At 33.0% G+C, this 115,343-nt stretch carries 105 protein-coding genes (2 of these 105 running past the window's edge); 41 read left to right on the forward strand and 64 right to left on the reverse strand.

The genetic code is table 11. The annotated features are described in order from the left end of the window. The 8 genes from ABD940_RS01140 to ABD940_RS01175 form a co-directional block, all read left to right on the forward strand. Window positions 1-850 carry the 3' portion of an NAD(P)H-quinone oxidoreductase gene (locus tag ABD940_RS01140; RefSeq protein WP_345199772.1) on the forward strand. Its footprint begins 119 nt before the window's first position, so 850 of the gene's 969 nt are visible here — the last part of the coding sequence; its start codon lies beyond the left edge, outside the window; the stop codon is at window positions 848-850. Between the two features lie 15 nt (window positions 851-865). Continuing rightward, on the forward strand, window positions 866-1,543 hold the full coding sequence (locus ABD940_RS01145) for a YoaK family protein (RefSeq protein ID WP_345199773.1): 678 nt from the start codon (window positions 866-868) through the stop codon (window positions 1,541-1,543). Window positions 1,544-1,823: 280 nt separating this feature from the next. Beyond that, window positions 1,824-2,870 (forward strand): cupin domain-containing protein, encoded by a 1,047-nt coding sequence (locus ABD940_RS01150; protein ID WP_345199774.1) that lies wholly within the window; start codon window positions 1,824-1,826, stop codon window positions 2,868-2,870. A gap of 25 nt (window positions 2,871-2,895) precedes the next feature. Then, window positions 2,896-3,597 carry a YoaK family protein gene (locus ABD940_RS01155; RefSeq protein ID WP_345199775.1) on the forward strand — a complete coding sequence of 234 codons (702 nt, stop codon included), beginning with the start codon at window positions 2,896-2,898 and terminating at the stop codon, window positions 3,595-3,597. A gap of 5 nt (window positions 3,598-3,602) precedes the next feature. Next, window positions 3,603-4,064: a redoxin domain-containing protein gene (locus ABD940_RS01160; protein WP_345199776.1), complete on the forward strand. Its 462-nt coding sequence runs from the start codon at window positions 3,603-3,605 to the stop codon at window positions 4,062-4,064. Window positions 4,065-4,066: 2 nt separating this feature from the next. Next, entirely contained in the window at window positions 4,067-4,582 is a 516-nt protein-coding gene (locus ABD940_RS01165) for a DsbA family protein (RefSeq protein ID WP_345199777.1), read from the forward strand. A 277-nt stretch (window positions 4,583-4,859) separates the two neighbouring features. Then, complete coding sequence (locus ABD940_RS01170; RefSeq protein ID WP_345199779.1) at window positions 4,860-5,681, forward strand: alpha/beta fold hydrolase; 822 nt, start codon at window positions 4,860-4,862, stop codon at window positions 5,679-5,681. 290 nt (window positions 5,682-5,971) lie between these two features. Then, window positions 5,972-8,374, forward strand: coding sequence for a hypothetical protein (locus tag ABD940_RS01175; protein ID WP_345199780.1), 2,403 nt, complete (start codon window positions 5,972-5,974; stop codon window positions 8,372-8,374). A gap of 210 nt (window positions 8,375-8,584) precedes the next feature. Here the strand turns inward: ABD940_RS01175 and ABD940_RS01180 are convergent, their stop codons facing one another. The 6 genes from ABD940_RS01180 to ABD940_RS01205 all read right to left on the reverse strand — a co-directional run bounded on the left by ABD940_RS01180 (window position 8,585) and on the right by ABD940_RS01205 (window position 11,993). Then, window positions 8,585-9,142, reverse strand: a complete 558-nt coding sequence (locus ABD940_RS01180; RefSeq protein WP_345199781.1) for an alpha-ketoglutarate-dependent dioxygenase AlkB — start codon at window positions 9,140-9,142, stop codon at window positions 8,585-8,587. Then, the gene (locus ABD940_RS01185) at window positions 9,132-9,599 is read right to left on the reverse strand and encodes a hypothetical protein (RefSeq protein ID WP_345199783.1); all 468 of its coding nucleotides are present in this window, start codon (window positions 9,597-9,599) and stop codon (window positions 9,132-9,134) included. Before ABD940_RS01185 ends, ABD940_RS01180 begins: the two co-directional genes overlap by 11 nt. Before the next feature lie 80 nt (window positions 9,600-9,679). Continuing rightward, window positions 9,680-10,375, reverse strand: coding sequence for a hypothetical protein (locus ABD940_RS01190; protein WP_345199784.1), 696 nt, complete (start codon window positions 10,373-10,375; stop codon window positions 9,680-9,682). A 156-nt stretch (window positions 10,376-10,531) separates the two neighbouring features. Next, complete coding sequence (locus tag ABD940_RS01195) at window positions 10,532-10,828, reverse strand: hypothetical protein (protein WP_345199785.1); 297 nt, start codon at window positions 10,826-10,828, stop codon at window positions 10,532-10,534. A gap of 85 nt (window positions 10,829-10,913) precedes the next feature. Beyond that, the gene (locus tag ABD940_RS01200) at window positions 10,914-11,381 is read right to left on the reverse strand and encodes a hypothetical protein (protein WP_345199786.1); all 468 of its coding nucleotides are present in this window, start codon (window positions 11,379-11,381) and stop codon (window positions 10,914-10,916) included. A 33-nt stretch (window positions 11,382-11,414) separates the two neighbouring features. Beyond that, window positions 11,415-11,993: a hypothetical protein gene (locus ABD940_RS01205; RefSeq protein ID WP_345199787.1), complete on the reverse strand. Its 579-nt coding sequence runs from the start codon at window positions 11,991-11,993 to the stop codon at window positions 11,415-11,417. 506 nt (window positions 11,994-12,499) lie between these two features. Between ABD940_RS01205 and ABD940_RS01210 the strand changes: the two genes are divergently transcribed. The 12 genes from ABD940_RS01210 to ABD940_RS01265 all read left to right on the forward strand — a co-directional run bounded on the left by ABD940_RS01210 (window position 12,500) and on the right by ABD940_RS01265 (window position 23,914). Next, entirely contained in the window at window positions 12,500-12,781 is a 282-nt protein-coding gene (locus ABD940_RS01210; RefSeq protein ID WP_345199788.1) for a hypothetical protein, read from the forward strand. A gap of 17 nt (window positions 12,782-12,798) precedes the next feature. Then, window positions 12,799-13,062, forward strand: coding sequence for a hypothetical protein (locus ABD940_RS01215; RefSeq protein WP_345199789.1), 264 nt, complete (start codon window positions 12,799-12,801; stop codon window positions 13,060-13,062). A 39-nt stretch (window positions 13,063-13,101) separates the two neighbouring features. Beyond that, window positions 13,102-13,578 carry a pentapeptide repeat-containing protein gene (locus tag ABD940_RS01220; protein ID WP_345199791.1) on the forward strand — a complete coding sequence of 159 codons (477 nt, stop codon included), beginning with the start codon at window positions 13,102-13,104 and terminating at the stop codon, window positions 13,576-13,578. A gap of 35 nt (window positions 13,579-13,613) precedes the next feature. Further along, the gene (locus ABD940_RS01225; protein WP_345199792.1) at window positions 13,614-13,880 is read left to right on the forward strand and encodes a hypothetical protein; all 267 of its coding nucleotides are present in this window, start codon (window positions 13,614-13,616) and stop codon (window positions 13,878-13,880) included. Between the two features lie 37 nt (window positions 13,881-13,917). Beyond that, window positions 13,918-14,223: a hypothetical protein gene (locus tag ABD940_RS01230; protein WP_345199793.1), complete on the forward strand. Its 306-nt coding sequence runs from the start codon at window positions 13,918-13,920 to the stop codon at window positions 14,221-14,223. Window positions 14,224-14,276: 53 nt separating this feature from the next. Then, complete coding sequence (locus ABD940_RS01235) at window positions 14,277-14,789, forward strand: hypothetical protein (protein WP_345199795.1); 513 nt, start codon at window positions 14,277-14,279, stop codon at window positions 14,787-14,789. 15 nt (window positions 14,790-14,804) lie between these two features. Beyond that, window positions 14,805-15,365: a pentapeptide repeat-containing protein gene (locus ABD940_RS01240; RefSeq protein ID WP_345199796.1), complete on the forward strand. Its 561-nt coding sequence runs from the start codon at window positions 14,805-14,807 to the stop codon at window positions 15,363-15,365. Window positions 15,366-15,421: 56 nt separating this feature from the next. Further along, on the forward strand, window positions 15,422-16,249 hold the full coding sequence (locus ABD940_RS01245; RefSeq protein WP_345199797.1) for a hypothetical protein: 828 nt from the start codon (window positions 15,422-15,424) through the stop codon (window positions 16,247-16,249). A gap of 233 nt (window positions 16,250-16,482) precedes the next feature. Next, window positions 16,483-17,103 carry a hypothetical protein gene (locus ABD940_RS01250; protein WP_345199799.1) on the forward strand — a complete coding sequence of 207 codons (621 nt, stop codon included), beginning with the start codon at window positions 16,483-16,485 and terminating at the stop codon, window positions 17,101-17,103. 5 nt (window positions 17,104-17,108) lie between these two features. Then, on the forward strand, window positions 17,109-17,582 hold the full coding sequence (locus ABD940_RS01255; protein WP_345199800.1) for a hypothetical protein: 474 nt from the start codon (window positions 17,109-17,111) through the stop codon (window positions 17,580-17,582). A gap of 58 nt (window positions 17,583-17,640) precedes the next feature. Beyond that, window positions 17,641-23,304, forward strand: a complete 5,664-nt coding sequence (locus ABD940_RS01260; RefSeq protein WP_345199801.1) for an alpha-2-macroglobulin family protein — start codon at window positions 17,641-17,643, stop codon at window positions 23,302-23,304. Window positions 23,305-23,320: 16 nt separating this feature from the next. Then, entirely contained in the window at window positions 23,321-23,914 is a 594-nt protein-coding gene (locus ABD940_RS01265; RefSeq protein ID WP_345199803.1) for an HD domain-containing protein, read from the forward strand. An 83-nt stretch (window positions 23,915-23,997) separates the two neighbouring features. On the opposite strand, the gene ABD940_RS01270 is transcribed toward ABD940_RS01265, so the two are convergent. Continuing rightward, window positions 23,998-26,994 (reverse strand): LamG-like jellyroll fold domain-containing protein, encoded by a 2,997-nt coding sequence (locus tag ABD940_RS01270; protein WP_345199804.1) that lies wholly within the window; start codon window positions 26,992-26,994, stop codon window positions 23,998-24,000. 759 nt (window positions 26,995-27,753) lie between these two features. Here ABD940_RS01270 and ABD940_RS01275 point away from each other — a divergent pair. Together ABD940_RS01275 and ABD940_RS01280 are read left to right on the forward strand one after the other, a co-directional pair. Continuing rightward, window positions 27,754-28,332: a hypothetical protein gene (locus tag ABD940_RS01275; protein ID WP_345199805.1), complete on the forward strand. Its 579-nt coding sequence runs from the start codon at window positions 27,754-27,756 to the stop codon at window positions 28,330-28,332. 84 nt (window positions 28,333-28,416) lie between these two features. Further along, window positions 28,417-29,112: an ABC transporter ATP-binding protein gene (locus ABD940_RS01280; RefSeq protein WP_345199807.1), complete on the forward strand. Its 696-nt coding sequence runs from the start codon at window positions 28,417-28,419 to the stop codon at window positions 29,110-29,112. 234 nt (window positions 29,113-29,346) lie between these two features. On the opposite strand, the gene ABD940_RS01285 is transcribed toward ABD940_RS01280, so the two are convergent. Next, window positions 29,347-31,275: an SPFH domain-containing protein gene (locus ABD940_RS01285; protein WP_345199808.1), complete on the reverse strand. Its 1,929-nt coding sequence runs from the start codon at window positions 31,273-31,275 to the stop codon at window positions 29,347-29,349. Window positions 31,276-31,732: 457 nt separating this feature from the next. Between ABD940_RS01285 and ABD940_RS01290 the strand changes: the two genes are divergently transcribed. Both ABD940_RS01290 and ade read left to right on the forward strand, forming a co-directional pair. Further along, window positions 31,733-32,164 carry a hypothetical protein gene (locus tag ABD940_RS01290; protein WP_345199809.1) on the forward strand — a complete coding sequence of 144 codons (432 nt, stop codon included), beginning with the start codon at window positions 31,733-31,735 and terminating at the stop codon, window positions 32,162-32,164. A gap of 134 nt (window positions 32,165-32,298) precedes the next feature. Further along, window positions 32,299-33,927, forward strand: a complete 1,629-nt coding sequence (ade, locus tag ABD940_RS01295; RefSeq protein WP_345199810.1) for an adenine deaminase — start codon at window positions 32,299-32,301, stop codon at window positions 33,925-33,927. Between the two features lie 207 nt (window positions 33,928-34,134). Here the strand turns inward: ade and ABD940_RS01300 are convergent, their stop codons facing one another. The 24 genes from ABD940_RS01300 to ABD940_RS01415 all read right to left on the reverse strand — a co-directional run bounded on the left by ABD940_RS01300 (window position 34,135) and on the right by ABD940_RS01415 (window position 62,271). After that, window positions 34,135-34,941 (reverse strand): patatin-like phospholipase family protein, encoded by an 807-nt coding sequence (locus ABD940_RS01300; RefSeq protein ID WP_345199811.1) that lies wholly within the window; start codon window positions 34,939-34,941, stop codon window positions 34,135-34,137. 91 nt (window positions 34,942-35,032) lie between these two features. Then, window positions 35,033-36,583 carry a membrane dipeptidase gene (locus ABD940_RS01305; RefSeq protein WP_345199812.1) on the reverse strand — a complete coding sequence of 517 codons (1,551 nt, stop codon included), beginning with the start codon at window positions 36,581-36,583 and terminating at the stop codon, window positions 35,033-35,035. A 114-nt stretch (window positions 36,584-36,697) separates the two neighbouring features. Next, the gene (locus ABD940_RS01310; RefSeq protein WP_345199813.1) at window positions 36,698-37,297 is read right to left on the reverse strand and encodes a hypothetical protein; all 600 of its coding nucleotides are present in this window, start codon (window positions 37,295-37,297) and stop codon (window positions 36,698-36,700) included. 68 nt (window positions 37,298-37,365) lie between these two features. Beyond that, window positions 37,366-37,980, reverse strand: coding sequence for a PH domain-containing protein (locus ABD940_RS01315; protein ID WP_345199814.1), 615 nt, complete (start codon window positions 37,978-37,980; stop codon window positions 37,366-37,368). Window positions 37,981-38,098: 118 nt separating this feature from the next. After that, window positions 38,099-39,487 (reverse strand): dihydrolipoyl dehydrogenase, encoded by a 1,389-nt coding sequence (gene lpdA, locus ABD940_RS01320; protein WP_312400050.1) that lies wholly within the window; start codon window positions 39,485-39,487, stop codon window positions 38,099-38,101. Between the two features lie 229 nt (window positions 39,488-39,716). Continuing rightward, window positions 39,717-39,977, reverse strand: a complete 261-nt coding sequence (locus ABD940_RS01325) for a hypothetical protein (RefSeq protein ID WP_345199815.1) — start codon at window positions 39,975-39,977, stop codon at window positions 39,717-39,719. Window positions 39,978-40,093: 116 nt separating this feature from the next. Then, the gene (locus ABD940_RS01330) at window positions 40,094-40,513 is read right to left on the reverse strand and encodes a hypothetical protein (protein WP_345199817.1); all 420 of its coding nucleotides are present in this window, start codon (window positions 40,511-40,513) and stop codon (window positions 40,094-40,096) included. Between the two features lie 153 nt (window positions 40,514-40,666). Next, a complete protein-coding gene (locus ABD940_RS01335) occupies window positions 40,667-43,288 on the reverse strand; it encodes a glycoside hydrolase family 3 N-terminal domain-containing protein (protein WP_345199818.1) in 2,622 nt (873 codons plus the stop codon). A gap of 286 nt (window positions 43,289-43,574) precedes the next feature. Further along, on the reverse strand, window positions 43,575-45,017 hold the full coding sequence (locus ABD940_RS01340) for an alpha-L-fucosidase (RefSeq protein WP_345199820.1): 1,443 nt from the start codon (window positions 45,015-45,017) through the stop codon (window positions 43,575-43,577). A gap of 134 nt (window positions 45,018-45,151) precedes the next feature. Then, window positions 45,152-46,045 (reverse strand): TIGR01777 family oxidoreductase, encoded by an 894-nt coding sequence (locus ABD940_RS01345; protein WP_345199822.1) that lies wholly within the window; start codon window positions 46,043-46,045, stop codon window positions 45,152-45,154. 311 nt (window positions 46,046-46,356) lie between these two features. Further along, window positions 46,357-46,533 carry a DUF2071 domain-containing protein gene (locus ABD940_RS01350; protein WP_345199823.1) on the reverse strand — a complete coding sequence of 59 codons (177 nt, stop codon included), beginning with the start codon at window positions 46,531-46,533 and terminating at the stop codon, window positions 46,357-46,359. Between the two features lie 133 nt (window positions 46,534-46,666). After that, window positions 46,667-47,125 carry an SRPBCC family protein gene (locus ABD940_RS01355; RefSeq protein ID WP_345199824.1) on the reverse strand — a complete coding sequence of 153 codons (459 nt, stop codon included), beginning with the start codon at window positions 47,123-47,125 and terminating at the stop codon, window positions 46,667-46,669. A gap of 1 nt (window position 47,126) precedes the next feature. After that, a complete protein-coding gene (locus ABD940_RS01360) occupies window positions 47,127-47,909 on the reverse strand; it encodes a fatty acid desaturase (protein WP_345199825.1) in 783 nt (260 codons plus the stop codon). An 11-nt stretch (window positions 47,910-47,920) separates the two neighbouring features. After that, window positions 47,921-48,733, reverse strand: coding sequence for a DCC1-like thiol-disulfide oxidoreductase family protein (locus ABD940_RS01365; RefSeq protein ID WP_345199827.1), 813 nt, complete (start codon window positions 48,731-48,733; stop codon window positions 47,921-47,923). Next, window positions 48,730-49,110 (reverse strand): hypothetical protein, encoded by a 381-nt coding sequence (locus ABD940_RS01370; RefSeq protein WP_345199828.1) that lies wholly within the window; start codon window positions 49,108-49,110, stop codon window positions 48,730-48,732. Before ABD940_RS01370 ends, ABD940_RS01365 begins: the two co-directional genes overlap by 4 nt. A 4-nt stretch (window positions 49,111-49,114) precedes the next feature. Further along, on the reverse strand, window positions 49,115-49,498 hold the full coding sequence (locus tag ABD940_RS01375; protein ID WP_345199829.1) for a hypothetical protein: 384 nt from the start codon (window positions 49,496-49,498) through the stop codon (window positions 49,115-49,117). 78 nt (window positions 49,499-49,576) lie between these two features. Next, entirely contained in the window at window positions 49,577-49,978 is a 402-nt protein-coding gene (locus ABD940_RS01380; protein WP_345199830.1) for a hypothetical protein, read from the reverse strand. 7 nt (window positions 49,979-49,985) lie between these two features. Continuing rightward, window positions 49,986-50,330: a hypothetical protein gene (locus tag ABD940_RS01385; protein WP_345199831.1), complete on the reverse strand. Its 345-nt coding sequence runs from the start codon at window positions 50,328-50,330 to the stop codon at window positions 49,986-49,988. 70 nt (window positions 50,331-50,400) lie between these two features. Then, a complete protein-coding gene (locus tag ABD940_RS01390; protein WP_345199832.1) occupies window positions 50,401-50,904 on the reverse strand; it encodes a GbsR/MarR family transcriptional regulator in 504 nt (167 codons plus the stop codon). Window positions 50,905-51,020: 116 nt separating this feature from the next. Beyond that, window positions 51,021-53,081 carry a YfbK domain-containing protein gene (locus tag ABD940_RS01395; RefSeq protein ID WP_345199833.1) on the reverse strand — a complete coding sequence of 687 codons (2,061 nt, stop codon included), beginning with the start codon at window positions 53,079-53,081 and terminating at the stop codon, window positions 51,021-51,023. Between the two features lie 87 nt (window positions 53,082-53,168). Beyond that, entirely contained in the window at window positions 53,169-57,743 is a 4,575-nt protein-coding gene (locus tag ABD940_RS01400) for a TonB-dependent receptor plug domain-containing protein (RefSeq protein ID WP_345199834.1), read from the reverse strand. Between the two features lie 3 nt (window positions 57,744-57,746). Further along, window positions 57,747-60,518, reverse strand: coding sequence for a TonB-dependent receptor (locus tag ABD940_RS01405; protein WP_345199835.1), 2,772 nt, complete (start codon window positions 60,516-60,518; stop codon window positions 57,747-57,749). A 100-nt stretch (window positions 60,519-60,618) separates the two neighbouring features. Continuing rightward, a complete protein-coding gene (locus tag ABD940_RS01410; protein ID WP_345199836.1) occupies window positions 60,619-61,740 on the reverse strand; it encodes a TonB-dependent receptor plug domain-containing protein in 1,122 nt (373 codons plus the stop codon). Window positions 61,741-61,752: 12 nt separating this feature from the next. Beyond that, window positions 61,753-62,271 carry an RNA polymerase sigma factor gene (locus ABD940_RS01415; RefSeq protein WP_345199838.1) on the reverse strand — a complete coding sequence of 173 codons (519 nt, stop codon included), beginning with the start codon at window positions 62,269-62,271 and terminating at the stop codon, window positions 61,753-61,755. A gap of 459 nt (window positions 62,272-62,730) precedes the next feature. On the opposite strand from ABD940_RS01415, the gene ABD940_RS01420 reads away from it, so the two are divergent. Further along, complete coding sequence (locus tag ABD940_RS01420) at window positions 62,731-63,933, forward strand: C1 family peptidase (protein WP_345199839.1); 1,203 nt, start codon at window positions 62,731-62,733, stop codon at window positions 63,931-63,933. A 446-nt stretch (window positions 63,934-64,379) separates the two neighbouring features. Here ABD940_RS01420 and ABD940_RS01425 read toward each other — a convergent pair whose 3' ends face one another. Continuing rightward, window positions 64,380-65,441: an NADH:flavin oxidoreductase gene (locus tag ABD940_RS01425; RefSeq protein WP_345199841.1), complete on the reverse strand. Its 1,062-nt coding sequence runs from the start codon at window positions 65,439-65,441 to the stop codon at window positions 64,380-64,382. Window positions 65,442-65,561: 120 nt separating this feature from the next. Here ABD940_RS01425 and ABD940_RS01430 point away from each other — a divergent pair, with 120 nt between their 5' ends. Continuing rightward, on the forward strand, window positions 65,562-65,951 hold the full coding sequence (locus ABD940_RS01430; RefSeq protein WP_345199842.1) for a winged helix-turn-helix transcriptional regulator: 390 nt from the start codon (window positions 65,562-65,564) through the stop codon (window positions 65,949-65,951). A gap of 30 nt (window positions 65,952-65,981) precedes the next feature. On the opposite strand, the gene ABD940_RS01435 is transcribed toward ABD940_RS01430, so the two are convergent. Beyond that, complete coding sequence (locus ABD940_RS01435; protein ID WP_345199844.1) at window positions 65,982-66,716, reverse strand: class I SAM-dependent methyltransferase; 735 nt, start codon at window positions 66,714-66,716, stop codon at window positions 65,982-65,984. Window positions 66,717-66,818: 102 nt separating this feature from the next. Continuing rightward, window positions 66,819-69,251, reverse strand: coding sequence for an alpha-ketoacid dehydrogenase subunit alpha/beta (locus ABD940_RS01440; RefSeq protein WP_345199845.1), 2,433 nt, complete (start codon window positions 69,249-69,251; stop codon window positions 66,819-66,821). Window positions 69,252-69,389: 138 nt separating this feature from the next. Between ABD940_RS01440 and ABD940_RS01445 the strand changes: the two genes are divergently transcribed. After that, window positions 69,390-69,683: a hypothetical protein gene (locus ABD940_RS01445; protein ID WP_345199846.1), complete on the forward strand. Its 294-nt coding sequence runs from the start codon at window positions 69,390-69,392 to the stop codon at window positions 69,681-69,683. A 188-nt stretch (window positions 69,684-69,871) separates the two neighbouring features. Then, on the forward strand, window positions 69,872-70,660 hold the full coding sequence (locus tag ABD940_RS01450; RefSeq protein ID WP_345199847.1) for a hypothetical protein: 789 nt from the start codon (window positions 69,872-69,874) through the stop codon (window positions 70,658-70,660). A gap of 77 nt (window positions 70,661-70,737) precedes the next feature. Here ABD940_RS01450 and ABD940_RS01455 read toward each other — a convergent pair whose 3' ends face one another. The 5 genes from ABD940_RS01455 to queA all read right to left on the reverse strand — a co-directional run bounded on the left by ABD940_RS01455 (window position 70,738) and on the right by queA (window position 76,088). Then, on the reverse strand, window positions 70,738-71,715 hold the full coding sequence (locus tag ABD940_RS01455; RefSeq protein ID WP_345199848.1) for a polyprenyl synthetase family protein: 978 nt from the start codon (window positions 71,713-71,715) through the stop codon (window positions 70,738-70,740). A 69-nt stretch (window positions 71,716-71,784) separates the two neighbouring features. Next, window positions 71,785-72,663 carry a hypothetical protein gene (locus tag ABD940_RS01460; RefSeq protein ID WP_345199849.1) on the reverse strand — a complete coding sequence of 293 codons (879 nt, stop codon included), beginning with the start codon at window positions 72,661-72,663 and terminating at the stop codon, window positions 71,785-71,787. 254 nt (window positions 72,664-72,917) lie between these two features. Beyond that, window positions 72,918-73,856: a sterol desaturase family protein gene (locus ABD940_RS01465; RefSeq protein WP_345199850.1), complete on the reverse strand. Its 939-nt coding sequence runs from the start codon at window positions 73,854-73,856 to the stop codon at window positions 72,918-72,920. 76 nt (window positions 73,857-73,932) lie between these two features. Further along, on the reverse strand, window positions 73,933-74,967 hold the full coding sequence (gene rlmN, locus ABD940_RS01470) for a dual-specificity RNA methyltransferase RlmN (RefSeq protein ID WP_345200706.1): 1,035 nt from the start codon (window positions 74,965-74,967) through the stop codon (window positions 73,933-73,935). Between the two features lie 71 nt (window positions 74,968-75,038). Continuing rightward, entirely contained in the window at window positions 75,039-76,088 is a 1,050-nt protein-coding gene (queA, locus tag ABD940_RS01475) for a tRNA preQ1(34) S-adenosylmethionine ribosyltransferase-isomerase QueA (protein WP_345199851.1), read from the reverse strand. A gap of 201 nt (window positions 76,089-76,289) precedes the next feature. On the opposite strand from queA, the gene ABD940_RS01480 reads away from it, so the two are divergent. Then, window positions 76,290-76,982 carry an AIM24 family protein gene (locus tag ABD940_RS01480; protein ID WP_345199852.1) on the forward strand — a complete coding sequence of 231 codons (693 nt, stop codon included), beginning with the start codon at window positions 76,290-76,292 and terminating at the stop codon, window positions 76,980-76,982. 27 nt (window positions 76,983-77,009) lie between these two features. Here ABD940_RS01480 and ABD940_RS01485 read toward each other — a convergent pair whose 3' ends face one another. The 3 genes from ABD940_RS01485 to ABD940_RS01495 all read right to left on the reverse strand — a co-directional run bounded on the left by ABD940_RS01485 (window position 77,010) and on the right by ABD940_RS01495 (window position 80,300). Continuing rightward, window positions 77,010-77,684, reverse strand: a complete 675-nt coding sequence (locus ABD940_RS01485; protein ID WP_345199854.1) for a hypothetical protein — start codon at window positions 77,682-77,684, stop codon at window positions 77,010-77,012. Beyond that, entirely contained in the window at window positions 77,681-78,169 is a 489-nt protein-coding gene (locus tag ABD940_RS01490) for a DNA-deoxyinosine glycosylase (protein WP_345199855.1), read from the reverse strand. Before ABD940_RS01490 ends, ABD940_RS01485 begins: the two co-directional genes overlap by 4 nt. A 136-nt stretch (window positions 78,170-78,305) precedes the next feature. Next, complete coding sequence (locus ABD940_RS01495; RefSeq protein WP_345199857.1) at window positions 78,306-80,300, reverse strand: S9 family peptidase; 1,995 nt, start codon at window positions 80,298-80,300, stop codon at window positions 78,306-78,308. Between the two features lie 158 nt (window positions 80,301-80,458). Between ABD940_RS01495 and ABD940_RS01500 the strand changes: the two genes are divergently transcribed. Continuing rightward, the gene (locus tag ABD940_RS01500) at window positions 80,459-81,319 is read left to right on the forward strand and encodes a T9SS type A sorting domain-containing protein (protein WP_345199858.1); all 861 of its coding nucleotides are present in this window, start codon (window positions 80,459-80,461) and stop codon (window positions 81,317-81,319) included. A 67-nt stretch (window positions 81,320-81,386) separates the two neighbouring features. On the opposite strand, the gene ABD940_RS01505 is transcribed toward ABD940_RS01500, so the two are convergent. The 4 genes from ABD940_RS01505 to ABD940_RS01520 all read right to left on the reverse strand — a co-directional run bounded on the left by ABD940_RS01505 (window position 81,387) and on the right by ABD940_RS01520 (window position 85,348). Then, window positions 81,387-81,731 (reverse strand): phage holin family protein, encoded by a 345-nt coding sequence (locus tag ABD940_RS01505; protein WP_345199859.1) that lies wholly within the window; start codon window positions 81,729-81,731, stop codon window positions 81,387-81,389. Window positions 81,732-81,819: 88 nt separating this feature from the next. After that, window positions 81,820-82,242 carry a PaaI family thioesterase gene (locus ABD940_RS01510; protein ID WP_345199860.1) on the reverse strand — a complete coding sequence of 141 codons (423 nt, stop codon included), beginning with the start codon at window positions 82,240-82,242 and terminating at the stop codon, window positions 81,820-81,822. A 128-nt stretch (window positions 82,243-82,370) separates the two neighbouring features. Beyond that, entirely contained in the window at window positions 82,371-83,921 is a 1,551-nt protein-coding gene (locus ABD940_RS01515; protein ID WP_345199861.1) for a GMC family oxidoreductase, read from the reverse strand. Between the two features lie 20 nt (window positions 83,922-83,941). Next, the gene (locus ABD940_RS01520) at window positions 83,942-85,348 is read right to left on the reverse strand and encodes an aldehyde dehydrogenase family protein (RefSeq protein WP_345199862.1); all 1,407 of its coding nucleotides are present in this window, start codon (window positions 85,346-85,348) and stop codon (window positions 83,942-83,944) included. A gap of 104 nt (window positions 85,349-85,452) precedes the next feature. Here ABD940_RS01520 and ABD940_RS01525 point away from each other — a divergent pair, with 104 nt between their 5' ends. Then, a complete protein-coding gene (locus tag ABD940_RS01525; protein WP_345199863.1) occupies window positions 85,453-86,319 on the forward strand; it encodes a helix-turn-helix domain-containing protein in 867 nt (288 codons plus the stop codon). Between the two features lie 245 nt (window positions 86,320-86,564). Here ABD940_RS01525 and ABD940_RS01530 read toward each other — a convergent pair whose 3' ends face one another. Then, the gene (locus ABD940_RS01530) at window positions 86,565-88,685 is read right to left on the reverse strand and encodes a type IA DNA topoisomerase (RefSeq protein ID WP_345199865.1); all 2,121 of its coding nucleotides are present in this window, start codon (window positions 88,683-88,685) and stop codon (window positions 86,565-86,567) included. A 1,054-nt stretch (window positions 88,686-89,739) separates the two neighbouring features. Between ABD940_RS01530 and ABD940_RS01535 the strand changes: the two genes are divergently transcribed. Both ABD940_RS01535 and ABD940_RS01540 read left to right on the forward strand, forming a co-directional pair. Then, window positions 89,740-89,919 carry a bacteriocin-like protein gene (locus tag ABD940_RS01535; protein ID WP_345199866.1) on the forward strand — a complete coding sequence of 60 codons (180 nt, stop codon included), beginning with the start codon at window positions 89,740-89,742 and terminating at the stop codon, window positions 89,917-89,919. Between the two features lie 79 nt (window positions 89,920-89,998). Further along, a complete protein-coding gene (locus ABD940_RS01540; RefSeq protein WP_345199867.1) occupies window positions 89,999-90,853 on the forward strand; it encodes a GLPGLI family protein in 855 nt (284 codons plus the stop codon). Window positions 90,854-90,908: 55 nt separating this feature from the next. Here the strand turns inward: ABD940_RS01540 and ABD940_RS01545 are convergent, their stop codons facing one another. The 8 genes from ABD940_RS01545 to ABD940_RS01580 form a co-directional block, all read right to left on the reverse strand. Further along, the gene (locus ABD940_RS01545; protein WP_345199868.1) at window positions 90,909-91,607 is read right to left on the reverse strand and encodes a M17 family peptidase N-terminal domain-containing protein; all 699 of its coding nucleotides are present in this window, start codon (window positions 91,605-91,607) and stop codon (window positions 90,909-90,911) included. 22 nt (window positions 91,608-91,629) lie between these two features. Then, window positions 91,630-92,505 carry a pirin family protein gene (locus ABD940_RS01550; RefSeq protein WP_345199869.1) on the reverse strand — a complete coding sequence of 292 codons (876 nt, stop codon included), beginning with the start codon at window positions 92,503-92,505 and terminating at the stop codon, window positions 91,630-91,632. 285 nt (window positions 92,506-92,790) lie between these two features. Further along, window positions 92,791-93,375: a Crp/Fnr family transcriptional regulator gene (locus ABD940_RS01555; protein ID WP_345199870.1), complete on the reverse strand. Its 585-nt coding sequence runs from the start codon at window positions 93,373-93,375 to the stop codon at window positions 92,791-92,793. Window positions 93,376-93,384: 9 nt separating this feature from the next. Next, complete coding sequence (locus ABD940_RS01560) at window positions 93,385-93,696, reverse strand: hypothetical protein (protein WP_345199872.1); 312 nt, start codon at window positions 93,694-93,696, stop codon at window positions 93,385-93,387. Between the two features lie 235 nt (window positions 93,697-93,931). Continuing rightward, complete coding sequence (locus ABD940_RS01565; protein WP_345199873.1) at window positions 93,932-94,552, reverse strand: alpha/beta hydrolase; 621 nt, start codon at window positions 94,550-94,552, stop codon at window positions 93,932-93,934. 3 nt (window positions 94,553-94,555) lie between these two features. Next, entirely contained in the window at window positions 94,556-95,509 is a 954-nt protein-coding gene (locus tag ABD940_RS01570; RefSeq protein WP_345199874.1) for a VOC family protein, read from the reverse strand. A gap of 199 nt (window positions 95,510-95,708) precedes the next feature. Further along, complete coding sequence (locus ABD940_RS01575; protein ID WP_345199876.1) at window positions 95,709-96,005, reverse strand: GNAT family N-acetyltransferase; 297 nt, start codon at window positions 96,003-96,005, stop codon at window positions 95,709-95,711. A gap of 61 nt (window positions 96,006-96,066) precedes the next feature. Beyond that, the gene (locus ABD940_RS01580) at window positions 96,067-96,999 is read right to left on the reverse strand and encodes a ring-cleaving dioxygenase (protein WP_345199877.1); all 933 of its coding nucleotides are present in this window, start codon (window positions 96,997-96,999) and stop codon (window positions 96,067-96,069) included. Between the two features lie 758 nt (window positions 97,000-97,757). Here ABD940_RS01580 and ABD940_RS01585 point away from each other — a divergent pair. The 5 genes from ABD940_RS01585 (at window position 97,758) to ABD940_RS01605 (ending at window position 104,028) form a co-directional block, all read left to right on the forward strand. Beyond that, window positions 97,758-98,759 (forward strand): EamA family transporter, encoded by a 1,002-nt coding sequence (locus tag ABD940_RS01585; RefSeq protein ID WP_345199878.1) that lies wholly within the window; start codon window positions 97,758-97,760, stop codon window positions 98,757-98,759. A 13-nt stretch (window positions 98,760-98,772) separates the two neighbouring features. Further along, on the forward strand, window positions 98,773-99,801 hold the full coding sequence (locus tag ABD940_RS01590; protein ID WP_345199879.1) for a methionine ABC transporter ATP-binding protein: 1,029 nt from the start codon (window positions 98,773-98,775) through the stop codon (window positions 99,799-99,801). After that, the gene (metI, locus tag ABD940_RS01595) at window positions 99,794-100,450 is read left to right on the forward strand and encodes a methionine ABC transporter permease MetI (protein ID WP_345199881.1); all 657 of its coding nucleotides are present in this window, start codon (window positions 99,794-99,796) and stop codon (window positions 100,448-100,450) included. Before ABD940_RS01590 ends, metI begins: the two co-directional genes overlap by 8 nt. A 210-nt stretch (window positions 100,451-100,660) precedes the next feature. Next, on the forward strand, window positions 100,661-101,473 hold the full coding sequence (gene metQ, locus ABD940_RS01600) for a methionine ABC transporter substrate-binding lipoprotein MetQ (RefSeq protein ID WP_345199882.1): 813 nt from the start codon (window positions 100,661-100,663) through the stop codon (window positions 101,471-101,473). A gap of 290 nt (window positions 101,474-101,763) precedes the next feature. Beyond that, a complete protein-coding gene (locus ABD940_RS01605) occupies window positions 101,764-104,028 on the forward strand; it encodes a glycoside hydrolase family 3 C-terminal domain-containing protein (RefSeq protein WP_345199884.1) in 2,265 nt (754 codons plus the stop codon). A gap of 49 nt (window positions 104,029-104,077) precedes the next feature. Here ABD940_RS01605 and ABD940_RS01610 read toward each other — a convergent pair whose 3' ends face one another. The 4 genes from ABD940_RS01610 to ABD940_RS01625 all read right to left on the reverse strand — a co-directional run bounded on the left by ABD940_RS01610 (window position 104,078) and on the right by ABD940_RS01625 (window position 107,976). Beyond that, window positions 104,078-105,037 (reverse strand): Fic family protein, encoded by a 960-nt coding sequence (locus tag ABD940_RS01610; protein WP_345199885.1) that lies wholly within the window; start codon window positions 105,035-105,037, stop codon window positions 104,078-104,080. Window positions 105,038-105,125: 88 nt separating this feature from the next. Next, window positions 105,126-105,686, reverse strand: coding sequence for a DUF2652 domain-containing protein (locus ABD940_RS01615; protein WP_345199887.1), 561 nt, complete (start codon window positions 105,684-105,686; stop codon window positions 105,126-105,128). 78 nt (window positions 105,687-105,764) lie between these two features. Continuing rightward, on the reverse strand, window positions 105,765-106,511 hold the full coding sequence (locus tag ABD940_RS01620) for a metallophosphoesterase (RefSeq protein WP_345199889.1): 747 nt from the start codon (window positions 106,509-106,511) through the stop codon (window positions 105,765-105,767). Between the two features lie 82 nt (window positions 106,512-106,593). Beyond that, the gene (locus ABD940_RS01625) at window positions 106,594-107,976 is read right to left on the reverse strand and encodes an MFS transporter (protein WP_345199890.1); all 1,383 of its coding nucleotides are present in this window, start codon (window positions 107,974-107,976) and stop codon (window positions 106,594-106,596) included. Between the two features lie 143 nt (window positions 107,977-108,119). Here ABD940_RS01625 and ABD940_RS01630 point away from each other — a divergent pair, with 143 nt between their 5' ends. Together ABD940_RS01630 and ABD940_RS01635 are read left to right on the forward strand one after the other, a co-directional pair. Next, the gene (locus ABD940_RS01630; protein WP_345199891.1) at window positions 108,120-108,590 is read left to right on the forward strand and encodes an Lrp/AsnC family transcriptional regulator; all 471 of its coding nucleotides are present in this window, start codon (window positions 108,120-108,122) and stop codon (window positions 108,588-108,590) included. Between the two features lie 54 nt (window positions 108,591-108,644). After that, window positions 108,645-109,412, forward strand: coding sequence for a methyltransferase domain-containing protein (locus ABD940_RS01635; RefSeq protein ID WP_345199892.1), 768 nt, complete (start codon window positions 108,645-108,647; stop codon window positions 109,410-109,412). 57 nt (window positions 109,413-109,469) lie between these two features. On the opposite strand, the gene ABD940_RS01640 is transcribed toward ABD940_RS01635, so the two are convergent. The 4 genes from ABD940_RS01640 to ABD940_RS01650 all read right to left on the reverse strand — a co-directional run bounded on the left by ABD940_RS01640 (window position 109,470) and on the right by ABD940_RS01650 (window position 113,770). Continuing rightward, window positions 109,470-110,132, reverse strand: coding sequence for a hypothetical protein (locus ABD940_RS01640; protein ID WP_345199894.1), 663 nt, complete (start codon window positions 110,130-110,132; stop codon window positions 109,470-109,472). Window positions 110,133-110,134: 2 nt separating this feature from the next. Beyond that, window positions 110,135-111,652 carry a patatin-like phospholipase family protein gene (locus ABD940_RS01645; protein ID WP_345199895.1) on the reverse strand — a complete coding sequence of 506 codons (1,518 nt, stop codon included), beginning with the start codon at window positions 111,650-111,652 and terminating at the stop codon, window positions 110,135-110,137. A 305-nt stretch (window positions 111,653-111,957) separates the two neighbouring features. Then, window positions 111,958-112,884, reverse strand: coding sequence for a lysylphosphatidylglycerol synthase transmembrane domain-containing protein (locus ABD940_RS22865; RefSeq protein ID WP_425550343.1), 927 nt, complete (start codon window positions 112,882-112,884; stop codon window positions 111,958-111,960). After that, on the reverse strand, window positions 112,802-113,770 hold the full coding sequence (locus ABD940_RS01650; protein ID WP_345199896.1) for a glycosyltransferase family 2 protein: 969 nt from the start codon (window positions 113,768-113,770) through the stop codon (window positions 112,802-112,804). The genes ABD940_RS22865 and ABD940_RS01650 overlap by 83 nt, the downstream gene beginning before the upstream one ends. Window positions 113,771-113,841: 71 nt before the next feature. Here ABD940_RS01650 and ABD940_RS01655 point away from each other — a divergent pair, with 71 nt between their 5' ends. Next, on the forward strand, window positions 113,842-115,343 hold the 5' portion of the coding sequence (locus ABD940_RS01655; protein ID WP_345199897.1) for an ArnT family glycosyltransferase. The gene runs 127 nt beyond the window's last position; only the first 1,502 of its 1,629 coding nucleotides appear in the window; the start codon lies at window positions 113,842-113,844; its stop codon lies beyond the right edge, outside the window.

Consider the following 115,343-nt stretch of genomic DNA (forward strand, 5'->3'; position numbering starts at 1 on the left):
CCGTTCCGATGTTTTTCAGCGAGAAGGCAATTATCCTGTACCGGAAGGAGCTTCTGCCGAGATTCCGGGATTGGAAGTTGCCGGAACCATTGTAAAATGCGGACCTGATGTCGTAGATTTTACCGTTGGCGACAGAGTTTGTGCACTTCTCGCAGGTGGCGGTTACGCAGAATATGTCGCTGTGAGGGAAGGCCAATGTTTGCCAATTCCGGCAGATTTAAGTTTTGCTGAGGCGGCGAGTTTACCGGAAACGGTTTTTACAGTTTGGTCTAATGTTTTTCAGAGAGGAAATCTTCAACCGGGAGAAACCCTTTTACTTCACGGTGGAAATAGCGGAATTGGAATCACAGGAATTCAGATTGCTCACGCTTTGGGTTCAAAAGTCATTGTCACGGTTGGTTCCGATGAAAAAGGACAGAAATGTCTTGAACTCGGCGCAGATTCTTACATTAATTATAAAACCCAGAATTTTGAAACCGAACTTCAAAATGAAGGTGTCGATGTCATTCTCGATATGATTGGCGGTGATTATTTGGCTAAAAACATCAATATTTTAAAGCCTGAAGGCAGATTGGTTCACATCAATGCGATAAGTGGCAGCCGTGTAGATTTAGATATTTGGAAAGTGATGACAAAACGTCTGACCATCACAGGAAGTACTTTGAGAAGCCGAGAGTATGAATTCAAAAAACAATTAGCCAAAGAGATTCAGAAAAATATCTGGCTTTTGATTGAATCAAAGAAGTTCAAACCTGTCATTTTTAAAACATTTTCTTTCTCGGAAGCTGCAGAAGCACACCGATTGCTTGAAGATGGTTCGCATACAGGAAAGATTGTTCTTGTGAGATAGCAAAAATTAAAACCAATGAAAAGAAATGCTATCTTCTACTCGTCCCTGATTCTGGCTTTCAGTGCAGGTTTTGTAGACACAAGCACCTTCACGGTTGCAGATGGATTATTCTCTGCCCATATTACAGGAAATTTTGTGGTTTTTGCTTACAAATTATCGAACCACCCGCAATTTCGTGATTTTATCAATCTTATCAGCTTTCCGGTTTTTATCTTGGCGGTCATCTTGACCAGAAAAATGGACAGCCTTTATAAAAATGAAAAGGGAATATTTACATCAATTAGCATATTTTTGATGGTTGCAGGTTGTGTCGCTTTATTATTAAAACAAAATCATATTGAAACAGGTTTTGTGTATCATTTTATGCTGATGCTGATTGTCTTTTCGATGGGTATCCAAAATACGGTGAACCGTTTGTATGCCAATTCCGCTTTTGGCCCAACGACGGTAATGACGGGCAATGTTACCAAAGCCATCCTTGATTTTTTCTCTTATATCTCAACAGAGCGTACATTTGAAAAGCTAATAGAATTACAGAAATCATTGGTACTTCTGACAGGTTTTTTGATTGGATGCATCTGTGGCGCGTTGATTTCTGCTCGTTTCGGTTTGGTTTCTATGTTGATTCCAGGTATTTTGATTTCCGTCTTCTACACGGTCTCTTCAAGAAAAATATCTTTATCCTTGCCATAAATTCTTCTATAATTTAAATAGTCGTCCTTCTCAAGTCAAATTGGGAAGGATTTGTATTATTAAAATCAACGGAAATCGATTTTAGTAATCAGTAAAATTAAATCGAAAGTCTTTTATCTACCGTCTATTTTCTTTACTCTAAGGAACCAACTACTCCTTTCAAATTCCCACCGACTCATTTTGCCCGTTCACCGAAAACCACTTCAAAATCCTTTGATTTCGAGGTAGCTTTACACTAGAAATAAAGACAAATTATTATTAATCACAAAAACTCATCATTATGAATACTGCATCATTAAGTTTCAAATACGAATTAGAAAAAAAAGAACCAAGAACCAACGACGGCGGAACGACAAGAGGTGCTTCTGTAAAAGATTTCCCAGCTTCTATCGGCATTGCAGGCGTTTCTATGAGACTGCAGCCTGGAAGTATGAGAGAATTGCACTGGCACGCCAACGCTGCGGAATGGGCTTATGTGATTTCGGGAACAGTTCGTACCACGATTATTCATCCCGATGGGCACAGTTACACCGATAATTTCGAACCTGGAGACGTTTGGTATTTTCCAAAAGGTTACGGTCACTCGATTCAGGCGACAGGAACAGAAGAATGTCATTTCATTTTGATTTTTGATAACGGTAATTTTTCTGAAGACCATACGTTCAGTGTTACTGATTTTGTTTCGTCTGTACCACCTGAAATTGTTGCTCAGAATTTAGGTTTAACGTTAGAAGAAGTAGCCGCTTTACCTCAGAAAGAAGCGTATTTCGCAGCAGGAATTGTTCCGGACGAGATGTCTTTCGTCGCTGAAGCTCGTCCAAATGAATCTAATATAGAATTAACGAGTTTTCACCGTTATCCTTTGCATTCTCAACAGCCGAGAATCGTTCCGGGCGGCGGTTTGCAGAGATTGGTTACGAGTAAAGAATTTCCTATCAGCAGTACAATGTCTGGTTCTATTCTAGAATTGCAACCTGGTGCTTTGAGAGAAATGCACTGGCATCCAAATGCGGATGAATGGCAATATTTTATATCTGGACAAGCTGAAATGTCAGTTTTCCTGGCAGAATCTACTTGTGTTACAGAGCAGTTCAATGCAGGAGATGTAGGCTACGTTCCGATGGGAGCCGGACATTATATCAAAAATATAGGCGACACGGTTTGCAGAATTTTGATTGGCTTCAACAGCGGAAAATATGAATCAATTGATTTGAGCGAATGGCTTGCCGGAAATCCTAAAGATGTTGTGGTAACGAACTTTGGTTTGAAAGAAGGTGAAATTGAGAAATTCCCGACTGAGAAAGTTTTCATTCAGCCTAAGAAATAAGATTAGAATTAAATCTCTCTAAATAATGGATAATTCTGTCATCAAAACAAACCCTTCCGTTTCGTCTGATTCGATTAAGATGCAAGAGAGATTGTCCATATTTTTAGCTTTGATTGCAGGATATATCGATGCAACAGGACTGATACAATGGAAAACCTACGTCTCTTTTATGAGTGGAAATACAACTTCACTCGGAGCGGCACTTTCAACAGACAAATCTGAAATCATTATCACATCAGTTACAGTCATAAGTAGTTTTTTGTTAGGGATTTACGCTGGAACCTGCCTTTCCTTATTGAAGAGAATTAAGAACCAAATATTAACATTTTATCTTGTTTCCGGAATTCTTATTTTCTATTCAATTATTTCTTATTTTTATAATATCAATAATTTGTTATCCATTGCAATTATCGGATTTTCAATGGGAATGATGAATACGATTGTGACTTCTGTAGGAAACCAAAAAGTAAATACAGACTTCGTGACGGGAACTTTGAACAGCTTGGCAAAGAACACCGCAATGTTGAGTATGACCAAAGATAAGGTGGAAAAAGAGGAGTATAGATTCAACGCCATTCATCTTTTGTTATTGTGGATTGGTTTTCTGTCAGGTGCTTTTATAGCTCCTTTCCTACTCGATTATTTCGGGAAATGGACTTTGATTTTTCCTGCTTTATTATTAATGACTTGTGAATTATTGATTTCAAAAATTAACACTAAAAACTAATTACTATGTTACAGAAAAATGATGTTGCTCCCGATTTTATATTGTTTGCAACGCCAGACCAGAAAATTACATTATCAGAATTCAAAGGAAAGAATGTCATCCTCGCTTTTTATCCAGCCGACTGGAGTCCGGTTTGCAGTGACCAAATGGCTTTGTACAATGAAACTTTAAAGTTCTTTCATAAATATGATGCCGAAATATTCGGAATCTCGGTGGACAGCAAATGGTGTCACTTGGCTTTTTCGCAATCAAGAAATTTACATTTTCCATTGTTAGCAGACTTTGAAGCTAAAGGAGAAATTGCTAAAAAATATGGTGTTTATGATGATGAAGAAGGTGAATGCAAACGAGCATTATTCGTAATCAACAAAGATGGAATCATTGAATGGAGTTACCTGTCTCCTACCGCCATCAATCCCGGAGCAGACGGAATTTTGGAAGCATTAGAAAACTTAAAAACCCAATAATTATGTCACTAAAACCAACAGTCAACAAAAATGACCACGCACAAGGAAATTTGAATTCCGATTTGGTCATTGTAGAATACGGCGATTATCAATGTCCGTATTGCGGAGCAGCTTATCCTGTTCTGAAAGCATTAATGAAAGAATTCGGAGGTCAGGTAAAATTTGTTTTCAGGAATTTTCCGTTATCGGAAATGCATCAATATGCAAAAGTTGCTGCCATTGCAGCTGAAGCCGCCAATCTTCAGGGGAAATTCTGGGAAATGCACGATGCGATTTATAAAAATCAGCAAAATCTGAATGAATTGTATCTATTTGAGTTGGCAGAAAAAATAGGTTTGGATATTTCTCAATTTAAAGATGATATCCAAAAAGCTGAATTGGAAGAAAAAGTAGATTCGGATTTTGAGAGCGGTGTTATGAGCGGTGTGAATGGAACGCCTTCGTTTTTCATCAATGAAACTAAATTCAATGGTGGAGCGGAAGATTTGCTTGAATTGGTAAGGGAAAACGTGAATTAACACCGAATCTGCAGCCCGACTTGAGCGGAAATCCTTTTTTTGCGTATTCTCAAGTTCTATTTAAACTGGAATCGTCTGCAAAAAAGATTGGGAGCGGAAGGCGGATAAAGCTGCCCAAACCTAACAAAGTGGTTCGACGTAGTCAAATAAAAAATATTCAACAAAATGTACGAAATTAAACTAGATTAATTTCTAAGGAATTTAACCGCCATACATTTGCTAAAGAAATAAGACAACAAAATATTACAACAAATTAATCACATTAAAAAATTAAATTATGAGCACACTAAAATTAAAAGACGGAACAGAGATTTTTTATAAAGACCAAGGAGAAGGACCAGTTTTGATGTTTCACCACGGATGGCCTTTATCTTCTGACGATTGGGATGCACAGGTGATTTTCTTCCTTCAGAGAGGTTTCAGAGTTGTTACTCACGACAGAAGAGGTCACGGTCGTTCCAGCCAGAATATTTATAACCACACCATCGAGCAATATGCTTCTGACGCAGCGGAATTGGTGGATTTCCTTGGATTGATAGATGTTATCCACATCGGTCACTCAACAGGTGGTGGCGAAGTTATCCGTTACGTTAACAAATATTCTAACGGAAGAGCGAAAAAAGCAGTTTTAATCAGTGCAGTTCCGCCTGTAATGGTGAAAAGTGAAAGTAATCCTGATGGTGTTCCAATGGAGGTTTTTGATGGAATCAGAGAGCAGACTTTGAATAATAGAAATCAGTTTTATATTGATTTGACTTTCCCTTTCTACGGTTATAACAGAGAAGGAGCTGTGATTAAAGAAGGAATCCAGAGAAACTGGTGGAGACAGGGAATGATGGGCGGAATTGTAGCGCATTATGACGGAATCAAAGCATTTTCTGAGACTGATTTTACTGAGGATCTGAAAGCTGTGGATATTCCTGTTTTGGTTCTTCATGGTGAAGATGACCAGATTGTTCCTATCGAAAATTCGGGCATCAAATCTGCGAAACTATTGAAAAACGGAAAGCTAATCACGTATCCTGGTTTCCCTCACGGAATGCCGACTACGGAGCATGAGACGATTAATAAGGATTTGTTGGAGTTTATACAATCTTAATTGACAATATATATTATAAGAAAAGGTGAATCGTTTTGGTTTGCCTTTTTTTGTTTTTAAAAACTGTTGATTATTACTTAAGATAATTTTTGTCTCAAACGAACTATATCACATATAAAATAATTGAAGATAATCCGTTTTAGCCATTGAAAACCAGATAGCATTTTTTTCATATAATTCTAAGTATTAGTTAAAATTCCCTTAAATTTTTTAATTATAAGATGAATAAAACTTTTTGCACTCTTTAATTAAGTAATTTAGCATTGGATTTAAAATGCGTTAAGATTTCTATGAAACATATTTTCTTTTTATTGCTTATTTCAGCTGTACAGCCTGTATTATCACAAACAAAACTAGAAAAAGCAATAACCAGTCTTGAGAATAATTACGAACAAGAAAAGGTATACCTTCTTACCGACAAACCACAATATGCAGCCGGTGATCAAATCTGGTTTAAAAGCTTTGTATTTGACGGCTACAATCGTTCTACCTTATCTACTACTCTTTTTGTAGAATTATACAACTCCGATAAAAAATTAATAGACTGGAAAACAATACTTCTTACCAACGGTGAAGGTAGTGGAGATTTTAAACTCAAAGAAGATCTTTCTGAGGATGTTTATTTTGTTAGAGCTTACACTCCCTACATGACTAATTTTAATGAAGATTTCCAAGTTGTAAAAACAATTCCTATCTATAATCCCAATGCAACCGAAACACTGGAAGTTTCTAAAAGTTCTGATTGGTCTGCCAAAACTTTTCCTGAAGGTGGAAATTTTATTGACGGTACGCCAACGAAGTTTGCGATAAGATTATCTAGCAATACTTCTTTCCCGGAAAACTGGAGCGGAAAAGTAATAGACGAACAAAATCCGAATACGCCGATAACTACATTTAAATCTTTTGATAAAAACGTTGCATCTTTTAAAATAACTCCAACTTTAGGAAAGAAATATCAGGTTATTATTCAGGATAATGCAGGTAAAAATCAGACAATAAATCTGCCTATTGTTGCAAGCAGCGGTGCCAATTTAGAGGTTTACAGCTCGAAAGATGGAATTAAATATACTTTAAAAGGAGTGAATTTAAAACAACAGCTCCAAAATTATAAAATCGTCGGAACCATCAATAATCATCTTGCTTATAAAGCCAATATCTCACAATTAACGAATGAAGTTTCAAGCCTTATTCCTACAAAAATAAGCAATGGAAACAACGGTATTCTGCAATTGGCAATTTTTGATGATCAAGACAATCTTGTCGCAAAAAGGCTTTGCTTTATAAAACCTAATAATCTGAAGATTGAGAAAGCGGAAATTATCAGTCAGAGTTTAAAACAAACACCAAGATCTTTCAACAGTATTGACCTTTCTCCTGAGTCTGTTTTTAAAAATTACACTGTTTTGGTAAGTGAGGATAATGGCAGCAGCAATCCGGAGGAAGAGAATATTCTAAGCAGTCTTTGGTTAACAGGAGACTTTACTTCAAAAATAGATGCACCTGCACAATATTTTTCTAAAAATGCCAATAGTGAAGCTTTGGATGCTTTGCTTATTTCTGAAAAATGGGAAAGATTTGACTGGAATACAGTACTTAGCGGTTCAGTTCCAGCCATTAAACCCAATTCTCAAAAGTTTTTGTCTTATAAAATAAAGCCTCTTAAAGACAATGCTTTAATGAAAGATACCAATGTAAATTTGGTCTTGAAATTAGGCGAAAATGAACCTACTTTTAATCCATTTAAAACAGATCAAAACGGATACATTTATTTAGATAATCTTAACTTCAATGAACCTTTGAATGTTTCATTATTTGTAAATTCAGAAAAAAATAAAGAAGCCAGTACTGATAATTTATTCGTCACAGTTGAGCCATTGGTAAATCCCACACAATTTAAAGGTAATTTCCCGACAACAAAATACAAACTGGTGAAATCAGCTGAACGTAAAAACCTTCCTCAAACAATTTCCAGAGCCATCAACACTCAGAAAAACAATAAAAAAACGGAGAATGTTGACGTACAAATCGAAGAAGTAAAATTAACAGGAAAAAAGGCAGATCCAAAAGAAGAGCTTGATAAACAACTCTCTAAAGGAATGTTCAGTTCTATTAATAGCACTATATTTGATTTTGTAAATGAAGATCAACATGCCATAGGATCAAGCAATATATTAGACTGGTTGCAAGGAAGAGCGGCTGGATTAACATTTCAGAGAAACAATTCAGGGATAAATGTTCCTTATATTCGTGGTCAACAGGCAAAGCTATATTTGGATGAAATACCAACTGATCCTACCATGATTGCAAATCTTCCTATAAGCAATATCGCAATGGTGAAAATTATTAAAGAATCCGGATTAGTAGGTAATGCGGTGGCAATCTACACTATGAGAGGCAATATGAAATCTAAAAATAATGAAAAGGAAACACAAAATAAAAATTCATCTGTAATAAAAGGGTATGACAAACCTTCTGAATTTCCGATTGAAATGCTAAATAATGATGATTCTTCAAAGAAAATCGAAAATGACACCCGAGAAACTCTATATTGGAATCCTAATTTATTTGACAGCGATTATGTTCCTCCAAGAATTAAATTTTTCAATAATGACACCGCTAAACAGTATAAAGTACTTATCATAAGTTTTGACGAAGACGATAATCTGCTTTATGATCAGGAAATCTTAAAATAATCAAATAAATTATATTAAAATACGAATAAAAGCCTGCAAAAATATTCTGAAGATAATCTTTGTCAGGTTCATCAAAAAATAAAAAAAGAACCACTTAACTTTAAGTGGTTCTTTTTATATCTATGACAATCAAGTTTATTTAACTTATTTCTGTTGAGCCAATCTTTTATTTTTTCCCAAAAAGAACGATTGTTTTGTGCATTTCTATTTTTACGCTTTTATTTTTCTAAAAGTAATTGATATCCTTCTTTTTCTGGGAATTGCGGTATTCAGCCATTTATCATTTTTCACTGCTTTTATCCCATGTTTCCAATGATATCTTGAATCTCCGCTTAGTAACAAAATACTTCGGGGCTGCAATAATATTTCATGCTTATCTTCATCTTTTGAAAATTGCATAACGCAGGAAGACAACAAGCTGATGGAAATGATAACATCTTCAAAACAAGGAACACAATCTATATGATTTGATATTCCTTGTCCCGGTTCATATTCATTAATAATTACCTGATCGAAAGAGTTTTCAAGATTAAATTTTGTTGTAATTTTTCTTTCCAATATAAGAAGCCAATCGGGTAATTTGGCTATTTTCAAATCCTGATCGATATTTTTTTTCTTATAATCATACATATATCCATAATGCTGAACTCTCCGCTTCAAATTGGTATCCCATACTGCATTGTCAATTTCTGAAATGATTAATTTCTCTTCTTCAACATTCAGGAAATCATCCTGATAAACAAGACCGTTGATCTTATTATTTTTCATTTTCAATCGTTAAAATATATTGTAAAAAATCTATGAAATTTTTGTAAACAGGTTGATATCCGGCTTCCAATTCATGAGAAACCCATATTGAATTTTCATTTTCCTGTGCGGCGTGATACCCATAAAAAATTGTTTTATCTTCACCATAATACATAAGATCTGCCAACAAATAGATATCTGCATCATTAAGTAACGGAGTTGTAAGAAGACTTGGATTAAGCCAGTCATCAAAACTGCAAATACCTATATCAAAACCATTACCATAAATATTGCAACCTCCATATTCGCTTAGAAAGTAAAAATAAGCATCATCTTTTATGAATGTAGCCTCTTTCATAATTCCCAATGTTTCTTCTGCCCAAAGATTTTCTATCTTATTCGTATTTAAAGTTTTAACTCTGTATTCTGCAGCGATATCATCCATTAGCTTATCTACTTCAATAATCTTATTGATCATAAAATATCTTCTTTATTTTATTATTTTTGTAATCTTCTCATCTTCATTTTTCTCCATCTTTTAAAGAACCTTTTTTATTTCTACTCCGGAATAACAAAAGATTTTATCTCATTATTTTTATAAAAATCTTCAATAAATTCAGCATATCCTTCTAGCTCTTTTTCATTCAAAACATTTGTAGTTTCTTTATCTTCTATTATAGACATTGCCCAATAATAAGGCTCTCTATCAACAAATGTACTGATGTCCTTTCGTTTTCCATCGGCAAATAAGGCATTTAGGTTACCGATAAGCGTTGCGTTCATTGCGTTATACTCAAGAGGTTTTTTAAAAAAATCGGTCACAAGAATGCAGACCAACTCATAATACTTCTTTCTTAAAAATATACTTTCACCACCATTATCATTATTAAAAACATAAGTTTCTTCATTAATTCCCTCTATAATAAATCTTACTATATCATTTTCTTTCTTATACTTAATATACCATTCTCTAAAATCGTCATTTGTTTTATTTTTTATTAAATGATGATTTGTTCTTCTATTTTCTATGATGCAGATTGCCCAATAAAAAGGCATTTCGGTTGTTAAATAGTATACATCGTGGTAATCTTCCAGCGTATTTAATACATCTAAAAAATTTCTATAAAATTCATTATCAGGCAACGGTTCTTCAAAAAAATCTGTAATCATTGCACATATATGTTCATAATACTTCTTTCTGAGAAAAGTACATTCATTATCAAATTCGTCTTGATATATGTATAGATTTTCCATTTATTTTGAACTTTTGTTTTTCTAATGATGATAATTTTAGTCCCTTGATTCAATAATTTCTGACAGCCTGCATTGTAAAGACCTTCTCTTAATTGGTATTAAATAAGTCATTTTTTTTCTCTACCCAAACCAATCTTTTAATATTTTTCAGCTTTTCTAAATGATGATATATTTGATAGTTTGCTTTAAAGTAACCGGATCTTTTTCTGTTTCAAAAATCTTTTTCAAAAAACCTTGCTGCTCCAATATCTCCAAATCTTGAATACCATATCCATCCCAACCAATAGGAATGTTATAGCCATCGTGTAAGATTACTTCGCTTATCTTTAAAAACTGTGTCGGTAAATCAAAAATCCATTCTGTGTGGAAAATTAATTCATTTGACTTTAAGTCTTCCGAAGCTTTTTTTATCTCTGTTCTAAATTTTTCTAATTCAGTATTGTTTAATGCCATTCTCTGTTATTTATCTTTCTAAAGTGGGAGTATATTTTTCATTATTTTATTTTTTCACAGAGTTTTTGCCTTTATAATAATTATGTTATTTTAAATCATCATAACTCAAAGAATATAAAAAATAATTATCTCCACATTCATCAACAATAAAAAATGTAACTATGTTATTTTGAAAATAAACCATACATGGCATATTTGAATGTAAATAATTTTTTTCTCCCTCTGGATGCACAAACTCATTATTTTCATATTTAAAATTTACATACATTGCTGAAGAGTAATCTAACTTAGGAGGCAACATTTTATTTTGTTGTAGCCTAATAAAAGTATCCTGAGAAATCACACTATACTTACATCTGGATAATTCTGAATAAGGAAACTCTTCTTCTGCAAAAAACATAAGTTCATCGTCTATAAGCTCTACAATCAATGCATTAATTGTTTCTAAAGAATGATCTCCCGACAAATATTGATCAATCATTTCTTGCGTCTCATTATAATAAAATCCTGACTTAGATTTATGTAAATTTACTTGTACTATGCCTATTGCCATGTTATCATACTGTTTTATTCCGACAATTAAAAATTATTCAAAAAACTCAAGAGGTTTGAGTGTAATTTTTTCAAAATCGATATTATTTGTTTTTTCAAAGTAAAATGTAAATTCTGGGTACCAATAATCTCCATTGTCTTTGGAAAGGTAAACGTTTACGATCCATTTTCCACTTTGCAGTTCTATTTTCGGACAATCTTCGTTTAAAATCGTTTCCTTGTCTTTTGGGTCATTCGGATTAAAAATATTTCTGATGAATAAAGAACTTTCAACCTGAGCATCCAAATCTCCTTGATGATTATGACACATTTGTGTAAACCTCGCATGTGAAACTAATCGTATCTCATCTCCTTCTCCTTCAGCAACATCCAAATAGTTGTACGATTCTTTATACTCCCACTCATCCAAATCGATTTTTGATTTGTCGAACAGCCAATTTATTGTTTCAATTCCTTCATCTGTAGTTATAATGTGAACAATTCCTTTTGTGATTAAATCCGCCAATCCTTCAGGATAAGCATAATCAAACTCTTTATCTTTATAATATTCCTTGCATTTTGAAACATTTACAATCATCAAAACACCTTCCGTATCAAAGCCTTCTACTATCATTTTTGTTTTTTTAGTTTATCTTTTTAAATATGTATATAAATAGTTCAAACCAATAGTCCTCCCTCATTACACAATCATACAATTCCAGAAAATACTAAATAAGCCATGTTGGTTTAATACGACTTGTGTTTCTAAAGAAGTTTTAAGGATTTACTATTGTTCTAAATTATAGAAACAATTAGTTTGATGAATTAATAAATGAAATACAGTGTGGTTTTCTTCATCTTTATAGATTAATTAGTTTTCAATTTGGAGTTTAGTTTTTTAACAAAAACAACATTTTATCAACTGTCATTTTATGTTGCTGATTACAAAAATATATTTTTCTTACGGATTAGCAAATAATTCATCAAAATATATTAGAATATGCAACAACAAACGTTTTTGTGCAAATTAATTGATGAATATAAATCTAGGTAAATGGTTTTTTCAATAAACTTATATTCGTATTTTGTATGGATATTTCATTATATAAATCTTTACTAATGCCATTAAAATGTGATGCAATGAAAACAACCAATGCTTTTTATGCGGATATTGCAGTAATCCAGTTTACTTATTGGTTTAATAATCAAAACAATACAAAAATTTGTGCTCATGCGGAATACAAAGCAGGAGTTCCCTTTGTAGAAATTGATTTTAAGGATACAAGTAAGGAATTGATTTTTAAATACACACTTCGACTTGGAGAAATACAAAATGAGTTATCTCAAAAAGAAAAATATTCATTGGATTATTTACAATATCCATTGCCTCCAAAGGAAGATGAAAAGTATCGATTGGATTAAAATTGGATTAAATAAAAATGAAAGTAAGAAAAATAATGTACGCTCCGACAGCGGTTACTCAGTTTACCTACAGGTTCAATAAAGAAAATAATACAGACATTGAAAGAGAAAGTGTTGAATACTTAGACGGCTCTCCTTTTGTAACTATTGATTTTAAAGATACTGATCAGGATTTAGTATTTGAATATTCTTATGAATTGGGCAGAATTCAAAATTACTTGGCAAGAATAAGGAAGGAATTATTACCATTGGAAGATTATCCTTTTCCTTCTGAAGAGTAAATATAAAAATAAGATTGATGAATATAAAATTTAAATAAAATGAAAAACAGATTTCATTTGTACAGTTTGATACAAGAGAAAACAGATTATACTTCCGATGATTTGCCTAATTTTAATGAAATAGAAATCACAGATTTAACTATTAGTAATCTTAATTTGGATAACTTAATATCTGTAAAGTCCAAATATAGCCGTGTTGAACTCAACAATATATTGCTTTATTCATCATATTTTGTTCAAACGTCATTTGAAGAATGTGTCTTTCAAAATGTTGATTTTACAAAGTCAAACCTAAGCAATACATCATTTGAGTCTTGTTCTTTTATATCATGCTCTTTTGCAAGTGCCGAAATAATGGGAGCAAAAATCACAGGATGTAATTTCAAACAATGTAATTTTAGGGATATTATTTTTAGTGATAACATAATCAATAATACCCGGTTTGAGATCACAGACCGATCTTTTTCTGTGATTGATAATAATATTGAAAAAGAGGTAGTTTGGTTATTTGTCTAAAATCAATCAAATGACAATTTAAAATATCAATAAAAATGAAACTAAGGAAAATAATGTATGCTCCATCAGCGGTTACTCAGTTTACCTATAAATTCAATAAAGAAAACAATACAGATATTGAAAAGGAAAGTGTTGAATTCTTGGATGGTTCTCCTTTTGTAACCATTGATTTTAAAAATACTTCTGTTGAATTAATGCTTGAATATACTTATGAATTGGCAGGAATTCAGGAATATTTAGGGATCAAAAGAGAAAGTCTGTTACCATTGAAAGATTATCCTTTTCCTCCCGAGCAAAAATAATACTTAATCTGAACAAACTATGGAATCTGTCCAAAATATGATTTCAAATGAAATCGAAAGGATAAACGAACTGATAAGAAGAGATGAGAACAAAGATGAAAATATAAAATTCAAAAACGAATTGCTTGAAGTTTTATTTTTAATAAACATTTCTAAAACATATAATATTTCTAAAAATGAAATAGAAAATATTTTTAAAATTCCCAAAGAGAATAAAGGATATTCTGAATATCGAATCATTAATGACTGCGAATCCGACGACCGTATAAATTGGACAGAAGTTGCCATAGAAAATAAAAATATACGGCTGAATGAAAATGATGTTATTATAAAATTTAAGTGATCTCAGTTTTTATAACAATCGCAAAATTAGCTAAAACCAAAACATAAGTTAATATGAAATTTGATTTAACTTACACAGAATTAAACAGATTACAACAATTCGAATATGAAATCTATGAAGGGGATTACGATTACATTCCCAGCTATTTAAGAGTAGTAGAAGACGCTTTCTGTGAAACAGAACAAGTGAAATTTATATTCAGCTCTTTGCAGGAAGATTGGAATGTATTTCTTTTTTATGATTTTTTGGTATTTGTTATGCAGTTGCAGGATGTTTTCGAATTGTGCAAAGGCAATACACAAGAAGAATATTTGCTCGATTTTTACGCTCAGGGAACAGAAAGGAAACTTCTACTTACTAAAACAGACGTAGAAACTTTAAAAGTAGAAAATGCATCCGGCGATAAATGGATATCGCCCGTTTCGTCTGAATATCTTAATATTGCTGCATTACAGAAAGATATTTTACAGTTTGTACACAAAATAAAGATGATGGTAGAAATTGTATATCCGCAACTCAATACATTAGAAATGCTTCAAAAATGGTATCATTCTTTTGAGGAATAAATAACAGTTTATTAAATGGAAAATATAAACACAAAAATACAGCTCCATAAAAAATGGCTGAATAATTCCGGAGGGAAGCAATTGGATATAGAAAATGAAGAATTTAATAATATTACTTTTAAAAATGAAGATTTAAATACCGCTATTTTTTGTAATACAAAATTTATATCGAGCACTTTTAGCAATGTCAATTTAGAAGGGAGTTCATTTTTTAACTGTATTTTCTCCTCAGTAAATTTTGAAAATTCATTTTTACGGAAATGTGAATTTCATCAATGCCAATTCATGAATTGCTCTTTTGTAGAAAATGAAATCACAAAAGCTGAATTTTACGATACTTCCATCGAGCTTTGTACATTCAATACAATAAAATTAGGATGGAGCTATTTTGGAGATTGTTTTATATTAAATACGACTTTTGATTCTATAGAATTGGATAATGTAATTTTTGCTGACAGTAAGTTTAAAGCCGTCAATTTTAATGATGTAAAATTTAATATTGATTATCCTGTGAAAATTAATGATCATGTAAATATTACGAATATTGATCAGTTGAAAATTTTAATTAATGTTTAGATAAATTATTAATTCTGATATTATTACACAATAAAAAACCATGAAAATAAAGAAATATGACTTTAGCTATATTCGATTTTACGCCTTTTAAAGATGAATTGCCTGAATTCAATTTAAAACTCTTATTAAATATAGAAGATTTGAACAATTCTATTTTTGATGAGGTCTTTGGCATCCTGAAACCTCATCAGCAAACACAATATATTGCCTATAAAGATTCTGAAAGAGCTGAAAAATACAGAAAAAAAAGAAACTCCAAACTACCTTATGTAGATTTTAACAATTTGCCTGAAATTCTTGATGATGTGCTATTGCAAAAGATTCTGTTGTATAAAAAATACAAAGATCTGAGAAGAGTAATATATGATCTGCTATCGAAAGATCAAAAGGATCAAATAATACAATATGAAAGTGAAGGTAACGAATTAGTAACGAATGAAGAAATAGAAATAATAAGCAAGGTTTTTGAAAAAAAACGTACCGAAAGAAAATTTATGGGAAATATGGGAGAACCCGGTACTGTAGATGAGTACATTTTAATATACGGAGTAGATCCCAGAACAGGTCAGCCTGAAAGCATTGAGAACTTTTTTAAAAAGTATACTATAGATCCTAAAACAGGAAGGCCGGTTCCGAAAGGAACGAAATTACTGGAAAAAAAAGATTGGTACTATTACGTGTATGAAAAAGGCAGTGGTATTCAATTATCTGTTCCGATTTCCAAGCCAACTTCTGGATTTGATGTCCTTTATACGCTAAACGAATTGGAAAAAGAAAAATATTTACAGATTGGTATTAAAGCTCTTGAAGACAGAATAGAAGACATGAATGTGAACTTCATACACTACGAAATAATTCGTGGAGATGATCGCGTTTTATTTTAATTAAAGAATAAATAAAAAAACAGACTATAAAAGCACAAAATGAAAACCAAGACAAATAACGAAAAAATCATCAGTATCATATTAGATAAAGATATTGAAGCCTTAAAAGAATGGATAAATAATGGAGGGATAATTATTATGTAGATCCAAAGCCAAGTTTTATGAAAAATATACTCTCGATCTCAATTCCAAAAGAAAAAGAATGAATAATTCCCCCTATCAACTCATTAAATATGATTAAAAAAACAGAAATAAGTAAGCGAAAATTATTTGATGGAGATGAAGAAAAATGTCTGAAGAAAATTTTTGAAATTGGAAATCAAAAAATCAGATTAATTGATTTTTACAATAATCCTTTAAGACAATTGAAAGAAACAGATGATGAAAGTTTTAATGTAATAATTAAAGAAAGTAATTTTAATCTCACCAATAGTTTTATTGAAAAGTATATATCTGAAGATGGATTAGAGGTTAATTTTCTAAAAATCGACAACTCTATCTACATATTTTCTTATGGTGAATATCAAGCAGGGAGGTATTTATTATTTTTAGAAAATATTTGGTATTACCCAGGAAAGAAAAAAATGAATAAAGAAAAGTTTATTTCCAAAGTTCAATCTGGTAAATCATGTCATTACATTTATAAAGAAAATGAGCGAAATGAAAATACCGGCTTAATAAAAGTTTGGCTATATAACAGTCAGATTGTTTTAACTTGGGAAGAATGTCCTGAAGGTCAACAATATGATGAATCTTTATATTCAAAAGATGAAGTGCACAATTTTAATAATTTTGAAGAACTTGATACTTTTTTTAATGATAATAATATCCTGTATGCTAATTTCAGTTCCTAATAAATATGAAAACAGAAATAAATCACATGCAAATACATATTAATAATCAAGAAATTCACTCTTCTGATATATTATACGATGAACATTTTTATAAAGAATACATTGAAGGAAAAGAAATCCGGCCATTCGAAATTAATATCGACTTAAATGATTTTAATGAAAAAATAAAACCAAAATATCAGGAATTATTGCGTGAATTGATAGAAGATGATGAAAAAGTGGGTGAAAATTATGCCTTAGAATTATTTGAAACGCTTACAGAATATCCTTCTTATGAAGATATTTTGAATACTACTAAAATCAGCATGAAAGAAAAAATGGATTTTCTTGATACTTTCTTTATATCACAGATTTTTAAAGAATATTTATGGTACGAACATACTGTTAAAGAGATACATTGGACTATAAAAGAGATTATATACTTCAACAGGAATGATGATAAAATTATTATCAAAGGGAATGCTCAGAGAATAAATTAACCGTTATCAATTTAAAAACACTTTTTACAATAAATAAGTTCTCTCTTATTATAAAACTATGGAAAACAAAAACCTGACACAGCTTATTCTTTCGCTTAGAAACGAATTTGCAGCCATGAGATATACATACGACAGCCAAAACGACGCAACTTTCAACTTTATTGAAAAAATACAGGATTCCGAAAAGTCTTTACAAGATGATGAGAAAATTTTGTATAATATTCTTATAGATACTTTTGCTCTTGATTATTATAATGCAAGTTTCACCGGAGAAGAATTGACCAATATGGATTCTCAGGATCTGACTCAGATTGAAACATGGACTACGCTTGATTTTAAAAATTACATATCCGAAACCTTCAGAAAAAATGATCTTAATGAGAAGGTATTAAAAAACATTGTCCTTATAAAATATGAAAAGCTTTTCAGATCCTATGATCAGGATATAACCTATTATGAAACTTTACTGGAGTGGTACTTGATGAGAAAGATCAATTTTCTTTCTGATGGCGGTTTTTTCACTAAAAATGAATTGAAAGAAAATGAAATCGAGATCAATACTCTTTATGATAAATTGATTGATGAAAACAATGGTAACGCAAAGTTGCACTTCATGCATGAAAAGATGCTTTATCAATATTCTTTAGATAACAGCTTAGACAAATTAGAACAATTAAAGGCTCTTTTGGAATCTGATATTCAAGGGGATTATAAAGTTTTGATTCTGCGGGACATTATGAGTATATACAGGAGCGATGAAAAGTCTAAAGAAGCTCTCGAAATTGCAGAACAGGCAAAAAAACAATTTCCGGATTCATTATTTTTAAAAGAAATCCAATACAAAGAAGATCTTATTACGCATCCTGTTTTAAGGTTAAATTTTGAAGAACAGGCACAAAGCAACAAGCCGATTCATATTGTTGCAGAACATCAAAATACTCCTGATTTCGTTCTCAATATTTATGAAGTAAAAGGTGGTTTTAAATCTTTTATTGAACATACAAGAGATTATTATTCTGAAGGAAAATTTTATGATGAAATTGAAAAAACACTTATAAGAAAAGAGTATTATAAGTTTCCGGACTGTGAAATTTATGAAGAAATGAAAACATCGTTGGAGATTAAACCTTTACCTCCCGGACTCTATGTTGCAGAATTTTCCTTAAAGAATCCAACAGATAGTGATTCAAGCAAAAACTACTTTTTCACAGTATCAGATTATAGCGTGATCTATCATCGTATAGATAAAAATGATTTCCCTACAGAATTCAAACTTGTGAGTAGCGAAAGCGGAAGACCAATTCCCAATGAAGAAATTACCTTTTTCGAGTATGCCAGAGATCAGGATTTGGTAAAACTTCAGGCGAAAACAGATGCAAAAGGTATTTTTAAAATTCCGTCGGATTCAAACAATAAATCTTATAGGAAATATCTGATTCAGCAGCGCAGAACCAATGATTTTCAAATGTTAGATATATGGGGAAGAAGATTTTCAGAAGATAATAATAGAGAAGTTATCAATAAAACAATACCCCAGATTTTTACAGACAGAGCGATTTACAGACCGGGACAGACTGTTCATTTTAAAGTAATTAATGCTAAAATAGAAAAAGAAAAGGAATCAGTCGTTGCGGGAATAAAGCAAAAAATAGCCTTAACCGATATCAATGAACAGGAAATTTCTTCACAGGAATTTACAACCAATGAATTTGGGTCTTATCATGGAACTTTTGTTCTGCCAACAGGAAAGTTAAACGGAACTTTTGCTTTAATGATAGAAGATGGAGCAGACTGTTTCTATGCTTTTCGTGTGGAAGAATACAAAAGACCAAAATTTGAGGTTACTTTCGAGCCAATAAAAGGAGAATATCAATATGGGCAAACCATAGAATTAAAAGGAAAAGCGATGGCATTTTCCAGGGTTCCTATCAGAGAAATAACCGTAAATTATGAAATTAAAAAAGATGATATTCGCTGGAAATTTTTCAGTAGCTATTCAAAAAATTACAGCTACGAAAACTCGATATTAGGAAGCATCGAAACTGATGACAAAGGAGAATTCATCATTCCCGTAACTTTTAAAGAGGATATATATTTAGAAGATATTCAGGTTGATCAATTTAAAATAGAAGCTTCAGTCACAGATATTAACGGAGAAACACAGTCTGCTTCTGTTAAAATAAATGTTTCGTCAGTTCCTTATTACATCAAAGCCGAGGAAATTAAAGATGCTTTTACTGATGAAAATGTAAAAGTAAAAGTCGAAACAAAGAATTATAATGATCAGAATATTGAAAAATCGTATCATGTAAAATTGTCTAAATTAAAGTCGGCAGACAGAATTTTTAGAAGCAGTTTTGAAGATAGGGTTCAGAATTTATCACAGTTTTCTAAAGAAGAATTTATCGCAAAATTTCCTTATGATTATTTTGATGAAAATGAATCTGAGGAAGAGATACAAATAGAGAAAGTTGTTCTTGATAAAATTCATGATCCATCAACTGAAAACCAACAACCATCAACCTATCTTGATTTAGGAAAATTGGAAGTCGGAAGATATGAGCTGGAACTTTACGACATTCAGAACAAAGAACTTATTGAAACATCTCAGTATTTCGATGTTTGGGATAAAAATTCGCTGAAAAATGAGAAGGTATTTTTAAATGTAATAGATCCGAAAAAAGAATTCTTCAGAGGTGAAAAAGCTAAGATTTATGCATATTCTGCAATTCCGGATGCTTTGGTAAATATTTTTTTACAGGACTCTCTTGGGAATACAATTTCCGAAGTGAGAGAATTCCAAAACGGAATATTAGAATATATTGTGGAAATTCCGAAGGATAAAAATATTTCAGACATTAATGTTCAATTTTTGATTGTTGCTTATAATGATGTACAGCATCATGAAGTTAAGCTCAAAATAAAAGATGATGAAAACGACTTCACTATTGAAACTACAACTTTTAGAGACAAAATAGAACCTGGCTCCAAAGAAAAATGGTCGGTAAAAGTTTCAGGAAAAGATCACGAAGAAATTATTGCGGAAGTTTTGGCAACGATGTATGATATGTCTTTGGATCATTTCGCTGTTCACACTTTTGAGTGGCAAAGATTATACACTCAGCGTTATGCAGTTATGTCTTATGAGATAAGTCATGGTCTTGATGCAAAACTTGCGGATAAAACCATTCCTTATGTCAGTTCTTTTTCAATAGAGCCACCTTACTTTAATTGGTATGATGGTGATATTCCGGAACATATAAAATTTATGGGTGGAAGCGCTTCTTTAGTTGGTTCTGCAACATTAAATGAAATTGAAGCACCAAGAATGAATTTTAAAATTGCAAGAGGTGATGAAAAAGAAAGAGGAATTTCAGCAAAGAAAGGTAATAATGAATTAGAAAAAGTCCCCGTCCGCCAAAATTTAAATGAAACCGCCTTCTTCTACCCTGATTTAAAAACCGATTCCGATGGCAACGTCAGCTTCGAATTCACATCTCCTGAAGCTTTGACAAAATGGAAACTAATGTTCCTGGCTCACACAAAAGATGCAAGAGCGGCAACGCTGGAAAAAGAAGTTGTTACACAGAAAGAATTCTCAGTGACTCCTAATTATCCAAGATTTTTAAGAGAAGGTGATGAATTAAATCTTCAGTCAAAACTTTCCAATTTAACGAACAAAAAACTAAACGGTTCGGCAAGTTTACAGATTTTGGATGCTTTTACAAACGAAGATATTTCGTCGAAATTTGGTTTAAATTCAAACATTCAGAATTTTGATTTAAATGAAAACGGAAACTCGGCGTTGACATGGAAAATAAAAGTTCCGAATAATGTTTCCTCGATCATTTTAAAAGTTGTTGCAAAAGCCGGTCAATATTCCGATGGTGAACAAAAAGGAGTTGCCGTTTTACCCAACAGAATGCTCGTAACAGATGCAGTTCCGGTTTTCGTGAAAGAAGGTGAAACCAAAACTTTCAAGCTGGAAAATCTTAAAAATGCCAATTCAACAACGATTTCAAATATTTCAAATACATTGGAACTGACGACGAATCCAATCTGGGAAATCATGTTTGCGCTTCCAAGTCTGAAAAATGATCAAAACAATTCTGCTGATGTGATCTTCAATAAATGGTTTGCCGATGTTTTAGCTTCAGAAATTTTCAAAGCGAATCCGAAAATGAAAACTATTTTTGAAGAATATCAGAATAAAGGATTATTAAACTCAAATCTTGAAAAAAATCAGGAACTGAAACAACTTTTACTGGAAGAAACTCCGTGGGTTCTGGAAAGCAAAAATGAAGCAGAGCAAATGGAGAAACTGGCATTGTTGTTTGACGCAAATACAATGAAAAACTCGATAAATCAGGATTGGGATGATTTCAAAAAACTTCAAAATCCTGATGGCGGTTTCTCATGGTATCAAGGTTATCCGAGTTCTTACGGAACTTCTTTGTACATCTTGAAAAATTTAGGGAAAATCAATTCTTGGTTAAAAGATAATGTGAAAGATTACCAAAGTTCAGAACAGAATGAATTGATTGCCAATTTGGTAAAATATGTAGATAATGAGATCAATAAATATTGGGATGTTAAAGAAAAAAATATCTGGACAAATTGGACATTAGATTATCTCAATACCCGAAATTACTGGGAAAAACAATATCCATTAAAAGGAAAAGGCGCAACTTTAAAATCATTAGTAAAGCAAAAGGCAAAAACCGCAAAACTTACAGATTTCACTTTCTTCGGATTGCATCGTGCAGCTTTATTAATGAATGATTATGGATTGAAAGACGTTTCAGATAAATTAATGACTTACTTAAAAGAAACTTCTGTAGATTCAAAAACTCAGGGCGTTTACTGGAAACAAAATCTTGATGATTGGGGTTGGTTCAGTTCAAAAGTAATGAATCACGCAGGAGCTTTGGAAGCATTCAATACATTAAAACCAAATGATCAGAAATTTATCGAGGACATGAAAATCTGGCTGATCACGCAGAAAGAAGTGAATTCTTGGGGAAGCTCGAGAGGAACTTCGGAAGTGATTTTTACTATTCTAAATTCAGGGAAATCATGGACGAGCGCGGAAAGTGACAAAGCAACCATTGTTTGGGGCGGAAAAGAATTAAAACCTGAAACTCAGGCAACGGGCTATGTGAAATCGACTGTGAAAACGGATGTTTTAGATAAAAATTTAGCTACAGTTACCGTAACAAAACCGAGTCCGGGAATCGTTCAGGGAGGATTATTCTGGCAATATTATGAAGATCTGGATAAAATAAAATCTTCTGAGAATTACATATCCATAACGAAAGAATTGTACAAAAAAATCAAAACAGTAAATGGTGAGGAATTGCAGAAAATCTCTTCCGAAACGCCATTGAAAGTTGGTGATAAAGTGACTGTAAGGATGATTCTGAATACAGTCCGTCCGATGGAATTTATTCATATCAAAGATATGAGAGCGGCGGGATTTGAGCCTGTTAATGTGCTTTCGGGGTATCAGTGGAAAAATAATTTAGGATATTATCAATCGACGAAAGATGCTTCTACCAATTTCTACATCGAAAATATGCCTAAAGGAAAATATGTGTTTGAATATGATTATGTGGCGAATGCTTCAGGGAAATTCTCGAATGGAATTACAACGATGCAGAATTATTACGCACCGCAGATGAATGCGCATACGAAGGGAACTGATGTGATGATTGCGGAATAATGAATTTAAAAGTAAAATGAAAACAGAAAATTTATTGAAACAAGTCGCTTTTATTAAAGAAATTGACAAATTAAAATACATTCAGCGAAGAACCAAATTATTTAACAGCGACAGAAACGAAAATGATGTAGAACACAGTTGGCATTTAGCAATGATGACTCTTGTTTTGGCAGAGCATTCGGACAAACCTATTGATGTATTGAAAGTAGTAAAAATGGTACTGATTCACGATTTGGTAGAAATTGATGCGGGTGATACTTTTATTTATGATACCACAAAGAATCATACAAATACAGAGGAAGAACTTTTAGCAGCAAAACGAATTTTCGGCTTGCTTCCTGAACCTCAAGCTCAGGAATTCATAGCAGTCTGGGAAGAATTTGAAGAAGGAATTACTGATGAATCAAAATTTGCCCGAGCAATGGACAGATTCGAACCATTGCTTCAAAATACCAGCAATAATGGAGGAACCTGGGCAGAATTTAATGTAGAATACCAAACAGTTTATAACAAGAAAAAGGCAATTATGGATGGTTCTTCTTCAATCTGGAATTATGCAGAGAACTTACTTAATGAAAGTGTTGAAAAAGGTATCCTCAGAAAAGAGTAATTAAAAAAATCAAAGATGCTGCCTCAAAACTGAGACAGCATCTTTTTTATAAATATGAATTAATTAAACTTGCTTACTGATTTTTATTTAACCATTACTTTAAAATTACTATTAAGATTTTCTCCTGAAACATTCAATATATAATTTCCTGTTGCTTTTACACTTGAAATATTTAAATTGAATACTTTTTTTCCGTCAGAATTCAATTTTTCTTTAGCAACGATCTTTCCTGTCATATCAATTAATGTCGCAGTCAGATTAGATTGTTTGTAATCCGGAAGTTTAATGAAAATCTGGTCTTTTGCAGGATTTGGATAGACAGTTCCTGCATTTTTACTGATACTGAACTCATCATTACTCAACACTGCCTGACTGTACAAAGCATAAATTTCCGTTGGAGCTAATGCATAATTAAACATTTTCAGTTCATCAAATGCACCTTTATAAGGAGCCGGAGCATTGGTCGTTGACAAAAACTCAAGTTCACCAATATTTCCGATGATCAGATCACTTGGTTCACCGATTCCTGTAACAGCCGTTTCGTCTCCTTCAGCACTTAAAACGCCATTGGTATAAATTCTCATCTTGTGTGCAGCAATATCTCTTTGGATCACAACATGAACCCAGTTACCCGTAAAGTAATTGGCAATCGGTGATGTGATTTCTTTTTTTGTAACATCATCATCAATAGCATATCTCAACTGACCTCCTTTGATTTCTACATTAAAACGTTTACCAGTCGCCCCTGTTGTCGTATTTTTAGTAAATGAACCTTTACATAATACATAAAGACTTGTTGCTGAAGATGATGGAATCATACTTACCGGAGCTTTCATCCAGTAAGAAACGGTAAATGAATTATTATTAAATAAAATCTGATCCTGATGTGGAATACTTGCGATATATGTATTCGGTGCCGTTGCAAAATCAAGAGCATAATTTTCCTTTCCTGCAACTCTTACACTCGCATTATCATAGGCAACATCTAAAATTCCGTGATTGGCATAAGATGTTAAATCTGCAATTTGTTCACCCGCCAAAGGTGCTTCTACGAATGGCCAGTTTCCAACAAGGCTTGGTGTTAATGCCCGGAAACTCCATACATCTCCTGTAACCGAACCAAGAGCATTGGAAGCATCAATTCTCCAATAATAATTCGTTGCAGTACTTAAACTATTGAGTTGATAAGATGGTGCAACACTGTAAGGAACAGTCGCAATATTATTTAAATTTGAAGGATTTGTTCCAAAATAAACTGTATAATTTGTTGTATTTGCGCTTCCTGTCCATTTTAACAGTAAACTTCCACTACTTAACTCTATACTATTATTACCGTTTGTAGGTGTCGGATTGGTTGCTTTTGTCGGAGCTGCCGGAACAGGCGGTGTAGTTACTGATGTAATTGTTGTATAAACTGAAGATTCCGTAGCATTGGTTGCTTTAACTCTGTAATAATATTGAGTATTAGGCGTTAAACCCGTTTCATTATAACTTGTTGTATTAGCACCCAATGTTGCAATAACTGTAAAGTTTGTTCCATCGGCAGAACGCTCCAAAACATAATTAGTTTCATTAGTAGCATTATCATTCCAGTTAACCGTTAAAGAGCTTGCAGCCGGAGTTCCCGTTGTGACTGCATTAGTGAAATTCAGATTGGTTGGTGGGATAATAAAATCCGGAGGTACAACATTTGGTAAATTGTTAATATAAACCTCGATATTCAGATACGGAGCATAGGTCGTACTTACTGCCAAAGCATCAAAAACATTTGGATTCAATCCATTGGCAGTTTCCCATGCATCCGGCATTCCGTCATTATCTGTATCTAAAGGAGCCGGCGCACCATAAACGTGTCCTGCCCCACCATTAGTAAAACCAAATTGAGTCGTTAAATCCGTTTGAACATACACATAAGTAGCTGTCGTTCCTTTCGACTGTAAATCAGAAATCATCAATTGATCCACCTGATCACGTCTCGGATAGGATGCTCCTCCATTTGTGATAATTTTATCGAATGCAGTCTGAGCCGTCACTGCAGTGTTTTTCATTGGATAATCGTAAGGAGTTGCCTGTATTGCTGCCAAATCTCCAACCGGATATCCCGTTAAATCCTGAGGAACTAAAGTTCCGTCTAAAGCTCCGTTTTTATTATTATCAAAATAATTTCCTGAACCGTATAAATTGAAATTGGCATTTCCTACGCTAAAAGGAGTTGTAACAGCACTATTTGTATTCGGACCTCCGATAAAATAATTATTAAGAATATTAGCATAAGAAGGTCCCGCAGAATCTCCACCCATAATATAAGCTTCTCCTGATTGAGTGTGACCATAAGTATTTCCGTAATTTCCCCAGTTGTAAACCACATTGTTTACGAATTCATTAATTCCTTTTATTTTATTATTTCGGGTTTTGTTACAGATATATAAATTTCCGATCAAACTTATCTTTCCTCCTGGTGGCGGTTGCATTAATCCTCCTGCAGAGTGATTGTGACGGTGCATTCCCTGTCCTATAATAGAATTCTGAATAGTGATATTATCAGGACTAGTCCCGTTCCCGTCCCAGTTAACGGAAAAAACTTCATCTGTACCCCATGTAAAAGTCATGTGATCCAAAATAATATTAGCTCCATTGGCAATTCCAGATGCATCCTGATTTTGAGATGTTCCGCCATAACGAAGACGAACATATCGGGCAATGGTATTATTAGCTCCTGAAAATGAAACTCTTGGTCCTAAAAATACAATTCCTTCTCCGGGAGCTGTTTGTCCGGCAATTGTCGTATTAGCCGCCACAGCAACTATGGATTGTAAATTAACAATACCTCCAACTTTAAAAATTACAAATCGACCAGGCTGACTCACCGCATCACGGAAAGAACCGGCACCGCTGTCATTTAAATTCGTAACCAAATAAATTTGAGGATTCGCAGCACCTCTTGCTCCTGTTGTAAATCTTCCAAAACCGGTAGCTTCCGGAAATGCTAATGTTTGAGCTTTCAAATCTAAAGTGGAAAATGTTAACCCGCAAAACAGCAAAGCTGTAATAGTTTGCTTAGTTAGTAATGATCTTTTCATAGGATTAATTTTGTGTTAACTAATCTAGCCACAAACCCACACTGAAGCATCCTGCCCCATCCTGCCTACAAACTCTATATCAATTAATTACAAGAAATACAAATAAAAACACCTAAAATTATCTTTTGAAAATGAAGTAAATTTTAAGACAAATTTATATTAAGCCATGCTTAAAAAACCGTTTGAATCTATCTTTAAATCATTCTGATTTGTCTATAATACTGAAATCATTGTTTTTCGGAAATTATAATTTTTTTCAATAAGCCAATTTTTATGTACATTTGCCTACTTAAAAAATACACATAATGAAAAAATTTTTGACCGATAGCCTTTACTGCTTTCAGGAGGGCTTTTCCAAGAAAAATCCTTTAGTTTTCCAACCTTCAATTCAAGTAATTTAAATAATTTTCAAATCAATAATTTGGTAGAAAAGAATTAACATTTATTTCAAATTAGTAATTATTTCCCAAGTCAAAAAGACTCTTTACCGATTGATTTTTAATTGATTATGACAATCTTCATAACAACTTTAAAGATGTTTAATTATAAAGTGAAACTTAATCATATTTAATAATATATATTTGGTTATCAGTAATTTAAATTAAATCACTTAATAAAGAATAAATATTATCAATCAATTTTCATTAATGAATATTAAAAAAAATTGTTACTTTTGCTCAAAGGAATAAAAAATTGCTTTTTTAAGTTTTTATTTGTTAATTTAGTTATACCAAATTACAAAACATTAAAAATCAGCTTATGAGAAAAATAATTCTACTATTTACATGTTTGTTCGGTATTTCGGCTTTCTCACAGATAAAGGTGTTGAAAAACGAAACTTTGGTGGAAGTTGGTAAAGATAATTCCGTAGGTTTATATAAAAAAGACGATAAATTTACCATAAATTATCAGGATTTGAATACCGCAAATCTGAATACATTCAGATCTTTTTCTTTTCAGAATTTGAATAAAGATGTTTCCGGTTTATACGAACTGATTGCGAACGGATTTATTGATGCTCCTGAAAGTAATATCGTTCTGGAACTTCCTAATGATATTATTGAATTGCATTTCGAGAAAAATTATGGAACGCCCACTGTTCAGTTTATTCAGTATATCAATAAGAATAAAAAATATGTTGGTAAATCTCAGCTTCTGAATAAAAAACAGATTGATAAAATCTTCGGAAAATCAAACGGAAAATCTGCGATGTACGAAAAACCGGCTACAATGAATAATGTAAATCCGAATCATCAACAGATGAATACGGCTTCAACAGTTGCTCCGGTTACTCCCACTCCTGTTAACAACAATAAGGATAAGAAACCAAGAAGATAATTAAATTTTTTGAAATATTAAATCAACTCATTCATCCGAATGAGTTTTTTTTATTTTATTTTTGCAAAAAGATCATTACAAATTATGTCTCTTCAAATAAACAATTTAACCAAAAAATTTGGTGAACAAACCGCACTGAACAATATTAATATTTCTATTGACAAAAACGAGATCATCGGACTTCTTGGTCCAAACGGAGCCGGAAAATCTACGTTGATGAAATCCATTGTCGGTGCTTTAAAAATTGATGAAGGCGAAATTATCTTTAATGGTAAAAATATTACGGAACACGAAACTGAAAGTAAGAAGAAAATAGGATTTCTCCCAGAAAACAATCCTTTGTATCTGGAAATGTTTGTAAAAGAATATTTACAATTTGTAGCCAACATTCATAAAATTTCAGAAAAAAGAGTAGATGAAGTTATAGAGTTAGTAGGAATTACTCCTGAAAAGTCAAAGAAAATCGGACAACTTTCCAAAGGTTACAAACAGAGAATTGGTCTTGCACAGGCAATTCTTCATCAGCCGGATTTATTGATTTTAGACGAACCTACGAATGGGCTTGATCCAAATCAAATCATCGAAATCCGAAATGTAGTAAAAGAAATCGGACAGCAAAAAACGGTTTTACTTTCCACACATATTATGCAGGAAGTTGAAGCGCTTTGTTCGCGCGTGATTCTTATACATAAAGGAAATATTCTGCAGGATTGCCCAATTGAAGAATTTAAAGGTAAATTTGAAAGTCTGGAAGAGGCTTTTGCAAGTTATACCACTTAAAATAAAAAATGCTCCAGAATTTTGGAGCATTTTCGTTTTAATTCTAACCACAAAAGTCACAAAAGATATATTTTGAATTTATTTTAAAGTATTTCAAAGTTCACAAAATGAAAATCTTTGATTTTCAAAACTTATGTGTTCTTCTTGTAGTTCTGATTTTTAACTTAAAGAATCTAAGGTGTTAAAATCTTTTGTGGTTAAAATTTTAAAGATTTTAATTTAAATTAAGAATTGTCATTCATTTTTTTCATCAGCAACAGAAACCGTTTCTACACTTTTCTTTTGTATCTGTTCCAAAAGCTGGAGTCCCAACAATCCACTGATTCCACCATTTGCAGAATCTCCGCCTCCACCAATCAATACTTCAGGCATAATTCTCACATTTTGACTTGCGATATTTTCCATAATTTTTAATTGAGTAAAGTTACTTCCTCCCATTGCTTCTACAGATAGTTTATATGACTCGGCATTAGATTTACCGATGGCAAGAATTTTTTCCGCTTCTGCATTACCTGTCAATGAGATTTGTTCAGCATTTGCTTTTGCCAATAATTCAATTTTTTCTGATTCGGCTTTCGCAAGAAGCCTTGTCTTTTCTGCTTCACCGGTTGCCAACAATTTCAATCTGTCACCTTCAGCATTGGCTTGTAACCTTACGGAATTAGCATCACCGGTGGCTTTTTTCACGGAAGCATCGGCAATTCTTTCGGCAATCCAAACTCCCTGATCTGCTTTTACAATTTCCTTTTGCATATCGGCAACTGCTGTTTCTTTTTCCAAAGCCTGGCGTGTTTCCTGAGCTAACATTTCCGTTTCGTAAGTAATTTTTTGCTCTTCAGCTAATTTTCTGTCAGTTAAAGTTTTCATTAAACTTTCCGGAGGAACAATTGCACCAATCAGAGTATCAACTGCATTGACATTATACTGTTCTAAAACGCTGCTGATATGATCTTTTGCCGATTGCTGTCTTTCTTTACGTGTTCCCAAGAACGCAATAACATCACTGTCCTGTGCAGAGTTTCTGAAATAATTTCCAATCGTTGGTTCTAAAACCTGGCTTACAAGATTAATCATATTTCCGAAACGGGCAATCACTTTTGGAGCTTCATAAGTCGGAATATGGATGATTTGAGAAACATCAAGATTGAAAGGGAAACCGTCTTTACTTCGCACCGTAATTGTTGAAAGATTTTTATCAAGTTGGTGAGATTCGCTTCTTTCATAAGCCCAGTTTAACACTAAATTGGTTGTAGGAACAAGCTCCACCTTCATAATATAAGGATTGATCGGATATTTTCCGGGGCCGATCGGTTCTGCCCAAACTCCTTTATGACTTTTTTCAACAATATTTCCGTGTTTAAAGTCAACTCCGCTTAAATCTTTACCATCTTCACCGACATAACTGATAATAACACCGACATGACCAATCGGAATTTCCGTCATTTTCACCATCTCAACTTTCGTAAACCAAGGATTAAGGAAATACGAACCCGCCAAAATCACCTGCTCTTGAAGACCTTTGTAACCTCCACTATTTAAAAAAGTATCAACATCCTGAAATTTATTATGGTTTTGAATAATTTTACCCGCAATCTGCCCTTCTTCCAAAGGACTTCCTTCCATTGTTGTAATAATTCCTACCGCATTATCAGGAATTTGAGTCATGTCCGTTAATTCAATTTCAAATAATAACGTGTTGATTCTGTAAGAACCCGGAGCAATAATCGCAGTTTGACGACCTTTTCTTCCTCCGTTCTTTAAAAATGCTTCTGCATCCTGAAAAGAATCGCAATCTACTTTTCTACCAAGAATTCTTCCGGTTTCGAGTTCCATACCATCTTTAGCCAGTAACAATCCTATTTTCCCTGTAGGAATTACGATGAAAGGTTGAAAATCGATAGAATACTGCCAAATCCATTTTGCAAAATATACTCCCGGAGCCAAAGTCTGAGCCTGAAAACCAGCTTCTCCATTGGTTGCAATAATTCTTCCTTCCGGAAGTTCCTGCTTACCGACGAGAACGAATTTTTTGGTGACCAATCCTATTTTGTCTTGGGGAACAATGATTAATCCAAAGAAAATTCTTAGAATAAATTTGTAAAAAATTACGCACAAAAGTGCAATTACAGCCGGAATCATCCAGCCATGAAAACCTAATTCCATAGTTCGTTTGTTTTTATGTTTTGATTAAATTTGAAAACAGGGATTGTGCTCTATTTTTCAGAATATGAAAAAACAGAGTACGAATTATTTGATAATTCTTTCGAAAAAATTAAGAAATTGTAGGAGGAGAAGTATTAAAAATCGTGAAGGTGATTTCTGATACTTTTAATAGAAAAAACTTAAAGTTAATTAGTTTCATTTCAATGGTAAAGGAAAGAGATCCTTTTGTGGTACAAATGTACGCAAGAAAAATATTCAGTTGTTTCAAAAAATTCAAATATTTTTTAATAAATAATTTAATCAACTGAAAATCAATCCTATTATTTTTCAAAACAGATAGTTTATCGTTCAAAAATATTTCTTTTTGACATTTTTAAGATTGTTTTAATTGATAAAAAACATCATGAGTTGGCTTTAAATTTGATAAGATTAAACATCACCAATACATATTAAAAAAATGATTAAGAAAATTTTATTCGGAGCGATTTGTGTTGCTCAGTTTTCATTAATTTCAGCAAATACTTTTAATGAAAATCCAATTTCAACAGTAAATTATCAAAAAGAAAAAGTACCAAAATCGGTTATTATTAAAACTAAAAAATTTAAAATAAAAATTGATAAACAACCCAACGGAAACTACCTTTATCAAGCTTGGAGCGTGAACGGAAAAGTAACTTCCAAACCAAACATGATCATTCCAAACGGAGAATTAATTCCTGACGGAACCGGCGGAAATTATTATTACGAATTTAATAATAATGGTTATACTTATCAGATCTGGAGAAATTATTTAACAGATTCTCCTAGAAAAGCACCTTATACTCTTTCGGTAACCGATCAAAATGGAAAGACAATCGTAAATCAAGACGGACAGATTGTGAAAAGTTAAAAATAAAATGATTATTGATAAATTCCTGATTTTTCTAAATCAGGAATTTTCATTAAAATAAACACAATAAATTTCCAAATATTATCATCATTTCTATTATTTTGGTAAATTCACTTTAAAATAACAGAGACGCAATGTCATTTACCATAAAATCAAATTTAATAGACGTGGTTGCAAAGGAAACTTATCCTGCAGAAATCGTCATTACAGATAATAAAATCAGTTCAATACAAAGAATTTCAGAAACGCTGAATACCTATATTTTGCCCGGTTTTATCGATGCTCACGTTCATATTGAAAGCAGTATGCTTGTTCCTTCAGAATTTGCGCGTATTGCTGTAAAACACGGAACATTAGGAACAATTTCAGACCCGCACGAGATTGCCAATGTTTTAGGAATTTCCGGTGTGGAATATATGATCGATAATGCACAAAAAGTACCTTTTCATTTTTATTTTGGTGCGCCGTCTTGCGTTCCAGCAACCAATTTTGAAACAGCAGGAGCGATTATTGATTCTAATGACATCGATAAATTATTAGATAAAAAAGAAATTGTTTATCTCGCAGAAATGATGAATTTTCCGGGCGTGATTTACAATGACGAAGAAGTCCTGAAAAAGCTGGAATCTGCAAAAAGGCATAACAAGCCAATTGACGGTCATGCTCCCGGATTAATGGGCGAAGAAATGAAAACGTATTTCAATGCTGGAATTTCTACCGACCATGAATGTTTTGGTTATCAGGAAGCACTGGAAAAATTGCAACATGGTGTAAAAGTGATGATCCGTGAAGGAAGTGCAGCGAAAAATTTCGATACATTAATTCCTTTATTACAAGATTTTCCGGATCAAATCATGTTTTGTTGTGATGATAAACATCCCGATAATTTATTGGAATCTCACATTAATGATCATGTAAAACGAGCCTTAAAATTGGGTCATGATTTATACAATGTTCTACGAGCTTCTTCTTACAACGTTGTGAAACACTACAATTTACCGGTCGGATTATTGCAAATTGGAGATAATGCAGATTTTATTGAAATCGATAATCTTGAGGATTTTACAATTTTAAAAACCTATATCGACGGAAATCTGGTTGCTGAAAACGGAAAATCATTCATCCCATCTTTTGAAGTTCCTATTGTTAATAATTTTCATTGCAGCCTAAAGAATCCATCTGATTTTAAAATAAAAAGTGAAGGTGATAAAATCCGTGTAATAGAAACTTTGGATGGGCAGCTAATCACAAAAGAAATACATACAGAATCTTTAATCATAAACGGTTATGCAGAATCAAATCCTAAAGAAGACATTCTGAAAATAGCGGTTGTCAATCGTTATCAAGATGCACCGATTGCCACAGCTTTTATTAAAAATATCGGCTTGAAAACGGGAGCGATTGCTTCATGTGTTGCTCATGACTGTCACAATATTGTCGTTGTCGGAACGAATGATGAAGATATGTGTAAAGCGGTAAATGCCATCATTAAAGCTAAAGGAGGAATTTCTCTGGCAACGGAAACTGAAGAGATGGTTTTAGAATTACCAATTGCAGGAATTATGACCGATCTTCCGGCAGAAGAAGTAGCTGAATCTTATATTAAACTAGACAGACGTGCAAAAGAATTAGGAAGCAAATTAAGAGCACCTTACATGAGTTTATCATTTATGGCTCTTTTGGTAATTCCTGAGTTGAAACTGAGTGATAAAGGGCTATTTAATGGTAAAAATTTTGAGTTTACTGATGTGTTTATTAAATAGATTTGTTGGTAAATCGCAAAGGCGCAAAGGTTTTATTATTATTCTGTTTTAAGACGCAAGAAAATCAAAGATTTTCAGCAAATTAATATTGAATTGATTCAGTAATAATTTGCTAAATTAAATTTTATCACAGATAAAATCCTTGCGCCTTAAAAAGTATAGTTGTTAAAAGAAATTGCGCCTTTGCGATTTACCAACAAAACAGTATTAAACTATACGTTTTTCATTTTTTAATTCTGAAAAAAACTGACTCTCAGAAAAGCTATCTTTTGCAGCATGATAGCCGATGTTGAAAATTTGCTCCAAACGGTCTTTTCTTCTTTCAAAAGTTCCGTAAGTTGATAATTCCTGTGATGTGATGAACCAATCACAATAGCTGAACTTAATTTTTTCAACTCTGTAAGAAAGCAGATCGTAAGAACGCGAAACTATGGCTTTAATCGACTTTAGATCATTGATTTTAATGTCATGTGGCGGAGAAACGAAAATCCCGATCAGTTTATCACAGTCGTCTCTGATAATGTCTGCGGGAAAATTATTCAATACTCCTCCATCACAGTACATTTCATCATCAATAATATAAGGTGTCGTGATTCCCGGAATAGAACATGAGGCGATAATTGCGTCTACAACTCTGAAATTTTTATCGAATATTTTTTCGGTGCCGTTGACCAATTCTGTTGCAACAATTTTCACTTCTTTATCTAAATCTCCTAGTTTCATGTCTCCGAAAATAGGGTTGAGATAATTCCTGAAAATCACCGATGAAACCAAACCCGGCTGATTAAAAGTAAAGTGCTTCCAGTTGAAAAAATAGACAGAATTGAAGAACTCCAAGATTTCTTCGGGCGTTTTTCCTATCGCGTACAAACAACCTACAATAGAACCTGCGCTGCAGCATGAAAGAATATCTATATCGATATCCTTTTCAATCAGGAATTTTAAAACTCCTGCATGAGCAATACCTTTTGTACCACCGCCAGATAAAACAAGCCCTACTTTTTCAAAGTTCATTGAATAAAAGTAAGAAAACGAGTTGATATAATTAAATTATTTTTTCATTACACAGTGATTTTAGAGGATTTTAACATAAATAAATTTATTATTAAAGCTCAAATCTTGACTTTATAAAATTATAGCCATTCCAATAAAAAAGGTTTTCCATGAAAGTGTCCATCTTTATTTGATTTGCCCAAGTTTTCGAATCATTGGATTCTTCGAGAAAATATCTAAAATTCAGACTGATATAGCTTCTTAGTTTTCCAATATCTCCAACTGTAGCCGTTACATCAAATGGATTAATCAAACCATCATAATCTGTACCGATTGTGATATGCTTTTGTGCTGTTTCCATTGAAATTCCGTTGGCTAAACAAACTTTGAAATAATGTTTAAGATGATTGAGAATATGACTGTAATAAAAGTTGTCCCAAATCTGTTGACTTTGTGTAAATTCTTTTACAGTAATAGAAGTTTCTTCTCTAATTAGTTTACCAAAATTTTTATCATTATTTATTCCTAAAGCATTCCATTCATCCATTGAAAAATATTCTCTATCCGTTAAAGTTTCATCAGAACCTTTTCCTGAAATATCATCAATATAACCTAAAATCCTTTTGTCTAATGAGAGACCGATGACACCACCATTTTTTACGATCCAAACGATTTCTTCATCAAATAAATTAATCGTAGAAGCGTTGAAAGCCGGAAGTCCCCATCTTTCCGCATAAATATTATTTTCAATTGGCTTGGCAAGATCAAAAGCCATTGCTCCAAAAGCCTGCTTTTTGAAATCAATATATCCTGTCCAGTTTTTAAAAGGAATTCCTGTAAATCCTGCGTGAGTACAAACCAAAGGTTGTGGGTTGCTAAATTTCTTAGTATCAATATTTGTCATTAAATCTTTTCGGGATTTGTAACTCATGTGTTTAACATCAACGCAAATATTTCGGTTAAATAATTCCTGAACCACCTTTTTCCCGTCATTCTGAAGACCGTTTCCTTTTGGGATAAAAGGTTCAATTTTCGCAACCTGCATTCCGAATGCGTGATTGCATAAACTTGACTGTTGAAGATGTGTAAGATTGACTGAAATGACCTTTACTTTTTCTCTTACTTTATCAAGATTTGTAATAATCTCATTAACATTATATGATTGTGTTGCATCGCATTCGTTGATTGTATCGACTAAAGAATGGCAACCTTCAATTGTAAAAAATACATTGACCTTATTTTTCGGTAAAGGACTTTTAAAACTGGCTTTGGTAAGAATATTATACGAAGAAGCCTGAATATATTCCTCCAATGTTCTTTCCATCAAAAAGCCTGAAAATGCTTTGTAAACATTATTATCAATATTCTCCAACAATGTTTTTGAAAGCTTGAATTGTGAAGGTTTCTCGAGATTAGTGCGGAGAGGAATCACATTTTTGGCAACATATTTTTCGACGCTATACAAAACCGCGCCTACAATTACTTCATCTTTAAATTCAGCAAGCTGAATATGATGAGTCTGTGTCTGGATAATATTTCCAAGTTCCGAACAGGCTTTTGGAATTTTAGCAAGATCTTTTTTATAAATAAAAGTATCGATATTGGGGTCGTCATTGAACAATTGTTTTAAAATCGGATGACAGTGGAAATCAAAATATTTCATAACCTTAGTTTTTATTACACTAAAGTTACTAAGTTAATTTTGAATATGTTATTCCACTTTTGAGGTATTTTTCAAATAAAAAACCACAGACAAAATCTGTGGCTTTCTTTAAATTTATAAGCTTAATGAAGCTTCAAGTTTTTTCTCGTAATCAGTAAGTAACTCGTAATATTCAGCATCTTTTTTTATTCTTTTATATCTTTCAAGCAAATCGGGATATTTTTCAAGTCGCTCTTTGAGAACTTTATCCTTTCCTCCTTTTTTAAGCAATTCTCTCTTATCAAAAGTATAATATGTAGCTCCGGTATTACCGTAAATATTCACATTATATTCTTCTCTCAAAACTAAGGTTCTTTTTCCCTGAAATAAAACTTCAAGCATTCTACTTCCCAATTTCAGTTCAGGAAAACGATCAGAATTAATAAATTTTCTTACTTTTCTATCAAAATCTGTGATTTCAAGGTATTTGATTGTTTCTACAGGGACTTTTGTTTTAACTTCATCATTTTCAGTCTTTATATTCTTTAAAAACGTATCTGCTGTAAAATGGTTCTTTTTAAATGCATAACTTCCAACAATGTGGGTATTAATCGTATCTTTCGAAGTTTTCAAAACATATTTTGCAGGAAGAGGATTATTAATGTATTCTGTTTCTTCTTGCGAAAATAAAAAAGCAAAACTAAGGATAGACAGTAAAGTCAATATTTTTTTCATGAGTATAGTTTATTAAAAAAGCCCAGATTAATCTGAGCTTTAAATATATTATTTTTATTGAATTAATTCTAATTATTAATATACTTTTCAAAAATTCTTGAGAAATCTTTCTGATTATATTTATCGAAACTGTTGGTGTTCCATGCAAAAATATATTCGTTGATTGCTCTTAACTCCTGACTTTTCGAAACATTTTCCTGCTTTCCGGAAGCTACACTTGTTATTGCTTTCTGGATGCTATCATTAGAAAAGTTCAATAATGAATGATTGTGGTGAACTTCCTGCTGAATCGCTAAAAGAGCCTTGTACAAATCTTTCAACTGATCGATCTGACCTTTTGCAACGCTGATCATCAACGGAACATTTCCAATATTAAATGAAATTTCAACATCTAAATCGATCGTTCCCGCAGTTTGCAAAGCTATTGCAGAAAAAGGGAACTGATAATATTCGTATCTTCTCAAGACTCTCTTTTTATCCAAAGCACTTGCTCCGTCGATATGAATTAATGCTCTGTTTGTAAAGCAATATTCATCTCTTTTAGATTTAATCAAGAAAAAAATTTTCTCATTGTCTTCCGATAAAATATAATCATCAGAATCTACTTTATCATAATCCTGAGAAGGAATAATTTTACCGATATCTCCAAGTCCTAAAGCTTCCGCAGCTAATTTTTTAAACATAGTTTATTTTAATTTGTATTTTATTCAGTCAATAAAAATAAGAAAATAAGTGAGATAAAAGAAAAAACCACAGACAAAATCTGTGGTTTTAATAATATTTAAAATCGATTATCTCAAATTAAATGTGAATCACTTCTCCGTAAGCAGCAGCAGCAGCTTCCATAATTGCCTCAGAAACTGTTGGATGCGGGTGAATTGACTTGATGATTTCGTGACCTGTAGTTTCTAATTTTCTAGCAACAACAGCTTCTGCAACCATATCTGTAACACCTTCACCGATCATGTGGCAACCTAACCATTCACCATATTTAGCATCGAAAATAACTTTAACGAAACCGTCTGTGTTTCCGTTTGCAGTTGCTTTTCCACTTGCAGAAAGAGGGAATTTACCAACTTTGATTTCGTAACCTTTCTCTTTAGCCTGCTTTTCTGTAAGACCAACAGAAGCAACTTCTGGGTGACAGTAAGTACATCCAGGAATATTGCCATAGTCGATTTTCTCAACGTGAAGTCCTTTGATTTTTTCAACACAAGTGATACCTTCAGCAGAAGCAACGTGTGCCAAAGCCTGAGTCGGGATCAAATCTCCGATTGCATAATATCCTGGAACTGAAGTTTCGTACCATTCGTTTACCAAAACTCTTCCTTTATCTGTTTGAATTCCCACTTCTTCAAGACCAATGTTCTCGATGTTTGCAGCAATTCCAACAGCAGATAATAAGATATCAGCTTCAAGAACGATATTTCCTTTTGCAGTTTTTACAGTAGCTTTTACGCCTTCTCCGCTTGTATCAACGCTTTCTACAGAAGCATTTACCATAATTTCGATTCCTGATTTTTTCAGAGATTTTTCTAAGTGTTTAGAAACGTCCTCATCCTCTACAGGAACGATGTTTGGCATAAATTCAACAACAGTTACTTTTGTACCCATTGTGTTATAAAAATCAGCAAATTCTACCCCAATCGCTCCAGAACCTACAACAATCATAGATTTTGGTTGCTCAGGAAGAGATAATGCCTGTCTGTATCCGATTACTTTTTTACCGTCTTGTGGTAAGTTTGGCAACTCTCTAGAACGAGCTCCCGTTGCGATAATGATGTGAGTACCTGTATATTCAGTTACTTTTCCTTCGTTATCTGTCACAGAAACTTTTTTACCTTTCTGAACTTTCGCAGTACCTAAAATAACGTCGATTTTATTCTTTTTCATCAAGAACTCAATCCCTTTGCTCATTTTGTTGGCAACTCCACGGCTTCTTTGAATAACGTTTGGAAATTCAAAGCTACCTTCTACTTTATTTAAACCATAATCTTCAGCGTGATTGATGTAATGGAAAACCTGAGCCGACTTCAATAAAGCTTTAGTTGGAATACATCCCCAGTTAAGGCAAATTCCTCCTAAATTTTCTTTCTCGATAATTGCAGTTTTGAAACCCAATTGCGCCGCTCTAATTGCAGTAACATATCCACCAGGACCACTTCCGATGACAATAATATCGTAATTCATTAGTTTAAAATTTTTATGCGAATTTAAGGAAAAATATTGGATGAAGCACGTTTCTGTAAATTCGTGAAGCAATGCATAATAAATGCTATTTTCATTTCATTTTAAACAAAAAAAGAGAACACAAAAGCGTTCTCTTTTCAATAAAATTATTTTAATTTAAAAATTTCGTAAAATTAAAATGTTTGAATTAAGCCATTTCAATTCTGTTATTTTTAAAAATTAACAGATATTACATCTTTTTAAGCAATTGTTTTTGGCTTCTGTATTTTTCATTTAAAGCCTTTAACTGATCTTGTTTCATTCTTTTCGTTGCCAACGGATGATTCAAAATTGCCTTTTTTTCCTGATTGTATCGCTTATCAAGTTCTTTGGATTTTATATTCACCAATTCACTTTTCGAAGGATGTGGCGGTGGCGTTGGGTGTTTCTGTGCAGAAACGTTCATTGATAAACCGACTAATAAAATTGTTGATATAAATAACTTTTTCATAACATTTACTTTTTGTGAATGATTGAATTCATTCGAGTTCTAAACAAATATTACATATATCGTACCAAGATTACTTTTCCTTTTATTAATGAGACCAGACAAAGGTTTTCATTTATTTAAATTTTATCTTTTCCTCTTTTTAACACCTCTTTTTGGCTTTCATATTTCTTTTTTAAAGCTTCTTTTTTCGCTTTTTTCTGAGTTTTGGTTAAAGTTTTGTTATCGTCAATCAGATCTTTTTCTCTATCATATCTCTTTAATTGATTGATTTTATCTTCGACTTGTTTCTTTCTCTCATCTTTAGAATAACCATATTTCTTTTTATAGGCCAAATCGTATGCTTTGTTATCCTGATCCTGTTTTAAAGCCAATTGTTTTTTCAGTCGAGCCTTTTCAACACCGGAAAGTTTTGGATTTTCATTGATCTTCCTATACTGTTCAGCATATTCTTTATTAATCTGATCCTGAGTTTTTTGCGCAGAAACATTAGCTGATAAACCTAAAAATAATACGGTTAAAATAAAAAATTTGTTCATTACATTTATATTTTAAGATGAATAATATTTACTGTAAAAAAGTTAGAGTGAGGGAATTTTATTTTACACAATAAATATTAAAGTTAAAAAATTTTACTTCTTAAAAGCAGATATTATACCACAAACTTGATGATCTCAAAAACATGATGCATCTCATTGAACTTCAATATTCTGTTTCAAAGGCAAATTTTTAGAAGAATTTCCGACAAAAATTCTGTACGTTCCTTTTTCAACGATCCAGTTCATTTTCTCATCTAAAAACTGCAACTCTTTCACAGGAACTTCAATCGAAATTTGCTTTGATTCTCCTGGTTTTAATTCTACTTTTTGAAAACCTTTCAACTCAATAATCGGTCTTGAAACTGAAGCCAGCAAGTCTTTCACGTACAATTGAACGACCTCACTTCCAGCTTTTGAACCCGTATTCTTGACATTCACTTTTGCTGTAATCGTATCGTTTTTAGAATATTTTATTTGATTTAATTGTAAATCAGAAATTTCAAAAGTCGTGTAACTCAATCCAAAACCAAACGGATACAATGGTTCGCCACTCAAATCGTAATAATCATTTCCCCTTCCTGTCGGATGATGATTGTACGTCAAAGGCAACTGTCCTTCCTCAATCGGAAACGTGATCGGCAATTTTCCGGAAGGATTTTCTGCTCCGAAAAGTACTTTTGCTACGGCATTTCCGCCTTCTTCACCGGGATACCAAACATCTAAAATCGCTCCGACCTTGTCTTTCCAATCCGTTGTTTTTATTGCAGAACCACCAACCAAAACAACCGTTGTCGGCTTATTCAATTTGGAAACTTCCTGAATAAATTTTTCCTGATTTCCGGGAAGACTTAATGAAGAACGATCTTGAAATTCACCTTCATGAATTCCGGCTGTAACAATGATGTAATCTGCATTTTGAGCCAGTTTCAAAGCATCATTAAAATCTTTTTCATAATCATTTAAACCGTAATTCCAGATCAGTTCGATATTCGCCTCTCCCCTATTTTCATGGAATTCAATAACAATATCAGATTTTTGACCTTTTACAAAATCTATGTCAACTGTTTTTGTTGAATAGCTCAACTTTTCCCAATTATCAATCAATAATTTTCCATTTAAATACAATCTGAAACCATCATTTCCACGAAGTCCCAATTGATACTTTCCTGAATTTGGAGCTGTCAATTTTCCTGTCCATCGAACACTGTAATTATCGGGTTGTAGCTTTTCAGGGTTTGGAGAATATAAAGTCCATTTGAAATTTAATTGTTCGTCCTGTTTTTCAAAAGCTGGATTTCCTTTTAAATCTGAATTAGAAAAATAATTTCCTTTTAATCCTTTTTGATTTTCAGAAGATAAAAACTCAGTCGGAACTGTTACAAATTGCTTCAAATTCCAATCAATTCCTTTGGAATAATTGACTTCAATATTTTTATTTTTAATGAAATTTCTAATTCCATCCAAAATACTCACCTTTTTATTTCCCGGTCCGGAATAACCGCCTAATCTTGCATCAACAGCATCCGTTCCAACAACCAAAATCTTTTTATATTTTTCAGAAATTGGAAGTGTTTGGTTATTATTTTGAAGCAAAACAAAGGATTCAACAGCTGTTTTTTCCGCTAAAGGTTTGTGATTAATTTTCTTTAATTCTTCAATATTTTTTTGAGAAACGTAAGGATTTTCAAACAAACCCAGTTCAAATTTCGCTCTCAACACTCTCGCCACCGCATCATCAATTCTTTCCTTCGAAATTCTCCCATCTAAAAACGGAGGAATAAATAATTTATAATGCTGATATTCGGTCTGGAAAATCACATCAAGTCCTGCATTGATCGCCTGTGCAGAAGCATCATCATAATCTTTCGCTGTAAAATGAAGAATATTCGCACCTCCAACCGCACTTGCATCACTAATTACAAAACCTTTGAAGTTCCATTCATTTTTTAATTTTTCGGTCAACAACCAATGATTTGCCGCTGAAGGTCGCCCATCCAACAAATTATAAGAAGTCATTACCGAACGACTTTTCCCTTGTTGAAAAGCTTTTTGAAAAGGAATTAAATGTGTTTCTTCCAAATATCTTTTGCTCCAATGAATGGGATACGAATCTCTTCCACCTTCACCAACATTCGCTAAAAAATGCTTCGGAGTTGTAATAATTCCATGATTTTCAAAAGAACTGACGAAATTCACTCCCATCACGGAAGTCAAAAACGGATCTTCACCATACGTTTCCTCCGTTCTACCCCATCGGACGTCGCTCGCCAAATTGACAACAGGTGTCAAAATCTGACGGATTCCTCTCAACTTCGATTCTCTTGCGATAGCTGCCGAAACTTCTTTCATCAACTCAGGATTGAAGGTTGCCGACAAACCGATCGCTTGAGGAAAAGCCGTTACACCTTCACGCATCAATCCATGCAAAGCCTCATCAAAAGGGATAATTGGAATTCCCAATCGTGATTCTTCAACAAAATATTTTTGAATCGCATTGATTTTTTTTGCCAATCTTTCCGCATCTTCATTGGCGTTGTATTTCAGCAATTGTCCAGCAACTCCACCTCCTTGATTTCCCGCACTCACCTGTAATCCGAAGATTCCGTGAGAATATTGACCTTTCGGAACATTATCTAAATCTCCCGGAATCATGAAGCATTGCCAGAATTTTTCTTCTGGAGTCATGCGTTTCAGTAAATCCTGAACTCTGGCTTCAACAGGTTGTTTAGGATCTTTGTATAATGGTTTTTGAGCGGTAATGCATGTTGTGCTCAATACTGAAATTATTATAAATTTAAAGCGAAGTTTGAAAGACATCGTAAATAATTTTATTTTAATTATGTTCTTTTGTCTTGAAACAAAAGAACCAAAAGTTCAAGACTTGGAACTCTCCGCTAAAAATAAAATCTGTTCCCTAAAAATTCTAAAACTCGCGCGATTTCAAGATTTATTTTTGATTTTAAATTTGTCTCGCGCTCAAACAGTAGAATTTTCTTAACTTTCACAGACTTCATTTTCTTAACGCTTCGATTTCCTAAGTCGTTTTAAAGACAGTTTGTAGTTATTGTCTAATTTGAATTACAGTTGAATATTTTAATTGAGTTCTTTCTTTGGGTAAATTTATTTCAATTGAATTTCCTGTTTTTTTCCATTGAATTTTGTTTGATAACCCTAAAATCTTTAATGATTTTGGTTTGAAATTTTCAGGAATTGCAAAATTTAATGTTAATGGAGATTCATAATTGACTTTTTCATCCAAGTGAAAAATATTCACTGTTTTTCCATCTTTGCTTTGGGTATAATAAAAATTTCCGTCGTGATAAGGTGCAATACTTCTTGTCGCAAAAACTGCCGACTGATTTTTATCCATCCAACCTGAAATTTCATTTAATCTTTCATAAACAATCGGATCGTAATCTCCGTCTGGTCCAGGAGCAATATTCATTAGATAATTTCCACCTCTCGAAATAATTTTAACCAAAGTTTCAATGATTTTCTGAGACGATTTATAATTGTCATTCGGGACATATGAAAACGAATCGCCCATCGTAATACAGCTTTCCCATGGAATAGAAAGCGTTTTTTCCGGAATAGCTTGTTCAGGAGTCACATAATTTTCCCATTTTCCGGGAACAGTGCGGTCTACAATGATAATTCCGGGTTGATTTTTTCGAGCCATCGTTCCGATTTTATCCATGTCGATATCCTGTTCAACCTTGATTGTTCTTTGCCATTCAACATTCGGATCGATGGTGTGGAACGGACGAACCCAGCCTCCATCTAACCAAAGAATATCGACTTTACCATAGTTTGACGTGATTTCATTTAACTGATTGAATGTGAAATTTTTAAAATTATTCCATCTTTCAGGGTATTTTTTTGGATCATAATTTACATTTCGATCTTTTGGTGGAAAATATGACCACCAATAATCATCAGAATGCCAATCCGGTTTTGAAAAATAGGCTCCGATTTTGAAACCATCTTTTCTGAATGTATTGAAAATTTCTTTTACCACATCGGCTTTTGGATTTTTAGAAAATGGTGTTTTCGGAGAAGTAATCTTATAATCAGACTGTTGTGTATCGAACATCGCAAAACCATCGTGATGTTTTGTTGTGAAAACCACATATTTCATTCCAGCTTTTTTTGCTGCATCTGCCCATTTTTGTGGATTAAATTGAGTCGGATTGAAAGTCGTCTGAAGATTTTCGTAGTTTTTTACATATTCATTGTAAGATTTTCCGTGTTCGGGCTTTCTTTGTGTCCACGATTCGTCTTCAGGACAAAGACTCCAACTTTCGACAATTCCCCATTGGCTGTACGTTCCCCAATGCATGAAGAGCCCGAATTTTAAATCCTGCCAGTTTTCAAGACTCTGAATAACAAGAGGATCTGTCGGTTTTTGGTAGCCTTCCGAAACATTGTGAGCCTGTGAAAAAAATGTGGATGATATGAGGATTGAGGAAAGAAATATGGTTTTTGCTTTTTGTCTGATTAACATTGACATTTAGTTTTCGCTAATTTAATCATCATTTATGAAAATCGCAAAAGTCGTAAAAGATTTAGATTGATACTATAGTTTAGTTTAATAATAAATTTGATTTTTTACAAATTCGCAAAACAAACTTATCATATTTAAATTAAATTTTCAAATGCAGAATCTATCTCTGAATAAGAAAATTCAAAACCACTTTTCATTAATTTTTCGGGGTAAACATTTCTGCTTTTTAATAATAATTCCGTTTCTGTATTTAAAAATATGGAAGCGATTTCCAATTGCCAAACTGGTGCATTTAATCCAAATGGAAGCTTCATTTGCTTTCTTAGTTTTTGCATAAACTCAACATTAGGTAAAGGATTTGGAGCTGTTACGTTGATTTCTCCTGAAATATTTTCATTGTCAATGATGAACTTAATAGCTTTGCAAAAATCATCAATGTGGATCCAGCTTACGTTTTGATTTCCTCTTCCCTGTTTTCCGCCTAAACCAAATTTTGTAATCGTTTTTAATTTTGGAAAAGCTCCGCCGTTGTTGCCTAAAACGATGGAAGTTCGTAATGCTACTTTTCTTACATTTTCGGTTTCTGATTTGAAAAATTCTTTTTCCCAGCTTTTGCAGATATTCATTGAAAAATCATCGCCGATGATTCCGTTTTCTTCTGTATTTAATTGTGTTTCAGAATGAACATAAATTGTTGCTGAACTTGCATTTAACCAAACTTTGGGCTTATTGATACATTGATCAACAGCTTGTTGAAGAACTTTTGTACTATCAATTCTTGAGTCGAAAATCTCTTTTTTGTTCTTCTCTGTGTATCTGCAATCGACAGATTTTCCTGTGAGATTGATCAAAACATCAGAATTTTCTAGGAAACTTTTCCATTCTCCTAATGTTTTTGCATCCCATTGAATTTCGTTTGGACGTTTTGGATTTCTGGTTAGAATGTACACATGACTTTCTTTTTCTTTAAAATATTTTTCGAGATTTTTTCCTAGAAAGCCAGTTCCGGCGGCGATGAGTATTTTCATTTTGATTTAGTTGATTGTTGATGTTTTCTTAGTTTGAAATGCTTCGACAGGCTCAGCATGACATCGCTAATACTAACTGTTTTTAATAACGTGAATAGTTTACATTTAAAATTTAAGCTAAATATTTTTTTGTTCTCACTTCAATTTCAGAACCTTCCGCGAGCATGACAGAGATTGGTTTTTGATGATTTAAATGTTCAAAATCTTTTCCGTAAACTTTACTAAAATCGACTTCAAAATGATGGTTTTTAACCACATACCAATACCATTATGGGTGACAGACTTCATATTCTGATGTTTTGTTTCCTTTTTTAGTAAAGTCCCAATAATTTTGTGTTTAAAAACATAAATCCTACCAAACTCACATAACATTTTCTTTTGTAAAAATCGAGTTCTGTGCCTTTTGGAAGATATTTAATTAATATTTCAGGATCTATTTCGTAGTTGATGATGGCTAGTTTTCGCCATTCGGCTTTTAGGAATTTCATTGTGTTTGTTTTTGTTTTTTTTACTTTAGATACTTCCCTTCGTCAAGCTCAGGATAAACTTTAAGCTCAGCATGACATTTCTAATACTAACTGTTTTGACGCTCGCTTCGCTCGCTATTCTATTTTTCCTAATCTAATTATCGCTATTTTCCGCGGTAGTTTTGATTAGCTGATTTCGTGTTAATAGAAAATTTTTCATATAATTTTTAAGAAAAAATCTGTTGAAAAGTTTTCCGATAATTCCGAAAGGTGATTCAAATTCTAAGATATCGATCATTATCGTGTTTCTACCTTCTTGTTTAAAAATATGCTGATGTTTAAAGGATTTAAATCTTCCTTTTAACATAACATCCGTGAATTTATTCGGATTTTCCATCTCAGTAATTTTTGAGGTATGAGTTTGGTAAAATCCTAGATGTTTTGCTCTCCAAATTACGGTTTCTCCCAATTCGATTAATCCTGAAGTTCTTCCTTCAATTGCTTTTTCGCCCGTTTTAAATGTTGATTTTTGATGTAAATCGATATCTCTTGACAAATCGAAAACGGTTTGAATGTCGGCTTTGATGATGGTTTCTAAATAGATCTTTGACATCTTAAAAAGTTTGTTTTTTATTCAATTCCGGGAGAACTTTATCAATCCTTTCTGCAAGTTCGGGTAATTTAATGGTCGGAACGGCAGGAAAAAGATGATGTTCCATGTGATAAAACATACTGAAAGTTAATTTATTTTTCCAGAATCCGCGCTGTGTTCTTGCGATATTTGGATTCTCGTGGGTATCGTGATGAACCGTCCAGACTGCGAAAAATGCCATTAAGAATTCTCCGAAAAACATAATTAAAATATGATAGATGAGAAAATCAATTTTAAAATAAAACGCTACAAATACAAATACTGAGATTGAAATTAATTCAAAAATCATATTCTTTTTATAATTTTTATTAGCCAATTTAAAAGTTATCCAATGAATGAGAAATATATGTTTTGGTCCGTATAAAATCGCTTCATACCATTTCATTGAGGCAGATTTCCCCTCATAATCTTCCTCAGAAAGACAATATTTATGATGTCTTATATGATTAAATTTTACAGCATGAATTGACGTTACCATTGAAATACTATTTAAATACATCGAAAGCCAAGTCAGAAATTTTCCTGTTCCTAAAGAATTGTGAAAACCGTTGTGAACCTGTCTCAAAGCTGTCAGAAAATAAAATCCTGAAAACGGCAGTGCAGCCCAATAATATCCTTTGTAAGCCAAAAACAGCGATATAAAAAACCAAGGCAGACTGATATTATTTTCAATCAGCATTTCTTTGACGGAAAGTTTTTTGAGGTCTTTCCATTCTACTTTTTTTGTGAGTTCGAGGTGATTCATTTTTTTAGTTTTTAAAGATTGATCCAAATTAAAATTGCCAAAACAGTCATTCTGAAAGTCATCCATGAAATTGTCGGAAGAAGATTTAACTTTAAAATTTTACATCTTCTCAAATGTTCCAAAAACATGATGAAAACTACAATTCCGAAATAAATAATTGATGAGATCGGATTTAGATTTAAAAATAATGCCGGGATTAAAAGCAACGTTCCGATTAAAGAAACGGTCATCATATTTCCTAGATAATCCCAGATTTTATCTTTTAAATATGATTTTAAAAATACAGTCTGCCAAACGATTTGTCCGATACATATTGCAAATTCTCTCCAGAAATTCTGATTTAAACCTAATCCTAGTTTTGTTGAAAATATACTTAAAACAAATCCTGAAAAAATCACAACAAAAGCAATGTAAGCCAATCTATATTTTAAATTAAAATCCGGAACGCAAGCTTCTTCTGTTGAATCTTTTTTTGAAGGAATAATCTGTTTTCTGTTGTAAGAAACGAATGAATATAACTTTTTGAAAAACCAATACAAAGGTTGAATTCTGGCTATTTTTTCTAACGTTGGAAATGAATTTCCTATAATTAATAACAAACTATCCAGACCGTAAATCACTTCATTTTTTTCGTGGTCAACTAGAGCAATTTCGTTTTTTGCACGGTTGAAATCAATCAAATTTTTATTTTTAAAACTCAATTCTGTAAAGGCTTCTCTTCCACTTTCATCAAGCATTCCCGTTTTGATGAAGCCTTTTGAATAAATGTTACACATTGGACATTCATTGTCGTAGATAAGCGTGTGATTGTTGAGGGTTTTCATTGTATTTGTTTTTGAGATTCGTAGGTTATGTACGTATAAATGATGTAAGCAATCGCCAGAAACGGACTGTAAATAAAACCATAGAAAAGTATATAGAAAAATACTTCGCCAACTATTTCAATTTGAGAGTTATAGAAATAAATTAGCCAAACCGGAATAATGAAAATTCCATATAAAATATACATCCAATTTTTAGTATATTTTATTCCTAATCGAATTAAATAACTTAATAACTGAGCTCCTCCGATAGCGTGATAAAATAACAGAAAGTAATTTTCAAAAATTAAGTCATAATGTTTAATGATAAGCCATCCAATGATATATGCAATGAAAATTGTGGACTGAAAATAGAAATCATATTTAAAGAATGTTTTCATGAGATTAATTGTTAGTTTGAAATTTAAGCATCGTCTGATAACAATCTACGAGATAAAGAACCGCCAATACAGGACTGTAAAAAAGAGAAAGCATAGGAATTATCATGAAAATTCCGGCAATATCATCAAAACTGGCACTAATAACCAGCAAAATAAGTGATAGAAAAACAGGAAAGATCAGACAACCATATATTTTAAAAATCAATGATTTTTTATAATTGTAAGAACATCTTATCAAATAGCTTACTAACTGTGAAATTCCTACACCGAAATAAAAAAGATAGATTAATTTTTCATTTCTTAACAAAAAGCTAATCAATACAATTACTGAAATAATAACAAAAATTGTTAACTGAAAGTAAAAGTCATTTTTGGCAAAAGTTTTCATGGCTATGAATTTTAAAGGTTTAAAAAATCGCCTCGTGTTCGTTTATTCTGAAATTTGAAAGTGAAATACATCCAAATTTTAAAGATCAATGTTTTCATTTTGAATTTGTTTTTCTTTGTTCATTGCGTGTTTACGGCCTTTCAAGAAAAGTAACAGGTTTAAAAGCATCATTATTCCTAAGTAAATTGAAAAACCACCGATCTTTTTGCTTAAAGCAACTACAAGTCTTTCAACAGTTTCGATTTGAAAAAACTCGATGATACATAAGGCAAATCCAATATTTAAAAGGTAAAAACCAATTTTAAAGAGTGAGTTTGTTGCCATTGCGATGTCTTCTTTCTGGTGAAAAATATCAATCATAAAAGTTTTTGAATTTTTAAACAGAAATTGAGAAACCAAAACCGTAAGTGCGATTACAATTGGTAAGTAGATCATGTACGCTGAAAAGTTGTACGTTTGGGTAAGGATAGTTGCAGTCATGATAATTTTATTTTATTGTTAATTTTTTTCTTAAAATGTAAAGCATGAAAATATTTGTAAAATGTAAAAAGCAAAGAATCAAAATAATGTATCCGATACGGCTAAAAACAGTTGCCAAAACTTCTTCCATACTTGTTATTTTCCCCCAAGAACTCAAGCTGATAGCGATATAGCCGAGGTTGACCAAATAATAACTCCCTAAAAGTATTCTGTTGACCGTTAAGCAAAAATGTTTGTCTTTGATCAGATATTCCAAATACACTTTTCCGGAATTAAAGCATCTTCTGCCCACATCGATCGTGATATACGAACTGATGGAAAGAAAAAGCAAGTATGAAATAATATTGAACATTTTATAAATATTATAGTTTCAATAATTTTTGAAAGTTTATTTGAAATAAAAAAGGATTTTGAAGTCCTTCCTATTTTAATAAATTGGTGATCTTTCCGACCAGCCAATGATCATCACTTTTTATCGCGAGATCCATAATATTGTTGATTTTTCCTGTTACAGAGCTGAAATCATCCATCAATTTGATAAATTCTTTGGCTCCTTCAGAATCTTTGTCTTCAATATTTTTAAGTTCTTCCAAGAATGAAATTACAGGTTCGATTTCTCTTTTTCTGCGCTCTTTCGTAATTTGTTTAAATAAAAACCAAACATCTTTTTCAGCTAAGAAATATTCTTTTCGGTCTCCTTTTACAAATTCTTTTTTTACTATTCCCCAATCTATCAATGCTCTCAAATTCATGTTTGCATTTCCTCTTGAAATTTCAAGCTGTTCCATCACCTCATCGGTAGAAAGCGCTTTACCACTCGCTAAAAGCAAAGCATGTACCTGCGCCATCGTACGGTTGATTCCCCAATTGGTAGCAAACGTTCCCCATGTCTGAATGTATTTTTCTTTAGCTTCTGAAAGTTGCATTTTGTTTTACTTTTAATTTCTGATACAAATGTAATCATAATTTTTGAACTTTCAATAATTATTGAAAATTAAATTTTAAAATAAAACAGACACCCTTTCGAATGTCTGTCTTAAAGTTACTTTTTAATTGCTTTATAACTTTGAACTAATCTTATAAATTCAGATCTGTAACCTTCTTCATCTTTGTTTTTACCTTCTTTTGCCAACTCTTCAATTGTATTAAGATCTTTTTCTTTAATTAATTTTGATTCTCTTAAAACCAAGCCAAACCAAGCCACAGAAGAAACAAATTTATAATCCGGACTTGCATCAGCTAAAGATTCTTCAGAATTTTTCACTACTTTCGTGATTTCCGTACTTTTATCTCCATCAGGTTTTTTGTACCGGAATTTTATCGTTGCTAATTCATCACCGAAGTTTTGATTATTTGTTGTTGAAGAATATTTCAACTTACTTTCCTTTGGCGCAAATGCAGAACTTGTACCTACAGGAATTACTTCATACAAAGCCGTTACCGTATGTCCGCTTCCCAATTCTCCTGCATCGATTTTATCATCCGTGAAATCTTCATTTCTCAATTTTCTGTTTTCATAACCAATTAATCTGTATGATTTTACAAACTTCGGATTAAACTCAATCTGAATTTTCACATCTTTAGCAATTGCATACATGCTTCCTGCAAATTCTTTTCCTAAAAATTTATTGGCTTCCTGTAAATTATCAATATAAGCATAGTTTCCATTTCCTTTATCTGCTAAAGTTTCCAGTCTGTTGTCTTTATAATTGCCCATTCCAAAGCCAAGACATGTAAGGAAAATTCCGGTTTTTCTTTTTTGTTCAATTAAAGTTTCCAGATCTGTAGTTGATGACGCTCCTACATTGAAATCTCCGTCTGTCGCCAAAACAACACGATTATTTCCACCTTTGATAAAATTTTCCTGCGCCAATTTATAAGCCAGTTCGATTCCCGCTCCTCCTGCTGTACTTCCGCCTGCCTGAAGATTATCCAAAGATTTTATAATAGTTTCTTTTTCAGCCGCCGAAGTTGGAGCTAGAACCATTCCTGCATTTCCTGCATATACCACAATTCCAACTTTATCCTGTGGTCTTAATTGGTCTAATAAAACTTTAAACGAAGATTTCAGCAACGGAAGTTTATTACTTTCATCCATAGAACCGGAAACATCGATCAGGAAAATAATATTTGAATTCGGAAGATTTTCCATTGTTACATTTTTTCCCTGAAGTCCGATTTTCAACAGTTTATGATTAGGATTCCAAGGTGAATCACTGTATTCTGTATTGATAGAAAAAGGATCTTTATTTTCCGGTTGAGGATAATCATATTTAAAATAATTCATCATTTCCTCCACTCTTACAGCATCTTTATCCACTACATTTCCGTAATTGATCATTCTTCTGATATTCGAATAAGAAGCATTATCTACATCAATTGAGAATGTTGACAACGGCTGATTTTTAGTTAATTCAAAAGGATTCTCAACCAAAGAATTATATTCTTCATCGGTATTAGTAATTTGTTTTGTTCCTTTTTTCCCCGCTGTTGTTGTAATCTTTTTATTGTAAGATTTTGTATCCGTTGCAGATTTAATTGGTTTTACAGGTTTTGACGGAACATTTCTTGCCTTCTTCGTCTTTGAGTTCCCAACCACAGCAACACTTTCCAATGAATATTCAACTTCCATTGCTGTTTGTTTTTTTGGTTTCGGGCAACCACTATATTCTGGCATTCCCGGAACTGTAGGACATGCATCGTCTTTATCCAAAATCCCGTCGCCATCAGTATCCGGCCAAGGACAGCCATTATTTTCCGCAGGTCCTGCAACTGTAGGACACGCATCATCTTTATCTATAACTCCGTCTCCGTCTGTATCGGGAAAAGGACATCCGTTATTTTCTATTGGTCCTGCAACATCTTTACATTGATCATCTTTATCCGGAGTTCCATCACCATCAAAATCCGGCCATGGACAGCCTTTGTTTTCGATAGGTCCTGCAACTTCCGGGCATTTGTCGCGACTGTTTTTTATTCCGTCCTGATCTTTATCTTTTTCAATGCTTAATTTTTTTGTTTCTTTCGATGAATCTGAAACGTTTTTGGTTTTACAGCTTCCTAATAAAGCTAAAGCCAAAATGGTGATGCTTATTTTTTTCATAATTTATTTTTATGTAAAACTGAAATCAATTTTATAGTTACTATTTAATAGATGCAAAAATTAAAAAAGGTTGCATTTTTATTAAAGTTATGGTTCAACAGCTGCTTTTATTCCTTCATTCCAATACTTTGCTTCCGGCATGTAGTACAGGTAAACGTTGCTTGCTTTTCCGGTATATTCTCCTGCAAATTCTACTTTCAGATCTAGATTAATTGTTTTTGTTTCGTTGGCAGCAAAATGTTCCCAGTACAACACAAGATAATTATCAAAAATTTCATAATAAGAAACCTGTTTTTTGTCCAGCATATCTTTCAGCAGGGCATTTTGTAAAGTCAATCCGGCAGGAATTCCGATTTTGGCGGTTGTCATTGGTAACTGACCGTTAATTTTATTTTTAATTGTCACTGTCATTCTGTTAGTCTCTCCTACTTTTGAAGTTTGAGATTTTAATTTTGTCTCCATAATTAAAGGAATTTCCGCATTTTTTGGAGCCTGTAAAGTATAATATCCGTAATCCAGTTTAAAAGGAAGACCTTTTTGGGTCGGATAATTTATACTGACAGCATTTTCTCCTGTTTTAAAGGCAGAATTAACCAAATTATTTGATGTAATTTCGGCTCCGTTTACTTTTATTAATGGTTTTCCGTTTCCGTAGATTTTTTCATTTTTAGCAAAGAATTCAGATAATGCTTCCAAAGCCAATGTTGTTGCCTGAGTTGATCCGAAACCGTAATATCCGTTAAAATTGATCAGTTCATCGGCAACTTCTGCTATTTTTAACTGACTTAGTTTTTCATCTTTTTGCAAAGCCATCACATATAAAGACAATGTTTCCGAATTAGCCGAAATTCCTCCTGAACCTGTAAAAGTGGTTTTTATTTTCAGATCCTTGGTGTTGTATTGTTCATTTAAAATTTCAATCACATCATTATATTCCTGCATTTTATTAAGTTTCAAAGAAATATTTGCCATTAAAGCCAATTGATAAGAATCTTTTGTAGATAATGCTCGATTTAAGCTGATTTTATAAGCATCATCAAGATTATCTTTAATTCCGATTTTCGACAAAGCATACAAAACATACATATTTCTCGACCATGAATATTCTGAATAAGGATTATTCATTTCATAATTTCTTCTCACTTCAAAAATCCCGTTTTGGTTTTTCTTTGAAAGTATGAATGAGGTAAGGTTCTGGATAATCTTCGGATCAACGTTCACATATTTTTTTAAATCCCTGAACTCCAGTAAAGCAAATGCAGAAAGCGCAACATCCGATTCTGACGAACCGAAATAAGAAAATCCTCCATCCCGGTTTTTATAGCTTATCATTTTCTGATAGCCTTTTTTCATATTTCTTACAACTAGACTTTCTGTTTCAGGAGTAATTTTTTTGGTCGATTTTAAATAATCCAAAATAAAAATATTAGGATAAACCGTAGAAGAAAGCTGTTCAAAACATCCGTGAGGTTCTCTTTTGAGTCTTTCTACATTTTCAAACATCTGCAATGCATTGTTTTCGTAAACATAATAAGATGAAAAGAAACTATTATTAATGTAATCCGGAATATTGATTTTTATATCTTCTGTTTTATTATTAATGATCGAATAATGATGCGGAAATCCCTTTTCTTCAACTTTAAATGGCAAAATCATAGTTTCTCTGAAGTCACCTGATCTAATCGTAAACTGAATATTCGATTCAATCACTTCATCCGTCTGAATTTTCACAAATAACTTTCCTGATTCTAGCGGTTTCAAAGTAATAATACTGTCAGATTGTATTAAATTAACACGATTCGGAACCATTATATCCATGACCATTTTTCTGGTTTCCGGAGAATTATTTTTAACCACAACCGGAATTGTCATCTGATCTGTTCTTGTCACATATTGCGGAATTTTAGCATCGATTGAAATCAGGCTTTGGGCAGAATATGTCGTTTCATCTCGACCGATCAATCCGGAAGATGAGATACCTTCTGTCATAATTCTGAAAGCAGAATTAGCATCGGAATTATAAAATTCTACCTGAGCTTTTCCGCTTTTATCTGTTTCTACGATTGGGTTCCAGTAAAGCGCTTCTCTGTAATCATGTCTGTATGCAGTATTGGTTGTTTTATAAACAGGATACATAAAATCTCTGCTGTAGGCATACGAAATCAGACTGTCATTTGGAACATTCATTACGCCGTAATATGACTTTGGAGTAACATCAAATTTAATTTCGGATCTGTAGTTTTTAAAAGAATTAATGACAATCACACCATTTGCACCTCTGTTCCCGTAAATAGAAGTTGCGGCGGCATCTTTCAGAACGGTAATGCTATTGATGTCATTTGGATTAATCATGGTTTTAAAATTTTCTACAGGCACTCCATCAACAATAAACAAAGGTGTCTTATTAGAAACAGAAGCATTTCCCCTTATCTGCACATTCTGATAACCACCCTGATTATTTGTAGGAGTAATCGCAAGTCCGGCTACTTTTGCGCTCAAAGTAGAAGCAACATTAGGATTTTGAAACTCTTCCGTCTTAGAAATCACTTTAGATGACAACGTTTCTTTTCTTCCGACATTGTTAAATCCAAATCCGGTTACAACCACCTCTTCAATTCTCTGAGATTTTACAGAATCACTTCCTATTCTTTCTCTTGAACTAGATCTGTAGCGTCGGTTTTCAGAAGATATTTTAGCTTTTTCTACCGCAATTGATTTTTCAATATTTTTTTCCGCATCTTTTCTAAAAGTCATTTTTCCTTCTTCTTTTACCGTTTCTTTTACAATTTCTTCAACATTTACATTATTCAGAGACGCTTTTGCAAGAGGATTTAACGGTAATTTGTAAGATAAGATCCTGATTTTAACTTGTTGTTTAGGCTGAAAAGATTTCGCTATCAATGTATTTGAATATTGCCTGTTCAGATCTGAAAAATAAAACAATCCGTTTTCCGAAGTCGTCTGTTTTAGAATTGTACCATCCTGAACCAAATAAATTTCAGCTTTTACAGGGTTTTTGTTTTCGTCTTCTACAATTCCGTAAATTGGATTTCTTTTTTCGGGAAGGTATTTATATTTTTTATTATTGATAACTTCAGGAATCATTTCAAAATATCTGTAACCGTTTGTGAGCATCACAAGATCAAGACTTTTTATTCTTTTTTCTTCTTTTTTGTCGAAATAAAACTGAGGTTTTTCAATTTTTCCTCTCAATTCAGAATCCATCAACAACCATGAAATGATATGATTTTGCTTGTCATCTGCATACGTCCAGAGTTTATCATCAATAACGCTTATTGCCAAATTTCCCGGAATCGGTTTATTATTTTCATCCGTAGTTTCGATATTCAGAACCAATTTTTCCCTTGGAAGATAGTTTTGCTTTACAGGTTTTACTTTCACATTCATTTGCTTGTTTTCATTTGTAAAAACGATGCGTTCTGCAAGAGGAATATTTCCTTCAAAGACAGTAAATCTGCAAATCCCGATTGGAAGTTCATTTTCTGAAATTTCAAATCGATTTAAGCCTTTTTTCAAAGAAATTGTTTTACTGTAAATTTCTTTTTCACGAAAGCTTCCTTTAACACTAATCTCTTTTTCGTCAGTTGAAATCAATTTAAAATTAATCTTCTGATTTTCTTTATTAATATTCAAAACAACTCCTTCATCTTTTGCATTCGGAAGCGGATAAACTGTTGAAATATTTTCAGGTTTTAAAACTTTAGCATAATATTTTTCTCCATTTTTAGGCGTAAAAAGAAAACTTCCCATTCCAAAATTATAAGCTGAAGTTTCTGCGATTTTCTGATGATTCTGATTAAAAACCTGTAAAACCGCATCCACAGGTTTTTCAAATTCATCCAAAATTTTATAGGCAATATTCTGCTCAATTCCATTGATGAACGTTCCACCTTCCGGCATGAATTTTATATCTAAAAAATTCAGAACAATCGGAATATTTCTGGAAATAGACTCTGTAAAACCATCAAAATTGATCTTAATATTCAGTAAAGCATCAGAAGATTTTAAAACTGCTGGAAGCTTAAATTTTAATTGATTTTTCCCGTCTTTATCTGTAATCAATTTACCATCGGAAATTGTTTGTCCGTTGCACATCACCGTATAATCACCTTCATAGAAAGGAATTGGCAAATTACTCAGACTTCTCATCGAAAAATCTGCCACCACTTCGTCTCCTGCACCGTATCCTTTTTTAGGAAAATTCAGTTTCATCAAAATTCTCGGAGAAACGATTTTTTGCAATGTAATTTCCTTTTCAAAAGCATTTTTTCCATCTTCATTCTGCATCCAGTTGGTAAAAGCACGGATCTTATAAATTCCGCCCTTCATTTCGTCACCGAAATAAAAATATCCTTCGGAATAGCCGTTTGTAATTTCGTATTTTGCTTTTTTAACAACTGTTCCGCTTGGATCAACTAACTCAAAATTTACGGCTTTACTTTGCTCGGCAGGAAAATTATTCTCTGCTTTTACAGTGTAAATTTTAAAGTACATTTCTTCACCCGGTTTATAAAAAACATGGTTGGTCTGGATATACGTTTTTTCTTTTTCAAAATTCTTAAACTGATCCTGGGCTTTTAGATTACAATTAAAAACCAGAAAAAATAATCCTAAAATATATGATGTAAATCTGAAATTCATACGCTAAAATTGAAATGAAACCATACAACCGAAAGTCTTATAAGAAGGAAGATTAAAAAAATCGAGCCCTCTTCCGTTATCAAAATCATAGAAATTCTGATTGGGATCTGCTCCCTGATTTGCCTGCCACAGCAAAATATTATTTACATATAAGGTGATTCCTAAACCTCTTTTAAATCTTCCTACATCGAATTTTGCCGTTAATGAAATATTATTAATTCTCACATAATCAGCTTTTTGAATGTAATCTTCTGCAACACCCAAATATCCGTATCTCGACCATCTGTTTTGTGAAATATCTTTGCCAGGATCGTAGAAATCAACCGGAATCTGATTGGAATTTCCAGTGGAATTAACTCCCTGAAAAATATAATTTTTAATATTCCTTTCGTCTCCTGAAACTTGAGAACGTCCGTAATAATCGAGAACCGCCTGAGTTCCGTTCCACAATTGTCCGCCTTTTTTCCATTCCCAATTGATGTCTAAGGAAAACATTTTGTAAGTAAAATTGTGATTGAATTTCACAACAAAATCAGGAGTCGGATCTGCTATAATTTTTAATCCGTCTGCTTTTTTAGGATATCCGAATTCATCAATAATCAAATCCCCATTTGCATTTCTTTCAAAATAATTTCCCATCACCGCACCCAAAACCTGTCCTTCCGACAATGTTTTATAAATATCTTTGAAACCTGCAAGCGGAAGATTATTATAGCCCAAATTCACTCTGTCAACAATATCTTTATACTTGAAAAACGAAGCTTTCTGACTCATCCTGAAATCCTGTCCCAAATACACATTATCATAAGAAAAATTAACTTCAAAACCTTTATAAGTATGATCTGCAAGATTTTTTAACCTTAACTGATCATTTTCAAAAACAGGAAAAACATCATTGCCAATTTTTCTGCTAAAGTATTCTGCATCAACACTTAATTTGTAGCCCAGAATAAGCCTGAAACCTGTTTTCCATTCCTTAGAATCAATAGTTGAAAGATTTTTAAAAGTATCAACTTCATAAATTGGGAAATATTGGCTGTTATTTTGAGCATTCAGTAAAGTGGTTCCGTAGGAAGCGTAAGATTTTGTAATTTCCGGTTCAGAACTCAAATGTGTGTAAGTTCCCAACAGTTTTAAGTTTACATTATTCCAGTTAAATACATCTTTAAAAGTAAAATATGCCCCTACTTTTGGAAGCCAATAATTATTTTTGTTGGAAGTATTTGATATATAAAACGAGTTTCCAAGGTTTGCGCCAAATTCAAAATCACGATAACTGTTATAATTTAATTTGTACTCAAAAATATAATCCTGGGAAGTTCTCTGATAGAAATATGATTTATTATTTAAGGTATTATTAATATCAGATTCGCTGTTATTCAAAATATGATTAAAATTAAGTGCGTGTTGCCAATAATTTCTTCCAAAAGAATAAGAACCTGAAATAGTAGAGCTATACAATTTATTGTTCTGCGTTCTTTCATTAGATAAACCGTTTGGAAAACCAACTGTTGAAGGTTTGTATCGATCTAAATTCCAGAAAAAATCGTTTTCGTAAGACTGATTTATATTTAATTTAAAACGTCCCCAATTTCTGGAAAGATCAAAGCTAAACTGTCTTCTTCTGTCATGGTAATTGTATTTCTCATTTTGGTCAAACAAAAATTCAGGATTATCTGCAAACTGACTGTAACTTCTCTGTAAACCATTTGACAAAAACAAATTTTGAGCATTTGAAAAAGAAACCGGTGTTAACAAAGAATTTTGATATGCTCTATTGAAAAGTCCTGTTCTGTTGGAATTAGTCGCTTTATTTTCATCATAATTAAGCCCGAAATTGAATGCAAAATTGAAAATTTTTGAACTCAGTTTTGTTTTAAATGAATTAATAATATTATACTGATCAATAAAATACATCTGATCTTTCTGCTGACCAAGATCTAATGAAATTCTTATTTTTTCATCATAATTATCTGAATCTTTAATAAACGCATTCAGTCTTAATTGATTATTGTAGCCAAAAGTTGTCTGAAAAAGCTCATTATTATAAACTTTTGCTGGAGAATTCCCGTTAGTAAAAGGAATCAATCTTCCATTCTGATCATATTCATAAGGCTGATTATCAAATTGTAATGTTGAAATATCGGGTCCAAAACTGAACATTTCATTAGTTTCGGGACTTTTCCATATTAATTGTCCGTTTTCTGATCTTCCCTGAACATATTGATTTTGAGTTTGCGGAACAGAATTTCTGCTTTTCACATCCAATGAAGTTGTAAAGCCTCCGTTTAAAAATAAAAATTTCTGAGACTGTCTTTTTAATGAAAAATAATCTTTGCTGATTTCTTTTAATTTCCTTACCGAAGAAATCTCATAATACGAATTTTTCGTCACTCTCTGACGAGAATTTTCAATACTGAATTCGTCTTTCAGATCTTTAGAAACCAAACTGTCGTAAGTGCTACTTCGTACATTTTCGACTCTTTTTCTATCAATCTGTGCTTCCAGAATGTCTTTGAGTTCTTTTATTCCGTAAACTACAGCTTTGCTTTTTCCATTATTCCAGACCAAAGTATCATAATTTTTCGCTGCAATTATGGCAAAACCTTTTTCGTCGGTAAGTTCATAAACTCCGCTGTTTTTATTTAAAACTTTTAAAAAATTCTGTGGTTTTTCTTTTTCGTTTAAAAAAGTTCCGGAATAATAAAGCTGTGAATCTTGTGCAAAAAAATAGTTAACCGCAAACAACGGAAGTATAAAGTAAATTTTCTTCATAGTCTTTTGTGATTAAAAAAAGGCGAAAAAAGAAACCTCCGAAGAAATTTCTTTTTTCAGATTTTATATTGAATGAATATTAGTTTTCGGGATTTAAGAATTATTTCTTAGGTAATTCTTCTTTGAGAAGTCTCTTCAATCTTCTCTTTTCTTTTTTGGAAATGTCTTTTGTCTCGATTAAAATCGCTCCGTTTACAGCTTTGTTGCCGAAAAGCAAGATTGCTTTTTCACCTTTAAAAACCCTGATCGACTGGATTTTTTTAGGATCAATTTTTTTGAACGTTTCAGAATCTGTATCTATTCCATCAATAATATATAAAGGATTGTTATCTAATTTCGAGGAACTTTGGCAACTGATCGAAATATCCACTTTTCCTGAACCCGGTGCTCCTGAAATTGAATTGATATTTACTCCAGGAGTATAACCTCTCAAGGAACTAACATCGGGTTTTTCACCAATTCTATTTGACCAACCTGAATTCGCAACAATTGGCTTATTTGCTTTAATATAACCTTTATTATATGCTAAAATTTCCGGCTCCTGTGTTGCCTGTTTTAAATCAAAAGCACTAATTGGATAAGCCGCTTCTGCTGTATCTGCTACCGCATTTAGGTCAGACATTTTCTTTTTTGTTGAAGAAGCTAAAGAATTCACCATCGAAGCTTTTTCTTTTCTGATACCCATTGCAATCACTTCTTCGATATTCTGACTTCTTAAAGTATCTTTAATTTTATCTTCTAATGCAGGAGCAATTACATCTGCCTGAGATGGTGGAGAAACTGCTACATAAGAAGGTGATGTCGTAAACGGAACATCATATATTCTCTGAATTGGAGATTCGTAAGCCATTGTAACAGGAGGTTGAGGCAAAATTTCATTTTGAATATTTGCTTTTACTACACTGTCAATCTTTTGGATATTTTCAGGAACAGCAGCTACAGAATTTTTCTGAAGAATTACCGTATTTTGAGCAACTACAGGTTTTGCAGATTCTAAATTTTCTTTTTTATTATTAAAATAAAAAATTCCTGAACCGATCAATAAACTTGCAGCAATTCCGTAAGGAAGCCACATAGGAATGATTTTTCTTTTTTTCTCTTCTTTTTTGTCTAATCTTTCCTCAACTTTAGCCCAAACTTTATCAAACCCAGGAAAAGTCGCAGGTTCTTCTAAAGTCTTAGAAGCCTCGTTGAAAGTTTTATCTATATTATTATTTTCCATTGTTGTAAAAGTTTAAATGTGTTGATTTACCAAAAGTTCCTGAAGCCTTTTTCTGGCAAAATTGAGTTGAGATTTTGACGTTCCTTCACTGATTGAAAGCATCACAGCGATTTCTTTATGAGGATAACCTTCAATTGCGAAAAGATTAAAAATAGCTCTGCAGCCTTCGGGAAGAAAGTTTAGCAGGTTTAAAATATCTTTTTCAAACGAAACATTTTCCATTGCAGAGTCTGTAGAAACTGCATGATCTTCTTCTAAAGAAATGTGCAGTTCTTTAGTTGATCTTAATTTCTGCAAACATTCATTGACAGCAATTTTTCTTGCCCAAGCTTCAAAAATATCATGATTGTGAAGCTGGCTCAATTTTGTAAAGATTTTATAAAAACTGTCCGCCAGAACTTCCTCGATATCTTCGTCATTTTTCAGATAACGTTTGCAAACCGAATATAGTTTTCCCGCCATCTTTTCGTAGACTTTCCGCTGCGCATTGCGGTCGTTCCGTTGACATTCTATTAGTAACTCTCGTTCCATAATCAGGCTTTATATCTACATAGATGCAGAAAATTTCAAAAAGGTTGGAAACATTTTAAACTTTTTTGAAAAAATAATGAATTTTGGCGAAGATGGCAAATCATCAAATGGACAAAAAAGCTTATTATCAAGGAGAATACAGAGATTTTGAGGATATTTTTTTATTTTAATTTTTTTAAAACTTTTTCTGAAAATTCATTTGTTTTTATACTTAGCTATTTTCCAAAATGACAAATACTGTGAATATTTTCTATTGTTTAATTGAATGACTTACATCCTAGCCGCGATTGAAACGGCATCCTTTTGAGTTGCGGCGAAGCGAAGCGGAGCCGTAACTCAAAAGATATAGTGGAAAGCGCGAAATAGCTCCAAAAAAAACTCAATATTAAATTTAACCTTTCCCTTTGTAACGAATCTGTAATATGAACGACTATTCATATAAATAATCTTTTTACAGTAATGAAAAATACCAAAATTGCGTCATTACTTTTTGTTTTGTCTGCAGGAAGTATGATGTTTGCTCAGGATGACTTAATCAACAAGTTAAAAAGCAATCAGTCTCAAAATGCTAACTTTCAGTTCACAACGTTGAAAGACGTGGGTGCAACTTCAGTAAAAAACCAAGGTTCTTCAGGAACTTGCTGGAGTTATTCGGGGAACTCTTTCCTTGAATCTGAAATGCAGAGAATGGGTAAAAAGCCTGTTGATTTGGCAGAAATCTTTACGGCAAGAAATTCTTATCATGATAAAGCAAAATTATATGTTTTAAACAACGGAGCAATCAGTTGGGGAGACGGAGGAGAATTGCACGATGTTGTTAACATGTACAAAAAATACGGAGCTGTTCCACAAGATGTTTATACAGGATTAAAATCCGGACAGACTTTGAATAATTTCTCTGAAATGCAGGGTAAATTGAAGCCTGTTTTAGACAGCTTAGTTCAGGCTGCAACAAAAGGAAAATTATCTGATAACTGGATGTCTTCCGTTGATGCAATTTTAGATGAATACTTAGGAAAAGTTCCTACTAACTTTACTTATGAAGGAAAATCTTACACTCCGCAAAATTTTGCGAAAGAAGTTGTAGGAATTAATCCAGACGATTATGTAGAACTTTCTTCTTATAAAGATTATCCTTATTACCAGAAATTTGTAGTTCCGATTCCTGATAACTGGAGCCATGATTCTGACTGGAATGTTCCCATGAAAGATTTAACAGCAATTATCGATAATGCAGTAAGCAAAGGATATTCCGTAGGTTGGGCAACAGACGTTTCTGAGCCTTATTTCTCTTACAAAAACGGAGTTGCTTATGTTCCGGATATGGATTTAGATCAAATTAATAAAGACAATAAAGCAACTTTATTTACAGAACCTAAAAAAGACAAAACAATCACTGAAGACCTTCGTCAAAAAGGATTGAATAATCTTTCTACAACCGATGATCACGGTATGCACATCGTAGGATTGGCCAAAGATCAGTCTGGAAAAGAATATTATATGGTGAAAAATTCTTGGGGTGTAACGAACGATTTCGAAGGTTATATCTACGTAACAAGACCATATGTTGAGTACAAATCGACTGCGATTCTTGTTCACAAAGATGCTCTTCCAAAAAGCATTAAAAAGCAATTAAAGCCAACTAAAAACATTGGTTTGTAAGAAATTAAATCACTTTTGTCATTCAATATGACAATTTTAGATATTTAAATCTGTTAAAAAACCGTTCTCATTTTTTGGGAGCGGTTTTGTTTTTTATAATGTTTAAATTCTTTAAAAATTTCAAATAATACATATAACGCAAAGTTTGTCATTCCGTAGGAATCTAAGTTTAGTATTAGAGAATAATTTGGGAAAGATCCGCGCTTAGATCCTTTCAGGATGACAAACTTTAAGAAAATTTTAATGAGTTAAATTCAATCAAAATTAATTTAATTCAAAAAGAAAAAACCGCCTCAAGACAAATATCCTGAAGCGGTTCCGTTTAAAATAATTGATAGGTAAAAAATATTTGAAAGCCAAAAGTGAATTTGCTATGCAAGTGAATCGTGAATTGTCAAGTTGATATAAATTGAAGACAAAGCAAATTCACTATTGACCATTGACTTTTAATATAAAACTGCCAGACTTTCAGCTGAAAAATCTAAAAGGTCTTCTGTATTTCCTTCTTTAATTTTTTTCACCCATTCCGGATCCTGTAAAAGAGCTCTTCCGACTGCAACCAAATCGAAATCTCCTCTTTCCAGTCTTTTTGTTAATTCTGTAAGATCAGCTTTTTCAGTTCCCTGTCCTGCAAAGGCACCCATAAAATCCCCTTCAAGACCTACAGAACCTACAGTAATAGTTGGCTGTCCTGTGATTTTTTTAGCCCAACCTGCAAAGTTCAGATCAGAACCTTCAAATTCAGCTTCCCAGAAACGTCTTTGTGAACAATGGAAAATATCAACTCCCGCATCTTTTAATGGTAATAACCACTCCTCCATTTCTTCAGGAGTATTTGCCAGTCTTGATTTATAATCCTGTTGTTTCCACTGAGAAAGACGAATGATAATGGTAAAATCTTCACCAACCGCAGCTCTGATTGCTTTTACAACATCAACTGCAAATTTGCTTCTTTCTTTTATTGTTTTTCCTCCGTATTCATCGGTTCTTGTATTGGTAACTTCCCAGAAAAACTGATCAATTAAATAACCATGAGCTCCATGAATTTCAACCACATCAAAACCAAGATCTTTAGCTGATTTTGCAGAAGCCGCAAACTGAGCAATCGTATCCTGAATATCTTCCAACGTCATTGTAGAAGCCTTTTCCATATCAACCAATGGATAATCTGCAGAACTTCTTGTATCTCCAACGTGCCAGATTTGAGGTCCCATTTTTCCTCCGTTTTCATGAACCGCATCGATTACGTTTTTCCAGCCGTTTAATGCTTCCGTTCCATAGAAATCAGGGATATTCTGCATATTTTTTGAACCGGGTCTGTTGATGACAGTTCCTTCAGAAAGAATTAATCCAACTTCAGAAGCGGCTCTTCTCGCATAATAATCTGTGATTTGCTGAGTCGGAACTCCGTTATCAGATTGAGCTCTCGTCATTGGAGCCATTACGATTCTATTTTTTAGTTCTAAATTCTTGTATTTAAAAGGTTTAAATAATGATTCTGTACTCATCTTTAAATTTACATTTATAATTGTTACACAAAGTAACTAATAATAGTTCACATTTGTATCTTATGAATAAAAAAAGTGGTAACTTTGCAGTAACTTACATTAGTAACGTAAAAGTAACATATGAAAAAAAGTGAATTAATGGAATATAGCTGTCCTTTAGGTAAAGCAATGTCTGCTTTGGGAAGCAAATGGAAACCGATCATCGTATTGGTAATCAAAGACCGAAAATTACGTTTTGGAGAACTTGCCGTGCGAATTAATGTAATTTCCAGAAAAGTTTTGACTGACCAATTGCGCGAAATGCAAACCGATGGATTGGTAATTCGTGAAGAGTTTAAAGAAATCCCTCCACGAGTTGAATATTCGTTGACAGAAAAAGGTTTGGCATTACTTCCGATCTTGTATCAATTGGAAGAATGGGAGACGAAATATCATGTTTATGATCCTAATAAAGCAAAGGATTGTAAGAATCTTTTGGAAGAGAAGAAAATAAAAAAGGCTGTTATTTGATGGTCTTTGTAAGTATTCAAAAGAAGGATTCTACTTTTTTAAAATCAACATATTCGCAAAAAGTGTAATCTTTTTATTCTTAAAAATTTTCAAACCTGCCTCAGAAATAGCTCTCCTCCATTGCTTTTGACTTAAAAAATGAAAGGCTCCGATATTAAAGAAAATAAAATTAGTCAAATCTCTGAACTGTTCGGAAACAATAATTACACCTCCATCTTTTAAAATCCTTTTTGCTTCTTTGAAAAACAGAACTCTTTGATTGTGATCTAAAATTTCGTGAAGTGCTGTTATCGCAAGAATTACCTCCTGAGATTGATCTTCAAAAGGTAATGTATTGGGCTTTATTTTTATTTCTTTAGGATTGGGTGGAAATACTCTTTTGGACGTTTCGATTCCTTTTTCTTGTTCGTGTCTGTTTCCGAAAATATCACAAACTGTTAAATTTAGATTTGGATATTTGTCTTCCAATCGCTTTGAAAGAGGATCAAAACTCGCATGAACCAAAATAGCATTTTCAGTTTTATTCCAATCCACTATTCCTTTTAAATTGTTCAATTCATATAAATCAGAATTATCATATAAAACATAAGAAGCAACAAGTGAAGCAATTATATTTAAAATAATAAGACCACTTAAAATCCTTAATATTAAAATAACCAGATCTGAATTTACCCAAAATGAAAGTCCAAAGAGAAGACCAGAGACGATAATTCCCAATAATATTTTTTGATAATTGAAAAGGATAACAAGTTTGGTGATTTTCATATATAAGTTCACTTAATTTTGATAATACTTAAAATTACACATTCTTAAACAAAAAACCGCTCCCAAAAAGAAAGCGGTTTCAAAATTTATCTAAAATCTCAATTAAAATATTGCAGGATATTTCTGAGGATTTGTTTCATTGAACATTGCATAAATTCTTTCAACCATATCATCCGAAGATGGTTTGCTGAAGTAATCTCCATCACTTGCATATGCAGGTCTATGATCATTTGCAGCGATCGTCAACGGATCAGAATCTAAGAATCTGAAAGCTTTTTGTTTTTCCAAAATCTGCTGTAAAATAAAAGCTGAAGTTCCACCTTCTACATCTTCGTCGATTACGACCAATCTGTTGGTTCTTTTTACAGATTCAGCAATTTCATTGGTTAAATCAAAAGGAATTAATGACTGAACATCAATAACTTCCGCAGAAATTCCTAATTTCTCCAATTCTTCAGCTGCTTCCATTACAATTCTCCAAGTCGAACCGTAAGTTACCAACGTAACATCTTTTCCTTCTTTCGTAACCTCGATTTTTCCAACAGGAACAGTGAATTCACCTAAATTATCTGGTTGTTTTTCCTTTAATCTGTATCCGTTCAGACATTCAACAATTACGGCAGGATCATCACTTTGAAGCATTGTGTTGTAGAATCCGGCAGCTTTCGTTAAGTTTCTTGGAACTAATACCAAAATTCCTTTTGAAAGATTCAAAATTCCCGCCATCGGAGAACCTGAATGCCAAACTCCTTCTAGTCTGTGACCTCTCGTTCTGATGATTACAGGTGATTTTTGACCACCTTTTGTTCTGTACTGAACTGTTGCCAAATCATCGCTCATTCCCTGTAAACAGTACAAAATATAGTCTAAATATTGGATTTCAGCGATTGGTCTCAAACCTCTCATCGCCATTCCAATACCTTGACCTAAGATTGTAGCTTCACGAATTCCCGTATCTGCAATACGAACGTCACCGTATTTTTCCTGCATTCCTTCAAGACCTTGATTTACGTCACCGATATTTCCGGCGTCTTCACCAAACACTAAAGTTTCAGGATATCTTTCGAAAATTTTATCGAAATTATTTCTTACCACTACTCTTCCGTCAACATCTTCAGAAGCATCAGAATAAATAGGTTTGATTTCCTGTACATTTTCAGCTTTCCACTGAGACTGAGAGTATAAATGAGAAGAATAGTTGTCTTTTTCAACCTCAAAAATCTCGTTATATTTCTGCATCAATTGGTTTCTTTCTGCAGAATTTGTTCCTCTTGTTGCCAACAAAGATTTTCTCACCAAATGGAAAACATCTTTCTTCGCTTTTGAAACTAATTTATTGAACTGATTGATATAATTCTCAATTTCAGTATTTTGTCCTTTAACATTTTCGACTAAAGGCAATACCGAGTTGATCAAGTCTGTAATTGTTTTCTGATAGCTTTCCCAAGCCTGTTTTTGTCCGGCTTTTACTGATTTTTTAGCTTCTTCATCGATTGAATCCAATTCTTCTGCCGTTGCCAAAACTTCTTCTTTACCATCAATTTCGATTGAGTATTCTAAAATCCATTCTCTGAATTTCACCAATCCGTCAAATTGAGATTCCCAAGCCAAACGCTCTTCATTCTTATATCTTTCGTGAGAACCTGAAGTCGAGTGACCTTGAGGTTGTGTAACTTCAATTACATGAACCACAACAGGTACAGATTCCATTCTTGCAAACTGCTCAGCTCTTGCATAAGCATCTAATAATGAAGGATAATCCCAAGCTTTCACCTGAATGATCTCACAACCTTGGTTTTCGCCTTCTTTTCTTTGGAAACCGCTCAACATTTCAGCGATATCCGCTTTTGCTCTCTGATTTTTTGTAGGAACTGAAATTCCGTAACCGTCATCCCAAATCGAAACAATCATCGGAACCTGAAGCGCACAAGCCGCGTTTAGCGTTTCCCAGAAATGACCTTCCGCTGTAGAAGCGTCTCCGATTGTTCCAAAAGCGATTTCGTTACCGTCTTTTGAGAATTTTTCAGAACCGTCGAATTTTACTGATTTATATATTTTTGAAGCCTGAGCCAAACCTAATAATCTCGGCATTTGTCCTGCAGTAGGAGAAATGTCCGAAGAAATATTTTTCTGAGCCGTCAGATCTTTCCAGCTTCCGTCTTCATTCAAACTTCTTGTTGCGAAGTGACCGTTCATCTGTCTTCCCGCAGATGCAGGCTCTCTTTCAACGCTTGTATCCGCGTACAACTGAGCAAAGAAACTTTCAACGCTTAAGGCATCTACAGCCAATGCAAAAGTCTGATCTCTGTAGTATCCTGAACGGAAGTCTCCATTTTTGAAAACTTTCGCCATTGCAAGCTGAGGAAGCTCTTTACCATCACCAAAAATACCAAATTTAGCTTTTCCTGTTAGAACTTCTCTTCTGCCCAAATAAGACATTTCACGAGAGATTCTTCCTAACTTATAATCTTCAAGTATCTGATTTTTAAAATCTTGAAAGGAAATCTGCTGAGTTTCAATATAGGTTGTCTGCATAGCCAATATAAAAAATTTTTAGTTTTCGAAGTATTTTGCTAATATACACTTTTTAAATTAATTTTAATTTTTAATAATCTTTTTTAAAAATTTGATAATAAAAAAAATAGTGTTTATCTTAGAATAAATTTGTAAATGATGGAAAAAAAATCAACTCATATTCTTAATGCATCTAGTAATTTATTAGGATTTTCTTTAGTGATCATCACTTCATTAAAGATCTCTAAAATCAGTCAGAGCACACATTTAGACGAGTTTGCGGGAGTTGCATGTCTTTTTTTCGCATTCAGTTGTTTCTTTTCATTTTTAGCCATAAGATCTAAGCATGAAGATCGATCACACAGATTTGAAACTATTGCGGATTATTTATTTTTAATCGCTTTATTTTGCATTGTTTTGGCAGTTATTATTGTGACAATGAAAATAATTTAATATTAAAATTACTAATTAATATTAAATTATATTTAAAAATTAGCAACTAATAAACTATTATTTACATAAATCGAATAACATAATTCAAATTAAATTTAAAAAACACAACATTTCATTAAAAATAATACAAAAATTAAGGTATAGTTTTTGAAGATTTTATAATATCAATTAACAAAAAACTTCAAAACATGAAAAAACAATTATTTTCAGTCATCAGTGTAATGACATTTTCTATGATTTCATTTGCTCAGGTAGGAATTAATACAAACAATCCTCAATCTACATTACATATTGACGGATCAAAAGATAATCCATCATCTGGCGTACCGACAGCAACTCAGCAACTCAATGATGTCGCTATAACTTCAGCAGGAAATCTTGGTGTAGGAACGATAGCTCCAACAGAAAAATTGGATATTGCTACCGGTAACGTAAGAATTCGAACCATTAATTCAAATATTGGCGTCGGAGGTACGGACAGAGCCGTTGTTGCGGATGCAAATGGTATTTTAAAAACAATTAATTTTAATTCTTATTCATTATTCCATGCAAGATTAGCTGCAAATCAAGCTGCGACGATCTCAATTATTACACTATTATTTGCAACGCCATTATCAACTTCCCCGTATTATTCGTACAATACAACTACAGGGGTTTTAACATTTAATCAGGCAGGAAATTATCTAGTGACTTTACAGGCAAGTTTTGCTAATGCTCCCGTTGATACGCAATTGGTTATAGGAATAAGACCTGTTCCTGATGCGGATTATTTAGGAAGAGGAAGTCATTATAATGCAGTGGCAACAAGTACAACCATTGGAGAATTGATGAACTATTCTACCCTACTTATTATACCAACTGCAGGTTATCAGGTTAGATTTACAGCAGCTCCCAATCAAAACTGCACTGTTTTAGCAACAGAAAGCGGAAGCACAGGAAGTGGAAATGTAACTAATGTTACGATACAAAAAATATAAAACACAAAGAACATTATAAAAATGAAAACCGGAGCTTCTAATAAGTTCCGGTTTTTTTATAGTAAAATTAAATTTATTTAGAATTTTCGCTCAATAACATAATCCAACATGATTAATAAAGATTTTTTTGCTTCCGAATCAGGAAATTCGTTTAATATATCTTTAGCTTTCTGTTGAAAATCTTTCATTACGGTAATTGCATAATCGAGTCCTCCGGAAGTTTTAACGAAGTTTATTAGCTCTTTTACACGTTTTTGATCATTATTATAACGTTTGATCGTATTGAAGTAATACTTTTTGTCTTTTTCGCTGGCAATTTTTAAGGTATGAATTAAAGGCAATGTCATTTTTTGCTCTTTAATATCGATTCCGACAGGTTTCCCGATAACATTTGAACTTAAATAATCGAAAAGGTCATCTTTAATCTGAAAAGCCATTCCCGTATATGTTCCAAACTTCATCATTTTCTCGGCTAAAATTTCATCAGCGTTATTTGATAAAGCTCCGATTTCACAACAGGCAGCAATTAAAGTAGCTGTTTTCTGACGGATAATTTCATAATAAACATCTTCAGTAATATCAAGTTTTCTGGCTTTTTCCAGCTGAAGAAGCTCACCTTCTGACATTTCTCTGATAGTTCTTGAAATAACGGCAAGTAAATCGTAATCTTTATGATCTGTAGACAATAATACCGCTTTAGACAAAAGGAAATCCCCCACTAAAACTGCAATTTTATTTTTCCATAAAGCATTAATAGAGAAAAAATTACGCCGTTTAAAACTTTCATCCACTACATCATCATGAACCAAAGTTGCGGTATGAATCAACTCAATCATAGAAGCTCCACGATAAGTTTTTTCATTAACATCACCAACCAATTTTGCACAAAGAAATACAAACATAGGACGCATCTGCTTTCCTTTTGTAGTAACGATAAAACGAGTGACCTTATCTAATAAAGGCACTTTGCTCTGCATTGATTCATAAAACTTCTGCTCGAAAAGTTTCATTTCCTCATTGATCGGTCGCTTGATTTCTTCTACAGTATTCGCCACAATCTTCGAATGATGGATAAATTATTAATTTCAACAAAGATAATTTTTTTCAGTCAATTTTAAGAGAAATTAATCTTTGAGTTTATCTTTTGGAATAAAATAAAGACTTTGTTTTGCGCCACCCAAAGGAGAATGGAACTTTTCACCCGAAATATAAATTCCGGTTTCATCAACGGCAATTCCTTCAATTTGCCCGATGGACAAAGCACTTCCGAGATAATAATGTTTTGGTATTTCTTTAAAAAATATCCCGGATTCGGTTTCATTGAAAACATTCAAAAAGACTTCAGTTTTCTTCGTATAGCCGATTAAATATAGTTTTTTATCAAAATAAGAAGCATCTGTGACCACAAAATTTGTTTTAAAAGATTCTACTTTTTCAGCCTTTTGTTTTTCTGAAATTTCCGGATCAATAATATAATGTGAAGTAGATTTTGAACCCCATTCTTTAGTGAAAAGATGAATTTTCCCATTTAAATAAATCATAGCTTCTGCATCAAAATCTGTCGATAAATATTTTGGAACAAATTCCGTTTGTTCAGGATATTCAAAGGAAATTAATTTAACAGAATCACTTTTTAATGAATGAGTTTCAAAAGGAACTTTATAAATTTCCAAATCTCGTCTCGTTCCGCCATTATTGCCAAAATCTCCTATGTAGAAGTTTTTCCCGTCGTTTGTTAAGGCTTCCCAATCTTTATTTTTTACATTAATTTTTAAAACATTGATAATTTCTCCTGTCGTTTTGTCCAATTCAAAAAGCTCAGGAGAATTTCCGCTGTCATTAAATGTAAACAGTTCACCATTCAAAATACTTAATCCTGAGGTTTCCTTTATCTTTTCGTCTAAATAATTAATTCTGTATTTTCTAATCTTGAGAATATCTGTTTTTTGAGAAAATGAGAATATGGAAATTGTGATTGTTAATGCTAGAAAAAACTTTTTCATAAGGTAAAATTAAGGTTTTTATTTAAAAACAAATGGCACTTATTTTCACAAATTATACATCCTATTTGTCATTTCTTAGGAATCTAGGTTAGTTTATTCGAAATAAAATTATTAAAATTGGAGCTTAGATTCCTAAGAAATGACAAACTTTATGTTATAATAAATTGGTTAGATTTCTTATTTAATAAAAACAAAAAAAGACGAGCAAAATGCCCGCCTAAGTTAATTATGTAGATTATATTGAAAAATTTTTTTTATGCAGATTTTTTCTGGATCTTGCTGCTCTTCCTATTCTTTTTTGCCCAATAGTCCTTTTGATATTGTCTTACCGTTTTTCCGGTTCCGTCGTGACTCCATCCCGGAGAATTGAAAATATAATTGATTCTATCTGAGAATTTTAATCCCGGCTGTTTAATATCTTTCCATATTTTCCGCCATTCATATAAAAGAACAGTGTCAGGTTTATTGTCGGGCATTTTCGGGTAAATTCCGTACTTTACAGGAACATTTGGATCTTCTTTTTCAAAAGTTCCAAAAATTTTATCCCAAATAATGAGACACATTCCCATGTTTCGATCAAGATATTTGATATTACAAGCGTGATGAACACGATGATGAGAAGGTGTTACTAAAATATATTCAAGAATTCCCATACTTTTTACAGTCTGCGTATGAACCCAGGTTCCGTATACCTGAGCAATCGCATAAACCACCATAATATGCCAAGGATTAAATCCTAAAAAAGCTAATGGAGAAAAATACAAATATCTATATAAAGGTTGTAAAACAGGGCTTCTAAAACCTGTCGTCAAGTTGAAATATTCTGAATTGTGATGGGTAATATGAACCGCCCAGAAAGCTCTGGAATGGTGATCGACATAGTGCAAAACATAATAAGCGAAATCTGTAATTACAAAGCAGATCAGCCAATACCAAATTGTAAATTCCCATGTAAAAAGCCTGTGATTGTAAAAGAAAAACATCACACCCATTGCGAAAACCTTCATCACAAGATCTAAACCGAAATTCATCAATGCAAGATAAACACTCGTCGCAACATCTTTTCCGTTGTAGAGTTTTGCCTCTGAAACGTGGCTATATATTAATTCTGCTAAGATAAAAGCAGCAAGAATCGGAATTGACCATGAATAAACATTTTCTAATCCGTTTTCGCCCAAAAAGTAATCCACCATCACTTATAATTTTGTGGTACAAAGGTAGGATTTTAAGAAACTGTTAAGAAAAAGTTTTTATTTTTTTAATGAAATTTTAATCAACTGTTTTATTGGCAAGCTGTCCACAAGCGGCATCAATATCTCCACCACGACTTTTTCTGATCATTACGGTAATTCCTGCATTTTCAAGCTGACGAACGTAATTTTCTTCCGCCTGTTTATTGCATTGGTCATATTTTCCGTCGCCAATCGGGTTGTACTGGATTAAATTAACTTTACAAGGAACCTGTTTACAGTATTTAATTAAAGCTTTGATATCTTCATCGCCATCATTAATTCCTTTCCAAACACAATATTCAAAAGTAATAACAGAACCTGTCTTTTTATACCAATACTGAAGAGATTCCATTATATCTGTTAATGGAAATTTATCGGAAAAAGGCATAATCTCGTTACGCTTAGACTCAATTGCAGAGTGAAGCGACAAAGCCAATTTCACACGCAACTCATCATCTGCCAACATTTTGATCATCTTTGGAATTCCGGAAGTTGAAACCGTAATTCTTCTTGGAGACATTCCCAAACCTTCCGGCTGAGTAATTTTCCTGATAGCCTCGACAACATTTTTGTAATTCATCATCGGCTCTCCCATTCCCATAAAAACAATGTTGGTAAGCGGTCTGTCGAAATACATTCTACTCTGGCTGTCAATTAAAGCAACCTGATCCACGATCTCGGCAACTTCAAGATTTCTCATTCTTTTGAGTCTTGCTGTTGCACAGAATTCGCAGTTTAATGAACATCCAACCTGTGAAGAAACACAAGCTGTAGTTCTCGTTTCTGTAGGAATTAATACAGATTCTACCAATAATCCGTCATGAAGTTTCACTCCATTTTTGATGGTTCCGTCTGTACTTTTCTGAAGCTGATCAACAGAAACAGGATTAATTGTATATTCTTCGGAAATTCTTTCACGAAGTGTTTTCGAAAGATTCGTCATTTCATCAATCGAATGGAGATTCTTACTCCACAACCAGTCATAAACCTGTTTCGCACGAAACGGTTTTTCTCCCAAAGACTGAAAATAATCCTTGAGCTGGTCTAGTGATAAAGTTCTGATATCTTTCATTGTAAGGTTGTAGATTTCAGGATTAAGGTCGCAGGTAACTATTACCTGCAACCTTTTACCTTATATCTTAATTAAATAATTAACATTGCGTCGCCATAAGAATAGAACTTATACTTCTCTTTTATAGCTTCTTCATAAGCCTGCATAATGAAATCTCTTCCTGCAAACGCTGCAATCATCATAATTAATGTAGATTTTGGCGTGTGGAAGTTCGTAATCATACAGTTTGCAACTCCGAAATCGTGAGGCGGATAAATGAATTTATTTGTCCAACCGTGGAATGCAGAGATTTTCTTGTTTGAAGAAACAGAAGTTTCAAGCGTTCTCATCGTCGTTGTACCTACAGCACAAACTCTTCTGTGTGCATCAACAGCATTATTGATAATCTGAGCATTTTTTTCATCGATAAAAATCTCTTCAGACTCCATTTTGTGCTTAGAAAGATCTTCAACTTCAATTGGGTTAAAAGTTCCCAAACCAACGTGAAGCGTAACTTCAGCGAAGTTGATTCCTTTAATCTCCAATCTTTTCATCAAGTGTTTTGAAAAGTGAAGACCTGCAGTAGGAGCTGCAACAGCACCTTCTACTTTTGCGTAGATTGTCTGGTATCTTTCAGCATCTTCCGGTTCAACGTCTCTTTTGATATATTTTGGAAGCGGAGTTTCTCCTAATTCTTTCAATTTAGATCTGAATTCTTCATAAGAACCATCGAATAAAAATCTCAACGTTCTACCTCTTGAAGTCGTATTGTCAATAACCTCAGCAACCAAAGATTCATCTTCAGTGAAAAACAATTTGTTACCAATTCTTATTTTTCTCGCAGGATCTACCAAAACGTCCCAAACTCTGGTTTCTTTATCTAATTCTCTTAATAAGAAAACTTCAATTTTAGCACCTGTTTTTTCTTTATTTCCGTAAAGACGTGCAGGAAAAACTTTAGTATTATTAAAGATAAATAAATCATTCTCGTCAAAATAATCAACAACATCTTTAAACAATTTGTGTTCAATAGTTTGATTTTTTCTGTCCAAAACCATTAATCTCGCTTCGTCTCTGTGTTCTGATGGATGTTCTGCCAATAATTCTGCAGGAAGATCAAAATTAAAATCTGATGTTTTCATTTTTTAAATTACGGTTTAAAAATTATCGCAATTACTATATGTAATTTTCGGAGTGCAAATATACGATATGAAACACCCCTTTGTCAAGTATTATTTACATAGATGTTAAATTAATTTTAATTGAAATAAAAAACCGTGATTTTACGATAATTTTCAAAAGGGAAAAACCCTATTTTTGAGAACATTAAAAAATTTACACTTATGAGCAAATATTCGATCGAATCTTTTGTGAATGAAACAAAAGAAAACCCAATGGAAAGAGACTATTTCGAATTGGAAAAACCATCACTTTTAGAAATCAATCTTAATAATCAATCTGTTTGGACAAAAGCAGGAAGCATGGTTGGCTACATTGGCAACATCAACTTTGAAAGACAGGGAATGCTTTCGGGAGGTATCGGAAATTTATTAAAAAAAGCGATCAGTGGTGAAGGTGCAAAGCTGATGAAAGCAGAAGGAACCGGAAAATTATACGTTGCCGATTCCGGGAAAAAAGTTAGAATTCTGTATCTTAACAACGAATCTGTTTGTGTAAATGGGAATGATGTTTTGGCACATGATCAAAGCATAAAAAGTGACATCACTATGTTAAAAAGCATTGCAGGAATGATGTCTGGAGGATTATTTCAGGTAAAATTATCCGGAACAGGGCATATTGCCATTACCACTCACGGTGAACCATTGACATTACTGGTAACTCCGGATGCGCCGGTTTTCACAGATCCAAATGCGACAGTCGCATGGTCTGGAAATTTAAGTCCTGAACTGAAAACCAACGTTTCTTTCAAAAGTTTGATGGGAAGAGGAAGCGGTGAAGAATTTCAGATGAAATTTTCGGGGAACGGTTGGGTTTTGATTCAGCCTTATGAGGAAGTTTATAGAGTTGAGAAATAATTAATAAATGTTTTTTTGGGGAATGGATCAGTCTTGAAATTCCCCAAAGAAGTCATATTCTTTAATAGTTAATTTTTCGGGAAGTTTTAATGAAAAATCGACGTTTGTAATTTTCAATGAGCTATCATAAGAATATCCTGTAGAATAATTTACTTGCATTCTTTTTACAATATAGTTTAAGTTCGGATCTAAAAATCCTTTTACTTTTTCCTGCATTTCATTGCTTCTACCATGATCAATACCTATTTCAAGATAATTAAATTTTGATTTTTCTAAAGTTACCCAAGCTGTAAATCTTTTTTTAGTCTTCTTTTCATTTTTGTAACCAATAATCTGATACTGCAGAGAATCTGTTTTCTTTATCTCTAAAATGTCATCTTTAGCAGGATCTTTATGCTTATTTTTACTGAAGTCATTTGTATGAGTATATTCAAAAGTTACAAAACCTTTTGTTTCCGTGATTTTAAAAGAATGTCTTAAATCTTTATTTCTATCATAAATTACTCCTCTTAGTTTATTATTATACTTATCGATATGCAAATGAATATTATTTTTAGAATCATAAAAAGTTGTAGAAATTGACTTTTCCTTATTCGGCTTAATTTGATCGGTCTGACTTTCTATTGAATAATCAAAATGATATTCCTGAGAAAAAATATTAATAAAAGTAAATACTAAAAATAATAGAGCTAGCTTTTTCATAAATGCGTTTTAATCACCTCCCACTCTTCCAATTTCTTTTCAAAAGAAACCGTATGAAGCGGACTTGTTGAAGGCAATAAAAATACAGGAATTTTATAATTTTTCCCTAAAATCTTGTGTAAATTTTTATAAGATTTTCCACCATTGCAAAATATAGCTTTAATATTTGGATGTTTTTCTAAAAGCTCTCCAATCTGATTGGCTTCTTCATTTTTGATTTCAGAATCAAGGCTTCCTTTTCTTTCGCAGGAATCGATTACATCCCAAAGTGCAATATTGTGTTTCTTTAAAATACTAATTCTTTCAACATAATCTTCTGTGAAATCTTCACCAAACAATTCAAAAATAATCTTCCAAAATTTGTTTTGAGGATGACCATAATATTGTTGTTTTTCCAGAGATTTTACTCCAGGAATTGAGCCTAAAATTATGATTTTAGAATTGCTATCAATAATTGGTGGAAAGGAAGAAATTCTGTTTTGCATGATTCAAATATATAAATTTTGGCTAAAGCCTTTTCATATTATAAAAAACAAGAAACGGGCTAAAGCCCGTTTCTATTGATATTTTTAAAGAATAATCAAATCAGTTGGATTTTAACTATTCATTTTTAATTCTTAATTACAAAGTTTCTTTCAACCAATCAAAGAATTCTCTCTGCCAAACCAAACCGTTTTGCGGATGAAGAACCCAGTGATTTTCGTTCGGGAAATAAACCAATTTAGATTTTAAACCTCTTAACTTAGCCGCCTGAAAAGCTTCCTGACCTTGCTCGTAAGGAACTCTGAAATCAATTCCACCCTGAACGATCATGATCGGCTTGTTCCATTTATCAACAAAATTACTCGGATTGAATTCTGTATATGCTTTTGGTTGTGGTTTTTCCCAAGGAGAACCCAAGTCCCAGTTGGCGAACCAAAGTTCTTCCGTTGTTAAATACCAGGATTTCATATCAAATAATCCGTCGTGAGCGATGAACGTTTTGAATCTGTTTTCGTGAATTCCAGCTAGCATAAATACGCTGTAACCACCATAACTTGCTCCAACAGCCGCTACTCTATCTCCATCAACATACGGTAAAGTTTTCGCAAAATCTGTTGCAACAAGATAATCTCTCATTGGCTGTCCTCCCCAATCTCTCGAGATCTCTTCATTCCATTTTGTTCCCCAACCCGGCATTCCGCGACGGTTTGGCGCAACTACGATGTATCCGTTTGCTGCCATTAAAGCAAAATTCCATCTTACGCTGAAAAATTGTGTCAATGCAGACTGTGGACCTCCTTGACAATACACTAAAGTCGGATATTTTTTGTTCGGATCAAAGTTTGGTGGATAATGGAACCACACTCCCATTTCTTTTCCATCCGAGGTTTTCACCATTTTTAATTCAGATTTTCCTTGAGCCAACTTAGAATACATGTCTTTATTAGCTTCAGTTATCTGTTTCATTTCTCCGTTTTTAAGGTTTACAGAGAAAATATCGGTTGCGTGATTGATGTCTGTTCTTCCTACTAAAAGTGAAGTTTTATTGTCTGTGAAAATTTCATTAACATCAAAATCACCTCTTGTAATTTGCAGAACTTTAGCATTTTTAGGATCTAAAGAAAATAATTGCTTTGTTCCTCTGAAAGCTGCGGTAAAATAAATTGATTTAGAATCTCCACTCCAGAAAACATCTCCTGAAACGCTTTCATCCCAACCGCTTGTCAGATTTGTTGTTTTTCCGGATTTCCAATCTAAAATCTTGATGTCATTTTTATCTGCTTCATAACCATCTCTCGCCATACTTTGCCAAACCAAAGACTTTCCATCTGGGCTGAATTTTGGGTTTACATCGTAACCTTTATTAGATTCAGTTAAATTTTTTGTTGTTCCCGAAGCAAAATCGTAAGCGAAAATATCTGTATTCGTGCTTGTTGAATATTCTTTACCACTTTTAGGTTTTGTAACGTATAAAAGCTGCGCTGAATCCGGACTAAAAATAAAATCTTCAGCTCCACCAAAAGGTCTTTGCGGTGAATCCCACATTTTCCCTTCCAATAAATCTTTTGCGGAATCTACATTTTCAGTTGTATTAACGACAAAAACATGGTTGTATTTTCCCTCATTAAAATAATCCCAATGTCTGTGATTCAAATCTGTGTAAACTTGCGCTGTAGTTTTCGGAGTATCGGAAAATTTGTCTTTTCCCATCACTTTTTCTACTAAAACTTGCTTGCTGAAGGCAATTTTTTTACCGTCTGGAGAAATGACAACATTGTCAACTTCACCAATTGTATAAAATTCCGTCCATGTTTTTCCGCTGTCTTTTGAAAGAAAAATTTTATCACCTTCCTGAGCGTAAATTCCATTTTTATCCCATTGAATAAGGGCTTTTTTACCCAAATCAATTTTTGTGGATTGATTATTAAGAACATTTAAGAAATAGTTCTCGTTTTTTGTTTTTTCTGTTTTAAGATCTGTCTGTCCGATTTTATAAATAAGCGAAGACTGATCTGGAGAAACTGCCTGTACTCCTACTTTTTTCAAAGTCCAAAGAATTTCAGGCGTCATTACTTGTTGTGCATTCATTAAGAGCGGAGCTGCCAAAGCCAGCAGACTGTACTTAAGTTTCATATATTGATATTCATTTTTTACGACTTCAAAGTGTATACATCTTAAAGTCTTAATTTAATTCAAAGATTGCCAAAGTTATGTAAATGTGTTTACATACAATTAATGAAACCTTTATAATTTTTAATTAATTTTGCTTCTAACCATCAAACTAAATTTCCATGAAGAAAATTCTATTTCTTTCATTTATCTTTTCATCTGTTTTGTTTTTTTCACAAATTACGATGAGTCCATTTCCCAGTCATTTTAATAATCCTTATCAGGTAACTATTTCTGGAAACGGAACAATCTATTACACAACGGACGGAAGTACTCCGACCTTGTCATCAAGCTCTGCGGTAAACAGTGTTCAGATTTATATCAATCAAAGAAAAGAAATTAAAGCATTTATTGTGAATGGAGGAACAACCTCATCCATAGTTAGTAAAAAATATTATACAAGTACAATTCCTACCGGCGAAATTTATTTTAAACCTCCTTCAACCTGGGTTTCAAGCTGTGTAATGGTTGATATGGTAAATCCCAATAGTATAAATGGTTATGCAATGGATACTTTTTGGCCTGGTCCCACAATGACAAGTACAGGATGCAATGGTTGGTATAAAATAACGGCAAATTTCGAAGATGCGAATGTAAGATTCAATAACTGTTCTCCTTTTGAAAACATTCCGGGAAGTTTGAGCACCAATCTGATTCCTGTGAATTCCATAGTTTATTATGATTACAGCGACGGAGCAATCAGCAACCCGCCTTCATGTCTATTTTTAGGAACAAATGAGACCAAAAATAATCCTGTCACTTTAGTAAAAATCTATCCTAATCCTGTTTCTGATATTTTAAAAATTAACTCTGATATTGATTTTAAAGGATATGAAATTTTAGACATGAGCGGAAAAATAATTAATGAAAACAAAACTTTTTCAAAAGAAATTTCTATTCATCATCTTCCATCCGGAAATTATTTCATCAAATTGAAAGATTCTAAAAATAACTTTACCCTTCTGAAATTTATCAAGAAGTAAAAACAAAATCGCCAATCATTTATTTGACTGGCGATTTTTATATATGAATGAATTTAACTTTCACGTTTTAGTCTTTATCAGAAAACATCGAATTCGCGAGAGAAGTAACGATGGAAAGCAAAATACTGAAAATAAGTGCCGATAAAAATCCACCCACAACCATACTGTCTATAAAATAATCTGCAATCAGAATAATTATTGCGTTGATTACCAAAGTAAATAATCCTAAAGTAATGATTGTTAAAGGTAATCCGAAAAGATTCAGAATAGGTTTTACAATTAAATTTAAAAGTCCCAGAACAATTGCGAAAATAATCGCTCCTCCAAATCCTGTAAAATGTACTCCCGGTAAAATCCATGTTAAAAGATAAGCAACAACTGCTGTTACAAGAAGTCGGATAATTAAGTTCATAATATTGATTTTTTTTAATGTTTATAGACGTTGCAGTACAAAACTTATTCCATTTTATTAAGTAAATTTAATGATCAATGAAAAATGGTTATTTTATCTTCATCATTGTCACCAACGACGTTGCAACGTGGCTTTCAGAGGTTCCGTTTTCATCAACGACATAAATTTCCGTTCTTATCACGCTGATTTTTGCCCCGCCTTTTATCACGTAAGATTTTGAAACCAAAGCATCTCCAATTGCAGGCCTTAAATAATTGACTTTCAATTCTACTGTCACAACATAACAATCTTCTTCATAATGACTTACCGCTGCATACCCCGAAGAAACATCTACCAAAGAAGCGATCATTGCACCGTTGAACATTCCTGCTTTTCTGGTCATCAAATCCATTTTCGGAATTTTCATGGAAATGAAATCTGTGTCAACTTCTAAAAGTTCTGCCTTGTAAAATTGTAAAGTTTCCGAGCGGTTGAAGCTGTCGGTGATGAGTTTTCTTTTTTCCGGAGTCATATATTCTATTTATTACAAAGGTAAGGTCTGGAAAGTTTTTATCTGAATTTAAACTAAAAAAGTTACCCCATTTTCATGAGATAACTTTCCAATGTTTGAACTTTCTTTAAAATTAAAATAAACAGATTTTAAGCCAATGACAAATTTTCAGAAAAACTTTGTGTTTTGATTCCGTGATCTTCTTTAATCATATCGGCGGCTTTTTCACCAATCATAATTGTCGGAGCGTTTGTGTTCCCTGAAACCACATCGGGCATAATGGACGCATCCGCAACACGCAAACCTTTGATTCCGTATACCTTTAACCTCGGATCAACAACAGAATTGCTGTCAATTCCCATTTTACAGGTTCCTGTCATGTGATGATACGTTGAACATGATTTTTTAATATAATCTAAAACTTCCTCTTTCGTTTTGCCTTCTCCAGGATAAATTTCACCATCGTTCCATTCTTTCATGGCTTCGGTTCTTCCCATTTCACGGCAGATTTCAACACATCTGTATAATGCTTCCAGATCAGATTCTTCGGAAAGATATTTAGGATCGATTTCGGGTGAAACAGATGGATCCGAAGAAGTTAATTTAATATAACCACGACTTGCAGGTCTGATAAATCCTGCACAAAAAGTAAATGCTTCTGCAGGACCTGTAAAACCCGGACTGTAATAAGGAAGTCCCATAAATAAAGGCTGCAGATCAGGAAAGACCATTTCTTCTTTGCTTTTCCAGAATAATTGAGCTTCCAAAAGATTAGCTTCAGGAGCCGGAATTTTTTTTTTAGCTTTAAAAATCACACTCGTCAAAAGATGATCCTGAAGATTTTTCCCGACACCTTTCAGATCTTTTACAACAGAAATCCCGACAGATTCCAATTCGTTTTTATCTCCAATCCCTGAAAGCATCAGAAGTTTTGCAGATTCTATCGTTCCGCAGGAAACAATGACTTCTTTATCTGCCCTTGCTTCTACTAATTCTCCATTTTTTAAATATAAAACGCCAACACATTGATTGCCTTCAAAAAGTAATTTCTGAGCCAAAGCATTGGTATGGATTTCCAAATTTTTTCTTGACTTTACCGGATCTAAAAAAGCTTTTGCTGTAGAACATCTTTTTCCGTCTTTACCAACCGTAAGATGATTCAAACCTGATCCCCAAATTTCTTTATTAAAATCGTCAGTTTCAGGGAAGCCAAGTTCTGTACAAGCTTTAAGAGCGCTTATAGAAATCGGATTCGGAGTTTTGATACGGCTCACAAAAAGAGGTCCGTTTCCGCCATGAGTTTCATCTTCACCGTCTTCATGCGTTTCGGATTTTTTGAAATAAGGCAAAACATTTTCCCAGTCCCAGCCGACACATCCGTTGTAAGCCCAATTATCGTAATCCTGTCTGTGACCTCTGATGTAAATCATTCCGTTAATAGAGCTTGAACCACCCAATGTTTTTCCTCTTGGCCAATATCTGGTATTGTTTCCGCCATTTTCCTGAGGAACGGTGTGATAAGCCCAGTCTCTTTCTGTATTCCAGATTGCAGGCCAGCCTGCCTGTGCATGAACTTCAGGAATATTATCTTCTGAACCGGCTTCTAAAAGAAGGACATTTATATTTTCGTTTTCACTTAATCTGTTGGCTATTACTGCGCCTGCCGAACCTGATCCGACAATGATAAAATCGTATTTCATAAGTTTTAATTTTAATTGTTCTACTTTTTAATGCTGATAACTTTTGGAATTGTGACAGCTTTTAATCCTTCAATTCCGAATTCTACTCCGTAACCGGATTGTTTTGCTCCTCCAAACGGTACAAAAGGATTGACTGCACCGTGTTGATTAATCCAAACAGTTCCTGCTTGCAACTGACCGGCAACTTTTTCGGCTTCAGCCAAATCATCACTCCAGACAGAAGCTCCCAATCCGTTTTCTGAATCGTTGGCTTTTGCTATTGCTTCTTCGATTGTTTTATATTTGATGATCGGTAAAACAGGGCCGAATTGCTCTTCATCAACGATTCTGTCTCCATTATCTACATTTCCTATAAGAGTTACAGGAATAAAATAACCTTTCGAATCGGGTTTTTGACCTTTAAATAAGAAATCTGCGCCTATATTTTCAGCATCAGTAATCAGATCCTGAATTTTATCGAACTGCATTTTATTCTGAATAGGTCCTAAAACATTCACTTCATTTCCGCCATCACCCATCGGAATATTGGAAGAATAATCTGCCAACGTTTTCACTATTTTTTCATAATCATCTTCATGAACGTATAATCGCTTCAAACATGCACAAGTTTGTCCCATATTAAGAAATGCTCCCCAGAAAATATTGTCAGTATGCTTGGAGAGATCAAGTCCCGGTAAAATAATTCCGGCATCGTTTCCACCACATTCTAAAGTCAGACGAGCCATGTTTTTAGACGAAGCTTCGATCACTTTTTTTCCCGTTGCAATAGATCCCGTAAACATAATTTTACCGATTTCAGGATGTGATGTAAGATATGATCCTACTTCTCCTTTTCCTGTAATCACTTGCAATACGTCTTCCGGAAGTACAGAATTGATTACTTTGATCATTTCCAATGTACAAAAAGTTGTGTATTCTGAAGGTTTCAAAATAACTGCATTTCCCATTCGCAGAGATGGAATAATTTGCCAGATTGCGATCATTAAAGGCCAGTTCCACGGAGCGATGGCGGCTACAATTCCAATTGGTTTTCTGTATAAAACATCTTTTCTGGTTTCATCTTCAAAGACGATTTCTTCAGGCAAATCCAGTGAAGCCGGAACCTGAGTCCAGCCTACGCAAGCCTGCATTTCAAAGTTTGAACCCGGTCCGCTTAATGGTTTTCCTTGTTCACGGGTAATCCATTCTGCCAAATGTTGAGAGTTTTGTTGTAAAGCTTCGGTAACCTTTAATAAAATTTCCTTTCTTTCCGAATCCGGTCTTGCTGACCATAGTTTTTGGGCAATTTTTGCTTTATCGATTTTAGCGTTTATTTCCTCTTTTGAAGTATTGCTAACTTTCCCTATAACCTCTAATGTAGAGGGATTTAACGATAAAAACTCTGTATCTACGGTGGTACTTTCTTTTACAAATGATGTATTTTCCATTGTTTCAAATTATTTTGTATTTTACATAGCTCGAAAATGACAAAAACATGATATAAATCATTTACTTATTCTCTATTTTTTTTAACCTAAACTCTATGCTATAAATGGAAAAGATCGAAGAAAGAACAGTTTTCAGCATTCCTTTCGGAGAATTGAATGTATTTGAAACGAATGTAGTATGTCATGATTTTCCTTTCTTTTTTGAAAAACCTGTCATTACGTTGATGTTGAGCGGTAATAAGATCATCCGCAGTGAAGAAGAGACGTTTGAATTCAATGAAAGAAGTGTATTCATCCCGCCTTGTAACAAAGAATTAAGTATAGATATTCATCCTGTATTTCAGGAACCGACCAAATGTTTAGTCTTAGATATAGAACAGGAATATATTGATAATGTTTTTTCTGAAGTTATCGAAAACTGGCATCCAGATTGGGATAAGACCGGGATTATGATGAAAGAAAACACAGTTAAAAAATTTGTAAGTTCCGATGAATCTTTGTGGAGAAGCCTAACCAATCTTTACAACCGAAGAATAGATGATACGATGTACAAAACATCGGATTTTCTTTTAAGTTTAAGCCTTAAAGAACTCATCTATGAACTGATGAAAACCAATGCCAAACATATTCTCCTTCATAATAAAATAGAAAATTTACAGAATGGACTTCAGGAAGTCGTTCATTTTATAAAACAAAATTACAGAGAACCGATCACGATAAAAAAACTGGCTTCCGTCGCAGGAATGAGTGAGGCTAATTTGTTTAAAAAATTTAAAAATACTTATAATTGCACTCCTGTAGAATATATTATCGAACTGAGAATAGAACACGCCAAGCAATTATTGATCAATAATCCTGAAATTGATATTAAAAATATCTGTTTTGAATCGGGATTTAATACGCTTGAATATTTTTATAGAAAGTTCACTCAGATGACGGGGAAATCTCCGAAGAAGTTTAAAGTTAGTTGATTTTATTTTACTTTTACCTTGAAGCAAAAGTAACAAAAGTTCAAGACTGGAATCATCCGCTAAAAATTAAAAATTACTCCTAAAATTCTCAAAACTTGCGCGAATTAAGAATTTGTGCTTCGATTCAAAATTAGTCTCGCGCTTCGAACAGTGAGAATTTTTTAACGGACTAAATTTAAATTTTCTTAACGCTACTGCTTCCTAAGTCGATTATTATGAAGTGTACCACTACAACAAAAAAATTATTAAGTTAATAAAATGGATAATTCCGGGGAAAGAGAAACGACTCCTTCCGTTAAGCTTTCAGGGTGTGATGTAAAGCCTTTTAATTTTGAAGTTTTTCCTTTTAACACCAAATCCATTAATTGTTTATCTGATAATTTTTTACCGAAGATCTCAAACGATACTTTGAAGCCACAATTTTTAAAATCAGAACAGCCGACCGCGGTTTTTCCTTTCATTAAATGATGTTCTTTACATTTTGGGCATTTGGTTTCTTCCCAAGATTGTAATTCTTTTTTTATCGAAGGTTCACGTTTTTTCTTTTCTTTTACCTCAACAACTTCCTCGTAAGAAATCACTTTCCCTTTTCCATCGACCACTTTTTTGGTCAGTTCCGTTACCATTTGGATCAATTCCTCCTTAAACTGATTGGCTTCATATTCACCTTTTTCAATTCTACGAAGCTTTGATTCCCATTCACCTGTTAATTCAGGGCTTTTCAGTAATTCATCTTCAATCATATCGATCAACTGAATTCCAGTTTGGGTTGCGATAAGATTTTTTCTTTTCTTTTCGATATATTTTCTCTTAAAAAGAGTTTCGATAATATTGGCACGGGTTGAAGGTCTTCCGATTCCGTTGTTTTTCAACATTTCACGAAGTTCTTCATCTTCCACTTGTTTTCCTGCAGTTTCCATTGCTCTCAACAAAGTTGCTTCCGTATAAGGTTTCGGCGGTGTTGTTTTTCCCTGATGAATCATCGGATCATGCGGTCCTGTTTCTCCAACAATAAATTCAGGAATCGTTTGTTCCTCTTCCTTATCTTTCTCTTTATCGGTCGATTCTTCTTTTGGTTCTTTGGAATAAACAGCTCTCCAACCCGGTTCAAGAACCTGTCTTCCACTTGTTTTAAAAGGAATTGTTCCAACTTGCCCTTCAACCAACGTATTTGAAATTTTACATTCAGGATAAAATACAGCGATGAAACGTTTGGCAACCAAATCATAAATCAGTTTTTCTTCTCTGCTTAAATTTTGAGAAGGTGGAACTTCTGTCGGAATAATCGCATGGTGATCTGTCACTTTTGCATCATCAAAAACAGCTTTTGATTTTGGGATCGGTGCTTCCAGTAAAGGCGCAACAAGCTCCTGATAGAAATACATTTTTCTAAGAATTCCTTCTATTTTCGGGTATAAACTTTCCGATAAATAAGTTGTATCCACACGTGGATAGGTCACGTGTTTTTTCTCGTAAAGACTTTGAATATAATTTAAAGTATTCTCTGCAGAATATCCGTATTTTTTATTGGCTTCTACCTGAAGTCCGGTCAAATCGAAAAGCCTTGGATTTTTTTCTTTTCCTTCTTTAATTTCAAAAGAAACGATCTCAAAAGGATTTTGTTTTAAATATTCCAAGCCTTTTTCGGCACGATCTAATGTTTTTAAACGATCAATCGCAGCGTTGAAAATAACGTCACGGTATTTGGTTTTCAGTTCCCAATATTCTTCAGTGGTAAAAGCATCAATCTCTTTTTGACGCTGAACCAACATCGCCAACGTCGGAGTCTGAACCCTCCCAATGGAAAGAACAGCCTTATTTCCGCCAAATTTTTTCGTGAATAGCCGGGTTGCATTGATTCCTAATAACCAGTCTCCAATTGCTCTTGCATTTCCTGCGAGATATAGATTCTTGTAATCTTCGGCAGGTTTTAAACTTGCAAAACCTTCTTTAATCGCTTCCTCAGTAAGGGACGAAATCCACAAACGCTGAATCGGTTTGTTGCATTTTGCTTTCTGTAAAACCCATCTTTGAATCAACTCTCCTTCCTGACCAGCATCCCCGCAATTGATAACCTCATCGCATTCTCCGACTAATCTTTCAATGACTTTAAACTGATTTTCAACGCCTTTGTTTGGAATCAATTTAATTCCAAAATTCGCGGGAATGATCGGCAGCAAAAATAAATTCCACGATTTGTATTGCGGACCGTAGTCGTGAGGTTCTTTGAGGGTGCAAAGATGTCCAAAAGTCCATGTCACGCAATAGCCATTTCCTTCCATATAGCCTTGTTTTGGCACGGTTGCGCCCAATACTTTGGCGATATCTCTGGCAACACTGGGTTTTTCGGCAATACAAAGTTTCATGAATATTCGGAATTATTGAAAGGGTTGCAAAAATCGGGAATTTTTTTGGATTTTGCTAATTTACAGATGACTCTCGGTTGTTAGCTGAGAACGTGAATGATATGTTTTACGTATAATAAAGGTTTACATCGTTAAAATATACTTTCACATCGGAAGAATATTACTTTACATTACTAAAATATTACTTTACATCGCAAAAATATAGTTCCACATCATAAGAATATTACTTTACATTGTTAAAATATTACTTTACATCGCAAAAATATAGTTTCACATCGTAAGAATATTACTTTACATTGCAAGAATATATATTTACATCGCAAAAATATACTCTCATGTCGTAAAAATATGTTTTTACATCACGAATATTTTAAATTGGGTTAAAAAAATATAAAATGGAAATACTAAAAGTATAATTTGGAACGCCAACTTTATATTTGGGGTTTGAAAAAGCAGAAATGAAATCGAAGATTATAAAAATATATTTAATAAAATTTTAAACAAGCTTATATACATCTACTTATAATGATTTATCTCAAATAAATCTTTTCTATATTCAAAGCCATTTCATTAAAAATATTAACACATAATTAAATTTTATAGTTTTTTTTTAAGACATTATTAAATAGTAATGGACACCTACAAATTATTTTTCGAAAGCATTCTAAAACTCTTTTATTTGTGAAAAAAAATATTTAACATTGCATCAGAAATAGATATTAACATATCATTTAAAATATAAAGCATTAGCTTTCTTGTCTTGGTAAAACTGGTAATTTTAAGAGAAACAAGAATAGCAGTGCTCACGCTTCGGCGTGGGCTATTCTATTCGTTTCTCAGGTATACCAGTACCTCCAAGACAATAGACATAGTTCCACGCTTTTTTGTTTTTACAAATGATTAGCTTGGGAATAAAAACAATTTAAACATAGAGTATTTTGTAGTGTACAATGCAAAAGAAAAATGATTAGATAAAAACTTGCAAGTGAACACCAAAGCGCAATCAATGTGTATAAACTTGAGATTCAAAATAAAAAATTATAATTTTAAGCAAATGAAAAATTTAAAAAAGTTATCTAGAAATGAACTTAAGAAAGTAGCAGGTGGAAAATTACCACAAACTTGGATTGCAGAAACTTGTTGTGGTATGACTGCTACAACTACACAAGATTGGACTCCACAACAAGCTAATGAATGGCGTGATAAAGTTGAAGCAATTTACTGTAAATGTTAATCAATTAATTAATACAATTAAAGCACTTATAATGTAAATTGATACATTATAAGTGCAATTTTATAATTAAGATAATTCTATGTATTACCATAAAAGATTATTTCTGTTATTTCTATCATTATTTAGCGGGTTATTTTTTTCTCAATCAAATGATAAAGATTCTATCAGAGGCGATTTTACTTATTTGTTAAAAGCTAAGTTAAATAATCAAACACCTGATTATATATATGATGAACATTTCTCATTATTAATAAGTGATAAGCATTCATTTTTTGTAAGTGTCAAATCGCTTAAAAGAGATTCTGTGATAGAAAAATCTAGAGTTACCACAAATAATCCTGATGGAAGTATAACTCTTAGTCTTAAAAATGGAGTATCTGTACCAAATACAAAATTTCCATACACAATAATTCAATCAAATAAAAATGTACAATACTTTCAATTAGTTGGAATGTCTGTACTTAGTTATAAAGAGCCTATTATAAGCAATTGGAAACTTATTAATGAAGAAAAAATCATCAATACAATCAATTGTAAAAAGGCACAAGTCAACTATAAAGGAAGAAATTGGATTGCTTGGTATTCCCCAGAAATTCCTTTACCCTATGGACCTTATAAATTCAGTGGATTACCTGGCTTGATAATTAAAATAACAGATGATAAAGGCGAGTTTGATTTTGAATTAGTAAAGTCTGTACCTACGTCTAAGTTGAAGAGAAAATTAATTAGTGTAAAAAAAAGCCGATATACTGAAGCCATAGAAACCACACAACCAAAATTAAAAGAAGCATTAAGAAATGCTGAAGCCAACGCAGCCGCAGTACTTGCAAGCTATGGAACGACAATCATAAAAGGACAGGAAATAGCAAGACAAAGAGCAAAAGAAAGGGAAGAAAACAGGAAATATGAAAATCCAATAGAATTAGACGATTAAAAAAAGCTCCCTTAAAAAAGAGAGCCCACCAACAATAATTATGAAACAAGGTTCATTAATTCTTTTTAATTTCTGCTATTGCATCCTGAATTCCGCCCCCCGCAATTTCAAAGAATGACGGACCGGCTAACAGATAAACTTTTTCCAGTTTCTTTGTTTTAGAAAGGTTGTGTTCTTTTAAATAGGTTTCAGAACGGTTTGCCAATACGATACCTTTTACTACATTTCCAGCTATCAAAGCGGTTGGAGAATCTATTCCTGCATCTTTCAGATCACTTGCAAATGCGAAGTTCATAACGCCTAATCTCATAGCTTCACGAGCGGCAACTTCACCTACGGAAGTCATCAGTTCGGGAGTGAATTTGTTGCGGTCGCCCAACCCAATTAATAATAACTTTTTCGAAGACAAAGAGCCAGCCGGAGGTGTTATTAAAATTGTTTCTAACGAATGTCCCTGAAATTGTCCTGACTGTCTGATTTCGGTTAATTCACCTTTCAAAGCATCATCCAAATGTACTAAACCGTTCAGATTTGCGGGTAAAGCCTGAGCATTACGAATGTCATTTTCCGTATATTCGAAAACACAGGCAACCTGAAGTTGGGCATCTGCAGAAGATGGTCCCTGAACCAATCCTATCATCGAAATTCCGTCTACGGAACCCCAGTTTTTTGATGTTCCGACAGATGTTGTATTTTGAGCAGTTACCATCAATGACAATAACACAGCTGCAAACGATAATATGAAATTTTTCATGATTTTTAATTTTAATTAATAATTACATTGTCATAGAAACATCCATTAAAAGGATTTCTGTATTTTCTGATGTTGCTTTAATCTGTAGATCTGAAATATCCCAAACTCCGAAACCGTCTCTTTCTTCCAACTTCTGACCTTCGATTTCTGCGCTTCCTTTAATGATAAAAGCATAGACTCCGTTTCCTTTTTTCCTGATTTGATAATTGATTTCAGTATTATTTTCAAAGTTCCCTAAGTGAAACCATGCATCCTGATGAATCCAAACTCCTTCGTCATCAGTATTTGGAGAAAGAATTTGCTGAAATTGATTTTTGCTTTTTGTTTTGTCAAGTGTGATCTGATCATATCTTGGAGTGACATTTCTTTTGTTCGGATACACCCAAATTTGTAGAAATTTCACCAACTGATCTTGATTCTTGTTGAATTCACTGTGCATAATTCCAGTTCCGGCACTCATCACCTGAATATCTCCACTTTTTATGATGGCTGAATTTCCCATGCTGTCTTTATGTTCCAAATCACCTTCCAATGGAATACTGATGATTTCCATATTGTCATGAGGATGCGTTCCGAAACCTCTTCCGGCATCAACTTTATCATCGTTTAAAACTCTTAACACCCCGAAATGCATTCTTTCCGGATTGTGATAATTGGCAAAACTGAATGTATGATTGCTCACCAACCAGCCATGATCCGCCTTTCCTCTGGAATCCGCTTTATGAATCACAGAATTATCTTTAATTTTCGAATCTGTATTGGGTAAATGATTGTATCCGATCGGTTCTAATGGTTCGATTTCGTCGATCTCATTTTTCATTGTATTTCCCAATGAAGCGGATGCGACAAACATTCCTGTTCCCAATAATCCTTTTTTTAAAAAATCTTTTCTGTCCATATCTTTTTGTTATTTATTCATTTTGATAGGACAAATTTCGGAAGATTGGAATTGCTGGACATTTAACTAGTTTAATAAATTGCTTTTTCTTTTGTCTTTAAACATCATTTTCCGAACTATAATTGCATTGTGAAATTCCCCTTCAATGAAGGGATAGATTTTTGTTTCACAAAAATCCTGGGTAGTTTAATATGAAAATATTATAACCACCCCGTCTAAAATTCTTTGAATTTTCGCCACCCCTCCATTGGAGGGGAATTTTGCGTATGTTTTAATTATGGTAAATTATTTCTCTTTTGAAGCCAAACGTTTTCTAATTGTGCTCACAAACTCTTTAGAAACTCCAAGATAAGAAGCAATATAATATTGCGCAACTCTTTGCGGAATGGATGGATACACTTTAATAAATTCTAAATATCGATCGGATGCAGCTTTGGAAATGGTGTTCACCAAACGGTTTTGTAAGGTTGAAAGATTTCTCTGAACCAACATTCTGAAAACTCTCTCGAATTTTGGAATTTCAGTTAATAATTTTTCTTTCGTTGTCGGATTCAGCATAAAAATTTCTGAATCTTCTAATGTTTCGATGTATAATCGTGAAGGTTTCTGATCCTGAAATGAAGCAATATCACTAATCCACCAATCTTCAATGGCGAATAAAATTGTCACCTCAAAACCATTATCATCAAGGTAATAAACTCGTACACATCCTTTTTGGATATAACCTTCAAACTGGCAAATTTCACCTTCTCTCAACAAAACCGTTTTTTTTGGAAAGGTCTGAAATGTTAAAGAATCTGTGAAAAATTTTTCTTCGCTTTCGCTAAGGTTAATAAATCGTGTTACGTTTTCGATGATGTTTTGAGACATAATTGCAGTTTATGACTGTAAATTAGGGAAAAGTGCGTAAACTTCGTTCTTTAAAAGCCCACTTCCACCGCCGTAATGGTCGATAACTTTCACTTCTTTGTCTAAATTTTCACAGAAAAATTTTATATCTTTTTCAAATTGCTCATCCAATCCGGAACTCAACAGAACAATATCTACCTGATTTTCTTTGATATATTCATAGCAAAAATTTTCGTCGCTTTGAATTTCTGCATTCCAGCCTTCATTATTTTCGATAATTCTTTTTAAAGTCTCAAGAATTTCCTGATTTTTTCCGATAACGAGAAAGTTTAGTGTTTTCATTGTTTTTTATTTAATTTTCTTTTGTCTTAAAACAAAAGAAACAAAAGTTCAAGACTTGGAAACTTCCGCTAAAAATTAAAATTTAATCCTAAAATTTCCAAAACTTGCGCGAGTTCAATATTTGTTTTCATTTCAACATTTGTCTCGCGCTTCGAACAGTGGAAATTTTTTAACGGATTAAGTTTTAATTTTCTTAATGCCTTCGTCTCCTAGTTCGTTTTTATTATTTTCAATCTTATTTAAAAATTAAAGTATTCGCTAATTCAATTTCTTCCTGATTAATAGAATGTCCGAAATTAGAGTAGACTTTTTCCGTTATATCAGCATTCATTTCTCTTAAAATATTTGCTGTTGCATATACTCTTTCAACCGGAACATGAAAGTCAGGGTTACTTGTTCCCAGAAAAATCGGGGTTTGAACAAAGTCACCTTTATAATTTTCACGATTGATTTTATCACCAATTACGCCACCGATAATAGCTGCTGCTCCACCGAACTTTTGAGCATTTCTAGCCAAAAATTCCAAAGTCAAACAAGCCCCTTGTGAAAATCCGAAAAAGTAAATATTTTCAGCTTTTATTCCTGCATCCAAAACCATTTGTACAGTTTTCCCAATGGTTTCAATTGCTGAAGATAACCATGGTTCATTTTGTTCTACAGGTGCGATGAAAGAAGAAGGATACCAAGTTCCATTAGTTGCTTGTGGAGCTAATAACGCATAATCTTTAACATTTAAATGTTGCGATAAGCTCAAAATATCCTGCGCACTTACACCTCTTCCGTGAATCATGATTAAAACTTTTTCAGCTTCATTCAATGATTTTCCTCCTGTTTTTATATCTAAAATATGACTCATTATTTATCTGTATTTTTCTGTTGGATAATTTATTTTTGGTAAAACTTCAATCAAATGTTCTCTTTTTTCTTCAAATTGTATTGGAAGATTTAAATGTTCACCCAAAGAAGCAAATTCTTCATCAAAATCGAATCCCGAACCTGAAGTAGCAATTTCAAACAAAACACCTCCCGGTTCTTTAAAATATACGGAAGTGAAATATTTTCTATCCTTCACTTCGGTATGTTCCAAGCCGAATTTGTTTAATTTTTCAATCATCTCAAGCTGGGTTTCTGCATTCGGAGTCGCAAAAGCAACGTGATGAACCGTCCCTCTTCCCGCCAAACCTTTCAAAGCTGTCGGTGTGCAAAGCAAATCCACATATTTTCCGGGTGCATCTTCCACCGCAAACCTGAATCTGTCTGAACTTTCAGCAATTAATTTGTGATCCATTTGGGTCGTCAATAACGCTGCTGTTCTTTCGTAAGCATCCAACCAGATTTCGACATGATGAATTCCTTTTATAGCAAAATCTTTCGGGATAAATCCGTTGTAATAACCTTTTCTACTGTCTTTATCATTAAAAACCAATTCCAATCCCAATCCGTCAAAATCTTCAAGATAAATAAAAACTTCACCCGAAAATCTTTGCTGAGCCTGTTTGAAAGGAATATTAAACTGATTCAAACGGTTTAACCAATAATCCAAAGCATCGATTGATACTGAAAAAGCTGTTGTATTCAACATTCCTTTTCCATGTCTTCCGTTGACCAAACCTTTTCCGTACGGGAAAGTCGTCATAATCGTTCCGGGAGTTCCGAATTCGTCCCCGAAATAGAAATGATAAACATCGGAATAATCAAAATTTACAGTTTTCTTTACCAATCGAAGTCCTAAAACTCCGGTGTAAAAGTCTATATTTTCCTGTGCGTCGCCTGTGATGGCGGTTACGTGATGAAGTCCTGTGATGAGTGACATAGTTTTGGTTTTGTTGTTGGTTGATTGGTTTTGCTTGTTGGATTTTTACTCGAAAGATTTTAAAAAGGTTATTTGTCATTCTGACGAAGGAAGAATCTGTTTACAGTATAATAGATTCTTCACTTCGCTTTCGCTTCGTTCTGAATGACAGCATTACGTTTATTGCAGTACTTTCTTTTGCTTTTTTATTTTTTTCCAATTACTCCTCTTCTTTCAACCAGACATCGTTATATTGTTCCGGATTGCGTTTAAATTGAGCATGAACATATGGACACAACGCCAGAATTTTCATTTCGTTTTCTCTTGCATAAGAAGCCAGTTTTTCAAGTAAAATTTTCGAGAAACCTTTTCCTGCATATTCTTCATCAACTTCAGTGTGATAAACGGTTAATTTTTTCCCGATTACCGAAATATCCATTTTTCCCGCTTTTTTATCATCTGAGAATAATTGAATTTCTCCTCTCACATTTCCTAAAACTACTTTTGTTGTTTCCATTGTTTTTGATTTTTTAATTAATAATTTAAAGGTAAGCCCTTTCTAAAAATTGAGTAATGATCTATGATAATTTCGGTAAAACTTCTTCAATTTTTTCACGTAATCCTTCATGTTGTTTTGGAAGTTTTAAGTTTGTTCCCAATTCGTTTAAAGGCTCGTCTACAGTAAATCCTGGGTTATCTGTTGCTATTTCGAATAAAACACCGCCCGGTTCACGGAAATACAATGAGTAGAAATAATCTCTGTCGATTTTCGGAGTGATATTCAATCCTGCAGACATTACTTTTTCGCGGAATTCCATTAAAACGTTATCATCTTTCACTCGGAAAGCAACGTGATGATTAGTTCCTGCCGCATTTCTTCCCGCTATAATTTTATCGTTTTCGATAATGTCTACAAGATTAGCTGTTTCAATGGCGTCGGTTTCAAAACGGTATCTTTCACCTTCTTGTTTTTGTAAATCGTATCCGAAAATATCAGTTAAAACCTTGATTGTTGGATCTGCTTTTTTCAATGTTAATGTGATATTGTGGAAACCTTTTAATGCATTTTCATCTTTAATATCATCGGTTGTCCAAACTTTTCTGTCATCCGGAGTTGACGATTCGATGAACTGTAACTGTAAACCATCAGGATCTTGAAATGAGATTAATTTTTCACCAAAAATTTCACCTTCTTCAACATTTACATTAAAATTTTTCAATCTGTTTTTCCAGAATTCCAAGCTTCCTTTTGGAACAGAATATCCGATGTGAGTTGCTAAACCGGAACCGTTTGTTCCTTTTCCAATTCCTTCCCAAGGAAAGAAAGTAAGGATCGTTCCCGGAGTTCCTTCTCCGTTTCCGAAATAAAAGTGGTACGTTCCCGGATCATCGAAATTCACCGTTTTCTTAACCAATCTTAATCCCAAAACCTGAGTATAAAAATCTAAATTTCTTTTTGCGTTGTCTGCAATCGCTGTGATGTGATGCAGTCCTAAAATTCTATTTTCCATTTTGTTATTTGTTTAATTTTGATATGACAAATTTAGGGTGATGAGAAATGCTGTGCATTTAACTAGTTTAATAAATAATGGTTTCTGCAGAAAATGTAAAAATGTTCTGTTTGTCATTCTTCACTTCGTTCAGAATCTGTTTTCTTTTCTGCATAATAGTTTCCGTATAGTTTGTCATCTCGTAGGGATGACAAACCTTGTGGATATTCCTAAATCTGAAAAAAATGACTATAGCCTAGCCCCGATTGAAGCATTTGTCTGAGCTCATTTTCTGAGTTTCGGTGGCGGCGGCTTTGCCGCCGCCACCGAAACTCAAAAAATAGCGAGTGCGGAAAGCGGGAAATAGCTCCAAAAAAAATTAAAAAAAAGATGGAAATTTAGTGATTAAAATAGATTCTTCCTTCGTCAGAATGACAACTAACTGTAAAATCATTTAAATCGACCACACTATAAACAACTAAATAACAAACAATTAAAAATAAATCATAAATTATTTTTCAAAAAGTCTACTTTTTTAGTGGACTAATGAGAAATTATGTTTTATATTTGCAAACGTAATCAGGATATAAAAAATAAAATGAAAGCAGAATTCAAAAATAGCACAGTAAGAAGACACACCATGAATTTTATGATGATGTATTGCTGCATGCCTATGCTTCATTCCTGTTGTGGTTAACCTTACTTTTATATGACATATTTTTAAAGGCTTTACCACGTTGTAGAGCCTTTTTTATTTAAAAACAACATTAAAAAATATCATGAGTACTAATAAAAACAAATGGCTTATTCCCATAGCCTTCACAAATATTTATGTAATATGGGGAATTACTTTTCTCGCAATTTCTTTCGGATTAAACGGATTTCCGCCTTTTATTCTTTCAGGTTTCAGATTTTTGGCTGCTGGATTATTGATGATGGGATATTTACTTTTAAAAGGAGAAAAAGCAAATTCTATCATCAACTGGAGAAAAAATGCGACAACAGGAATCCTCATCCTTACTGGAGGAACCGGACTTGTAGCCTGGGGAGAACAATATGTAACCGCATCTGAAGCTGCCATCGCTATTGCAACTGGTCCGTTTTGGTTCATCGCCATTGATAAGAAAAACTGGGGTTATTATTTCTCAGATAAATTTATTCCTTTAGGGCTAATTATTGGATTTGTGGGACTTATTTTATTTCTAAACGGAAGTGTAAGTTCATCCAATTCACATGCGGAAACAGCAAGTAACTCGATTAGAATAACAGCATTTATTGTTTTGGCATTGAGTTCTGTTGCATGGGTTTTGGGATCTTTATATTCTAAAAAAAATCCGGCAAGTCATTCAACTTTCATGAATATTGCCCAACAGCTTATTACGGCGGGCGTCGCTTCATTCATTATAGCATTTTTCAGAAGTGAATGGACTGGATTTTCGATTGTAAAAGTACCATTAACAGCATGGTTTGGCTTATTATTTTTGATTTTCTTCGGATCCATCATTGCTTATCTTTCTTATATATGGCTTTTGTCTGTAAAACCGGCAGCTTTGGTGAGTACTCACACTTACATCAATCCTATTGTAACCGTAATTGCGGGATGGATTGTTGCCAATCAGACGATTAATACTAATCAATTTTACGGATTAATTATCATCCTTGCCGGAGTGCTTTTAACCAATGTAACCAAATATTTTAAGCTTTCCAAACGCTCAAAAGTAAAAATCAGAAAAGTGATAAGACATGTCAACAGAAACACAAGACCTTATCAACCAATATAAATTTTAAGTAAAAATGATAGAGATAAAGAATATTTCAAAAACATTTCATCAGAAAAAGCAGTCTTTTAAAGCTTTGGATGATGTAAGCCTAAACATTGAACAAGGTGATATTGTCGGAATAATAGGATTTTCAGGAGCCGGAAAAAGTACCTTAATCCGAACGGTGAATCTTCTTGAAAAACCTGATAACGGCGAAATTATCATTAATGGAAAGGATTTTACAAAATTAAATTCCAAGCAATTAGCCATCGAAAGAAAAAAAATCGGAATGATTTTTCAGCATTTTAATCTGCTTTCTTCAAGAACAGTTTTTGAAAATATTGCGCTTCCGCTAGAATTGGATAATGTCAGCAAAACAGAAGTCAATAAAAAAGTCAATGAACTTTTGAAAATTGTAGGCTTGGAAGAAAAAGCAAATGATTATCCTAAAAGTCTTTCAGGCGGACAAAAACAAAGAGTTGCAATCGCAAGATCTTTGGCAAATGATCCTTATCTCCTGCTTTGTGACGAAGCAACAAGTGCGCTCGATCCAGCAACGACTCAGTCGATTTTACAGTTATTGAGGGACATTAATCAAAGGTTGGGAATTACGATTTTGTTGATTACTCACGAAATGGAAGTAATCAAAACAGTCTGTAATCATGTTGCGGTGATCGACAAAGGTAAACTATTAATTAAAGGAACTTTAAGCGAAATCATCTCTAATAAAGAGAATCCTATTATCAAACAATTTTTAAAATCCGGTGTTATGACTATACCACAAGAACTGAATAAAAAACTACAAAAAGAGCCGCAAGACGGATTATTTCCATTGGTCGAGGTTGAACTTAATGAACAGATTTCTGTTGAAGAATTGCTTTCAATAGTTTACGATAAATATAAAATTCCATACAAATTATTGAAGGCTGATGTAGAATATCTTGGAGATTCCAACTTCGGAAAACTGTTGCTGCAGCTTCAGGGTGAAGAAGAGAAAAACCAGCAAGCCATCTATTATTTCAATCAAAATAAAATTCAAAATACAGTAAGAGGATATGCTTAGTGATACGGTGATTTCTCTTTTGTCGAAGGGAGTTTGGGAGACGGTTTACATGACGTTTGTTTCAGGATTTTTTGGATTTGTTTTGGGTTTGCCTGTTGGAATTCTGTTATTTTTCACACGAAAAGGACAACTTTTGGAAAATGTAATTTATAATAGAGTTTTATCTGTTTTGGTTAATATTTTTCGTTCCATACCTTTCATTATTTTGATTGTGTGGATGATTCCCTTTACCAGAAGTCTGGTCGGAACATCCATTGGAATGAACGCCGCTTTAGTTCCGTTAAGCATCGGAGCCGCTCCTTTTATTGCAAGATTAGTTGAAAATAGTTTATTGGAAGTTCCCTATGGATTAATCGAAACTGCGAGAGCTTTAGGAGCAAGTCCATTTCAGATTATCAGGAAAGTTTTGCTACCGGAAGCACTTCCTTCGTTAATCAATAATGCAACGATTACGCTCATCACTTTGGTCGGATATTCTGCAATGGGAGGAGCTGTCGGAGCCGGTGGATTGGGACAAATCGGCTATCAATATGGTTATATTGGTTATGATGCTATAATTATGAATCTGGTGTTGGGATTGCTTGTTACGATTGTATTTATTATTCAGTTTTCAGGTGACAGATTGGCGAAGAGATTCGATCATCGCTGAATCTGAGTATGAAAAGTTGGAGAATTTAGTGTGGAAAACACTTTAAAAATATATGTGAATGTGAAGTAGTGTGATGGTTTTGAAAATTCAGCCATCGATCGGCGAAAAAATTAGCAGAAAGGTATAAAGCCATATTTTATTTATTTAAAGAATTTTAAAAATTTAACCTTTTTGCTTTTTCGCCTTTTTTAAAAAAGAAAATAATTTATAATGAAAAAAATAAAGATTTTAGGTTTATTAATGGCAGGTTTGTGGATATTCACAGCTTGTAATTCATCAAAAAAAGAAAACCCAAATTATATTAAAGTTGGGATCACTTCCGGTCCGGAACAGGAAATTGCAGAAACTGCCAAAAAAGTAGCAAAAGAAAAGTATAATCTGGATGTAGAATTGGTTTCCTTCAACGATTATGTAGTTCCAAATGAGGCTTTGAATAACGGAGATATCGATGCGAATGCCTTTCAGCACGTTCCTTATTTGAACGAACAATCAAAACAGAGAGGTTACAAATTAGCAGTTGTCGGAAATACTTTTGTGTATCCGATTGTGGCATATTCAAAAAAGATTAAAAGTATTAATGAGCTTCAAAACGGAAGCACGATTGTCATTCCAAACGATCCTACAAATGGCGGTCGTTCGTTACTTTTATTGCAAAAAAACGGTTTATTAAAATTAAAAGAAGGCATCGGATTATTACCAAAAGTGACTGATATTGTTGGAAATCCGAAACAGTTGAAAATTCTAGAAATTGAAGCGCCTCAACTACCAAGAGTGTTGGATGACAAAGAAGTCCTAATTGCTATTATCAATAATAATTTTGCAGCACAAACCGGATTGGATGCCGACAAACAGGGAATTTTTAAAGAAGATAAAGATTCACCTTATGTAAATGTCGTGGTTTCAAGACAGGACAATAAAGATGATGAAAAAGTAAAAAACTTTGTAAAAGCCTATGAATCTGATGAAGTTTTGAAAAAAGCGGAAGAAATTTTCAAAGGCGGTGCAGTCAAAGGTTGGAACTAATAAAATAAATAGGAAATAGTCAATTCTGAATTTTACAACATTATAAAAAAATTTAGCTCATTAACTATTCACAATTAACACTTTTAAAAGTCTATTATTATATATTTAGGTATTGTTTCAAAGCTTTTTGAAATGATGCCTTTTTATTTTAAACATTTTCTGTTTTATAAACTTGCATTTTCCAATTAACATCTTGGTTATTAATAACCATTTATCTAAAATAATCATTTTCTCAATTTGAGATAATAAATATTTTTGCTATTTTTGTTACCAATCAAAAAAAGGCTTTTATGTTAAAGAAAACTGCCATTGTAAGTTTATTCACCCTTATTTCTGTTTCTTATATGGCTCAAAATACTACTACTCTACCCGTTTATTTAGACGAATCGAAACCCGTTGAGCAACGCGTTCAGGATGCGCTTTCCAGAATGACGCTGGAAGAAAAAGTGGCGATGCTTCACGCACAGTCAAAATTCAGTTCTCCGGGTGTTCCAAGATTGGGAATTCCTGAATTCTGGACAACAGACGGACCTCACGGAGTTCGCCCAGAAGTAATGTGGGACGAATGGAATCAGGCTGGCTGGACAAATGACTCAATCATCGCTTATCCCGCATTGACGGCACTTTCCGCAACATGGAACAAAAAAATGTCATGGAATTACGGAAAAGCGCTTGGAGAAGAAGCCCGTTACAGAAAAAAAGACATTCTTCTGGGACCTGGAGTAAACATTTACAGAACTCCATTGAACGGAAGAAACTTCGAATACATGGGTGAAGATCCTTACTTAACATCAAAAATGGTGGTTCCTTACATAAAAGGAGTGCAATCGAATGGTGTGGCAACTTCTGTGAAACATTTTGCGTTGAATAACCAGGAAATGTTCCGTAACACAAGCAATGTAAATGTGGATGACAGAGCATTGTATGAAATTTATCTTCCGGCTTTTAAAGCGGCAGTGACAGAAGGAGATTCGTGGACAATCATGGGAGCTTATGATATGTATAAAGGTCAGTACTCAAGTCAGAATCAATATCTTTTAAATAAAATTTTGAAAGGTGAATGGAAATATAAAGGTGTTGTGGTTTCCGATTGGGGTGCTGTAAACAATACCGAACAAGCCATTCACAACGGATTGGATCTTGAATTCGGAAGCTGGACCAATGGACTTTCGGCAGGGACAAAAAATGCCTATGATAATTATTATTTAGCAAAACCGTATTTGGATTTAATTAAATCAGGAAAAGTGGGGACAAAAGAGCTTGATGATAAAGTTTCAAGGCTTTTAAATCTTGCTTATAAAACAACGATGAATCGAAACAAACCTTTCGGAAACATCGCTTCTGAAGAGCATAAAGCTGTTGCGAAAGAAATCGGTGAAGAAGGAATTGTATTGTTGAAAAATCAGGGAAATGTGCTTCCGATTGATATTAACAAAGCTAAAAAAATTGCCATTATCGGGGAAAATGCAATTAAGGTTATGACTGTCGGTGGTGGTTCTTCTTCATTGAAAGTGAAATATGAAACGCTTCCTTTAGATGGAATTAAAGCAAGATTTGGAAAACAGTCTGATGTACAATATGCGAGAGGTTATGTTGGAGATATTGGAGGAGAATACAACGGTGTAAAATCTGGCCAGGATTTGAAAGACACCCGTTCTACTGAAGAATTATTGAATGAAGCCGTAGAATTGGCAAAAAAATCTGATTACGTAATTTTCGTCGGAGGATTAAATAAAGCAGACTTCCAGGACAGTGAAGGAAACGACAGAAAGAGCTACGGATTGCCTTACAATCAGGACAATGTGATTGCTGCGTTGGCAAAAGCGAATAAAAATCTTGCGGTAGTTTTAGTTTCAGGAAATGCAGTTGCAATGCCTTGGATCAAAGAAGTTCCGACGGTTTTACAATCTTGGTATTTAGGTTCTGAGGCTGGAAATTCTATTGCTTCCGTTTTGGCAGGTGACGCAAATCCGTCAGGAAAATTGCCGTTTACTTTCCCTGTGAAACTGGAAGATAATGCAGCTCATACATTGGGAGAATATCCTGGAAACAAAGCAGAATTAGCTGCAGATAAAGGAAAAGATCAGAAAAATCCTATCAATATTACTTACAATGAAGGAATTTTTGTTGGATACAGATGGCATGATACGAAAAAAATTAAGCCACTATTCAGTTTTGGACATGGTTTGAGTTATACAACCTTCGAGTTTGGAAAAGCTAAAGCTGATAAAACAACGATTTCTCAGGATGATAAAATTACGTTCACGGTTTTTGTTAAAAATACAGGAAAAAGAGCCGGAGCGGAAGTTGCGCAGTTATATATTTCTGATTTGAAATCGTCTGTTGAAAGACCGACTAAAGAACTGAAAGGTTTTGAAAAAGTATTTCTAAATCCTGGAGAAGAAAAAGAGGTGACTTTCACAATTGATAATTCAGCATTAAGTTTCTTCGATGCTCAAAAACACGACTGGGTTGCAGAACCGGGAGATTTTGAGGCACAAATCGGAAATTCTTCTGATGCTATTAAAACTAAAGTTAAATTTACTTTAAAGTAATTTTACTTATATATTTCTAAAATGAAGAGTCCAATTTTTGGGCTCTTTTTTATTTATTAAACTGATATTCCGTTAGTCGTTGTTCTCCAGATTTTATTAAAATATTTTCATCAACCGCCCATTTCAAATCTCGACTCGCTGTTGGAGCGGAAATATTTTTAAAATTCTGCAAATAATCTTTTCTACTGAATTTTTTTTCTCCAATCTTCTCTTTAAATAAAAATATTCTGTCTTTTGTACTCAAATTAATATTTTGAGATTGTAAAACCTGTTTCAAAGACTCGAATATTATTCCCAACATAAATTCAATGAAAGGAGTCGATTGTCCTATCTTGTCAGATTCAGAGAGCTTATTGTAATATTCCTGCTGATTTTGTTTGATTAAACTTTCAACCGGTAAATATTCAAAAACAGGATATTGCTGCATTAAAATCAATGTTTGCCAAAGTCTTCCCATTCTGCCGTTTCCATCTACGAAAGGATGAATAAATTCAAATTCATAATGAAAAACACAACTTTTGATTAAAATTAAATCTTTATCATTCTTTAAATAAGAAAAAAGATCATTCATCAAACCTTTTACCATCGCACCACTTGGAGCAAGATGTTCAACTTTTGAACCTTTTACAATTCCGACATTCGTTATTCTAAATTTCCCAGCATTTGCAATCAAATCCTTCATTAAAATTGAATGAGCCAATTCTAAATCTTTAATTTTATTTGGAGTAAAGCGTTTTAGATCATCATAAACTTCAATCGCATTCTGAACTTCAAGAATATCTTTTGCAGGAGCAATAATTCTTTTATTATCCAGTAAAGCAGTGATTTGTTCTTCTGTAAGGGTATTTCCTTCAATCTCCAATGAAGATTGAATGGTTTTGATACGATTTTTTTTTCGAAGTTCTGTCGTCGGTTTATAAAGATGATTCGCATTAATTTCCCCTATCTTTTCGGAAATAGAAGCAACCAATTCTAACACTTTATCTGTAATTATATAAGGTGGTTTCAAAATATGATACTATCAAATGATACTATCAAAGATAAAGATTTAATTTAAAAATACTTTTATTGAGGTCAGGAAAATGTTTTATTTTCCATCAAACATGCTCTTTCAGTTTCTCAAAATACTGAATAACCCCCACCTCAGGAAGATATAACTGACCATTCAAATCATTTTCAAAATCATTTGTGTTATCAAGAAAAGAATTGCTAAATAAAACATAAGAAGGTTGTTTAGCAAAATCATTTTTAAGCAATTGATGAGCTTCAACAACTATTGCCCCGTACAATTTCTTAAAGTTTCCAATTTTATATTGCGAAAACTTCCCAAAAGTGACAATAAATTTTAAAGATAAATCGATGGCGGTATTTAAAATCTCACTCAGTTCTTTTACTTTTTCATTAAAAGCGTGTTGCATATTCCGAAGAAGTTTAGATATTTTCTTATATGAAGGATTTGCATCATATCTATAAAATAAAATGGCGTCACCTTCTATTTCAGATATTTCAAAGTATTCACGGTTTGCATCAATGAGTGTAGAAAGTAGTTGTGTTACAATATATTGTCCGGTATAAAGTTTAGTATTAAATACAAATTCTGTAAATCCGTTAAAATCCGGAATGAGTATGATACCATTGTGTATATTTATATTTTTCATAATGATATTAGATTAAAAACTTGTTGTAAAATAAAAGACGTAGCAAGTTTCATTTTACCTTAATATCTTTATAAAAATTTAAACTTCAATAATCAGCTCTTTCTCAAATCCATTATATTTCTCTATAGCATATCCATGAGGATTACAAATAACCTCCGTCTCTCCTATTTTATATCTTTTCGGCGTGTGAATATGCCCATGAATCCAATACAAAGGTTGATATTCCAAAATAAAATCTTCAAGATCTGAAACATATGCCGAAGTCAAAGGATCTTCTTTAAAATGTTCCGGAATTGATTGTAAACTCGGCGCATGATGTGTCACCACAATATTTTTCATGTTTTTTGAACTTTCAAGACTTTCTTTTAACCATAGTCTGGAAAACTGATGAATTTTGTAAATATCAATCGACCTCATTTTTGAATAAGAAGGATCTCGTCTTATTTGCTTATAGTCATTCATCCCATTTTGGCAGACAAATCCATAATATCTCGGATCTCCAAAAATTGAAAAATCTGTCCACAATGTCGCTCCATGAAAACGAATTCCATCAATATCCACAAAAAAATCTTCTAATACCGAAACATTGGAATCTTTTGCAGCTTCTTTTATTTTGTTTAAAGTTTTCGGATAAGAACCTTTGTAATATTCGTGATTTCCGAGAACATAAACGACTGGTTTGTCGGGAATTTTCGTTTTAATCCACTCAATTCCTTTTGTTCCTAAATTCACGTCACCCGCCAAAACAACGACATCTGCATTTTCAAAAGATAAATCCGTAACTCCAAATTCCTGATGCAGATCGCTGATGATTTGTATTTTCATTCCGCTAAAATAAAAAAAGAACCGATATATTAAATATACCGATTCCCATTCATATAGTTTTATATAAAAAAGTTAAATCATTTTACGAAACAGCTATTTCTGCCTGTCTTACTTTTAAACTTTTTAAAATGAAATAAAATAACATTCCTAAAGCAAAAACGGCATATCCTATTAAAATGATTAAGCTTAGATTCCCAACCGCTAATTTTGAAGGAAAAAGCTGACTCATTAAAGTCATAAAAGATAATCCGATTCCAGCTCCTAAAAAGTAACTTGTCGAGCTTAAACTTGAAGCCACACCATAACTTGAAGGTTTTACATCCTGAATTCCCAATACCGATAAAGCTGTAAAACAGAACGTCATTCCAACTCCCGAAATACATGCTGCTCCAATTAAAACCAATGTTAAAGGATGATCAAAGTACACTGAAATTAATAAAGCTACAGCACCACTTAGCATGAAAATCCAACCAAAAATTCCCATTTGTACAGAATTTAATCTTTTTGAAATTTGAGGTAAAATAAATTTCGCCACCAAAGCAGACATTACACTGAACGGAACCAACATCAATCCCGCCGAAGCCGCACTGTGGTTCATGTCTTTCTGCAACATTAAAGAGATAAGAAATAAAAATCCGATAAAAAATGCTCCCAAAGCAACGAATGCCCAATTAGAAACTACCAAAGATTTATGTCTGAATAATTTTAAATTAATCAAAGGTTGCGATATGGATTTTAAACGATAAAATACAAGAATCAATAATATAACTGCCAATACTAGTGAACCCGCAACCATTAATGTCTGCTCTTTAATATGAATCAATTCATGAGTTCCGTACGTTAAACTTAATAATCCCAATACGAGTAAAATTCCCGACAAAAGATCTGTTTTCTGAGATTCTCCAACCTCATCTTTTGGAAGATATTGATATGCAAAAATTAAAGTCAGAAATAATATCGGAACATTGATCAGGAAAACCCAATGCCAACTCAAATATGTACTGATAATTCCGCCAAGTGAAAGTCCGCTTCCGGAACCGATTGCTGCAAACGAACTGAAAATTCCGATGGCACGGTTTCTTTCCTGATCTTCCTTGAAAGTGTTGGTTACAATCGACATCGCGGCAGGCATAATGAAAGCTGCACCCAATCCCTGCAAAGCACGGAAAATAGCCAATGTCCCAAAGCTTGTTGACAAACCTGCACCTAAAGAAGTCAGCAGAAAAATTATTGATCCTAAAAGAAAAATTTTCTTACGTCCGATCTGGTCTGAAAGTTTTCCGCCGATAATAAGAAAACCACCGAAAAATAATACATATAAAGTCTGTAACCATTGAACTGTTTCCGAGCCAATGCCAAATTGCTCCTGAATCGAAGGAATTGTCAGATTAATAATGGCAATATCCAAAGCCTCTACAAAAGTTCCAACCGATGCTAAAATTAATATTAAATTCTTTCTTTCCATATAGTTCAATTATGCTGCAAAATTAAAATTAATAGAACATTTGTAAAAATTATGTATTAAATTTGGAACATAATTAAATTTATTAACAATCAAAAAGAACATTTATTCTTTTAATTAAACTTTAATCCAGAAAAACAGAACAAATGGCAATAGAAAATTATACACCAGACGAAAAAGACCTTTCTATTCTCCGAATTTTACAGAAAGATGCAAAATTGAGCGTTCGAGACATCGCCACAAGAATTAATTTGAGCCCTACTCCAACTCACGAACGTATTAAGAGAATGGAAAAACAAGGAATTATCAAAGAATACACAACTGTTGTTGATCGCAAAAAAGTTAATAAAGGGATGATGGTTATTTGCATGATCGCCTTAAATGTTCACAATAAAAAAACGGCGGGACAATTCATTGAAGAAGTCGGAAAACTGAAAGAAGTTGTAGAATTTTACAATATCAGCGGAGATTTTGATTTTATGTTAAAAATTCTCGCTCCGAATATGGATGAATTTCATGAGTTTTTTGTGAATAAATTATCTGAAATTGAAGGAATCGGGCAAACGAAAAGTATTTTTGTGATGAACAGCATTAAGGAAAGTTCGCAGATCCTTTGATAGATTTTATTCCTGATTTTTTAGTAAATTGAATCACCATTAAAATTACAGATCATGCCTTGGAATCCTGAAGTTTACAATCAATTTAAAAATATTCGTTTTAAGCCTTTCTTTGATCTTGCAGACCTTATTCAGGATGAAAAAGAAATGAAAGCCATTGATTTAGGCTGCGGAACAGGCGAACAGACCGCGATTTTAACAGAAAAATTTCCGGAAGCAACATTCATCGGGGTTGATTCTTCTTCAGAAATGCTCGAAAAATCAAAGAATCTTGAAAATAATCGTCTTCATTTCAGACAATCGACAACAGAAAAAGTTTTAGAAAGTAACGAAAACTGGGATCTTATTTTCAGTAATGCTGCTTTGCAATGGTCTGATAATCACAAAGAATTATTTCCAAAATTAATTTCAAAATTGAAAACAAACGGTCAATTAGCAATACAAATGCCTTATCAACCGGGAAATATTCTGAATCAGATTTTGTCTGAACTGGCGACAGAAGAACCTTTTAAAACACAGTTACATAACTGGAACCGTCCGTCTTCCGTATTGACAATCGATGAATATGCGCAAATTTTATTTGAAAACGGAATGGAAGATCTGAATTTATCGCAGAAAGTATATCCTATTATCGCAGAAGATCATGAAATTTTGTTCAATTTTATTTCCGGATCAGCGTTGATTCCATATATCGAAAGGCTGGATGATGAACAGCAAAAAGCTTTTACAACAGAATTTCAACAGCGAATCTCAAAACATTTTACCAAACTTCCTGCAATTTATTCTTTTAAAAGAATTTTGATGTATGGAAGGAAAAAGTGATTAAAAAAGTGGTTTAAAATTATTAAGCCACTTTTAAAAATATATCAATTTTGTTATTTAATCAAACAGAGTCGACATCGCATAGTATTTAATAGAATTCATTTTTGCCAGTAGTCCTATAATATATGGATGGATAGCTAATGCAACAATAACAACCAATATAATGCCTAGACACATACTGATTCTGTAAGAAATATTAAAATTGTTATTGAAGTATTTTTTATCAATAATCAGACAACTAATTAGAGAAATGAGCGCCAATAACCATTTAAGTTTTGATAAATATGGAAGCCCTGTAACGATTACGTCGTTCTTGCTCATCATTTCACATAACAAATGATTTTCCCACCAGTCTGATATTATGTATCCGATCGACATGAAAAGTAAAACATATAATATTATGTTAATTTTTCGTTTATCGTCTACATGAATATTTTTGGTACGTTTCTCATCGGAATTTATGCTTTTAAGCGTAAAAATATAAGTGATCAAAAATATCCCGAAAACCCACAAAAATATATTATCATATTTAAGCGTTATAAATTCTGCTGCTCTCAAATGCGGATCTTTATAAAGATATTGAAAATCTTTTGATGAAAAAAAATTAAGACATTTTCCATCAAGTATCAGTTTTCCTTTCGGAATCTGTAGAAAAATAATGATCCCATACAATGCAGAAGCAAGGAGAATACACATATCTTTAATTATTCTCTGTATCATTTTTAGTCTTTTTTAATGTTTTTTCTTTCTTTTTTATAAACGTTCCAGTCAAACTTTTCAAGAAACTCAAGTGCTGCTTCTACTCCCTCTAAAAACAAAGCATCTTTTTCTTCCTTCGTAAGATTAAAATTCAACCAACTAATTTCAGTTTTATAAACTTTAATTTCCGATATACAGTTCTTTTTATAAAAAGGATTAATCGCCAAAAAAGAATTATCCTCATTATTTCGAATGGTATTTACCATATGTAAAATATAGTTACCAAAAGAAATTTTTTCTTTAGAATCTATACCCTCTTTTATAGATCTTTCTATCGGCTTTTCATCTATGATTCTGGCTCCGAATATTGGATAACGAGGAATAGCTATCTGATTGTTATGAAAAATATTAATCGGAAAATTAGAAAGTGAGCCTCCATCTATAAGAATTCCATGTGATTTTACCATTTTTCGTTCTTTTCCTTTCCAACTCTCCCAAAGAAATATATCTTCATCATCCACTTTTATTTTTTCATTATAAGTTTTAAAAATTTTTGGCTTGAAAAAGAAGGGGATTGCCATTGAAGCCCTAATATACTTCGCCGGATTATTTTCATTTTCTTCTGATTCTCCAAAATATAAATTGACTTCTCTAGGCAGAATAACCTTACAAGCATTATAAATATCTGTCGTTACAAATGAATAATCCATCGTGAGATTATCATAAGCCCTTCGGGACGGATCTTCTGACTCCAGATCTAGAACAATAAATGGATTATCTTTACAAGTATATTTTTTATTGACTTCATCAAGCTTAAAATCAAATTTTGCTTTTTTATCTAAATCTTCTTGGTTCGCTATTCCAAAATTCTCAAGTTCTTTCTCTAAAAAAGATTCAAACTTATCTCCTGGATTTATCCCAAATTTATTCTTTGTAAATGTTGCAATTAGATAAACAAGATATCCCATCCAAGCTAAAAATATGATCATAAAAAACCCATATACTATTTTTCCTTCAGAGCCTACATAGCCAAGAAATGGTAACGGAAAAAGCACAAGCAACAATAGTACAAGGGATATTCCCAAAAAATTCATTATTAATCCTTTCCCTTGTAAAATCAACTGTCTCAACAAAACATTATTTGTATCTACAAAACCTTTTACATCAAATCTTTTTTCATTAAAAATCATGTCATACAGCTCGGGACTTTTTGGATCACTTTTTTCGCCAATAGCTGCAAGAAAAAGAGTATTGATAGCTCCTGCACTTGTGCCTGCAAGTCTTAAAAATCTAATGCCTAAATATTCTAATACAAAAGTATACCCTACTAATGAGTACCCAAGAACACCACCACCCTGTTGTACAAAATCTATCCATTGTAATTTTTTATCTTCTGAAGTAATATCAGAAAATTTCTTATTCTCTAATTTTTTCAGCCTCTCCAAAAGAGTTCTTTGTTCCTTATGATTTTTAAAGACATGACTTCCATATTTGACAAGTATTTTGTCAAATTTTATATTAATTTCCTTTTCGCTTTCCATAACTATTAGTTTTTAATCAAAATATTTAAAATAATTACGATATTTTCTATATCTATCATATTTAAATAAGATATAGTTGAATCTTGGTAATTTTATAAGTAATTCAAAAATTCCTGAAAATCAAAATTGGAGAATGAGATTGCCCGATTGAAATAATCTGTGGTGATGCATTTCCTGTAGTATACAGGATTGCAATTAAGCTTCTGATTTTCATGATATTTAGTTTTATATAAAGTTAAGAAATAATATGATTAATTACTATTAACTTTTTTAAAACAAAACAGAAAATTAATATTGTAAGTCTTTTATATCGATTTTTTTCGATTACGTATTTTAAATAAATTCATATTTTTAATCAACAAAATTATCCCTAAAAGAGAAAAAAAAGCAGTAACAACAGTAAAAAGTAAAGATGCGGAAACAGAAACTGAGGTATTAAAATCGAAATATTTTGAAGCCTGAAGAAACAAAAATTCCCTGACTCCGATTCCAGCGAATGAAATTAAACTCAAAATTGAACTTCCTAAAAATGTAATGATATAAATTTTATAATTTTCTTTAATTCCTAAACTTTTCAATAAAAATATAAAGCAGACTATTTGCAAAATTTGTATTAAAACTGAAATTAAAAAAGTTTTAAAAAAGATTGTCTGATAAATGGAAAACAATTTTTTAGTTATAAAAAAAGTCAATAAAACTCCTGTAATCATCATTATCAAAGACAAAACAACCAATTGAGCCGATAATAAAAACATTGAAGAAATTAGGATTAAAACACAAATCGCTAACAATCCGCTCAATCTGTCATTGAAAATTGCTGAGGTTAATTTTTTTATATTCCAATTAAAGTTTTTATTTAAAATATAAATTTTATAAGCATCACCGCCAATTCCTCCCGGAATGAAAAAATTATAGAACATTCCTAAAAAATAGAGTTCGAGATTGCTTCTGAAACTTAAATTAAAATCATTTATTTTCAAATAAAATTCCAATCTTTTTGTCGATAAAATCTGTGATGCAAGAAAGAAAAAAGCACCTGAAGCGACATAAAAAACATTGACCGTCGACCAGATTTTCGCAATATCATGAAACGGTATTTTAACGAAAACAAAATACAGCAACGCAATACTGATAAGGATTTTCAGGATATTAATAAATACTTTTCGCGTATTTTTTTTCTCCAAAACTCGTAATTTTTCTGATATTGAAAGGTCGTTTATTTTGCGATTCATAATAGGTTTTCATCAGCATATCGAGTATAATTCCTGTTGTAAACAACTGGATCCCAATAAAAACCAAAAGTATTCCCAAAATCAGCAAAGGTCTTCCGCCAATACTATTCCCCAATAATTTGGCAATGAAAAGATACACATTGATAAACATTCCTAGAGAAAAAGCAATCAGACCAATATTCCCGAAAAGATAAATAGGTTTCGACAGATATTTTTGATTAAATAAGATTAAAAGCAAATCATTAATTACCTTAAAAGTCCTGTTAATCTTATACTTAGAAACCCCGAATTGTCTTGCGTGATGTTTCACAGGAATTTCAGCGATTCTTGCTCCGTTCAGATGAGCCATTAAACTTATAAAACGATGATTTTCACCATACAAATTGAGTTCTTTTGCTGTTTCATCCCTGAAAACCTTCAATGCGCAACCCTGATCTGAAATATTAAGTTTTGTTGAACTTTTAATGATCATATTGGCAATTTTTGAAGGAATTGTTTTGAAGGAAGAATCTTGTCTGTTTTGCCTTTTTCCTACTACCAAATCATAATTTCCTTGTTCCAAAAGGTCGACCATTGCAGGAATATCACTCGGATCATTCTGCATATCACCATCCAACGTAATAATGTAATTCCCTGAAGCATAATCGAATCCAGCCATCATTGCCGAACTTTGACCATAATTTCTCTTCAATTGAATCAATACAACATTAGGATCATTTTTTTCGATAATTTCTTTTACCGTTTTGTCTTTGGAATTATCATCGACTAAGATTAACTCATACCGATAACCGTTCATTGTTTCCATAATTCTGTCGATAATGAGTCCGGCATTTCCTTCCTCATTATACATAGGAATTACTAAAGAATAAAATTTGTTATAATCCATTTATTTAAGGATTTTTTATAAATTTGCTTTGCGAGCGTTTAGTAAAAATATTAAAAACCTTATTCTTTAAGATGAACAAGATGTTACTATTATCGCCTCGCCAATTACTATTTCTTTACATTGGCTTTTCCATCGTTTATATCTCCGGACTGTTTGTTCCGCTTATGGAAAACGATTCTGCCCAACATGCTTCAATGGCAATGAGAATGGCTCTGAACAATGATTTCTTCAATATTTACAAAGGAGAAAATCCATATTTAGATAAACCTCACATGCATTTTTGGCTTGCAGCTATTTCAATGAAAATTTTTGGAATCAATCATATTGCGTATAGAATTCCTTCATTGATTGCTTTAGCTTTAGGAGCATTTTCTACAAAAAAACTGGCTGATTTACTTTATGAAAATGAGAATACCGGTTATGTAGCTTCTTTAATCTTTCTTTCGGCTCAAACAATCATCCTTTCCGCTCACGATGTAAGAACTGATGCTATTTTAACGGGTTTCATCATCTTCTCAATCTGGCAATTTGTGAAGTTCATTAAAACTCAAGATAATCTGAGTGCCGTTTTGGCAGGTTTGGGAGCCGCTCTAGCCTTTTCCACAAAAGGTTTAATGGCTGTTGTAATTATTGGATTTTGTATTTTTTCTTACCTACTATATTCAAGGGAGTGGAAGAATTTTTTTAATTTAAAACTTATTTTTACGTTAATAATTTTCATTATTGGAATTTCGCCGGTTTTATACGCTTACAATAATCAATTTGGAGAAGAAGGAATACAGTTTATTTTATTCAATCAAAGTATAAATCGACTTACTGCAAATGGTTTTAAAGAAACAAGTCCAGATTATTTTTTCTTTTTTCATACGTTATTGTGGGCTTTCTTGCCGTTTTCATTGGCTTTTTATTTTGGAGCTTTTGAAAAAACAGCTTTTTTCATCAAAAATAAATTCAGTAAAATTGAAGGTGTCGAATTTCTAACATTAGGAGGATTTTGGCTGATCATGTTAATTTTTTCAATCTCGAAATTCAAGCTTCCACATTATCTGAATGGATTAATTGCCATTCTTGCGGTTTTGACTTCCGCTTATTTATTTGAGATTTATAGAAAAAATTCATTTAAAAAAATCAAGATTTTATATATTTTCCAATTAGTTGTGATTTTCACGGCAATTCCAGGTTTGGGATTATTAGCTTATTATTTTACCGGAATCTATAACATTCCTTTTTTTATTTTATTTATTTTGATTTTTGTCTATTTGCTAATTAACGTTTTCTCTAAAGATAATATTTTCAGGAAATATGTTTTTGTCTCTTTAATTTTTTCAATTGCAGTTAATATTTATCTCAACACACAGTTTTATCCCGTCTTAACACAATATCAAGGCAGTTTAAAAATGGCAGAATTTGTCAATAATTATAATATTGATAGAAATAAAATATTTATGCTAAAAGGTTATGAACCTTGGAATTTCGATTTTTACACAAAAAGAAACACTCCAAGAGTTGAGGAAAATATACTTAAAAAAGGAGATTTTTTAGTAATTTATGATGAACATCTGCCAAATTTGAA

The organism is Chryseobacterium ginsengisoli, from assembly GCF_039542325.1.
GTDB lineage: Bacteria > Bacteroidota > Bacteroidia > Flavobacteriales > Weeksellaceae > Chryseobacterium > Chryseobacterium ginsengisoli.

Coding starts and splice junctions, on each gene's coding strand:
- ABD940_RS01480 (WP_345199852.1), top strand. CDS start 76,290: ATGAGCAAATATTCGATCGAATCTTTTGTGAATGAAACAAAAGAAAAC.
- ABD940_RS01635 (WP_345199892.1), top strand. CDS start 108,645: ATGCCTTGGAATCCTGAAGTTTACAATCAATTTAAAAATATTCGTTTT.
- ABD940_RS01570 (WP_345199874.1), bottom strand. CDS start 95,509: ATGTCACTCATCACAGGACTTCATCACGTAACCGCCATCACAGGCGAC.
- ABD940_RS01525 (WP_345199863.1), top strand. CDS start 85,453: ATGGAAAAGATCGAAGAAAGAACAGTTTTCAGCATTCCTTTCGGAGAA.
- ABD940_RS01235 (WP_345199795.1), top strand. CDS start 14,277: ATGAAATTTGATTTAACTTACACAGAATTAAACAGATTACAACAATTC.
- ABD940_RS01220 (WP_345199791.1), top strand. CDS start 13,102: ATGAAAAACAGATTTCATTTGTACAGTTTGATACAAGAGAAAACAGAT.
- ABD940_RS01460 (WP_345199849.1), bottom strand. CDS start 72,663: ATGAAAAAGTTTTTTCTAGCATTAACAATCACAATTTCCATATTCTCA.
- ABD940_RS01575 (WP_345199876.1), bottom strand. CDS start 96,005: ATGGAAACAACAAAAGTAGTTTTAGGAAATGTGAGAGGAGAAATTCAA.
- ABD940_RS01145 (WP_345199773.1), top strand. CDS start 866: ATGAAAAGAAATGCTATCTTCTACTCGTCCCTGATTCTGGCTTTCAGT.
- ABD940_RS01355 (WP_345199824.1), bottom strand. CDS start 47,125: ATGTCAAAGATCTATTTAGAAACCATCATCAAAGCCGACATTCAAACC.
- ABD940_RS01565 (WP_345199873.1), bottom strand. CDS start 94,552: ATGAGTCATATTTTAGATATAAAAACAGGAGGAAAATCATTGAATGAA.
- ABD940_RS01585 (WP_345199878.1), top strand. CDS start 97,758: ATGAGTACTAATAAAAACAAATGGCTTATTCCCATAGCCTTCACAAAT.
- ABD940_RS01160 (WP_345199776.1), top strand. CDS start 3,603: ATGTTACAGAAAAATGATGTTGCTCCCGATTTTATATTGTTTGCAACG.
- ABD940_RS01530 (WP_345199865.1), bottom strand. CDS start 88,685: ATGAAACTTTGTATTGCCGAAAAACCCAGTGTTGCCAGAGATATCGCC.
- ABD940_RS01605 (WP_345199884.1), top strand. CDS start 101,764: ATGTTAAAGAAAACTGCCATTGTAAGTTTATTCACCCTTATTTCTGTT.
- ABD940_RS01275 (WP_345199805.1), top strand. CDS start 27,754: ATGAGAAAAATAATTCTACTATTTACATGTTTGTTCGGTATTTCGGCT.
- ABD940_RS01240 (WP_345199796.1), top strand. CDS start 14,805: ATGGAAAATATAAACACAAAAATACAGCTCCATAAAAAATGGCTGAAT.
- ABD940_RS01405 (WP_345199835.1), bottom strand. CDS start 60,518: ATGAAGAAAATTTACTTTATACTTCCGTTGTTTGCGGTTAACTATTTT.
- rlmN (WP_345200706.1), bottom strand. CDS start 74,967: ATGAAAGATATCAGAACTTTATCACTAGACCAGCTCAAGGATTATTTT.
- ABD940_RS01545 (WP_345199868.1), bottom strand. CDS start 91,607: ATGAAAAATTTCATATTATCGTTTGCAGCTGTGTTATTGTCATTGATG.
- ABD940_RS01310 (WP_345199813.1), bottom strand. CDS start 37,297: ATGAAAAAAATATTGACTTTACTGTCTATCCTTAGTTTTGCTTTTTTA.
- ABD940_RS01630 (WP_345199891.1), top strand. CDS start 108,120: ATGGCAATAGAAAATTATACACCAGACGAAAAAGACCTTTCTATTCTC.
- ABD940_RS22865 (WP_425550343.1), bottom strand. CDS start 112,884: ATGAATCGCAAAATAAACGACCTTTCAATATCAGAAAAATTACGAGTT.
- ABD940_RS01225 (WP_345199792.1), top strand. CDS start 13,614: ATGAAACTAAGGAAAATAATGTATGCTCCATCAGCGGTTACTCAGTTT.
- ABD940_RS01580 (WP_345199877.1), bottom strand. CDS start 96,999: ATGGAAAATAGAATTTTAGGACTGCATCACATCACAGCGATTGCAGAC.
- ABD940_RS01560 (WP_345199872.1), bottom strand. CDS start 93,696: ATGAAAACACTAAACTTTCTCGTTATCGGAAAAAATCAGGAAATTCTT.
- ABD940_RS01165 (WP_345199777.1), top strand. CDS start 4,067: ATGTCACTAAAACCAACAGTCAACAAAAATGACCACGCACAAGGAAAT.
- ABD940_RS01270 (WP_345199804.1), bottom strand. CDS start 26,994: ATGAAAAGATCATTACTAACTAAGCAAACTATTACAGCTTTGCTGTTT.
- ABD940_RS01375 (WP_345199829.1), bottom strand. CDS start 49,498: ATGAAAACTTTTGCCAAAAATGACTTTTACTTTCAGTTAACAATTTTT.
- ABD940_RS01520 (WP_345199862.1), bottom strand. CDS start 85,348: ATGGAAAATACATCATTTGTAAAAGAAAGTACCACCGTAGATACAGAG.
- ABD940_RS01350 (WP_345199823.1), bottom strand. CDS start 46,533: ATGAAATTCCTAAAAGCCGAATGGCGAAAACTAGCCATCATCAACTAC.
- ABD940_RS01325 (WP_345199815.1), bottom strand. CDS start 39,977: ATGAAAAAGTTATTTATATCAACAATTTTATTAGTCGGTTTATCAATG.
- ABD940_RS01365 (WP_345199827.1), bottom strand. CDS start 48,733: ATGAAAACCCTCAACAATCACACGCTTATCTACGACAATGAATGTCCA.
- ABD940_RS01175 (WP_345199780.1), top strand. CDS start 5,972: ATGAAACATATTTTCTTTTTATTGCTTATTTCAGCTGTACAGCCTGTA.
- ABD940_RS01245 (WP_345199797.1), top strand. CDS start 15,422: ATGACTTTAGCTATATTCGATTTTACGCCTTTTAAAGATGAATTGCCT.
- ABD940_RS01185 (WP_345199783.1), bottom strand. CDS start 9,599: ATGATCAATAAGATTATTGAAGTAGATAAGCTAATGGATGATATCGCT.
- ABD940_RS01190 (WP_345199784.1), bottom strand. CDS start 10,375: ATGGAAAATCTATACATATATCAAGACGAATTTGATAATGAATGTACT.
- ABD940_RS01250 (WP_345199799.1), top strand. CDS start 16,483: ATGATTAAAAAAACAGAAATAAGTAAGCGAAAATTATTTGATGGAGAT.
- ABD940_RS01535 (WP_345199866.1), top strand. CDS start 89,740: ATGAAAAATTTAAAAAAGTTATCTAGAAATGAACTTAAGAAAGTAGCA.
- ABD940_RS01180 (WP_345199781.1), bottom strand. CDS start 9,142: ATGAAAAATAATAAGATCAACGGTCTTGTTTATCAGGATGATTTCCTG.
- ABD940_RS01400 (WP_345199834.1), bottom strand. CDS start 57,743: ATGAATTTCAGATTTACATCATATATTTTAGGATTATTTTTTCTGGTT.
- ABD940_RS01450 (WP_345199847.1), top strand. CDS start 69,872: ATGAAAAAACAATTATTTTCAGTCATCAGTGTAATGACATTTTCTATG.
- ABD940_RS01510 (WP_345199860.1), bottom strand. CDS start 82,242: ATGACTCCGGAAAAAAGAAAACTCATCACCGACAGCTTCAACCGCTCG.
- lpdA (WP_312400050.1), bottom strand. CDS start 39,487: ATGAATTACGATATTATTGTCATCGGAAGTGGTCCTGGTGGATATGTT.
- ABD940_RS01150 (WP_345199774.1), top strand. CDS start 1,824: ATGAATACTGCATCATTAAGTTTCAAATACGAATTAGAAAAAAAAGAA.
- ABD940_RS01465 (WP_345199850.1), bottom strand. CDS start 73,856: ATGGTGGATTACTTTTTGGGCGAAAACGGATTAGAAAATGTTTATTCA.
- ABD940_RS01285 (WP_345199808.1), bottom strand. CDS start 31,275: ATGGAATTAGGTTTTCATGGCTGGATGATTCCGGCTGTAATTGCACTT.
- ABD940_RS01200 (WP_345199786.1), bottom strand. CDS start 11,381: ATGGCAATAGGCATAGTACAAGTAAATTTACATAAATCTAAGTCAGGA.
- ABD940_RS01590 (WP_345199879.1), top strand. CDS start 98,773: ATGATAGAGATAAAGAATATTTCAAAAACATTTCATCAGAAAAAGCAG.
- metQ (WP_345199882.1), top strand. CDS start 100,661: ATGAAAAAAATAAAGATTTTAGGTTTATTAATGGCAGGTTTGTGGATA.
- ABD940_RS01540 (WP_345199867.1), top strand. CDS start 89,999: ATGTATTACCATAAAAGATTATTTCTGTTATTTCTATCATTATTTAGC.
- ABD940_RS01360 (WP_345199825.1), bottom strand. CDS start 47,909: ATGAATCACCTCGAACTCACAAAAAAAGTAGAATGGAAAGACCTCAAA.
- ABD940_RS01385 (WP_345199831.1), bottom strand. CDS start 50,330: ATGTTCAATATTATTTCATACTTGCTTTTTCTTTCCATCAGTTCGTAT.
- ABD940_RS01640 (WP_345199894.1), bottom strand. CDS start 110,132: ATGATACAGAGAATAATTAAAGATATGTGTATTCTCCTTGCTTCTGCA.
- ABD940_RS01495 (WP_345199857.1), bottom strand. CDS start 80,300: ATGAAACTTAAGTACAGTCTGCTGGCTTTGGCAGCTCCGCTCTTAATG.
- ABD940_RS01650 (WP_345199896.1), bottom strand. CDS start 113,770: ATGGATTATAACAAATTTTATTCTTTAGTAATTCCTATGTATAATGAG.
- ABD940_RS01490 (WP_345199855.1), bottom strand. CDS start 78,169: ATGCAAAACAGAATTTCTTCCTTTCCACCAATTATTGATAGCAATTCT.
- ABD940_RS01230 (WP_345199793.1), top strand. CDS start 13,918: ATGATTTCAAATGAAATCGAAAGGATAAACGAACTGATAAGAAGAGAT.
- ABD940_RS01420 (WP_345199839.1), top strand. CDS start 62,731: ATGAAAAATACCAAAATTGCGTCATTACTTTTTGTTTTGTCTGCAGGA.
- ABD940_RS01170 (WP_345199779.1), top strand. CDS start 4,860: ATGAGCACACTAAAATTAAAAGACGGAACAGAGATTTTTTATAAAGAC.
- ABD940_RS01255 (WP_345199800.1), top strand. CDS start 17,109: ATGAAAACAGAAATAAATCACATGCAAATACATATTAATAATCAAGAA.
- metI (WP_345199881.1), top strand. CDS start 99,794: ATGCTTAGTGATACGGTGATTTCTCTTTTGTCGAAGGGAGTTTGGGAG.
- ABD940_RS01645 (WP_345199895.1), bottom strand. CDS start 111,652: ATGGAAAGCGAAAAGGAAATTAATATAAAATTTGACAAAATACTTGTC.
- ABD940_RS01280 (WP_345199807.1), top strand. CDS start 28,417: ATGTCTCTTCAAATAAACAATTTAACCAAAAAATTTGGTGAACAAACC.
- ABD940_RS01515 (WP_345199861.1), bottom strand. CDS start 83,921: ATGAAATACGATTTTATCATTGTCGGATCAGGTTCGGCAGGCGCAGTA.
- ABD940_RS01555 (WP_345199870.1), bottom strand. CDS start 93,375: ATGTCTCAAAACATCATCGAAAACGTAACACGATTTATTAACCTTAGC.
- ABD940_RS01205 (WP_345199787.1), bottom strand. CDS start 11,993: ATGATAGTAGAAGGCTTTGATACGGAAGGTGTTTTGATGATTGTAAAT.
- ade (WP_345199810.1), top strand. CDS start 32,299: ATGTCATTTACCATAAAATCAAATTTAATAGACGTGGTTGCAAAGGAA.
- ABD940_RS01210 (WP_345199788.1), top strand. CDS start 12,500: ATGAAAACAACCAATGCTTTTTATGCGGATATTGCAGTAATCCAGTTT.
- ABD940_RS01410 (WP_345199836.1), bottom strand. CDS start 61,740: ATGGAAAATAATAATATAGATAAAACTTTCAACGAGGCTTCTAAGACT.
- ABD940_RS01415 (WP_345199838.1), bottom strand. CDS start 62,271: ATGGAACGAGAGTTACTAATAGAATGTCAACGGAACGACCGCAATGCG.
- ABD940_RS01445 (WP_345199846.1), top strand. CDS start 69,390: ATGGAAAAAAAATCAACTCATATTCTTAATGCATCTAGTAATTTATTA.
- ABD940_RS01440 (WP_345199845.1), bottom strand. CDS start 69,251: ATGCAGACAACCTATATTGAAACTCAGCAGATTTCCTTTCAAGATTTT.
- ABD940_RS01615 (WP_345199887.1), bottom strand. CDS start 105,686: ATGAAAAATATAAATATACACAATGGTATCATACTCATTCCGGATTTT.
- ABD940_RS01340 (WP_345199820.1), bottom strand. CDS start 45,017: ATGTTAATCAGACAAAAAGCAAAAACCATATTTCTTTCCTCAATCCTC.
- queA (WP_345199851.1), bottom strand. CDS start 76,088: ATGAAAACATCAGATTTTAATTTTGATCTTCCTGCAGAATTATTGGCA.
- ABD940_RS01330 (WP_345199817.1), bottom strand. CDS start 40,513: ATGAACAAATTTTTTATTTTAACCGTATTATTTTTAGGTTTATCAGCT.
- ABD940_RS01550 (WP_345199869.1), bottom strand. CDS start 92,505: ATGGACAGAAAAGATTTTTTAAAAAAAGGATTATTGGGAACAGGAATG.
- ABD940_RS01425 (WP_345199841.1), bottom strand. CDS start 65,441: ATGAGTACAGAATCATTATTTAAACCTTTTAAATACAAGAATTTAGAA.
- ABD940_RS01485 (WP_345199854.1), bottom strand. CDS start 77,684: ATGAAAAAGCTAGCTCTATTATTTTTAGTATTTACTTTTATTAATATT.
- ABD940_RS01505 (WP_345199859.1), bottom strand. CDS start 81,731: ATGAACTTAATTATCCGACTTCTTGTAACAGCAGTTGTTGCTTATCTT.
- ABD940_RS01345 (WP_345199822.1), bottom strand. CDS start 46,045: ATGAAAATACTCATCGCCGCCGGAACTGGCTTTCTAGGAAAAAATCTC.
- ABD940_RS01305 (WP_345199812.1), bottom strand. CDS start 36,583: ATGAAATATTTTGATTTCCACTGTCATCCGATTTTAAAACAATTGTTC.
- ABD940_RS01395 (WP_345199833.1), bottom strand. CDS start 53,081: ATGAAAAAAATAAGCATCACCATTTTGGCTTTAGCTTTATTAGGAAGC.
- ABD940_RS01620 (WP_345199889.1), bottom strand. CDS start 106,511: ATGAAAATACAAATCATCAGCGATCTGCATCAGGAATTTGGAGTTACG.
- ABD940_RS01435 (WP_345199844.1), bottom strand. CDS start 66,716: ATGAAAATCACCAAACTTGTTATCCTTTTCAATTATCAAAAAATATTA.
- ABD940_RS01215 (WP_345199789.1), top strand. CDS start 12,799: ATGAAAGTAAGAAAAATAATGTACGCTCCGACAGCGGTTACTCAGTTT.
- ABD940_RS01195 (WP_345199785.1), bottom strand. CDS start 10,828: ATGGCATTAAACAATACTGAATTAGAAAAATTTAGAACAGAGATAAAA.
- ABD940_RS01265 (WP_345199803.1), top strand. CDS start 23,321: ATGAAAACAGAAAATTTATTGAAACAAGTCGCTTTTATTAAAGAAATT.
- ABD940_RS01625 (WP_345199890.1), bottom strand. CDS start 107,976: ATGGAAAGAAAGAATTTAATATTAATTTTAGCATCGGTTGGAACTTTT.
- ABD940_RS01290 (WP_345199809.1), top strand. CDS start 31,733: ATGATTAAGAAAATTTTATTCGGAGCGATTTGTGTTGCTCAGTTTTCA.
- ABD940_RS01300 (WP_345199811.1), bottom strand. CDS start 34,941: ATGAACTTTGAAAAAGTAGGGCTTGTTTTATCTGGCGGTGGTACAAAA.
- ABD940_RS01430 (WP_345199842.1), top strand. CDS start 65,562: ATGAAAAAAAGTGAATTAATGGAATATAGCTGTCCTTTAGGTAAAGCA.
- ABD940_RS01315 (WP_345199814.1), bottom strand. CDS start 37,980: ATGTTTAAAAAATTAGCTGCGGAAGCTTTAGGACTTGGAGATATCGGT.
- ABD940_RS01390 (WP_345199832.1), bottom strand. CDS start 50,904: ATGCAACTTTCAGAAGCTAAAGAAAAATACATTCAGACATGGGGAACG.
- ABD940_RS01380 (WP_345199830.1), bottom strand. CDS start 49,978: ATGACTGCAACTATCCTTACCCAAACGTACAACTTTTCAGCGTACATG.
- ABD940_RS01155 (WP_345199775.1), top strand. CDS start 2,896: ATGGATAATTCTGTCATCAAAACAAACCCTTCCGTTTCGTCTGATTCG.
- ABD940_RS01370 (WP_345199828.1), bottom strand. CDS start 49,110: ATGAAAACATTCTTTAAATATGATTTCTATTTTCAGTCCACAATTTTC.
- ABD940_RS01260 (WP_345199801.1), top strand. CDS start 17,641: ATGGAAAACAAAAACCTGACACAGCTTATTCTTTCGCTTAGAAACGAA.
- ABD940_RS01500 (WP_345199858.1), top strand. CDS start 80,459: ATGAAGAAAATTCTATTTCTTTCATTTATCTTTTCATCTGTTTTGTTT.